72 protein-coding genes, 2 tRNA genes and 1 pseudogene are annotated in these 80,855 nt (G+C 51.1%); 31 read left to right on the top strand and 44 right to left on the bottom strand.

What is annotated here, in order from left to right:
- Window positions 1-206: 206 nt before the first annotated feature.
- The 13 genes from F4Y64_01385 to F4Y64_01325 all read right to left on the bottom strand — a co-directional run bounded on the left by F4Y64_01385 (window position 207) and on the right by F4Y64_01325 (window position 8,088).
- Window positions 207-291 (bottom strand) — tRNA-Ser (locus F4Y64_01385).
- A gap of 45 nt (window positions 292-336) precedes the next feature.
- Window positions 337-424, bottom strand: a tRNA-Ser gene (locus tag F4Y64_01380).
- Window positions 425-666: 242 nt separating this feature from the next.
- Window positions 667-1,590, bottom strand: coding sequence for an ATP synthase F1 subunit gamma (gene atpG, locus F4Y64_01375; protein MXX96252.1), 924 nt, complete (start codon window positions 1,588-1,590; stop codon window positions 667-669).
- The gene (locus F4Y64_01370) at window positions 1,590-3,185 is read right to left on the bottom strand and encodes a F0F1 ATP synthase subunit alpha (GenBank protein MXX96251.1); all 1,596 of its coding nucleotides are present in this window, start codon (window positions 3,183-3,185) and stop codon (window positions 1,590-1,592) included. The genes atpG and F4Y64_01370 overlap by 1 nt, the downstream gene beginning before the upstream one ends.
- 14 nt (window positions 3,186-3,199) lie before the next feature.
- Complete coding sequence (gene atpH / locus F4Y64_01365; protein MXX96250.1) at window positions 3,200-3,733, bottom strand: ATP synthase F1 subunit delta; 534 nt, start codon at window positions 3,731-3,733, stop codon at window positions 3,200-3,202.
- Entirely contained in the window at window positions 3,730-4,263 is a 534-nt protein-coding gene (atpF, locus tag F4Y64_01360) for a F0F1 ATP synthase subunit B (protein MXX96249.1), read from the bottom strand. The genes atpH and atpF overlap by 4 nt, the downstream gene beginning before the upstream one ends.
- A gap of 9 nt (window positions 4,264-4,272) precedes the next feature.
- Window positions 4,273-4,506 (bottom strand): ATP synthase F0 subunit C, encoded by a 234-nt coding sequence (gene atpE, locus F4Y64_01355; GenBank protein MXX96248.1) that lies wholly within the window; start codon window positions 4,504-4,506, stop codon window positions 4,273-4,275.
- Window positions 4,507-4,539: 33 nt separating this feature from the next.
- The gene (atpB, locus tag F4Y64_01350; GenBank protein MXX96247.1) at window positions 4,540-5,637 is read right to left on the bottom strand and encodes a F0F1 ATP synthase subunit A; all 1,098 of its coding nucleotides are present in this window, start codon (window positions 5,635-5,637) and stop codon (window positions 4,540-4,542) included.
- Window positions 5,637-5,915, bottom strand: coding sequence for a hypothetical protein (locus F4Y64_01345; protein ID MXX96246.1), 279 nt, complete (start codon window positions 5,913-5,915; stop codon window positions 5,637-5,639). Before F4Y64_01345 ends, atpB begins: the two co-directional genes overlap by 1 nt.
- An 81-nt stretch (window positions 5,916-5,996) precedes the next feature.
- Entirely contained in the window at window positions 5,997-6,206 is a 210-nt protein-coding gene (locus F4Y64_01340) for an AtpZ/AtpI family protein (protein MXX96245.1), read from the bottom strand.
- Window positions 6,178-6,621 carry a polymer-forming cytoskeletal protein gene (locus F4Y64_01335; protein ID MXX96244.1) on the bottom strand — a complete coding sequence of 148 codons (444 nt, stop codon included), beginning with the start codon at window positions 6,619-6,621 and terminating at the stop codon, window positions 6,178-6,180. Before F4Y64_01335 ends, F4Y64_01340 begins: the two co-directional genes overlap by 29 nt.
- Before the next feature lie 224 nt (window positions 6,622-6,845).
- Window positions 6,846-7,835: a M23 family metallopeptidase gene (locus F4Y64_01330; protein MXX96243.1), complete on the bottom strand. Its 990-nt coding sequence runs from the start codon at window positions 7,833-7,835 to the stop codon at window positions 6,846-6,848.
- A complete protein-coding gene (locus F4Y64_01325; GenBank protein MXX96242.1) occupies window positions 7,789-8,088 on the bottom strand; it encodes a DUF721 domain-containing protein in 300 nt (99 codons plus the stop codon). The genes F4Y64_01330 and F4Y64_01325 overlap by 47 nt, the downstream gene beginning before the upstream one ends.
- A 30-nt stretch (window positions 8,089-8,118) precedes the next feature.
- Here F4Y64_01325 and gluQ point away from each other — a divergent pair, with 30 nt between their 5' ends.
- The 4 genes from gluQ to F4Y64_01305 all read left to right on the top strand — a co-directional run bounded on the left by gluQ (window position 8,119) and on the right by F4Y64_01305 (window position 12,456).
- The gene (gene gluQ, locus F4Y64_01320) at window positions 8,119-9,132 is read left to right on the top strand and encodes a tRNA glutamyl-Q(34) synthetase GluQRS (GenBank protein ID MXX96241.1); all 1,014 of its coding nucleotides are present in this window, start codon (window positions 8,119-8,121) and stop codon (window positions 9,130-9,132) included.
- Between the two features lie 20 nt (window positions 9,133-9,152).
- A complete protein-coding gene (locus tag F4Y64_01315; protein ID MXX96240.1) occupies window positions 9,153-10,547 on the top strand; it encodes a TolC family protein in 1,395 nt (464 codons plus the stop codon).
- Window positions 10,504-11,139 (top strand): ABC transporter substrate-binding protein, encoded by a 636-nt coding sequence (locus F4Y64_01310; GenBank protein MXX96239.1) that lies wholly within the window; start codon window positions 10,504-10,506, stop codon window positions 11,137-11,139. The genes F4Y64_01315 and F4Y64_01310 overlap by 44 nt, the downstream gene beginning before the upstream one ends.
- Before the next feature lie 363 nt (window positions 11,140-11,502).
- The gene (locus F4Y64_01305) at window positions 11,503-12,456 is read left to right on the top strand and encodes a hypothetical protein (GenBank protein ID MXX96238.1); all 954 of its coding nucleotides are present in this window, start codon (window positions 11,503-11,505) and stop codon (window positions 12,454-12,456) included.
- Here F4Y64_01305 and F4Y64_01300 read toward each other — a convergent pair.
- Genes F4Y64_01300 through recJ form a run of 3 tightly spaced genes read right to left on the bottom strand, consistent with a single transcriptional unit; the run spans window position 12,446 to window position 18,298 of the window.
- The gene (locus F4Y64_01300; GenBank protein MXX96237.1) at window positions 12,446-14,038 is read right to left on the bottom strand and encodes a hypothetical protein; all 1,593 of its coding nucleotides are present in this window, start codon (window positions 14,036-14,038) and stop codon (window positions 12,446-12,448) included. The genes F4Y64_01305 and F4Y64_01300 overlap by 11 nt on opposite strands.
- A 6-nt stretch (window positions 14,039-14,044) precedes the next feature.
- Window positions 14,045-16,558, bottom strand: a complete 2,514-nt coding sequence (locus tag F4Y64_01295; protein MXX96236.1) for a zinc carboxypeptidase — start codon at window positions 16,556-16,558, stop codon at window positions 14,045-14,047.
- A 6-nt stretch (window positions 16,559-16,564) separates the two neighbouring features.
- Window positions 16,565-18,298 carry a single-stranded-DNA-specific exonuclease RecJ gene (gene recJ, locus F4Y64_01290; protein MXX96235.1) on the bottom strand — a complete coding sequence of 578 codons (1,734 nt, stop codon included), beginning with the start codon at window positions 18,296-18,298 and terminating at the stop codon, window positions 16,565-16,567.
- 595 nt (window positions 18,299-18,893) lie between these two features.
- Between recJ and F4Y64_01285 the strand changes: the two genes are divergently transcribed.
- The 5 genes from F4Y64_01285 (at window position 18,894) to F4Y64_01265 (ending at window position 27,088) form a co-directional block, all read left to right on the top strand.
- Window positions 18,894-21,611, top strand: a complete 2,718-nt coding sequence (locus tag F4Y64_01285; GenBank protein MXX96234.1) for a hypothetical protein — start codon at window positions 18,894-18,896, stop codon at window positions 21,609-21,611.
- An 11-nt stretch (window positions 21,612-21,622) separates the two neighbouring features.
- Window positions 21,623-22,294: a site-specific DNA-methyltransferase gene (locus tag F4Y64_01280; GenBank protein MXX96233.1), complete on the top strand. Its 672-nt coding sequence runs from the start codon at window positions 21,623-21,625 to the stop codon at window positions 22,292-22,294.
- Window positions 22,295-22,348: 54 nt separating this feature from the next.
- Window positions 22,349-23,674, top strand: a complete 1,326-nt coding sequence (locus F4Y64_01275) for a site-specific DNA-methyltransferase (GenBank protein ID MXX96232.1) — start codon at window positions 22,349-22,351, stop codon at window positions 23,672-23,674.
- Window positions 23,675-23,889: 215 nt separating this feature from the next.
- A complete protein-coding gene (locus tag F4Y64_01270) occupies window positions 23,890-25,401 on the top strand; it encodes an FRG domain-containing protein (protein MXX96231.1) in 1,512 nt (503 codons plus the stop codon).
- Between the two features lie 454 nt (window positions 25,402-25,855).
- On the top strand, window positions 25,856-27,088 hold the full coding sequence (locus tag F4Y64_01265) for an MFS transporter (protein MXX96230.1): 1,233 nt from the start codon (window positions 25,856-25,858) through the stop codon (window positions 27,086-27,088).
- On the opposite strand, the gene F4Y64_01260 is transcribed toward F4Y64_01265, so the two are convergent.
- Genes F4Y64_01260 through atpD form a run of 3 tightly spaced genes read right to left on the bottom strand, consistent with a single transcriptional unit; the run spans window position 27,075 to window position 29,841 of the window.
- Entirely contained in the window at window positions 27,075-27,923 is an 849-nt protein-coding gene (locus tag F4Y64_01260; GenBank protein ID MXX96229.1) for a DUF3078 domain-containing protein, read from the bottom strand. The two genes, F4Y64_01265 and F4Y64_01260, sit on opposite strands and share 14 nt — an antisense overlap.
- Window positions 27,924-27,940: 17 nt before the next feature.
- Window positions 27,941-28,357: an ATP synthase F1 subunit epsilon gene (atpC, locus tag F4Y64_01255; protein MXX96228.1), complete on the bottom strand. Its 417-nt coding sequence runs from the start codon at window positions 28,355-28,357 to the stop codon at window positions 27,941-27,943.
- On the bottom strand, window positions 28,354-29,841 hold the full coding sequence (gene atpD, locus F4Y64_01250) for a F0F1 ATP synthase subunit beta (GenBank protein ID MXX96227.1): 1,488 nt from the start codon (window positions 29,839-29,841) through the stop codon (window positions 28,354-28,356). Before atpD ends, atpC begins: the two co-directional genes overlap by 4 nt.
- Before the next feature lie 394 nt (window positions 29,842-30,235).
- On the opposite strand from atpD, the gene F4Y64_01245 reads away from it, so the two are divergent.
- From F4Y64_01245 to F4Y64_01230, 4 genes are all read left to right on the top strand, one after another.
- Window positions 30,236-32,632 (top strand): zinc-dependent metalloprotease, encoded by a 2,397-nt coding sequence (locus F4Y64_01245; protein MXX96226.1) that lies wholly within the window; start codon window positions 30,236-30,238, stop codon window positions 32,630-32,632.
- Between the two features lie 6 nt (window positions 32,633-32,638).
- A complete protein-coding gene (locus tag F4Y64_01240) occupies window positions 32,639-34,738 on the top strand; it encodes a RecQ family ATP-dependent DNA helicase (GenBank protein MXX96225.1) in 2,100 nt (699 codons plus the stop codon).
- Entirely contained in the window at window positions 34,680-35,873 is a 1,194-nt protein-coding gene (locus tag F4Y64_01235) for a hypothetical protein (GenBank protein MXX96224.1), read from the top strand. The genes F4Y64_01240 and F4Y64_01235 overlap by 59 nt, the downstream gene beginning before the upstream one ends.
- A gap of 101 nt (window positions 35,874-35,974) precedes the next feature.
- On the top strand, window positions 35,975-36,856 hold the full coding sequence (locus tag F4Y64_01230) for a hypothetical protein (protein MXX96223.1): 882 nt from the start codon (window positions 35,975-35,977) through the stop codon (window positions 36,854-36,856).
- A gap of 88 nt (window positions 36,857-36,944) precedes the next feature.
- Here the strand turns inward: F4Y64_01230 and thiL are convergent, their stop codons facing one another.
- The 4 genes from thiL to F4Y64_01210 all read right to left on the bottom strand — a co-directional run bounded on the left by thiL (window position 36,945) and on the right by F4Y64_01210 (window position 40,407).
- Window positions 36,945-37,943: a thiamine-phosphate kinase gene (gene thiL, locus F4Y64_01225; protein ID MXX96222.1), complete on the bottom strand. Its 999-nt coding sequence runs from the start codon at window positions 37,941-37,943 to the stop codon at window positions 36,945-36,947.
- Between the two features lie 496 nt (window positions 37,944-38,439).
- Complete coding sequence (locus tag F4Y64_01220) at window positions 38,440-38,955, bottom strand: hypothetical protein (protein MXX96221.1); 516 nt, start codon at window positions 38,953-38,955, stop codon at window positions 38,440-38,442.
- A gap of 5 nt (window positions 38,956-38,960) precedes the next feature.
- Window positions 38,961-39,608 carry a hypothetical protein gene (locus F4Y64_01215; protein ID MXX96220.1) on the bottom strand — a complete coding sequence of 216 codons (648 nt, stop codon included), beginning with the start codon at window positions 39,606-39,608 and terminating at the stop codon, window positions 38,961-38,963.
- Window positions 39,598-40,407, bottom strand: coding sequence for a TIGR04255 family protein (locus tag F4Y64_01210; protein MXX96219.1), 810 nt, complete (start codon window positions 40,405-40,407; stop codon window positions 39,598-39,600). Before F4Y64_01210 ends, F4Y64_01215 begins: the two co-directional genes overlap by 11 nt.
- A gap of 485 nt (window positions 40,408-40,892) precedes the next feature.
- Between F4Y64_01210 and F4Y64_01205 the strand changes: the two are divergent.
- Both F4Y64_01205 and ltrA read left to right on the top strand, forming a co-directional pair.
- Window positions 40,893-41,021 (top strand): annotated as a pseudogene (locus F4Y64_01205) (transposase).
- Between the two features lie 591 nt (window positions 41,022-41,612).
- Window positions 41,613-42,629, top strand: a complete 1,017-nt coding sequence (gene ltrA / locus F4Y64_01200) for a group II intron reverse transcriptase/maturase (protein ID MXX96218.1) — start codon at window positions 41,613-41,615, stop codon at window positions 42,627-42,629.
- Window positions 42,630-43,007: 378 nt separating this feature from the next.
- On the opposite strand, the gene F4Y64_01195 is transcribed toward ltrA, so the two are convergent.
- The 3 genes from F4Y64_01195 to F4Y64_01185 form a co-directional block, all read right to left on the bottom strand.
- Complete coding sequence (locus F4Y64_01195; protein ID MXX96217.1) at window positions 43,008-43,745, bottom strand: DUF4145 domain-containing protein; 738 nt, start codon at window positions 43,743-43,745, stop codon at window positions 43,008-43,010.
- Window positions 43,746-43,972: 227 nt separating this feature from the next.
- The gene (locus tag F4Y64_01190) at window positions 43,973-44,239 is read right to left on the bottom strand and encodes a hypothetical protein (protein ID MXX96216.1); all 267 of its coding nucleotides are present in this window, start codon (window positions 44,237-44,239) and stop codon (window positions 43,973-43,975) included.
- A 1-nt stretch (window position 44,240) separates the two neighbouring features.
- Window positions 44,241-45,275 carry a hypothetical protein gene (locus F4Y64_01185; GenBank protein MXX96215.1) on the bottom strand — a complete coding sequence of 345 codons (1,035 nt, stop codon included), beginning with the start codon at window positions 45,273-45,275 and terminating at the stop codon, window positions 44,241-44,243.
- A gap of 390 nt (window positions 45,276-45,665) precedes the next feature.
- On the opposite strand from F4Y64_01185, the gene F4Y64_01180 reads away from it, so the two are divergent.
- From F4Y64_01180 to F4Y64_01165, 4 genes are all read left to right on the top strand, one after another.
- Window positions 45,666-46,640, top strand: coding sequence for a sugar phosphate isomerase/epimerase (locus F4Y64_01180; GenBank protein MXX96214.1), 975 nt, complete (start codon window positions 45,666-45,668; stop codon window positions 46,638-46,640).
- Between the two features lie 174 nt (window positions 46,641-46,814).
- A complete protein-coding gene (locus F4Y64_01175; protein MXX96213.1) occupies window positions 46,815-47,135 on the top strand; it encodes a hypothetical protein in 321 nt (106 codons plus the stop codon).
- Window positions 47,136-47,191: 56 nt separating this feature from the next.
- Window positions 47,192-47,566, top strand: a complete 375-nt coding sequence (locus F4Y64_01170) for a hypothetical protein (GenBank protein MXX96212.1) — start codon at window positions 47,192-47,194, stop codon at window positions 47,564-47,566.
- Window positions 47,567-47,709: 143 nt separating this feature from the next.
- Window positions 47,710-48,357 carry a hypothetical protein gene (locus F4Y64_01165; GenBank protein MXX96211.1) on the top strand — a complete coding sequence of 216 codons (648 nt, stop codon included), beginning with the start codon at window positions 47,710-47,712 and terminating at the stop codon, window positions 48,355-48,357.
- Between the two features lie 64 nt (window positions 48,358-48,421).
- Here the strand turns inward: F4Y64_01165 and F4Y64_01160 are convergent, their stop codons facing one another.
- The 6 genes from F4Y64_01160 to miaB are packed head-to-tail and all read right to left on the bottom strand — an operon-like array spanning window position 48,422 to window position 54,799.
- A complete protein-coding gene (locus F4Y64_01160) occupies window positions 48,422-49,561 on the bottom strand; it encodes an anhydro-N-acetylmuramic acid kinase (protein MXX96210.1) in 1,140 nt (379 codons plus the stop codon).
- Window positions 49,562-49,596: 35 nt separating this feature from the next.
- The gene (locus F4Y64_01155) at window positions 49,597-50,172 is read right to left on the bottom strand and encodes a hypothetical protein (GenBank protein MXX96209.1); all 576 of its coding nucleotides are present in this window, start codon (window positions 50,170-50,172) and stop codon (window positions 49,597-49,599) included.
- Between the two features lie 2 nt (window positions 50,173-50,174).
- Window positions 50,175-51,605 (bottom strand): glycosyltransferase, encoded by a 1,431-nt coding sequence (locus F4Y64_01150; protein MXX96208.1) that lies wholly within the window; start codon window positions 51,603-51,605, stop codon window positions 50,175-50,177.
- A 5-nt stretch (window positions 51,606-51,610) separates the two neighbouring features.
- The gene (locus F4Y64_01145; GenBank protein ID MXX96207.1) at window positions 51,611-52,117 is read right to left on the bottom strand and encodes a hypothetical protein; all 507 of its coding nucleotides are present in this window, start codon (window positions 52,115-52,117) and stop codon (window positions 51,611-51,613) included.
- Window positions 52,101-53,336, bottom strand: coding sequence for a sigma-54-dependent Fis family transcriptional regulator (locus F4Y64_01140; protein MXX96206.1), 1,236 nt, complete (start codon window positions 53,334-53,336; stop codon window positions 52,101-52,103). The genes F4Y64_01145 and F4Y64_01140 overlap by 17 nt, the downstream gene beginning before the upstream one ends.
- 23 nt (window positions 53,337-53,359) lie before the next feature.
- Complete coding sequence (gene miaB / locus F4Y64_01135) at window positions 53,360-54,799, bottom strand: tRNA (N6-isopentenyl adenosine(37)-C2)-methylthiotransferase MiaB (GenBank protein MXX96205.1); 1,440 nt, start codon at window positions 54,797-54,799, stop codon at window positions 53,360-53,362.
- A 78-nt stretch (window positions 54,800-54,877) separates the two neighbouring features.
- Here miaB and F4Y64_01130 point away from each other — a divergent pair, with 78 nt between their 5' ends.
- On the top strand, window positions 54,878-55,552 hold the full coding sequence (locus tag F4Y64_01130; protein ID MXX96204.1) for a hypothetical protein: 675 nt from the start codon (window positions 54,878-54,880) through the stop codon (window positions 55,550-55,552).
- A gap of 122 nt (window positions 55,553-55,674) precedes the next feature.
- Here the strand turns inward: F4Y64_01130 and F4Y64_01125 are convergent, their stop codons facing one another.
- On the bottom strand, window positions 55,675-56,271 hold the full coding sequence (locus tag F4Y64_01125) for a riboflavin synthase (protein MXX96203.1): 597 nt from the start codon (window positions 56,269-56,271) through the stop codon (window positions 55,675-55,677).
- A gap of 53 nt (window positions 56,272-56,324) precedes the next feature.
- Window positions 56,325-57,446: a bifunctional diaminohydroxyphosphoribosylaminopyrimidine deaminase/5-amino-6-(5-phosphoribosylamino)uracil reductase RibD gene (gene ribD / locus F4Y64_01120; GenBank protein ID MXX96202.1), complete on the bottom strand. Its 1,122-nt coding sequence runs from the start codon at window positions 57,444-57,446 to the stop codon at window positions 56,325-56,327.
- Between the two features lie 294 nt (window positions 57,447-57,740).
- Between ribD and F4Y64_01115 the strand changes: the two genes are divergently transcribed.
- Entirely contained in the window at window positions 57,741-58,388 is a 648-nt protein-coding gene (locus tag F4Y64_01115; GenBank protein MXX96201.1) for an NUDIX domain-containing protein, read from the top strand.
- On the opposite strand, the gene F4Y64_01110 is transcribed toward F4Y64_01115, so the two are convergent.
- On the bottom strand, window positions 58,363-59,508 hold the full coding sequence (locus tag F4Y64_01110; protein MXX96200.1) for a hypothetical protein: 1,146 nt from the start codon (window positions 59,506-59,508) through the stop codon (window positions 58,363-58,365). The two genes, F4Y64_01115 and F4Y64_01110, sit on opposite strands and share 26 nt — an antisense overlap.
- A gap of 109 nt (window positions 59,509-59,617) precedes the next feature.
- On the opposite strand from F4Y64_01110, the gene F4Y64_01105 reads away from it, so the two are divergent.
- Window positions 59,618-59,962 (top strand): ferredoxin family protein, encoded by a 345-nt coding sequence (locus F4Y64_01105; protein MXX96199.1) that lies wholly within the window; start codon window positions 59,618-59,620, stop codon window positions 59,960-59,962.
- On the opposite strand, the gene F4Y64_01100 is transcribed toward F4Y64_01105, so the two are convergent.
- The 3 genes from F4Y64_01100 to F4Y64_01090 all read right to left on the bottom strand — a co-directional run bounded on the left by F4Y64_01100 (window position 59,959) and on the right by F4Y64_01090 (window position 66,538).
- Window positions 59,959-61,236: an adenosylhomocysteinase gene (locus tag F4Y64_01100; protein ID MXX96198.1), complete on the bottom strand. Its 1,278-nt coding sequence runs from the start codon at window positions 61,234-61,236 to the stop codon at window positions 59,959-59,961. The two genes, F4Y64_01105 and F4Y64_01100, sit on opposite strands and share 4 nt — an antisense overlap.
- Window positions 61,237-61,297: 61 nt before the next feature.
- Window positions 61,298-65,323, bottom strand: a complete 4,026-nt coding sequence (locus F4Y64_01095) for a T9SS type A sorting domain-containing protein (protein ID MXX96197.1) — start codon at window positions 65,321-65,323, stop codon at window positions 61,298-61,300.
- A gap of 15 nt (window positions 65,324-65,338) precedes the next feature.
- Complete coding sequence (locus F4Y64_01090; GenBank protein ID MXX96196.1) at window positions 65,339-66,538, bottom strand: methionine adenosyltransferase; 1,200 nt, start codon at window positions 66,536-66,538, stop codon at window positions 65,339-65,341.
- Window positions 66,539-66,732: 194 nt separating this feature from the next.
- On the opposite strand from F4Y64_01090, the gene F4Y64_01085 reads away from it, so the two are divergent.
- The 3 genes from F4Y64_01085 to F4Y64_01075 are packed head-to-tail and all read left to right on the top strand — an operon-like array spanning window position 66,733 to window position 68,554.
- The gene (locus F4Y64_01085) at window positions 66,733-66,969 is read left to right on the top strand and encodes an acyl carrier protein (protein ID MXX96195.1); all 237 of its coding nucleotides are present in this window, start codon (window positions 66,733-66,735) and stop codon (window positions 66,967-66,969) included.
- Between the two features lie 24 nt (window positions 66,970-66,993).
- Window positions 66,994-68,259, top strand: a complete 1,266-nt coding sequence (gene fabF / locus F4Y64_01080) for a beta-ketoacyl-ACP synthase II (GenBank protein MXX96194.1) — start codon at window positions 66,994-66,996, stop codon at window positions 68,257-68,259.
- 25 nt (window positions 68,260-68,284) lie between these two features.
- Window positions 68,285-68,554, top strand: a complete 270-nt coding sequence (locus F4Y64_01075; protein ID MXX96193.1) for an amidohydrolase family protein — start codon at window positions 68,285-68,287, stop codon at window positions 68,552-68,554.
- A gap of 75 nt (window positions 68,555-68,629) precedes the next feature.
- Here the strand turns inward: F4Y64_01075 and F4Y64_01070 are convergent, their stop codons facing one another.
- The 3 genes from F4Y64_01070 to F4Y64_01060 form a co-directional block, all read right to left on the bottom strand.
- Complete coding sequence (locus tag F4Y64_01070; protein MXX96192.1) at window positions 68,630-68,884, bottom strand: hypothetical protein; 255 nt, start codon at window positions 68,882-68,884, stop codon at window positions 68,630-68,632.
- Window positions 68,865-69,251: a hypothetical protein gene (locus F4Y64_01065; protein ID MXX96191.1), complete on the bottom strand. Its 387-nt coding sequence runs from the start codon at window positions 69,249-69,251 to the stop codon at window positions 68,865-68,867. The genes F4Y64_01070 and F4Y64_01065 overlap by 20 nt, the downstream gene beginning before the upstream one ends.
- 69 nt (window positions 69,252-69,320) lie before the next feature.
- Window positions 69,321-69,809, bottom strand: coding sequence for a transcriptional repressor (locus F4Y64_01060; protein MXX96190.1), 489 nt, complete (start codon window positions 69,807-69,809; stop codon window positions 69,321-69,323).
- A 173-nt stretch (window positions 69,810-69,982) separates the two neighbouring features.
- Between F4Y64_01060 and F4Y64_01055 the strand changes: the two genes are divergently transcribed.
- Both F4Y64_01055 and F4Y64_01050 read left to right on the top strand, forming a co-directional pair.
- The gene (locus tag F4Y64_01055) at window positions 69,983-71,395 is read left to right on the top strand and encodes a tetratricopeptide repeat protein (GenBank protein MXX96189.1); all 1,413 of its coding nucleotides are present in this window, start codon (window positions 69,983-69,985) and stop codon (window positions 71,393-71,395) included.
- Between the two features lie 2 nt (window positions 71,396-71,397).
- Complete coding sequence (locus tag F4Y64_01050; GenBank protein ID MXX96188.1) at window positions 71,398-72,009, top strand: DedA family protein; 612 nt, start codon at window positions 71,398-71,400, stop codon at window positions 72,007-72,009.
- Here the strand turns inward: F4Y64_01050 and F4Y64_01045 are convergent.
- Complete coding sequence (locus F4Y64_01045) at window positions 72,002-73,588, bottom strand: choice-of-anchor B family protein (GenBank protein MXX96187.1); 1,587 nt, start codon at window positions 73,586-73,588, stop codon at window positions 72,002-72,004. The two genes, F4Y64_01050 and F4Y64_01045, sit on opposite strands and share 8 nt — an antisense overlap.
- Window positions 73,589-73,809: 221 nt before the next feature.
- Between F4Y64_01045 and F4Y64_01040 the strand changes: the two genes are divergently transcribed.
- The 3 genes from F4Y64_01040 to F4Y64_01030 are packed head-to-tail and all read left to right on the top strand — an operon-like array spanning window position 73,810 to window position 77,073.
- The gene (locus F4Y64_01040; GenBank protein ID MXX96186.1) at window positions 73,810-75,387 is read left to right on the top strand and encodes a DUF814 domain-containing protein; all 1,578 of its coding nucleotides are present in this window, start codon (window positions 73,810-73,812) and stop codon (window positions 75,385-75,387) included.
- 37 nt (window positions 75,388-75,424) lie between these two features.
- The gene (locus F4Y64_01035) at window positions 75,425-76,225 is read left to right on the top strand and encodes an undecaprenyl-diphosphate phosphatase (GenBank protein ID MXX96185.1); all 801 of its coding nucleotides are present in this window, start codon (window positions 75,425-75,427) and stop codon (window positions 76,223-76,225) included.
- Between the two features lie 29 nt (window positions 76,226-76,254).
- A complete protein-coding gene (locus F4Y64_01030) occupies window positions 76,255-77,073 on the top strand; it encodes an EcsC family protein (GenBank protein MXX96184.1) in 819 nt (272 codons plus the stop codon).
- 128 nt (window positions 77,074-77,201) lie between these two features.
- Here F4Y64_01030 and F4Y64_01025 read toward each other — a convergent pair whose 3' ends face one another.
- Together F4Y64_01025 and F4Y64_01020 are read right to left on the bottom strand one after the other, a co-directional pair.
- Window positions 77,202-78,377, bottom strand: coding sequence for a Fic family protein (locus tag F4Y64_01025; protein MXX96183.1), 1,176 nt, complete (start codon window positions 78,375-78,377; stop codon window positions 77,202-77,204).
- 630 nt (window positions 78,378-79,007) lie between these two features.
- Window positions 79,008-79,766: an energy transducer TonB gene (locus F4Y64_01020; protein MXX96182.1), complete on the bottom strand. Its 759-nt coding sequence runs from the start codon at window positions 79,764-79,766 to the stop codon at window positions 79,008-79,010.
- A gap of 284 nt (window positions 79,767-80,050) precedes the next feature.
- On the opposite strand from F4Y64_01020, the gene der reads away from it, so the two are divergent.
- The coding region (gene der / locus F4Y64_01015; protein ID MXX96181.1) for a ribosome biogenesis GTPase Der at window positions 80,051-80,855 on the top strand (805 nt) is incomplete at its 3' end.

Genomic DNA, 80,855 nt, shown 5'->3' with positions numbered 1-80,855 from the left:
ATACATAGCGCCCCGTAGCCTTATCTGACGGCCGTCCTACTATACCAGGGAATTAGGTAACTCTATTTCAGTTCAGTCCATTTTCATTCATGCCGGGGAGAAGACATAGTCCGGGCGTGCCGGACTGTTGAGTTGGTGGCCAAATGGGGTGGCTCACTCATCGTGAACCATATGCCGGGGAGCATTCTTCGGACTACGGCACAGTGCGGAGGGGGAGGGATTCGAACCCCCGGTACCTTGCGGCACGCTGGTTTTCAAGACCAGTGCATTCAACCACTCTGCCACCCCTCCGGGGTTCAATTTTTCCGCCTGTAGGCAAACCGTATCCGGCAAAAGCGGAGAGGGTGGGATTCGAACCCACGATGAGCTGTTAACCCATACTCCCTTAGCAGGGGAGCGCCTTCAGCCACTCGGCCACCTCTCCCAAGGACCATCAAGAGGACACGTTTAACGCATATGCATTCAAAGCGTTTTACTGGTCGGGTTCCGTGCGAAATCCATTGAAAAAACCTCGCCACTCATTACACGCAGCGCCTCTAGGGCACTTAAATCAGTAAATCAGACTATTCCCGTGAGCGCAATGCAGTTTACACTCTAAGATGATCTGATTGAATGGTTGGAATCAGGTAGATTGCGGTCAACCGTCGAAATACTAACTGCCAGCAATCAGCCCTCCTCTAGCGCGTTCGCGCCGCTGATGATCTCTAGGATCTCCGTCGTGATTGCACTCTGACGGGCGCGGTTATATTGGAGGCGTAATGAGCGCAGGAGTTCCGTAGCGTTTGCTGTAGCATTATCCATCGCAACCATACGCGCCCCATGCTCAGCAGCGGCGGATTCCAGTAAAGCACGCCAGATCTCAAAATTCACGAATCGTGGAACGAGGGAATTTAAAATATTTGCAGAGTCTGGATCGAAGATGTAATCCGCTCGGTAGCGATCCTGAATCTCCGGGGTCGCTAAATCTTCCTGCAGCATCACCGGTGTCCGAAACTGCTCCGGAGGTACTGGAATTAGCGGAGCAGCAATCCGATTTTGGGCAATGGTGTTTTTGAATTCGTTGTAGACGATCCTGACTTCATCCCAGTCTCCTTCCAGAAAGCCCTCCATCGCTAAGCTTCCAATGTTGAGGGCAGTATCGAACGTTAACTCTCTGAATACATCGCTGAGGTCTGCCGCCATCTTATATCCGCGCTTACGGAAATGCTCGGCTCCTTTACGTCCTGCCCCAACAATCTGTAATGTCCCGTTTGTATAGAGTTCGGAATAATCTGAGTGAATTAGTGATTCAGCAGTTTTGATCACATTGCTGTTGAAGGCACCCGCCAGTCCGCGATCTCCTGTAACGACTATAATCAGTGCCCCCTTCACTTCTTCACGTTCCCGAAGCAGTGGATGTGACTCTACTGCGCCCTGACGTTTGAGGTGCTCAATGATTTCGCCAATCTTATAAGCGTAGGGTCTCGTCTTGAAAATACTTTCCTGAGCGCGGCGCAGTTTTGCTGCCGCAACCATCTTCATGGCCCGTGTTACCTGTTGCGTATTCTGGACAGAGCCGATACGCGTCCGGATATCACGCAGGGTTGCCATCAAGCTTTTGCAGCGTAAAGTTCAACAAGTCGTTTTGCCTCTTGGCGGAACGCCTCTTTGGCTTCATCGGTCAACGCGCCGGTGTCCCGAATGCTGGCAAGGGCATCCGCGGCACGAACTCTAAGGTTTTCAAGGAGCTCTACCTCGAACTGATCAATGTCAGACACAGCCACTGTATCGAGGAGGCCTTCACTGCCAATAAAGATTACGGCAACCTGCTCTTCGACAGGTACAGGTGCGAATTGTCCCTGTTTGAGTAATTCCACAAGGCACTCACCGCGTCGCAGTTGTCGCTGTGTCGCAGGATCAAGATCGGATCCGAATTTTGAGAATGCTTCCAATTCCCGGTATTGGGCCAGATCCAACCGCAGCATCCCTGCAGCAGATTTCATTGCTTTGATCTGTGCACTGCCACCGACACGGCTCACAGAAATCCCCACGTTAATCGCCGGGCGGATGCCCGCATTGAACAGGTCGGGTTCCAGGTAAATCTGCCCGTCCGTAATGGAAATTACATTGGTCGGGATGTATGCATCGACGGCTCCAGCCTGCGTTTCGATGACAGGCAGCGCCGTCAGAGACCCCCCTCCTTGGACCTTGTCCTTTAGCGAATCAGGCAGATCGTTCATTTGTGATGCGATCTCCTGACTTGCTGTGATCTTGGCTGCACGCTCTAGAAGGCGGCTGTGGAGGTAGAATACATCTCCCGGGTAGGCCTCACGCCCAGGCGGACGCCGCAGCAAAAGAGAAACCTGCCGGTACGCCACGGCCTGCTTGGACAAATCATCATAAATGACCAGCGCGTGGCGCCCCGTGTCCCGAAAATATTCACCGATGCAGGCACCAGCAAACGGTGCAATAAACTGGAGTGGAGCGGCAACCGAAGCCGGTGCATTCACGATCACCGTGTATTCCATTGCGTCATTTTCCTCCAGCGCGCGGGCAACCTGTGCAACTGTAGAAGCTTTTTGCCCAATCGCAACATAGATGCAGTAGACCGGTGCGTCGGTCTCATGGGTGGAACGCTGACTGATGATCGTATCAATCAACACAGCAGTTTTGCCCGTTTGCCGGTCACCGATCACCAATTCCCGCTGTCCACGGCCGATCGGGATCATGGAGTCAATCGCCTTGATTCCGGTTATGAGGGGTTCGGATACGGGTTGGCGATAAATGACGCCGGGTGCTTTGCGTTCAAGGGGCATTTCCCAGGTATCGCCGGTGAGCGCACCCTTTCCATCGAGCACGTTTCCAAGTGGATCGATGACCCGTCCCAACATGCTTTCTCTCATCTGGATGGACGCGATCCGGCGGGTTCGACGCGCCTGATCGCCCTCTTTGACTTCCTGCACCTCTCCAAAGAGAACCGCCCCTACACTGTCCTCTTCCAGGTTCAGGATCATGCCGGTCACATCGCGTTCAGGGAACACAATCAATTCTCCAGCCTGTACCTGTGACAGACCGTAGATCCGGGCGATGCCGTCTCCTACCTGTAGGACAGTGCCCACTTCATATATATCCGTAGTAGACTCAAAGCCACCGAGCTCCTGCCGGAGGAGTGCTGTGACTTCATCTGGTCGTATAGCTGTTGTCATTTCTTAATTAAAAATTAGGCCTGTACATGCAGGCGCCCCTGGAGCAGCGAGAGTTGATGCTGCACACTCCCGTCATACACCGTATCTCCAATTTCCAACACAATCCCACCCATCAGAGCTGGATCTTCCGTCACCTGAAGCCGCACGGTACGGTTTAGTCGCGTACTCAGAACGCTTTGCAGGCGGGCCTGCTCATCCTCGGACAATTCCGAATAGACACGGGCGTGCACCGGAGTGATTCCCTGCGACTCGTCACTCAGGACCAGAAACCGGTCCAGGATTGTACTGAGCAGCGGTTCTCTGCCTCGCTGAACCAGCATCTGCAGAAAACGCAGTGTCACCGCGTGGACATACTCAGCAAACAGGGTTTGCAGGATAGCAGATTTCTTGTGCCGGGGGATTACAGGGCTTTTCAGGCACCGTTCCAACTCAGAAGAATTGCTCAAAGTCTGGATGAGCAGAGCCACATCATCAGTGACCGAGGAGACTGTTGTAGTCTCGTTGAAGAGCGCCTGTGCGTAGCGCTGGGCAACCACGGAAGAGGTCATGCCTGAAAGGGAGGCTGCTGGTTTTTTTCGGTCGTAGTCAGACCGTCAATAAAATTGTCAACGAGCGCACGCTGGCGTGAGGTATCCAGGTTCTCCTGGAGCACCTTTCCAGCGGCAAGGATGGCCAAGTCAGCAACTTCACTTCGAAGCTCCTGCAGAGCGCGTTCCTTGTCCCGTTCAATCTCTTCTTGGGCCTGTTCACGCGAGGCGGCAATCTCTTCGCGGGTACGCTGCACCTCCTGATCCCGAATTCGCTGAGCCTCTTCGCGTGCTTCACGAAGCAGTCGCTGTGCGTCCCGTTCTGCCTCGCGTCGAGCCTGTTGGTTGGTTTCCTGTAAGCGCTTGCTTTCTGCAAGAGCTTCCTCGGCCCGGTTTATAGAAGCTGCAATAGTTTCCTCACGCTCAGACAAAGCCGTGGTGATCGGCCCCCATGCATACCGCTTAAGTAGGAGCAAAAGGGCCAGAAATACCACTGTCAGCCAGACGACCAGACCGACATTCGCACTCAGTAGATTTGCGGCGAGCGCCATGATAAACGTCTACTTAAAGGCAAGGATAAAGGAGATGACTAATCCGAACAGCGCAACCCCTTCAATAAGGGCGGCCGCGATAATCATGCTGGTTCGGATGTCGTTGGTTGCCTCGGGCTGACGGGCAGTGCCCTCCATAGCTGGTCCGGCTAGTCGACCAATGCCGAGTCCGGTTCCAATAGCAACGAGGCCGGCGCCGAGACCGGCACCGAGGTATGCAAGAGCAAGATCAAGTGATTCCATGAATAGAAAATAGTTAAAGAGTCGTGTATACGCTTAATGAGCCTCACTGTGCGAATGTTCGGCAATTGCCATCCCAATGAACAGTGCGGACAGGATAGTGAAGATATAGGCTTGAATAAATGCAATGAGTATTTCAAGACACATCACAAATAAGGTGAAGCCTAGGCTGACTGGTACGACACCGTAGCCAACGGCCTCCCCAAATAGATTAGTGAACGTAAAAATCATACCAATGAGGCTGAGAATTACCAGGTGGCCGGCGGTGAGATTCGCAAAAAGCCGAATCGCAAGTGCAACCGGTTTGGTGAAAAGCCCCATGATTTCGGTTGGGATCAAAAGAAGTTTGACTGGAACTGGCATTCCCGGAGGCCAAAATACATGCCGCCAATGATCTCTGGATCCGTTGACCTGCGTCAATATGAATGTAAACGCGGCCAGAACTGCTGTAATGTTCAGGTTGGAGGTCGCGGTTGCACCAAACGGCACGAGCCCCAACAGGTTACAGGTCAGGATAAAGAAAAACGCTGTCAATAGATACGGTAAAAAGCGCTGGTGATGCTCCTTGCCGAGGTTGGGGATCGCGATGTCGTCCCGAACAAAAATGACCAGGGTTTCAAACAGGTTGTGTACGAGCCCTTGGGGAGCACTGGTGCGCCCTATGCCTCGTTTATACCGGTTTGCCAACTGCACAAAGATGGCCAGTAAAATCCCTGATGCGAGTAGGGCAAATACCAGATGCTTGGTCACCGATAAATCGAGGACTATCGTATTCCCCTCGACAGGGCTAAGTTTGGCGTCCAGATGTTTCCCCTCAGCGATCAATACCTGGAGGCTGTCCTGCCCTGACATGGTCTTGGTACCCTCCTCCGTCTCAATCTTGGCCTCCAATTCGCCGGAGCGAAGAGCACTTTTTGTTGTTCGGTATACACGTACGTAGTAGCCGGTCGACTCACTGCGGAGGATCAAAATCCGAGGTAATTCCACCTTACCAATGGGCAGGAAGTCAAGGTAATATGCGTCTGCAGTATGGTGAACCGGATCAAATTCCCCGTCCTCGGCAGCCGAGGCAGTCAAGGGTATCCAAAGTACGCTCAAGCACAATAAGTAAGTCAAAAGGCGTACTGGACGCATCAGGCTTTTTTTCGAATCAACCAGGTAACCTCAGCGAAAAGCCCGATCAGAGCGATCAGCAAAAAGGTGCCCGTAAACACGGGAAGTACAACAGGAAACAATTGAATAACGATGATTAAAACAGTAAGGGCTGCGAACATACGCAGCACCATTCCACCAATCACAATGGGTACAAACCTTGATGTATTCTGAGCAATTCGAATCACCAGCACGTTGGCACCTGCGTAACATAGCCCCAGCAATACCCCAGCCACCATGCTGCTCCATTCCGAACTCATCTCTCTTAAACTAGGGTTTACGAAATTAGTGCGAACAAGATCAGAAAATGGAGATGAATTTTTCGTGAAGATCGTAATCCTCTATTCACGATGATTCGCGATACGGATCAACCGCACAAACACACAAACCATCCCGATGACAGAACACACCAGGATAAGCCATGGGGTGGTTCCGAGAAGTCGGTCCAAGAGATAGCCGCCGACTGCAAATACAGCCATGGTCATGCCCAACTGCATGCCGAGGCTGAGGTAGGGTGAGGCGTCACGCAAGCCGCTCTGCCAACTGCTCATCTGCCCCATTGGATGTTGCCACGAACTTGGATGAAATCGCCTCGGACTTGTGTCCCATCTGACATTCACCGTTAAAGATGGCTCCCTCTTCAACAACCAGTCGTTCCGCATAGATGGTTCCCTTGACTCTCGCAGTGTCGGTCAACAGCACCTTCTTCGTAGCAACAAGGTCTCCCACTGTTGAACCGGATACATTGATGTTCTCCGCGTGGATAGATCCGTCCACAATCCCGTTTTCAGTGATAACGACTGTTCCCTCAATCTGCATACTTCCCTCAAGCCTGCCTGCAAGCCGCGTATCAGAGGTGGATTCCAAGGAGCCTTTGATGTCGGTCCCACCTGAAATGATATTTAAATTTGCAGCACTTATGGACTCTTTTAATCCTGAGGGAAGGGGGTTTTTCTTTTGCAACATGAATCACTGGCTTGGATTCACGCAAATATACGGAAAAATAGGGAACTATGTACATGATTGTACCATTATGGCGAAAATTTTATGCTGTAAAAGGTGGAGTCACGTGGGACAACAACTCGCAAAACGGACATGGAGTTCGTCCAGAACCATGAACATATCGCATCCTTTAAGCCTCGCTGGAGTGAGCATCCTCCTCTACCGAGATAGAACTGCCCAAAAGCGCCTTAATAGCCGATCAGATAGTTGGCAGGGTTTTGTGCCAGACCATTGTTCCACAGTTCAAAGTGAAGGTGGGGCCCCGAAGAATACTCCCCTGAATTTCCGCTGACTGCAATGCTCTCCCGAGCCCGGACCCGGTCTCCGACCTGTTTCAGAAGACGTTGGTTATGCTTATAGACGGAAACGTACCCGCCGGTATGTTGGACGGCAATCGTATGACCTCCCTCATAGGTCCAGTCCGAGAAGATAACGTATCCATCACCGATACAGCGTACCATCGTCCCTTCGCTCGTTGCGATGTCAACCGCATAGTGTCCTTCTTTGGCGTTAAAGCCACGCGTGACTAACCCTTGCACCGGTGGCAGTGCGGGCAATTGTAGGCTTGCCAGATAATTGCTTGAAGATGTAAGAGGAATCTCTCCAGCAGGGTCACCGGCGATGACCGGCATGGCTGGCCACTGATCGCTCCCTGCCAAGATGGAGACTGGGGCTGGAAGCGAGCCGGCTGCGTCCTGAAGCGAAGTGCCGGGCAGGTCTGTCGGTAAAGCGGAATCCGTGAGCAGAGAGTTCGTATCCCCGGACAACAGACGTTGAAGATTGGAAAGATATTGGGTCTGCGCGTTGAGGGAGTCTTCGACTTCCTGCAATCGCAGAGAGATCGAAACAGTGCGTTCATGGAGTTCCTGGATGTTGAGGCCGGGGATCAGTCCACGCCAGAACAAAAAGAGTGCAAATCCCGTCACTGCGGAGGTATAGATAAACAGTGCGACAAGGGATATGGAGCGAAGACGGAACCGTTTTGGACGGAACTCACGATAGGACCTGGCCTGGCCTCTGCGACCTTTCCAGACGATGATGCGTGGTTGTGTGCCGGTTTTCCAGAAGATATCCCGCCAGAAAACCACAAATTCATGCAGGGCGCGTATGATCGAGATGTTCCTGAAGGACTTATTGGAAAATAATTTCATGGATGATACGCTTACCCAATGCCTCATTCAGCCGGTCACGCCACTGTACACGATGCATATGCAGTTCCTGCCGCCATGTGCCTGAGTTTAATTCAACATACATTCTCCCTCGACGCGTCCAGACACGTTCGGTGACCTTGGCAATAACCGGGCCTGCAAGATCATGCCAGACCTTGACGGCCTGTGCTTCGTCGATGTCGTCCCTTATGCCAAGATCGTCAATTGCGACATTGACCAGGTCAGAAAGCGCGAGCGGAGTTTCTTTTTTCTTCGACTCCATGGAGTCCAGGGGTTATGATTCCCTTAGAACATGTCTAACACCGCAGCAAAGTATAGGATGCAGTCTGTAGGCTATCATGGTCGATTTGCTCCCTCCCCGACGGGACATCTGCATGTAGGCAGCGCCTGTACAGCGCTGGTTGCGTGGTGTGCAGCTAGGCATGCAGGGGGTTTGTTCACACTGAGGGTTGAGGATCTGGATGTGCCGAGAACCGTGCCAGGCATGAAGGAGATCCAAATCAATGATCTAAAATGGCTGGGGCTTGACTGGGACGCTGGCCCGGATATTAGAGGGCCACACGAGCCCTACCAGCAGTCGCTGCGCCAGAAATACTATCAGTCTGCATTGGATCGGCTATATCATCAACAGATGCTGTTCCCCTGCAAATTATCCCGAAAGGATGTTCAGAATCTGGCCTCTGCACCCCATGGGCACACCGCAATGTATCCGCGCAGTCTTCGTCCGACTGATGTACGCCCCGGATGGTATGAAGAAGGCGGGAAAGAAGCAACCATCCGATTAAAAGTGCCTGATCAGCGGATTAAGTTTTTCGATCAGGTATGTGGTTTGCAGGAAGAAAACGTAGCCACTACGGTTGGTGATTATGTTCTACGGCGCAGAGACGGAGTCTTTTCTTACCAATTAGCGGTTGTTGTAGATGACCTCCATATGGAGATTACCGAGGTCGTTCGAGGGCAGGATCTTCTGGGATCAACGGCACGACAATTGCTGTTAGTAGATGCACTCGGTGGCGTGCGGCCGTCTTATGCGCACAGTCCACTAGTTCTCAACGCAAAAGGCGAAAAGCTCTCTAAACGGGATGAATCGCTTTCGTTGGCTGCACTTCGAGAATCTGGTGTACCAAGCCGACATCTGGTGGGGTATCTTGCTTGGGCACTTGGGCTCTTGCCCGAGGTGCGCGCACTGTCTCCTATAGAGTTGTTACAGTATTTTGACTGGAGTTGTATGAAGGGGAGGTCACCCTGTGTCCTTCCAGAAAATTTAGCGGAAGTTCTTACTTCAAACGTTACCCTAGGGCGTTGAAGTGCGACCTGATAGTCACGATGGGAAATAAAATTATACTTATATGGGTCTGCTCCCTGATTACGTTGTACGCTACAGCGGCGCAGCCAAGCCCAGACACATTGCGTATCGATCTCAAGATGGTCCTTCAGGAGACGGCAGAGGTCAGCCCGGATATTCGGGCAGCTCTGTCCAATGTCGGCCGGGCCGCTGCACGCTATGAACTGGCACAAAGCAGTCGCATCCTCCCGGATGCCACAGCAGTCAGCGCAGTGGCGGTCGTGCCGGGGATTGAAAACCCAAATGAAGTGCCACTCGAGGAGCTTTATTTGGATCCAGCAGTGCGCAACGACTACGGCAACCTTCGACCCTATGCGCAGGCCGAGGTGTCTCTGGTCCAACCCATTTACACATGGGGGGCGCTGAGAGGGGCGGTAGAGGCTGCGTCTGCGAGTGCAGATCTCGAAGAAGCACGAGCTCAGGAGACGATTTTTGGGGCCTCATTGCGCGCGGCAGAACTCTATTACAATGTTCTGTTGACAAATGAGTTGAAACGACTGGTTGATCGGGCGGGAGATGTGGTCGCCATGGCCATGGAGGAAATCAACCGCTTGCTTGAGGAAGGAAACCCGGAAGTTGATGATGCGGATCGTTATGAAGTGCTGATTACGCAACAGGAATATGAGCGGCGTATCGTAGAGGTGAATCAGGTACGTCAGACCGCCCACGCTGCATTGCGTCGTCAATTGATGGTTGCAGATTCGACGCGCATTGTGCCTGTGCGTGATGCCCTTGAACCACTGACGTTTGTCCTGGAGAGCCTGGATTTTTATCAGCAAAGCGCCCTTCGGTATCGCCCGGAAATTCTCCAGGCAGAAGCGGGACTGGCCGCAACCGATGCATTAGTTCGTGTAGCGAGAGCGGACTATTATCCGCAAGGTGCATTTGGACTGACGCTGAGCGTCAGCGGCGCCTCAAATCGATTCCGGCAACCCAATCCGTATATCAGTGATGGGTTTCGGCGTACAAGCGCACGAACAGGCTTTGGATTGCTCCAGAAATTGAACTTCAAACAGACCCGAGCACGGGTTGCACAAGCGGAGGCACATCACAATTCAGTGCGATATCTGGCCATTGCAGCTGAGCAGGGGGTTCTTGCTGAGCTTGAACAATCATGGCGACATGTGATTATTCAGGAAGCAGCGCTGGCTGCAAAGGATAGCTCTCTTGCAGTCAGTAAAGAATGGCTTCGTGTCGAACAAATCAATTTCGATCTGGATTTGGGAGATACAGAAAATCTGGTGAAAGCAGTACGGACAAATCTGACGTTGGAAGCCGAATACTACGAAGCGGTCAGCCGCTACAATATGGCGATTATGAAGCTTCTGGCAGATGCCGGTCTACTTACACATGAAACAGATTCATTTTTTGAATAACAGTACAATGAAATCAAATTTGCTGTTGGTACTGGGTACCCTATTGCTTTGGGCACCTCTGGTTGTGGCACAGGATGCAGAGACGGAGGTTCGTGCACTCATCACACAGCGTGACCAGGAAATCAAGGCCGCGGTTCGCGGGATGAAGGAAGATCCAGCTCTGCAGGAGGTCGCACGCTCGCTGATCAATGATCAGATTGACTTCGAGGAGATGGGGCGGCTTTCGCTTGGCCGCTACTATGAAGATATTTCCGTGCAGCAGCGCCAGGATTTTGTCGAAGTCTTTGGCGAGATTGTGCGTTCGCAGTCATTGGGCGACCTGTCTGTATATGAAGCCCCGGTCACCATTGGGACCGTGGTGGTCAGGGACAACAAGGCATCCGTGAGCACCGTCGCAGAGATTCGGGGGACTGATGTCGAAGTATCGTATCAGTTGCACCGAAAAGGAGATAAGTGGTGGCTCTATGACATCATCATTGATGGGGTCGGAACGGTCGAGGGTTACTCGGTGTCGTTTCAGACTTATGTGCGCAAGCGCGGCTTTGATGCATTCATGCAGAGTCTGCGAAAAAGACTTGCAACGACAGAGTAGTTAACGCGTGCGACTTGACGTAAGCGTCCTGTTGTCCAACTCTTTTGCCCGCCTTGAAAAGGTCCACTTTGCGAATCTCAGATGCTGAGAGGGTCGCGAGTGCGGTTTGTCGGCAGCGCCCCTTCGCCGTAAGCAGTTCAGTGCCCCAATGACCGCGGGCTTGATCCTCTGTATTCAGGGGCCCCTCTTCCAAAAAAATCGGCGGTTCTAATAGTGCAATTTGGGTGCGTATTTCAAGCGAGTCAGGGATCCGTAGATGGGACATCCATCTCCTTCTTTCGTCCAGCAGAGCCGGGATTCATCAAAAAACCGATCGATATAGCAAGTAGGCGTATCTTATTGCAGATTTAAGCATTCGTTTTTGTGACAACAGAAGGATACGTTCTGCATACCTATGGAAAGGAGGCGTATCTGCGGCATGCAATTGCTTCGGTTACTACACTTCGCCGCTATGATAACGTGCGCCCCATAGCTCTCTATTGTACGGACTCACATATTGACCTTCTTCGGCGTAAGGGCCTGACGGGCCTCTTCGCGCGTGTGAGCAAGCTTCCAGACAAAAGGTGCTCAATCAACGGATTCAAGCATCATCTTCACGAATTCAAGCCTTGGGAGCGCAGTCTGTATGTTGACAGTGATATGATCTGGTGTCGGAATCCTGACCCCCTCTGGACGCAGCTTTCCGTCTATCCCTTCACGGCTACCGGGCTTGAGAGGGCCGATTTTTATTTTGGCGGTCCCAAGAACGCCGGAGTTATCCTGGAATTTTTTCGCGACCGCCGCCGCCGTACCCTGACCCATTTCGGATTGACGCATCTGCCTCGCGTACAGGCGGGCATGATGTATGCGGCTGATCCTGAAGTCACCCGGTCCGTATGCGAACTGGCATCTGACTTTCATTCGCATGCTTCGGAGACGCATTTTCGGACGAGGCTCCTGGAAGGGCGCACGGAAGAGTCCTGTGAATGGAGTCTTGCAATGGCCATGAGTCGTATGGGGCTCCCCGTATATCACTGGTATCAGGGTGCAAACAGCCCCCAGTTGGATTACATTGTAGGCATGACGGAGCATACCGAGAAATTCGACCGGGTTACCTGTGACTATTACACGGATCGCTTTATTTATGAAATTCGGGGGATCAAAAATCCCCGGATCCGCCAGTTCTGTATTCGATTGGCTGCTACGGTGCTTCGAAAACGTGACCGGATGAAGGTCACTCCGTTTGTTTTACATTTTGGCTGGTTTCACGCAAAGCAGCCGTTTTATGATTTTGCAGATTGCGTATGGGCGGAATTGACGGATTCTGCTACGCTCTGAAGATCAGGTTCCACCAGAAGATGATGTACTCCCGGGTATAGGGGAGGCAGAGCACCAGGATCAATCCTGCAAGCACAAGTAAGGGTAATGCGATCACGCCAAACGTTCCGCTATTGACCAACCCACGGCGGGTCAAAGTCGCAAAACTTCGAGCACCGCGAATGATGCAGAAGATACTCAGAAAGGCCCAACTAAAAGCAAGAATTATCGCCAGTATATCATACTGGCTGCGATTAAGCCCCGGGGCGATCATGACCATCGGGAGCATTGCTCCCAGTGGCGTATGGTTCATAGCATTAATGGTGAAAAAATCTTCTACGGCTATCCCATGCAGTCGTCGTGCAATTAACGCAGCAAGTGAGTAGGAAATAAGGTTGGCGATCAGATAGAGGGCAATCACAACGAGAACCAGCAGGTAAAAGTTAGAGGTCAGGTTGGAGACCTGGTCAAGAATATAGGGGCTCATCAATGCAGCGATCGCCTCAACCAAGAGCAGATCACCGAACGCCTCGACCAGGATCAATACCACGGCAGAGAGCAGGATTCCCTGTGTGACGACATAAATCAGCGAGATATCTGGGGGAAGCACACTTTTACGGTAGAGTGCGTCCCGGTTGGCCCATGGATCTGCGGCATACTTATAAACCAAAATGAGAAATCTGTCATACCACAGACCTAACAGCGCGATCAGCAGGCAGGTGGTCCAGCTCAGGATTAGTGGCCAAGGAACTGCTTGGCGAGGTCGATCCCCAAAATCAAATGCAAAGATGTGCTGCGCGTCTGTATAGATGCCCCGCAGCACATCGAATGCGGGTCGTTCTTGTCCTGATGCATCAATCAGGCCCCACTGTGATGCGGTATTGCCGGCATCCTGCCACCGGTAAACGAAAATGACCTCCGCAGTGGTTTCGAGCAGTCGTGGCAGGTGATTTTCCAGGAAGCGTGCTTGCGACTGGGGCGAGTGCACCTGATAAAGCCCAAACTTGTCGGGATCAACTTTCTGTCCTACACTCGAAAAACCAACAGGTGTGGGACGAGACCAATTCTTTATAACAGTAACAGGATCAGGTTCTTTGCGCACATCCAACAGAACCAAGTCGACATCAGAGGAACACTGGTCATCGGCTATAAATGCAGACGTATAGTACAGCGTGAGCTCCGGTGCCCATGCAGCGAGCTCTTCGAAGTACTCACAGGCCTGCGGGCTGCTGGTGTCGCTTTTGGTTGAGACTCCAAAGTGATGTGCGGACCGATACAAGTGGTACGTCTGGCGGGCAAGACTCAACTGGTTCTTCGCATACTCAAGCGTATCAAGGAGTGCGGGTGCGGGAAGGAAACGGATGGGCAGGTCCTGGAACAGTTGTAGTCCGAGGGTATCCGCAACATGGAGCAGATTGCGATCTGTGATCACGGGCAATCGAATGGCCTCCACGCCCGCCTCGTGAATTTTTAGAAAATCCTGGGCGGTAGGAGGTTCAGGTGCGTCCCAGACCACTCCCTTGAGTGGCATCGTCTGGCTGTACGTACGCTGGACACACATACAACCCAAAAACAAGCAAAGGAGAATGTACCCGCGGGGCATCTCACTTTAAAATGTTGCTACACTCCGTTGTCCTGCGAGGAAAACGGCATTTGCCAGCAGGAGTCTTCCATGGTAGTAGAAGCCGCGAAAGATGGGATTATCGGCAAAATAGATCACCTCGCCCCTCCCAATGGATTCCATTCCCAGGATCAGCGACTGTTCTAGCGGTTCGAGCGCCTGTGTACCTGCAAACCCTGCAACCAGGCTATTTTCTTTAAGAACGCCGACATTCCATCCATCTTCCAGCCATGAGAATGCACGCGGGTTGACTTTTAATGTGAAGTAGTCTCGCGGATACCCAAATGCCAGGGGATGGGTTGTGTCTAATTCCGTACGGAAGATGGCCCCGGGGATGTCCTGAGTGATTTCATGCCGATCACGGTCAGCATAGGGCTGGATCTCCGTATCCAGTGAATCTGCGCCGTCCGCATCGTCGGGTTTGCGTTTCAAACCGAACCCGTCCTTGTCTGCAAGGAAAGCTGCTGCCCTTTCGAGAGCAATCAGTCGCCCCCCTTCCCGGATCCAATCCCGGACTTCTTCCAGGCGGCGCTCGTCCAGTATGTCGCTATAGCTTCCAGAGGGCAGGATGATCACATCGTAGCGAAAAAGTGGTAGATCTCCAAAGTCGTCACTATCTACGAGGGTGGCACTGTATTCGAGTTGCTCGTCAAAGAAGTGCCACAGCTGTCCGAGGCTGTAGGGGCTGATGGGTGTACCCGCAACGATGGCAACCCGCGGGGCTCGTATGAAGACGACATCCCCGGAACCAAAATCAACACCCTCTGTGACGCGTGTCGTGGTAACGGCATCCACCTGCTGCTTTGTGCGTCGTGCACTCTGAATGACGAGGGAATCAAAGGCTGCTCCTGCTCCCCCGCGCGTCATGATCAGTGTCCCCTCGTCATAGGATTGCTGATTGACCTCAAAGGGAACCTCTGCGTAGCGCACCTTCACGCCCCTTTGCAATAAATCTGCAAGTAGCCGCGCATCTTCAAAGCTTTTCCACTCTGCTATATAGGCAACGGGTTCAGATGGGTGAGCACTGGCAGCAGGCACCGGAGCAATCGTCTCCCAGGTTACTTCCCGATCCAGTGCATAGGCTTCCACACCATAGACATAAGGAAGGGCCCAGGCGGTGATATCGTACGTGAGCGAATCTTCCAACTCCGGCTCCGGCTCGAATAGAACACGGGCCAGTACCCCTTTTGGCTGTGCAGCAGGAACGACGAGATCTCCCGGTTCAACCTGCAGTTCTTCCCGGGCCCCTGTGTGGTAGGCAAACCCGTTTTCTCTGCCGGTCGTCGCAGCGAATCCGTACGTGATTCCAAGCAAGTCTAGGTGGTTTGAGATTGTGTGGACCTGATCTTCCTGTCCTGCCCGGCGGATCAAGTACGCCGCATGTGCTCCGGTTGCGTCGGCAACAGAATTGCGGAAGTACTGAGTAAACTGATCGACAATGCGGTCCCGTTCGTTTGCCGCAACCTCAATCGTAGATAGGCTCGTGGTGTAGTGGTGCTCAATCCGGTCAGCGAGGGTCAGAGTATCTCCCTCTGCTGTAATAATCCCGAGTCCGGCGCGTCCAGAGCCCGCCTGCTCGTATGTCATTCCAATTGCACCGTTGAACGTGGGCCATGTGTCACCGTAGCCCGGATAGAACAAGTCAAAAACCTGCCTCGTGAAGAACAGCCATCCCTCCTGATCAAAGTACCGGGCATGATTGGCTCCCATCAGGTCCTGGAGTTCCCGCTGCCATGGCGTGATATCTTTATGGTATGGCACTGCTGCAGGAGCGAAATAGTAGGGGCTGTTTACGCTTTGCTCATGAAAGTCCACATGAACATGGGGCATCCAGCGATTATAATGTTGCAGTCGCTGGCGCGTCTCCATCTGTGTTCCCCAGGCCCAATCCCGGTTCAGGTCAAAGTAGTAGTGGTTGGTTCGTCCGCCAGGCCACGGTTCCGCATGTTCGCGGGCTTCCTCAATAACGTTCGGGTGCCGTCCCCGTGTTCGGTGATAAAAATGGACATAACGGTCACGTCCATCCGGGTTGAGGCATGGGTCAATGATGACCACAGTATTTTCGAGCCATGCTGAAACATCGGGATCTGTGCCACTGGCCAGTGTATGAATGACTTCCAGAGCGGCTTCGGTACTGACAGATTCATTACCGTGAACGTTGTAGCTAAGCCAAACCAGTGCAGGGATATCTTCCATCGGTGTTCCTTCCAAGAGTCCGGTAAGCTGGAGGTTTGCCGTGCGAATATTTTCCAGATTCGCAAGATTGTCAGCAGAAGAGAGGATCAAATACTGCAGCACACGACCTTCGTATGTGTGACCATACTCAACGAGAACCACGTTTTCGGCAGTTTCTGCAACATGGCGAACATAGTCCGTGACTCGGTGATGAGGCGTAAAGTCTTCCCCTGCTTCATAGCCCAGGAACTCGGATGGACTGTAGAGCTGCGCCCCGGCAGAGTAGATGAACGAAGTCAGTAGCAAAAAAGAGACAAGGAATTTCATAATGATTTAGTTAGTGTTTGCACGGAATGCTTCGATGCGGAGTTGTGTGGTGACTCTCCCGTTCCATCTATTCTCTTCCACATAGCACAGAAGGTCTAGGCCCGTCTGTTGTACATGGGCTTCTTCTGCGACCGTGTAGTGCTGACCCTGATGGAAGCCGATTGCGTCCATGACGGTGGAAGAATCGGGGGACCGCAGCTTCATTTTGAGGTGATGCCCTCCACGTAGCAGACGAACAGACGTCGGATGCAGGTTTTCCATAAGAAACAGGGGAGCCTCATTTTCTTTGCCAAAGGGCTGGCATAGCTTGAGTATACGCTCAAATTTCCCCGGGATCATCTCCATGGGCAATCGGGCGTCATATTCCAAGGAGGTCTCAATCTTCTGATCTCCAATCTGGGAGAGCACCTCAGTATTAAGTTGTGCTCTAAGAAGAGGCAAATCTTCTTTCTTCAGCGTGAGTCCTGCCGCTTTTGCGTGACCTCCAAATCGAGTTAACAGGTCCTGGCAGCCGGTGAGAGCCTTCAGCATATGGATATCTCCCCAAGTACGCACACTGCCAAATATTTCCTCACCGTCCGAATTCGGAACATCGGTCAGCATCACGGCTGGCCGGGCAAATTCTCGAACCATTTGGGAGGCTGCAGAGCCCAGGATTCCAGGGTGCCAATCCGGGTGGTAGAGCACCAGGGCGCTGGTGTGTTCACCCGCCAGTTGTGTTCGGGCGAGCTTGCTGGCCACCGGGCGTAGCTCTGCCGCAAGAGTCTTTCGGGACACATTGAGCTCATCAAGCTGCTTGGCGAGTTTTTGCGCTTCGTCTTCCGCATCAACCATCAGCAGTGCTAAGGCCTGATCTGCATGTGCCAGTCGGCCGGCTGCATTGAGTCGGGGCCCCAATTGCATCCCGATATCGGTAGCGGTCAGATGCTCTTGATTGCATTTTGAAACAGAGACAAGAGTGGTGAGTCCGGGATGCTCTGATGTGCGGAGGAGATTTAACCCTTCCCGTACCAGAACGCGGTTTTCTCCAACTAAGGGCATGATATCACATACCGTGGAGATGGCAACAAGATCAAGGTACTGGTCCGCGAGGTGGGCGGGTTTGCCGAGGGCCTCAAAGGTAACTTGAATCATCTTGTAGGCCAGCGCACAGGCAGAAATCTCCTTGACAGGGTAGGTGCAGCCTCTACGATTCGGGTTTACATGAGCGTGACAGATGGGATGTTTGTCCTCATTCTCGTGATGGTCACAGATTACGAGGTCAATCCCGGCCTTGTTTGCCTGTCGTGCGGTCTCCTCATCGTTGGTGCCGCAGTCTACGACAATGATGAGTGAGCATTCCTTTGCGCGTGCCAGTTCCACTCCGCTGGTGTGAAATCCGTGATTTTCTTTTTGGCGATGAGGGATGTAGGACGCGGTTGTAATCCCGTGGGATTTCAGGAATTGCAGAACGAGTGCGGTCGAAGTCACGCCATCGGCATCAAAGTCCCCATATACTAGGACATTCTCTTTTTCTGTGATGGCACGCGCGATCCGCCCAGCAGCCAAGTCCACATCTGCCAAGAGGTGTGGATCGTGAAGATCTTCTTTGGTTGCACGAAAGTAACCTCGCGCGGCATCTAGCGAATCAACTCCGCGCAGAATCAAAAAGCGTGTGAGCGGTTCTGGTAATGAATTCAGTGCATCACTGAGTACCTGCACATTGGTTGGATTTTCGATGGGACGCTCAATCCATCGCATGATGTATATGACCTTCCGATAACGCCCCCAATATACGACCGATCCGCGGGTTCTTGCCTGATTCTCCGTACAGATTACAGGAATTATACCAGAGCATCACGGACCGAGGATAGACCAAGTCTATTTCGATCAAGGTCTTGCCTATAAAAGATTAGGAAAGCACACATTCGCGATTTATCTTCAATTCCGCTCACAGCCGAAGATATCACGAAAAAGTTGAGTGTACATGTAGCTGCGAATAGAGCAATGGACCGATGTATCTAATCATACTTCGTATTTTGGGCGTTTAGTTGAGCATTTAGGGTTTCGTAAGCATGTCCAGTTTAGATCCAAAACTAATCATGTAGTTTTTGCACGTACCGGTGAGGTTCATAGATCGGAGCGATGCACAAAATTTTTGATACGTTGCATTCAAGTCGGAATTGGAAGCAATTCGTCCAAGTTCGAAAAACCGCAAACACACGCCAATTATTCATGTAATCTAGAGCAACTAGACAATGAATGCCCTAGGTAGCTGGGCCATTGATTGCAATAAGAAGAGTTTTACAAAATACTCCTCAGAATATGAGTTTCAATATGGTTTTTGTTGGCTACGATGTCAGCATACACAATATGGCAAAGAAGTTCATCAATGCACATTCATTTTGAACCCAATCTCAAGCACCAGTCAGCCGCTGTTGACGCTGTGATCCGTGTATTTGAAGGAGCTCCCTATACCCACCAGGAGGAAAAACTTTGGGCAGGCGATGTGTCCGGTAACGTGTTGTACATAGATGCAGAGAAGATTCGAACGAATGTAGCCAAGCTGGCGGAGGAGAGAAATATAGAGGAATATGCCCCTACCGACGAGCCAGATTTTTCAATTGAGATGGAGACCGGCACGGGCAAGACCTATGTCTATATACGGACCATCTTCCAGCTTCATAAGCAATACGGCTTACACAAATTCATGATCGTGGTGCCAAGTGTGGCGATCCGCGAAGGTGTTCTGGCCGCCTTGCGTGATACCCGTCAGCATTTCTGGGAAATTTACGGAGAGATCGCATCCGTTATTAAGTACGATAGTAGGCGTTTGTCTGACGTGCTGAATTTCTGCGCGACCAATCACTTGTCCGTCATAGTGGTGAACAAGCAGGCTTTTGACAGTGACAACAAGATTATCAATGCCGAGGATCGGGACAGTGGAAACCTGTTAGAGCAACTTCAAAAAGTGCAGCCGATAATCATTATGGATGAGCCACAGGAAGGCATGGATACCCCGAACATGCAGAAGCGGCTTGCCGCATTTAATCCTTTGTTCAAACTGCGCTATTCGGCGACCCACAGACACCCGAAAAACGTTATCAATCGCCTAACACCTTATGATGCCTATAACAGTGGACTGGTTAAGAAAATCGCCGTTCTCTCTATCCATGAGACCGACACGCAAAGCAATGTGGCCATCAAATTCCGTCGTCTTAATCTTGTCAAGGGAGGTCCCACAGCCAGTCTACTATTAAATGTTCGTTTGAAAGATGGAGAAGTCAAGGAAAAGGCCGTCACTGTTAGGCGTCTGGACGACTTGGTGAAGAAAACCAACAACCCCGTATATACGGGCTGGATTGTTGAAGATATTAGGACGGCCGATGTTTTTGGTGGAGAGGGCTGTATAAAGTTTGACAACGGTGAACGGATTTATGAGGGAGGCACGACTGGCAGCGATAAGGAAGAAATTTTTCGTCAGCAGATTCGCCACTCAATCCAAAATCATTTCCGTAGAAAGAAACAGCTTGTGCCTATGGGGATCAAGCCTCTTGTCTTATTCTTCATTGATCGGGTAGCCAACTATATTCAGCCAGATGGACTGATTCGTCGTCTGTTTGTGGAGGAGTACAAAAACCTTTACCAGCAGCAGTATCGCCAGAATCCTACCAATATTGACGCAGTCCATGGAGGATACTTTGCGAAGACTCGTGAGGGCAAATACACCGATCATGTAAAATCCATGGAAAGTGAGGCCAGTAAGGCTATCTATGACCGGATTCTAAAGGAAAAAATGCAGTTACTTTCCTTTGATGATCCGCTTGAATTCATTTTCTCACATTCTGCCCTAGGTGTTGGATGGGATAATCCCAATGTGTTCACCATCTGCACTCTCAATCAGAGTATCAGTCAGATCAAGAAGCGCCAGGAGATTGGGCGCGGTCTTAGATTGTGCATTCGGCAAGATGGCAGGCGCTATCGTGATCCAGAGGGCACCGTGGAAGGTCAAGAAATTAATCGTTTGACCGTGGTGCCGAACGAGAGCTATCAGGCATTCGTGATCACCTATCAGACCGAGTTACGTGAGGAGTTAGGCGAACATGCAGAGGCACCAGAGATGCGAGATGAGAACCGCACACCAGCCAAAATCAGGCGTAATGACAACCGTGTTAAATCAAAAACTTTCAAGCGTCTTTGGGGTCAAATTGCCGCCGAAACGCGGTGTATGGTTCATTTTCGTGAGAAAAGTCTGATTGAGCAAGGAATTAAGGCCTTATCTGAGATAGGAATTGCAAAAAATGAGCTAAACATTTCGCTACACAGATGGTCAGCAATAAAAAATGATGTGATTCAAGATGAACTGGAAGGAGCAACCCGTGTCAGCATTAAAGGCCAAAATGCTGCGCTCAATGTGGTTGACGAACTGTCTCGCGATACTGCACTTGCAACAACGACCATTGCTGCAATTCTAACCGGACTACCGGATGCACAACTGGCTATGCTGGCTCGCAATCCAATAAAATTCATGGCGGAGGCCACGAAAAGCTTGAGACGGATTGTAGGCCACGAGTTGGTAAGACTTATTCGCTATGAGAAGACGGGCACAATCCTACCACTACAAGAATTCTTCGGCGACGAGGAAGAAACTAGGCGTGAACTGACACCGACTCCGAAGCGCGGTCTCTATGACCATATCATTCCCGAGTCCGATGTAGAAAGAGATTTGGCGATCATTTTCGACAATCATTCAACCGTGCGCTTGTTTCTGAAACTGCCCAAAAAATACAAAATCCCAACGCCGATTGGCAATTACACTCCCGATTTTGCTTTGGTAATGGAAAAGCGAAATCTTGGCAATTCAGATGCGGAGGATGGGTTTTATTTTGTTGTCGAAACCAAGGGTACAAGCGAGCTGTGCGAACTGAGACCGGATGAACGGATGAAAATCCAATTCGCTATCAAGTACTTTGAGGCATTAGGAATGGGAAGCTATCTGGCCCCCGTTAACAATACCAAAGCTTTTGATGATAAAGCCTTTAAGGCAGTCAGAGAAAAATTTTTTGACCAGTAAGCTAGTCCAGTATGACCGAGAATCAAGTACCAAGAATCAACATCACAAGTCCAGATATGAATGCTGAGAGGCTTGCTGAACTACGTCGAATTATGCCTGACCTATTTGATGGAGACGGGCAACTCGATGAAGCTGCAGTACGTCAACTTTTTCCCTCGGAGAAAATTAGAGGGATAGAGAAATACCGCTTTGAATGGGTGGGGAAGCAAGAATCCAAACACCGAGCTTTTACACCGAGCCGAGCCACCCTAGTTGCTGACAAAGGGCGTAGTGTAAATTATGATCAGACCAAGAACCTTTTCATTGAAGGTGATAATCTTGAAGTCCTGAAGCTTTTGAAATCTACTTATTTTGAACAGGTAAAATGCATCTATATTGATCCCCCCTACAACACCGGCAGCGATTTTATCTACCCAGACAATTATGCCGAGAAGAGGGAGGCATATTGGCAGAAAAGTGGAATAATCAAGGATGGTGTGAAGCTAGTTGCTTTGGCCGAAACCAGCGGTAGGAGGCATTCTGAATGGTTGAGCATGATGCAATCACGCTTGTACGCGGCAAGAAGTCTGTTACGAGAGGACGGGGTGGTCATCATTCATATTGATGAGAACGAGGGGCATAGATTGCGCATCTTGCTTGAAGATGTATTCGGAAACACAAACTTTCTTGGTGAAATCATTTAGGACAAAAGAAACCCAAAAGGGGACAGCGGGAAGGTTTCATATCAGCACGAATCTATTCTTCTATTTGCAAAAAATCTGGCCTCGTTCAGAGAACACAACGAATTGACAGTCCCCAAGAGAAATGCCGAAATCATGTTGAAAAAGGCGGCTCATTATTTTTCCTTTGTCGGTCAGAAAATAGTGCCACCCCGTGTATCCGAGGCTCTAAGTATACTTGGCTTAAGTGAGACAAAGGATTACGAAGAAGAATATACTCTGGAGGATGCGAATCAGGACTATCAGAAGTGGCTGGCCTCGCAGGGTACAGCTCTGTCTGGTGGGGAAGCAGCATACAAACACATTGACGACGAAGGCAAAGTTTTTCAGACGGTATCCATGGCCTGGCCCAACAATAAGCAGGCACCGAGGGAATACTTTATGCCATTGCAGCATCCCGTAGTGGGCAAACCTTGCCCCGTCCCCGCCAAAGGATGGCGCAATCCACCAGGAACCATGAAGAAACTTCTGAATCAAGGCCGTATTGTGTTTGGAGTAAATGAGACTACGCAGCCCCGACGCAAATACATTCTTGAGGAAAATATGTCGGAGAACCTTGCTTCCCTGCTGTACTACGGATCTAGTGATGATGCTTCACTAAAGAAGATGGGGATTCACTTTGAAAATCCCAAGCCTGTTGAGGTTGCAAAGCGCCTGATGACCGGAGTTGTAGGCAACGGAGATCTAGTTTTAGATTTCTTTGCTGGGTCCGGTACGGCAGGTCAGGCGATCATGGAAATGAATTCTGAGAGTCACAAAGATGTACGATTCATCTTGGTTCAAATTCCCGAACGCATTAACGAAAAGCATAGCGCGTACAAAGCTGGGCATAAGACAATTGCGGAACTCTGCATTGACCGTTTGGAGAAAGCGGGGAGGAGGAGAATTGAAGATAGTGGAAGTATACTTGACGTGGGCTTTCGTGTCTATCGTCTCACTGAAAGCTATTTTCCGGAAAATCACTTTGAATTCGACCCATCCAAGTCAGAGAAGGAAAATGTAGCCGCACTGAGGAAGCATCTTGAGACCGCCAGCCAGCCCAGAATTTTTGACAAAAATGAGATTGCTGACATCATCACCGAAATCTCGTTGAAAAACGGCTATGGTCTGTTTTACACACTTGAGCACATGAAGAGACGATTCCCGGGGAATACGGTTTACCGCTTGTCCGGCAACGGAAAAGGCGCGCTTCTCTGCCTTGATGTTGAGCTGCAAGAGAAGAACGTTAGGATCTTGGCTGAACGGTATCCAGAGGATCAACTCATCTTGTCCAGACGGGCCCTCTGCACCGCGAAAAACTGGACACTTCGAAACGCATTTGGTGACAATCTCCGTACGGTTTAGAAGGATTAGGGGGTCTCATTCTTGTGCTGTCTACTACGTTGCTCTTGCAAGATCAAATGAGCTCGGGTTAAGTCAGTTCGGGATGGGAAAGGTCGAGAGAATGGCTGGTGCGAGCAATAGCACCTTGTCTCGACCCCTGGTGTGTCCGAGAAGTTTTTATCAGCATACAAGCAGAGTATAGAGTGGGAACATAGCGAAATAAATCAGAAAGTTACATGGCGAATCGACAGCATCTCCAATGGATCCTGGAGGGAGTCTCTAGTTGGAACAAAAGGCGGGCAATCCAACCTTTCATTCCAGATCTCTCAGGTGTGCATATATACAGGGAGTGCCATAACGCGGGACTTGTGAATAACAATGGCCATGTTTCTCTTCCCGGAATTAATCTCAATAGGGCTAACTTGAGTAAGGCCATTTTAGCGGGTCTTCCTTTTGATGATGGAGGAGATTACAGGGGAGCGACGTTCCACTTTGCCGACCTAAGGGGGGCTGATCTTTCTAATTCAAGATTTAAAGATGCTGACTTTACGGGTGCTGACCTTCAAGGGACAGATCTTTCAGGAGGATATGTCACAAATGCGAAATTCAGCTATGATACTAACTTCAAGGGAGCTCGCTTATCAAATATATCTCTTAAAGGAGTAGATCTTACAACGGCTAACCTTGTGGGTACAGATTTAAGAGGGTCAAGGCCTTGGGAAGCTTTAATGTTTCCCGAGCATATGTCATTCCCATCCTATGAGGAAACATGGATTTCTACTGCTACCGTTGAATGCATAGAAGATTTTCTTGAGGCATGCAGAGTTATTAAATCGCATCTCCCCGATGCGATTTTGTTTTTCCGAGGTGAGGCCGTAAGTGGTTGGGATTTGCGACCCTCAGTGATGCGACAATCACAAGAGGGAAAATTCAGGCTCCGTGCCAACGAGGGGAAAATGCTTCTCGACCTCATGGCAAGGCGGCCAAAAGATTTTGAAGGCACCCGATCAGCTATGGCCCAATGGGTGATCGCCCAGCACCATGGACTCAAAACCAGACTCCTTGATATTACACGTAATCCACTGGTAGCATTGTTCTGGTCTTGTCTAGATGCAGATTACAATAAACCAAACCCCGGGATATTACATGTATTCTCCTTGCCCAGGGAATTGGTTAAACCCTTCAACAGTGATACGGTATCAATTATTGCCAATTTTGCTAAACTTCCACGGGAAGTTCAAAATATACTATTAGGTTGGACGCCGCAAGGCACAAAGGGTAGGGAGTCATACCTCAGTTATCGAGATACTTACCTGGATGCTCTGCGCCGTCTTTACCAGCTGATTCGAGAGGAAAAGCCATATTTCGATGATCGCATTGACCCTAAGGATTTTTATAGGGTATTTGTTGTAGAGCCCGAGCAATCTTTTGAGCGCATCCAGGCGCAATCCGGTGCCTTCCTTATCTCGGCATTTCACGAAAGATTTGAACGCAATGAGGTTCTAAATTTCACCTCAGGGGTTCCGATTTATGGCCATCACACTTGGGAGATACCGACAACAAAGGATAAGGAGAGAATTTTGCATCAACTCGATTTAGTCAACATCACCCGAGAAACACTGCTTCCTAGTCTTGATGAGTCAGCCAAAGCAATAATTGATGAATATTCGTCATTACCAGAATCTGGTTTCCAGGAATCAGGAAAAACACGGAATTATGGTAACTTTCGCGGGACACAGACGAGGTAATTTGCTCTTTTTCTTGATTCAAGAATGATATTAGAGGGTTGAGGATGATTTTTCAAACAAGAAGCATGAATGTTTTTCACTAAAATGGTCACACTGCTGTAGAGTAAGGGAATCAGACTATGGTGAGTCGAATAGTTGGTATGCTAGACAAACATTGAGCTTTCGGATTCGCCAGAGGAGACATATATGCATGGTGCATCAACATTTCTTTGGCCGAGTCCAACTCATTACCAACACGAATCTACGTGTGATTCAACAAGGCGGGGACTATGCCGTGGATGACAAAGAGGAGGATTTCTTGATTGTATATCAAGTTCGGGAAGAATAGTAAATGGGTTTCGTAGATTTGGGCATGTATATGCTCGCGGGCGTGGGGATTCAAGTCGATGGATGTAATCCTGCGTGTTTGTAATCGTACCATCTGTCAACCGAACTCTATATAATTCCAACAACGGTGACAAAAGAAATTTCATTGGATACTCCCGTTCTTGAAGACAGGCTCCATCCATTTTTCATAATCGCTCCGCTGTGGCTGACTGCGTTCATCGTAAGCTGCCAGCTCTTTATTGTGTCACCCCTTTTACCAATCATTCAGGATGAACTCCTCAATCGGACTCCTCCGACAGACTTTGCACTTGGCTTTTTGGGCACCGCCTATTCAGTTGTATTAGCTTTCTCCACACTGATCGTAGGCCCGATCTCTGATCGTGTAGGACGACGTCGTGTACTAGTTGTCGGAACCGCCCTCATTGCTGCGGTACTGTTATTACATGGAGTAGCAGTTCACTACGAGTCACTCTTGGTCATGCGTGCGCTCACTGGAATGGCGACAGGGGTATACAGTGGTAGTATGGTCGCATTTGTGGGTGACTACTTTCCCTACAAACGTCGCGGGTGGGCCACCGGGTGGATCCTGACCGGCGTGGCATGTGGTCAGATCCTTGGGATGCCAGCAGGGATTCTATTAGCAAACGCCTATGGATTTCAGACTCCATTCATTGTTTTCGGTGGGTTGATGGTCTTGGCGAGTGCAATGGCCTGGTGGTATTTGCCGCAGTCCAACGTGAAGTATGATGAGGTGCCATTTTCCATTCCCGCTGTGCTGAGAACCTATGCCACACTTTTGCAGAGCCGAGGGCCGTGTGCAGGGGTTGTAATTTATTTCCTTCTCTTTGCAAGTCTCGGCGTATTCCTGTTCTTTTTCCCAAAATGGCTGGAAGAGGATGTGGGAATTTCGATACAGCAACTGGCCCTGCTGTTTGTGATCGCGGGAATCGGAATTGTTGTAGGGACGACCTCGGGTGGAGTTCTTTCGGACCGCTTCGGACGGAAGCCAATCTTGATCTTTGCATGCGGGGCTCTGACCCTTGTGCTTCCATTTGTGACCTTTTGGGTGCGAGGATTTACTAGTGCGGCCGTGTTCACTGCAGTGATATTGATTTTGGGGGCCATGCGTACCGGGCCGATCATGGCACTGCTGACGGCACTCACAGCACACACGCAACGGGGTTCCATGATGGGACTGGCCATTGCATCCGGGCAGCTTGGATTGGGGGTGGCAACGGCTGCGGCCGGGTGGTTTTATGAACACCCGGGCTTCCCATACAATGTGCTTGCAGCGACCATTGCAGTCGTTCTCATGGCCTGGGTGGTCTGGCGTCTGCTTCCAGAGCCTACAGAAGCTTGAATGAGATCCCGGCGGCCAAGGACTGCTTCCGCTGGATGTAAGGGGACAGGTCTCTGTCGAAGAGTGCAGTGTATTCCGCGTTGACCTGAAGCCATGAATTCACCTTCATGGTCAGTAAGGTCTCCCAGATCGTGTCAGGTGATTGCTGGTTGAAAGCAATAAAGAGGGTCAGAGTTGACTTCAGATCCACATTGGGGAAGATCGTTCGATCAAAAATGAACAGCCCCGCAATCCCCATCTGCCAGCGAAAAGGTGTGTCCGGGGATACCTTGTAGCGACCGCGCAGGCTGCGAATGGTGACGATGGTTTCCTTGGCAGCGATCCCCAGTTGCAGATCAAGCCAGGTCTTGACTGGGTAATCCAGGCCAATGGACTGCGTGAAGGTTGCAGGAGATAAAAATCCAGAAATTCTCAGAGCATCTGTCCCCGAGTCTGTCTCGTTGTACTGATAGCCATCCGCAAACTGGGATCGAAAATCGAACGTGATAGCAGGACTTAGCCGCCCGAAGACAGGGACTTCAGAAAAGCTGACTGCACTTCGCACATGAATCAGATCCTCCGACTTGCGCAGTTCAATCCCATTCTGTTTTACGATTCCAAACGCGAGGCGGACCTCATGCTCCTGTGGGGCTCTTCCAGAAATCCTGGTTGCCTGAGCATGGATGCCTGTCCCCAATGCAAGAGAACTTACGCCGCCATCGTGCCATCGCCGGAATCCAACCTGGGTAAAGGAAACCGATCCTTGCACCTCGGTAGTCCAGGTGGAGTCGGACTGCGCAGTACTACTCGGCGCAGCGGATCCCAAAAGGACCAATAACAAGGTGAGTCTATACACGAAGACTGTGAATAAGGTTAGTGGGCCATGCTGACGCGGAGGCGGTTACGAGCACGCTCCAAAGCTCGTTCTGCCCGGATCCGGTCAACGTCTCCAGATCCACTTCTAAGGCGCTCCAGTGCCCGCTGTTCTGCTTTCTGTGCGCGGTCCGTGTCAATGTCAGATGCCGGCTCTGCGGTTTCTGCGAGAACCGTGACGATGTTTCCAATCACCTCAATGAAGCCTCCGCTGGTGGCGAAGGATGCCTTTTCTGCGTCGGCCAGTGTTAAGATCAGAGGCCCCACATTCAAGGAAGAAATCATGGGAGCATGATTGTACAGGATCTGAAAATTTCCGTCTGCGCCGGGAGCACGAAGGCCTTTTGCGTATCCCTGAAACACGCGCTTGTCAGGCGCAACGATGTCAACCCGAAGCAGCCGCTGATCTTCGCTCATGATGCTTCAGCAAGCTTGCGTTCGCCATCCTCGATAACCTCATCAATCGTGCCCTTGTAGGTGAAGGCAGACTCTGGCAAATGATCCAACTCCCCAGAGAGGATCATACGGAACCCTTTGATCGTGTCCGCAATCTTGACGTATTTCCCTTTCGCTCCAGTAAACTGCTCCGCAACAAAGAAGGGCTGGCTCATATACCGTTCTGCACGACGGGCACGCTGGACGACAAGCTTGTCTTCGTCGGAAAGCTCATCCATTCCGAGGATGGCAATGATATCCTGCAACTCTTTGTAGCGCTGCAATAACTGCTTTACATCCTGCGCGGTGGTGTAGTGCTCGTCGCCGACCACACGCGGAGTCAGGATCGTAGAGTTGGAGTCAAGAGGATCGATTGCCGGATAGAGCCCCAGAGAGGCAATGCGGCGGGACAGTACGGTGGTTGCATCCAGGTGTGCGAATGCTGTGGCCGGTGCAGGATCTGTGAGGTCGTCTGCCGGTACGTAAATTGCCTGCACAGAGGTAATAGATCCGCTTTTGGTGGAGGTAATCCGTTCCTGTAGCTCACCCATCTCGGTGGCTAGGGTGGGCTGATAGCCTACCGCACTGGGCATCCGTCCCAGAAGGGCACTGACTTCAGAGCCTGCCTGGGTAAACCGGAAGATATTGTCAATAAACAGCAGCACATCGCGGCCCCCCAGGTCACGGAAATACTCCGCAACCGTTAAGCCACTCAGAGCGACACGTGCACGTGCACCAGGAGGCTCATTCATCTGACCAAAGATCAGGCTGATACTGCTTTCCTTAATCTTGTCCATGTCAACCTTGGAGAGGTCCCAGTTTCCTTCCTCCAATGCATGCTGGAACTCTTCCCCGTACTGCATCACACCGCTCTCAATCATTTCGCGGAGCAGGTCATTACCTTCACGAGTACGTTCCCCAACCCCGGCAAAGACGGACAGACCTTCGTGTGCCTTTGCAATGTTGTTGATCAATTCCATGATGAGGACCGTCTTGCCGACACCTGCACCACCAAAGAGGCCAATCTTGCCGCCACGCGAATACGGTTGAATGAGATCTACGACCTTGATCCCGGTCTCCAACATCTCAACACTAGTAGACAGGTCACTGAACGCGGGTGGCTCGCGGTGAATTGGCAGAGATCCTTCAGCCTCGGGTTGGGGTAACCCGTCAATGGCGCGGCCGACTACGTTAAACAGACGCCCCCGGATATCTCCTCCGATAGGCATCGCAATGGGTTGTCCGGTATTGTTGACCGGAACCCCGCGGATCAACCCATCGGTTGAGTCCATGGCTACGGCTCGCACACGGTTTTCTCCCAGATGCTGCTGTACTTCAAGTACAAGCGCGTCCTGATTTTCACGAGTAATTTCCAATGCATCCAGAATATCCGGAACTTCTCCGGCGGAAAAGGCAACGTCAACCACAGGCCCCACGACCTGTACGACTTGACCAGTTGAGGCCATGTTATTAAGCGAGATTTTGTTGAACGGAAAAAATACGCAACTCTGTGATAAACCCGACCTTTGAAGAATCCAGTAATGGCTCAAATAAACCGTGAATTTGACGGATAGGGTCGTTCATCGCGATGGGTTGCTGACCAGGAACACGGTTTAACGAGGTTAGCGAAAAATGGCTTCATTTTTAGAGTTCAAAGCTCCAGTTCGTGAACCAAGCGGCGAAATATCTATATTGCCGAGGCGGATGGAACCGAGATCCCTTCCCTTTATTCCATTTCGTCCACAACAGACTCAATTGACCATGAATGTCCCTATGCGCTTTCTTTACATGCTATTATGCCTTGCCTCTGTGCCAGTGTACGGACAGGGGGGCACATCCATTACCGAGAAAACATCGGGCATGGATAAACGCGACGGATTTTTTCCGATATACTGGAATTCAGCCAGTGGAGAGATCTACCTGGAAATACCTGCCCTGGAGCAGGAATTTATTTATGTGACCTCGATGCCTGCGGGATTGGGGTCGAACGATATTGGACTGGATCGGAGCCAACTGGGCAGTACACGTCTGGTCCGCTTTGAGCGCAGCGGTCCCAAAATCCTATTGGTCATGCCGAATCTGCGCTATCGCGCCGATTCTGAATCAGAGGCAGAGCGTGCATCGGTACGTGAAGCCTTTGCCGAAGCGATTATCTGGGGGTTCAAGGTGGAAGCGGAGGAAGCCGGGAGAGTACTTGTGAATGCGACGGATTTCGTTGTTCGGGATGCGAACGACGTTGTTCGCAGACTTCGGGGTGCACAGCAGGGGAGCTTCAGCCTGGATAAGAGTCGCAGTGCTCCGGTTCCATCTATGCTCAAAGCATTTCCAAATAACACAGAGATGGAAGCGCGAATCACTTTTACATCCACAGCTCCCGGCCGTTATGTACGTGATGTGGCAGCGGACCCCTATTCGGTAACTTTGAGCGTGAGGCATTCATTTGTGATGCTGCCCGATGATGGGTACACACCGAGAGTTTTCCATCCCGGGGCCGGGTATGGTTCGATCAGTTACATGGATTATGCAGCACCGATCGGGGAGGACATGAGGAAGCGCTATATCCGGCGGCATCGCCTGATTAAACAGCACTCGGATTCAGTAATGAGTGATCCGGTATCTCCGATCATATATTACCTGGACCCGGGCACGCCAGAACCAGTCAGGGGAGCACTTCTAGATGGTGCTCGGTGGTGGGCAGATGCATTTGAGGCAGCAGGGTTTTCCAATGCTTTTCGCATTGAGATGCTCCCTGAGGACGCGGATCCCATGGATGTGCGATACAACACGATCCAGTGGGTTCACCGTGCGACCAGAGGCTGGAGTTACGGTTCGAGTGTGACAGATCCGCGTACCGGTGAAATCATCAAGGGGCATGTTTCACTTGGTTCACTCAGGGTGCGGCAGGATTATCTCATTGCCGAAGGGCTCTTGGCTCCTTATGGAGATTCCCTTTCAGCGGAGGATCCGATGCTATCTATGTCACTGGCACGGATCCGACAGTTATCTGCACATGAAGTCGGGCACACGTTGGGACTCAGTCATAATTTTGCCTCTTCGGTCAATAGCCGTGCATCTGTAATGGATTATCCTGCCCCGTATGCTGTACTGGATGAGAACGGAGAAATTGAATTGGAGGCAGCGTACGCGACTGGTATCGGTGAGTGGGACAAGGTTGCAATTGCTTATGGGTACGCGCAGCCACTGCCAGACGACAGTGAGGGGGCTTTACTGGACGCGATCCTACGGCGGGCATGGGAGGATGGACTATATTACATCACCGACGCGGATGCCCGCCCGACTGGTGCAGCACACCCGCTCTCTAATCTGTGGGATAACGGCGATGATATGGTTCGTGCCCTTCGCCATGAAATGGCGGTCCGCGAAGCTGCTATGGCACGTTTTGGGGAGGAGGTGATCCGTACAGGTCAGCCATTGGCGACCATGGAGGAAGTTCTGGTTCCGCTTTACCTGCGACATCGCTACCAGATAGAGGCGACCGCCAAATTACTCGGTGGCGTGACCTACACCTATGCGATGCGTGGGGATCAACAGGCATTGGTTGAGCCGGTTGAAGGTGCGGTTCAGGAAGAGGCACTGGAGGTGCTACTGGAGGTCGTTTCGGCTGAGGCTCTCCGGGTTCCAGAGAGTATGCGGCTGAATTTGCCGCCGCGCCCACCTGGATTCCCGATGCACCGGGAACTGTTTCAGCGGCATACGGGCTTGACGTTTGACCCTTATACTCCTGCTGCTGCAGTTGCTACCATGGTATTTACGCAAATTCTGAACCCCGAGCGTGCCGCTCGCATGGCCTATCAGACGGATCGGGATGCCACATTACCTGATTTCCACGGGGTAATGGAACTCGTCAGTGATGTGGTCTGGGGGGTGTCTGTAGCGGATGACCCGTACGAGGCTGAATTGCAGCGTGTAGTACAGCAGGTATGGATTGATGAGTTGATTGGACTGGCCAGTGACCGGGAGGCCGCTCCTGCGGTCAGAGCCTTGGTCGCAGAGCGATTGCGTGAGTTTGCAGAGTGGATTCCCGACAGCAGAGTCTCTCAGAATGATCGGGAAACCCGTTACCACCGTCAGATGGTGCTCGCCGATATTGAACGCTATCTCTTTAGAGAATATGAGCCGGAAGAGCGTCTAGTCGGCACCAGGATCCCCCCAGGGTCTCCAATCGGTTCTGAGGCACGTCGTCAGATGCAACATGCATTTCTTGATGCCACTGCCACTGACTGGTGTAGTCATTAAGCGTCTATGCCATCTCTAAAGAATCCGGATACCGTCAGGGATATTGCCACCGGTTATCTTCGTGATGCGGTCGGCAATCAGGAGGCCGAGTTTCACGACGGTCAGTGGGAAAGTATCGAACAGGCCGTAAGCGGGAATCGGGTCCTGATTGTGCAGCGTACGGGTTGGGGAAAAACGATGGTATACACGATTGCAACCAAGCTCAGACGGGAACGAGGGGCGGGCCCTTCACTTATGATTTCTCCCCTCTTGGCATTGATGCGTAACCAGGAACTGGCAGCAGACGCACTCGGATTGAATGCGCGAAGGATGACCTCGGATAATTTTGATTCCTGGGGTGAAATCCATAAAGAACTCAAGTCAGATGAGGTAGATCTGCTCATGGTTACACCTGAGCGGTTGGCAAATGAAGGATTTTTCTCAAGAACGCTCCCGATGGTGAAAGGTGGATTTGGGATGCTGATTATTGACGAAGCACATTGTATCTCTGATTGGGGGCATGATTTTCGGCCTGATTATCAGCGCATTCGCAGAGTTCAGGAAATGATTCCCGAGGGAGCTGCGATTGTTGCTACGACTGCGACGGCAAATGACCGGGTGGTTGAGGATGTCCGCAGGCAACTGGGGGAGGACATTCAGGTGACACGGGGGAGCCTGATCCGACGCAGTCTGCAACTTCATAATCTCAAATTAACAGATCCCCAGACAAGGCTGGCGTGGATTGCTCAGGCGATTCCGCATTTATCGGGAAGTGGGATCATTTATGTGCTCACACGCAAGGATGCGGATCTGGTTGCTGACTGGCTTAAATCCCGGGGGATTGATGCGAAAGCCTACTACGGAGATACGGGAGAGCGGGAAGAGTTGGAAGAGGCGCTCCTGAAGAACGAGCTGAAAGTTCTGGTCGCAACCATTGCTCTTGGAATGGGCTTTGACAAGCCGGACCTAAAGTTCATCATCCATTATCAGCGTCCGGGGTCAGTGGTGCATTATTACCAACAGGTGGGGCGGGCTGGTCGAGGTATTCAAGATGCGTACGGATTTTTGATGTGGGGGAAAGAAGACGAGCGAATTGCGGATTACTTTTTGGACAACGCCTATCCTCCTCAAGAAGAGATTGATCAGGTTCTTGGAATACTGGAAGAGGCCGATGGTGGACTGACTCTCCCCGAAATCATGTTACAGGTCAATCTCAAAAAAAGCAGGATTGAAAAAGTGCTCAAGCTTGCTTCACTCGAATCTCCTTCTCCTGTCATAAAGGAGCGGGGGGCATGGTATGCAACGGGAGAGGCAGATGGATTTCAGATCCCTCTGGATTCCATTGCCCGGTTGCGGCAAATTCGTGAGCGTGAGCAAGTACAGATGCGTGAGTACATGGACCACAGAGGATGCCTAATGGCATTTTTACAGCGTGCCCTAGATGACCAGACCGCAACGCGCTGTGGGCGATGCCGAAACTGTACGAACAGGGCAGACAAGTCATATCGACCTAAAGAAGAATTGGTTCGCGAAGCGGAACAGTTTATGGGTAAGCGCGAAATACGTATCCGTCCAAATCAGAACTGGCCATTTTCCCTTCTCTCAAATCATCCGATTCATGAGACGAGCACAATCGGGTCGGAGTACCGTGCGAAGTGGGGGATCGCTCTTTGTAGAGCTTTTGAAGGAAGTCTGAGTGATCAGATTCTAAACGAAAGGAGGTTTGCGGAGCAGTATTCTGATGAAGTTGTGGAGGCATTTGTTAGGGTGTTGAAGAAAAAGGCCTCGAAGTTTCGGTGTGTCACGTACGTGCCACCGCACAGGGATAGACAGCATGTGCCAATTCTGGCAGGAGTTGTTGCGGACCGACTTGGTTTGCGTTTGGTTCGCACGGCTTCAAGGACTGGTATAGGGGGACAGCAAAGCCGACAAAAAAATCCGATCCAGCGTGCTCGAAATATTGCAGATGCATTTACAGTGGAGAAGGCGTGTAAGCAGCCGACAATCCTGATTGATGATATAATTGTAAGTGGTTGGACAGTCACAACATTAGCAGCGCTTCTGCGCCATGACGGTTGCCCTGCGGTTTTGCCAGCTGCATTGGTCAAACAAAATTTGGCTGAATAATATGACTTGGCCACTGTCTGGTGACACCAATGTAACGATGCTCCTCTGCACTTGGCTTGGAGGAGAAGGAGAGCACCTTCCCCTTGAGATTCGGGAGTATAATGTACTTGTGCGGTGGCTCCATCAGAATGACTACCGGCCAGGGAATCTGATTGATCGAACATGTGTGGAAACGGCAGCCCGGCAAACAGGACTCAGTGATGACCGCTTGATCGCACTCTTGGGCCGCAGTATTACCTTGGGATTCTATTTAGAAGAGTGGCAGCGGAGAGATTACTGGATCGTTGGCCGGGGGGATGCTGCCTATCCAAAGCGAGTTCGTCAACATCTTAGATCATTTGCCCCTCCAGTGCTTTTTGGCGTGGGAGAGCCCAAATTACTGAATGGAGCTGCAACGGCCGTGATTGGTCCGGACCAGGTCATGGAGCAGTCCAATGAACACGCTCGAGCCATGGCCGCCTTTTGTGCTCAGCGTCATCGTATCACTATCGCGGCAGGCAAACAGACGATCTCGGCTGGGGTCGCCGAATCCGGAATCGGTCACGGAGGATCTGTTATTTGGGTGCTTCAGGGTCCAGTATTTGGGGAGCCGCTCCGAAAATCATTTCGCCGAGCAAAAGCTGCGGGTAAATTCATGATGCTCTCAGGGCGAAGTCCTGCCGATAAACGTTCGCTCTCACAGGAGCCGGAAGTTGGACGCATTGCCATGGCCCTTTGTGATTCAGCGATGTATATAGATGGTACAGAGCTTAGCGGGGATCGTTACTGCCTAGAAGATGCTATGTACCGTGTACTGGACCAGAGAAAGTGCTTTGTATGGTGCATGGGTCAAACTACCGCAGCAGCGGAACGCCTGCTTAAGGCAGGTGCAACCTCATGGATTGACATGGAGATGGCGGTTCATGAAGGTTTGTTTGAAGATCGTGCGGAAATCAGTTCTCACGAGCCTTCACAATTGGCAGAGCCTGAAGGCGAATTGGCGCAGGTGGACCCCCCTAAATCACTGGTTACTGAGGACACTGCAGAGGATGAGTCGAAAGCGGATGCTGGAACTGAAAAAAGTGATGCAAAGAAGACGGATACTCCGAGTATTAAGGTTTCCGTAAGATTTGAGGAACAGCTTGAGCTATTTTAATCAATGCAGATACAGATATGGGCGCATGGGAACGCGCAGTACAAATGAATTCCGGTGACTTGGGAAATACAACTATGCCATATGTATCGTCCTGGTAAAAAATGAAGTACTCTCTCACGAATGATGCCCGTGCGATCCTGCTTCTGTGTGCATTTCAAGGAGGGGAGGAGGAGTTCAGGCCGCTCGGAGGCGCAGAGTATAATCGGGTAGCTACGGTTCTTTACCGATCTGGGAAGTGGCCCCGGGACCTGCTTGAAGCTCAATCCTTGCCAGAGATTGCGGGAGTTAGTTCGGATCGTCTTCGTTGGCTGCTAGGTCGTCGGATTAACCTTGGATTCTGCCTGGAGGAGTGGCAGCGAAAAGGTTATTGGGTGTTTGCTCGCAGTGATTCAGATTATCCCAAAGCAATCCGAGCGAGTATGCGCAATGATGCGCCGCCGTTACTTTTTGGAACCGGAGATCAGAGCCTGCTAACCAGCAAAGGGTTGGCGATTTTCGGGCCGGATGCTATTCCAGAGGGAAGGATTGGGAAAGCTTGCGATGTGGCTGCAGACGCAACGAAGCAGGGGCAGACCGTGGTTGTAGCTGGACATCTCAAGATGGCCCGTAAGATTGTGGAGGCAGTGCAAGAGTGCCTGGGGCGTGTAATCTGGGTGCTGCACGATGGAGAACTGAAGCAGCGCCTAAAAAAAGCCCACCGCCAGGCAATCAGCAGCGACCAACTGGTGATGGTCACGGCGCAAAGCCCGAAAGCGTCGAAAGAATCCGGTGAAACAGCAATGGTCAGTTCACTGGCAGCGGGATTTGCTGAGGAGATATTGTATGTTGACGGTTCAAATTCAAAACTGAGAAAGGACCGATTCAAGACCACAGGGGCAGCTTTGAAGCGTTTATCGGACTGCTGGTTGCTACATGGTCGCCCGACTACTCCAGAGGGTCAGGAGCTAAAGGAGAAGGGCATCAGAGTTTGGAAGACAAAATAGATGGTCGGAAAAAAGAGGAAGCCGTCGAAAAAATGGGGGATTGTGTGATTAGGTGCAGGGAGTTTGGGGAACGTCAGTGTCTGGTTACTTAGACAGCCGTGAAATGATCATGTCCCTCAGGCTTCAGAGGCTCAAGCGTCCCATCTTCCCGGTGGATCAGGACATCCTTTGAGGTAATGACTCCAATGGTGGTAAAGGAGTCTGAAGACATCCGCTCAAGTGTTCCAGAAGGGGCGGTAAACAGCAGTTCATAGTCATCTCCCCCGTTTAATGCGTAGTCAATGACAGTGCGGGATTTCAGGGCTCCTGAGCGCAACTCCGGGGACAGGGGGAGCTTGGACTCCCACAGGATAGCTCCACAGCTGGATGCTGCACAGATATGATGCACTTCATTAGCGAGTCCGTCTGATATGTCAATGAGGGCAGAGGGGCGCACTTCTTTCTGTGCCCATTCGTGTATGAGATCAAGCCGGGGGGTAGGCATCAGGTGACGGGTAGTGAGGACATCCCACACTTCAGGTTCGAGTGTGTTGGGTTCAGTATGGCTGCGTAGCAGATCAAGTCCGGCTGCGGCATCCCCTAAATTTCCACTGACACAGATGCTGTCACCGGGGCTGGCCCCGTTTCGATGCACTAGGTTGGTTCCAGGCGCTTCACCGATGATCGTGATTGACAGCAAAAGCACCGGCGAACGCGTCGTATCCCCGCCAATAATCTGGACACCGTATTTGGAAGCCGCATTAGTGAGGCCACGGTAGAGAGACTCGAGGTCTTCCGTTGAAAATGATCCAGGTATCCCCAGTGCTACGGTCGCCAGTATGGGCTGAGCATTCATTGCAGCGATATCACTGAGATTTACGACCATGGCTTTGTAACCGACATGGTCCATCCTGTAGAAGTCAAAATCAAAGTGATAGCCCTCAATCAAAGCGTCTGTCGTGACGACTTGTACCATCCCGGGTTTTGGGTGGTACACCGCCGCGTCATCCCCGACTCCAGTAATGACCGGTGGCTTGGTACCCGGCAAACTGATTGAGGCGAGGCGGCGGATCAGGTTAAATTCTCCTACCTCTTCAATGGGAGACATAGTGGTGTCGTATTATGAATTGGAGGATTTTGGACCATTGCTTTGTTCTCGAATAACCGGGGAATGTTGCCCGATCAAATGAAACACTGTGCAGTCGAATTGGGTCAGAGAATGGAATAGGAATGCCCTTTCAACGTTCTCATCTTTTGCTGGCAGGGACACTCATTAGTCGGAATCAGAACAGGTTTGTAGTCTTTCGGTGATGCAGCGGAAGAGGCGGTCAAGTAGCTCGCTACAGAATCATATCAAGGAGTGCGCGGGCAGTCTATACAAAGTACGAAGTGGTGGGGCATGGATATGGACTGAGAGAAACCCCGGACTCTGAAAACTGTGGTAATTCGTGTACCTACGGATACAACACAATCATAAACGAGGCTAGCAATATGGAATTGGCTCCGTGCGACGGCTGAGCAAACGCTCAAATGGTCGTGATACCCTTGCTGGCAGTATCACATGCAGCCGAAGGTTTAGGTGCGATTTGTTACTGGAGTGTATCTCAGTATCGATTGAGCAATTTCTGCACTTGCGGACGGAGGTTTTCGTTTAGCCTATCGATCTGTAGTGTCTCATCCCTGGTAATCGCTGTCACAAGGAGCGTCTGAACACGCTGCTTTGATACCCTATGGCATTGGTTGGCGGCAACTGCAGACGCTACGCGACGCGCGACTTTGCCGAGACGGGTATAATCGAGCTGCATCAGATCCACATGACGCTTGACCAAGCTTTCGACGGGCGTACGCCCATTGGAGGTCTCTATGTTTTGACCATCAGTTTTTAGGTCTTCGTTGTCGATTAGTACAATCTCAACCTTATCAATTTTATCGCGACCGGCCGCTATGGCTAGTGCGACGTTCTCGATTTCTTTGTGCGTTTTCTTGGCGCATTTCCAAAAGGATAGACTGTTATTCTGAGTTCTAAGATCAGCGGTCACTGCATCTGCCGAGATCTCCCCTTCATCCATCCATTCCTTTCGTTCCCATTTAGCCTGTGAGATCATCCGCGCTAAATACATTTTCCCTATCTCAGGTCCTCAATGACATCTTGCATGTACTTTCGAAGCCACGGTAACGGCTCGTTTTGTACCCCAGCCTCAAGTATATATCGCATACTCAACCCGCCCCAAGACTCCGCTGCTTGCAGTGCTGCGTCTCGTATCTCGGCATCATTCATTGTCAATGCTTTCCGCACAAGCTCGGCACGCCACGACTCTGTTCCGGGACGCATTTGGCGCCCGAGACAACGTAATATCGAAGAAGAGAAAGCAGGGTGCTCGACATCAAGACAAAATCTAGAAAGCCAATCAAACACGCGAGGATCATCTGTGGATCGTACTACATCACCAATGATATCCTCGGCTGGATGATCCATGCCGTCTTCAAGTGGTTCGGCCTCGAACGAGGCATACAACGAGTTCCTTAAGTGGAACAGTCCTTGCATCGCATCCCGTTGATCCGCCATGGCCCAAGTGGATTGCAGTGTCTGTTTGATAACCACATACATTTTCTGTAACTCAACAACATCCGGCGAAGCCGCAAGTGACACGGACGAGATCAATGGACCGCGCGGAACATCTGATGTCCATGGCCGGCTGTGCGGCTGCCCTGGGAGGGGCAGCATAATAACCCAGTCTGTTTTTTGCGCGGCTGTGGGCCACTCAAGCTGCATTGAAAAGTCCTCTTGCTTTATCTGTAATAACAGCTTCAAACGCTTCTCTCTCTCGACCGCGAAGGTCGTCTACTAGTGCACCCGTGTCCTCCAGAGTAAGTACGTCGTCGCTCTCTCCAATCACGGCGATGTCGAGTATAAATCCACCCTCAACCTTTCCCTGGGACAAGGCCAGCTTTACACCGTCGCGATAGGCATATTCAACTTGGCTCATAAGGTTGACCAAACGACTTGGCAGGCCATCCACCTCGGGCAAGGCACAATTCAGATATTCCTTGGCTGTCGTCACTTCTCCGGGGACAACAAGCTTGTTTATGTACCTGATGCCGACTCTTTTCACTCCTTGCGGTCGTACCACTTCCCAGTAAGCGCTGAGTGCCCTACTGATCCGAGGTCGAAACTCGTCCCATCCTGTCTTGTCCGAATCGTGTGGATCCTGATAAGGACGGAGCATGTGCACGCTGAGTACATCACGCCCAATCCCGACTATCCGTTTCTCGTTCTCTGTAATCAGCTGGACTTTCTTAGGCCCCTCCCCAAACTGGAAATTTTGGGGGGATCCTCCTCGAAATTGCACCCCAAATTCGATACTTTCCTGATGCCGTGGTTTCCCCGGATACTCATCTCCCAAATTAGTGTGCAGTTTGCCGGGTAGGGTAGGATCCCATTCCAGTCCAGGTGCGAAGTAAAACTCGCATATCGCCTCAATTATAGGTGGATTGCTATAGCGAGACCTAGTCTCAGAGTCAGTCGACATATGATGGCATTCGTGATGACACTCGTGACCACTTGTGGGCATATTCTACTTGTTGTCGCCGCGCATGTTCTAATGGATGACTTGCAGGGCACGGAGTTGATCCATGTGTTTGAATGGCTTCGGTCATGGCTCCACCTCTTTCAGTGCCAAGGTGATTCAACAATGGCACCGATTTGAATTGTCTCGGCCTAAGGTTTATATCACTAAATGTGGCAAAACTAGGTTGAGTGTTTCTTGCTTAAATGAATAGACTCCGGTAAATTGTCACCAAAATAGTTCGAGCATGAGCACATTACACCGGGGGATGAGTGTCGAAGAGTTCGACAACGGGTACTTCTACGCTGCCGAGTTGAAAGCTTTTGCCCGCGACCTCGGCATCGCCGCCGGCAATTTTCGAAAACTTGAACTGGAGGCATTGATTCGAGAGATCCTGTAGACTGGGAAGGTGCCGGACCGTGAATCTGTTCTTCTCGTAAAGTCGGTCGGACTCGCAACGTTCTTCGTCGCCCGTAGTGCAACACCAAGGAGAGCGAATCAACGGAAAAATTCAAGAGATTAAAACGGTCGGTAGAGGGTACAGAACGTTTGAAAATTTCAGAATCGCAATTCTATTCTTCCGTGGAGGCCTAGACCTTTTTCCGCAACATTTGTGGTAGAACTCCAAGTATAGATGCTTGGAGTGTGGGTTTGAACGGAACCCGGACATTAACGCAGCAATGATCATCTGGGCGTCCGGGATGGCGTCCATAAATGGATGTGGAGCCTATGTAAGACCGGTCTTGGTGCACCAAGACCGGCAACAGGTGAAGAAACGTCAAAACGGACGTAGTAATCTGGGTTACTGATATATATAGTGTGCCACTTAAATACATGTGAGGTGAAGATAATGACATAGCCAACATGTATTGTAACTGTGCAAGGGATGGGGGCAGGCCCCCCCGCAACCGCTGTACAGGCGGAGGTTGCAAACCACCCACAGCTGCGGCATTAAAGAGGTATCGTGGTGAGCGTGCTGGGAAAAGGTAGGTATAGAAACCTATAAGGTGTGGGTCGTAGAGTCGAACGAAAGTGAACCATGGATTACGTGTCGAAAATAGAAGATGATGGTCAAAACCGGGGTCGTATATTAATTCCGGGACGAGGTTGCGGGAACCTGTTTATTGGCCAACTGGCCTGCGGCATATACGTGGCGAGACTACGGCTTTGGCCCTCTGGGAATACCAACGGTAGCGGATCGGGTGGCACAGATGGTGGTCAAGCAGGAATTAGAGCCGGTCTTGGAACGCGAGTTCCATTCCGATTCTTATGGATACCGACCGAATAAATCGGCACATGATGCGCTGCGACAGACGCGAACGCGATGCTGGCGGCGAGCATGGGTATTGGACATGGATATCAAGGCATATTTTGACACGATAGACCATGAACTGTTGATGAAAGCGGTACGGCGTCACACGGATCAGAAGTGGGTACTCTTATACATAGAGCGCTGGCTGACGGCCCCGGTGATCCATCCAGACGGAACGGAAGAGGCTCGGGATGTCGGGACCCCGCAAGGCGGAGTCATCAGTCCACTGTTGGCGAATCTGTTTCTGTATTACGCGTTTGACAAATGGATGGCACTGAATTATCCGCAGATTCCATTTGAGCGTTACGCAGACGACATCGTGTGTCACTGCACAAGCGAGGAACAAGCCCGAGACCTTTGGCAGGTGCTGAAGGATCGTTTTACGGTTTGTCAGCTAACCTTACATCCGGACAAAACCCGGATTGTATACTGCAAACAGACGCGCCGAAACGGCACGTATCCAAACGTTTCATTTGATTTTTTGGGCTACACGCTTCGACCAAGAATGACCATGAGTCGTGAGGGCAGGATTTTTCTAGGGTTCAATCCAGCGGTGAGCCGGAAGGCGGCGAAGGCCATACGGGAAACCATTCGTAGTTGGGGGTTGGCTCGCATGAGTCCTCGCCCCATGGAGTATATCGCTGGCAAGATCAATGCCACGGTACGCGGATGGATAGACTACTATGGCGCATTCTTCAAATCCGAGCTGAGAAGGCTCTTTCAGAGCATTAACCAACATCTGATCCGATGGATGATGCGGAAGTACAAGCGGTTTAGAGGGCATTGGAGACGATCATGGCGATGGCTGGATAAGTTTGCGCGTCAAAATTCTGGGCTGTTTGTGCACTGGGAGTTTCTTTATGGTCCACCTTTACTCAATTCCAAACGGCTGTATGGTAAGAGCCGTGTGAGTTGAGAGGCTCACGCACGGTTCCGTGAGAGCCGAGGGGTGAGATTCCCCTCGGCTACTTGACATTCACCTAAGTTTCACAAATTGTTTAAATGGCTTGGTACGCCAACGCCCTGAACGAGCTTAAAAAAAAGCCCAAGGCTCAGGAATCTGAGGTATGTAACCGCTTAATTACTCCCGCGCTCATGAAAGTATTGGGCTTTTCCATCAGCGAGATTGATATGGACCGCCACGAGGGGCGTATGCCTGATTATGTGTGCACATGGTCAGGCTCGCATTCTGCGAGTGTGATAGTAGAAGCCAAAAGACTGCATCCTGTGCTAGAGACACGTTTGATTCCGGAGGTGCCCGTTGGGCGCCCCGCGGCCGTGCAGACGATCCCAGTCAGTCAGCTCTACGGGATCTGGAGGCTGCAGCTTTCACCTCCTTATCGCGCTTATCAATGTCCTCGCGTTTGTTTTCAGGAAGCGTGTTGAAAAGATCGTCCCTCTCCCTTGGAAGGGTTATCATCTCTTTGGCAATCATATTGACGAGGGCAAACATCTTCTTGACAGTTTGATGATCGTCTTTTAGGTCAAGTGTACCTGGATGAACGGCTTCGTTGCCTAGGACTCTGACCGTATCCAATGCTTGCTGGACGCGCCCATCCAAGCCCTTCGCAACCAGCTCACCTATATCTTTATTCAAACGTTTCCCCGGTTCGCCGAGATGTATGCAAAGATTCTGAATACACAGGCGCAGCAATGCCGCAGCACCACGTGGAGAGAGCTCCACGATAGTCGCAGCCTCCTCGTAATCTCTGGTAATGTTGTCAGGCAGATCTGGGTTAGGAGGTGGCACCCCACCTCTCGAGATGGAGGCGAGCGCGTCTTCAATGATGGGAACGAAGGCATCAAGTTTCGACTTGGCCCAAAACGCACATGTAGGATCATCGATATCCACGTCAATTGCGTTCAAACTATCGGCGATGTGGTTGGGAAGGATGTGGTCAGCCAATGTTTGTAGTTTGATGACCCAGTCGATAACGGTTGGTTCGAAAGACGATTCGCCAGGTTGCCAATCCCTAATCTTGTGTATTATTTCGTCCAACAGCTTCCTCTGCGCCGAATGGTGGCTGGGCATCATCTTCGCTTCCATGAATGTCTTGGTTTATATCCGCTAAGGGTAATTATAGTACGTAGAAATGCGGGGCTGATGGCAGGCGAAAGTCGGCCACTACGGCTTCCTACCGCCTGCCCACGCGCCAATTCCGGTGCGTTTAATAAAAGATTGGGTTAGTTCCCGAGTCGTTGAGCGTTCTCTTTTTTGATTCCATTCTCTCGTTATCTACGTCAGTTCATGAATCAATACTATTCTCTCCGTAACGCCCTGGTGGAATGCACAAAGTCGTCCACAAACGCACTGATCAGTTTTTCATGGATGCCATCAAGCTTTTCGTCGATCGTCAAATCGTAGAAACGTTTCTCTTCGAGCGTCTCTCCACGATTGACGCGATGCCCCTCACTACAGGCGGACCATTGTCCAGGAAGGGCATAGCGCTCCCATTTTGATTGCAATAACCTGAGGTTTCGTTTGGAAAAAGCTTGATTGAGAGGGATTTCAATTCTGAGTACCATTTTAATCAGTTTTTGGAGGTGGAAGATCATTGTGAGAAGGCCCATCGCCGAAATTGGCTGAGATTCGGTGAGCTAGCCGCGCTTTAAGTTCTTCAGGTGTATTCCAGAAGATACATGAATACTGTCGTATGTCAAAATGGACCTTTTTAAGTGAATCCTCGTGGCAAGTGTAAATGATTGGTATGTCAAGACCTTTGGCAAAACCGGCTTCGTAATAAACGCTTCCGCGTGTGCCACCCTTTATTGTACCATCTTTTTCTTCGACGACCTTTCCTTCGGTCAAGTCCACAACCAAGAATTTCGATCTACGAATTTTGGCGAGGATTTCGTCGTCTATTTTGTTCAAATGTTCTGTCCCGTCAATACGCACAGGAATATATCCAGACTCTTCGATTCCGGGTACTATCCCATTGTAGTACGCCTTATCAAGCGATGAATCAAACCACATCGCTACGAATGCTTGCGTTGAATCTATGATTCGAGTTTCCAAGTTGGCAAGGTGAGTGTGACCTTTTACTGTCAGCCTGCAGCGCACCCATACACGATTCCTTTCAGATGGAGGAGCTATCAATCCCTGATCGTTCAGAAACCTAAGTAGATAATCTACCTCGTGCAGTTCTGTCGAAGCTGACCAGGCAAGCATTTCCGCAAAGCACACCCACGATGGATTATTTGCGTCGGGGACTTGGTCTTGCTCGTTCCGAGTGGGCCTAAAGATGCCACTAATGCTGGAAAGCTGTGAATCAATGTACTTCAAGAGATTCTCAGCTCGCTGGTGAGCGGACGGATGACGAATGGAGTCAATCGCCAGGGTATCCGGAATCCTCGGCTCAGAATTTCCCATCGACCGCTGGCTGATCAGCCAAGATGTGACCAGTACTTTTTGTTCCTCATCCCAATCCTCTGCTTTCTGATGCCACGAATCAGAAATGATGTATTTCCCCCCTGCACGTGGAGAATTATAGTGACACGAAGAATCATCACGCATCTCATACTCTGCGGGGGTTCCCCAAATGGGGCATGTCGTCTTTTCCATGTGTTGTATAGTGTCTGGTTGAAGGTAAAATATGTGAATCCTGCTGCCGGTAAAACCGGCCAAACCGGTTCAAATATCGGGCCAAAAGTAGGTTTCTATAATTGACAATATCGGAACGAACCGCCGACCGGTGACATTGGACTACTCAACCTCTTCAGGATCCCTAAACTTGTGACTCAGCTCACAATTAAAGACGAAGAGCCAATTATTCCCAAAAACAATAATCTTAAGAGACGCCGAAAAAAGGGCCTCATAGCAAAGATGGGCTGGTGGAACAAGCAGAAGAGGTCCAAGGGTTGATTCTATAGGACTGAGTCATTACATTTATTGCTAAATCCACCAAACTCACAATCAGTTATTTGGGCGTGACCCTTACTTGCATTATTGACCATGATCACCCGAAGAAACTTTATCAGATTAGCAGCCGCGATGCCGATTGGTATTGCGCACAGGACCCCACCCATTGGCCCGGTGCAAACTCAATCGCAGATTGAACGTGTAGGCCTCGGGTTGTTTACGATTCCGAAGTTGTTGGAAGAGGATTTTTCGGGCACTATGGCAAGACTGGCGACCATTGGCTATAAGGAAGTCGAATTGTTTGGCCCCTACCCCTACTCCGTGCCGGAGGTAGTAGCTTCATGGGAGCCAATAGCCAAATCCATTGGTCTCTCCCAGAGCGGCTACTATGGGCATACCCCACGGCAGGTACGTGACATTTTGGATGCCAACGGCCTTACCTCACCGTCGATGCATACTGATCTCGGGACTCTCCGAGTCCGTCTGGACGAAGTGGCCGAGGCTTCACAGGTACTGGGACACAAATACGCCGGTATCGCTGCCATCCCACCGGAACAACGCACCAACCTAGACGATTACCGGGGAATTGCCGATACCTTTAATGAAATCGGCTTGGCCATGAAGGGGGTGGGACTCCAGTTTCTCTACCACAACCATGGCTATGGACTTGTTGAATTGGAAGGCAGTATTCCGTTCAATCTGATCCTGGACCGCACGGATCCAGACCTAGTCGTCATGGAAATGGATGTCTTTTGGATGACGGCGGGAAGGGCGGATCCGGTGGAATATCTGAACGCCTATCCCGGTCGCTTTAAGCTTATGCACATCAAGGACATGACCGAGCTGGTTCGATTTGAAGGAGACGGAGGCGATCCGTCCCAGTGGATACCGCTTTTTCCCAAAATGGCGGATGCCGGTGAAGGAGTCCTGGATCTTGACGGGATCCTTAAAGTGGCGTCCACAACCGGTGTGGAGCATTTCTATCTGGAGCGTGACCTGGCTCCCGACCCCGACCACACGCTCAAAGCCAGTTATCAGTACTTGTCGTCAATTGCTCCTTCAGAATAACCTCCAACCTTGGCCAGCCAAGGAGAAGGGTGCCCGTTGGTAAATGGCGAAGGCGTTTTTTGGAAAAACGCTGTGATAGGTTGTTTGATATTCCCCGTCCCGGTAAGCCTCGCACGGTATCCGATGAAGATGTGGAGAAAGTCATCACAAAGACGCTGGCGTCTATGCCCCGAGATGCAATGCAAATGGAGTACACGCAAGATGGCCGAGGCCACCGGCATGAGTGCAAGTACGGTCAGTCGAATCTGGCGTGCCTTTGGGGTCAAACCACACCGTATGGAGACCTATAAGCTTTCCACGGATTCGCTTTTCATTGAAAAGGTACGTGACATTGTCGGACTCTACCTGTTCCCATCGGAACGCGCGGTGGTGTTGTGCGTGGATGAAAAACCTCAAATTCAGGCGAACCCATTCTGCCCATGGGCCCAGGTCTACCAGAATCCCGTACACATGACTACAGGCGACATAGAACCGCCTCTCTGTTTGCAGCCCTGAATGTCGCGATTGGAGAGGTGATTGGTCACTGTTATCGATGATATCGATCCGTTGAATTGCTGAAATTCCGGCATGTGGTTGACCGATCTGTTCCCAAGGATTTAGAGATTCATCTCGTGTTGGACAATTACAGCACCCACAAAACGGAAATGATCCATAATTGGTTGCTTCGCCGCCCAAGGGTTCATCTTTATTCCACACCCACCAGTGCATCCAGGCTAAATCTCGTGGAACGCTGGTTCGCCAAAATCACCAGTGATCAAATACGGCGCGGAACGCATTGGAGTACGAAGGAATTAGAGACTGCGATCAAAGACTATCTCGAAATTTACAACGAGGCCTCCAAGCCTTTTAATTGGACCAAATCTGCCGAACAGATTCTGGAATCTCTCAAAACCTACTGTAAGAGGAATAATAGTACACCACACTAGTGTGAGAAGAATTGCGTGGCGAAATGAGTATCATGGATTCCTCTATACGTTTGTTGTATCACTCAATGCACGGCATGTTGGTTCAAGGAATAAAAATTCCTTAGGGCTAGCGAAAAAATAACTTATTATCAAACGGTCAGAGCATGAGCACCTTACATCGGGGGATGAGTGTTGAAGAGTTCGACAACGGGTACTTCTACGCTGCCGAGTTGAAAGCTTTTGCCCGTGACCTCGGCATCACTGTCGGTAATTTCCGCAAATTTGAACTGGAGGAATTGATTCGGGAATTCTTGCAGACGGGGAAGGTGCCTGATCGTAAACCTGTTCTGCCTCGCAAGGCTGGCAAGGCGCGCGATGTATTGAAGGCCGACACGACAGTAACCAATTACGTCGGAGACAAGAGAACAAAGGCTTTCCTGCTAGAGCTAGTCTATGCTGAGGCACCGGGCGTCAGTCGAAAGTCCGGGCAGTGGTACTGGCTCAATGATTGGAGGCGCAAAAGACGGGAAGCAAAGGAGTGCTTCACCTATGGTGATTTGGCGGATCATCTGCGAATGCTGATGCAGACTAAGGGTCGTCTCCCCCGGTGCCCTTCAGCGCGCATGAACAACTTCATCACGGATTTCATGGCGGATCCAGCCAATGTTGGAACCTCTAGGAAAGAAGTACTCAAAGCCTGGGATTGGCTAAAGGAACAACCGGGACCAAAAACCTATGGTGAATTTCGTAATCTGGTCCACACCGAAGCACCGGAGGATTCAGGCAGAACCCATCCATGTCGGGACAAGTGACAAAGACGGTCAGAGAAGTCCCCATCAAACTGTCCCAGTGATTCTTCCGTTGTCCCAGTTTGATCTATGGAACACAGAGCTTACCAAGTACGGCGGGGCGATCTGCCCCGGTGACAGACGGGATGTTGGTTGGGATACCACTCGCACTCTCATGAGCGAGGACCGCAAAACAAAGGGCCTCTTTGCTGTCAACATCAATCCCGTACGCGTCTGATGTCTCAATCTGCACGGCAGTCCTATTCCGCGCGAAATACCCCCCAAGTAGATCCAAGAGCGCCTGGTTATGTGCTCCGCCTCCAGATAGGATGAGTCGGTCAAGCGAGTGGGTTGGCTGTATAAATGTCTTGTAGGCCTGCCAGACAGATGCAGCAGTTAACGCGGTAGCCGTGGCAATCAGGTCCTCAGATGACATTCGATGGGAGGAATCCAGTAACCGTTGCAGGAATGTGTGGCTGAGATATTCACGACCGGTCGATTTGGGCGGGGTAGCGGATAAATAGGGATCCTGCAGTAATTCTGAAAGCAATCGTTCGTTCACAGTACCGGACTTAGCAATGTGGCCTCCCTCGTCAAAGGGCAGATCCATGCACTGGCGACACAGAGTATCCATAATCATATTACCGGGGCCCGTGTCAAAACCGTAGACCTGATCTGTCCGTGCATTCGGGGGCAGAACGGTCAGGTTTGCTACGCCGCCAACGTTCAGGCAGCCGCGGGTCTCTGTATCGTGCGTGAATATCACATAGTCAAAATACGGCACCAGCGGTGCTCCCTGCCCTCCACGTGCCATATCTGCCAGACGAAAATCTCCGATCACCGGCACCCCCAATAGCTGGGCCATAGTTGAAGGATCGCCAATCTGGAGGGTGGAGCAGATTTCTTTACCAGCGACCATGACCTTGTCGGGTAGATGACGGATGGTTTGGCCATGGCACCCCACCAAATCAAGATGTTCGATCGGTTCTCCGTGTGCTTCCAGTGTACGCGTCACGGCTTTTGCATATTCGTGGGCCAGACGCACATTCAGTTGACTGAGTTCGGCCACGCCAATAGACTCTTGGCTGGCGGCCAGTTTCAGAGAGCTGTGCAATTCTTCGGGGAAAGAATACGTAGCTCCGTACCATTTCTCGATTTGAAGCTCACGTCCATGCCCCTGGATACGGGCGATTACCACATCAATCCCATCCAGGGAGGTGCCGCTCATGACACCAGCGACACAGCGGCGATTTTTAGATATAATCACGTGCTCGTTTCCGAGTTGGCTAGAAGGTCCAGCTTCTGAGCTTCATCAAGTAAGCGATCCTTTTCGTCTGGATTCTGCTCACTGAGAGATCTGTATACGGCGGCAGCTTGCGAGTACTTCTTTTGAGTCGCCAGGATACGTGCATAGGTCTCTGTAATCGGGTCATCGTCAGTGAGTCCGCCGAAGGACTCATTATCATCGTCAAGTACGACCTCAAAATTGATCCGGTCAGAAGTATCAAGTTGCTGAATCAGGTTCTGAATTTCATCACTTTCGTCTTCCCCAAGAATCTCACTCAGTCCACTCTGGAGACGGTCTGTATGAGTGAATACATTCACTCCATCCGGCAGCTTCATTTTCTTCCGAGTCCTGTCTTTGGAACTGAGAGCACTTGCAGCTTCCCAGATAGAGTTTGCACGGCTATGCTGGTTGCACACGTCTAATGCATGACCCAAAACATAATTTGTCGATATATCTGAGGGGGAATGAAGGTGCATATCACGGAGCTGGTCCACAGTTTCCGATGCACGGTCTTCGTTGATCATGGTCAATGCATCAAAGAGTGTGAGCATGTTCAAAAAGTTTGGGAGCGAAGTTCAAGAATGTTGTACCGTGTTATAAATATATAGGACATTGAGAATATCATCTGGAATCCGGAGGCAGCCCAGAGGCCCTCCCACAGCAGAAAAACAAGTCCTGCCGCAGAATATACAGCCATCGCTGCTTCGAGCGCCACGATCGATTTTGACCTTCGGACACGATATCTTCCATTGGCTTTTGGAGTTCGTTCGAAGGGGGTACGAAACTGTCTCCAGGCATCCCAAACAGCTTTTGTATTGCTAATTGCAAGCCCCATTGATCCTGCCATAAAAATTGGAAAAAATCGCATCCGACGCCACCAGTCCGGATAGAGTTGACGTTGCGCGAACATCTGAGCAAGAAAAAATCCTAACAAACCGACCAAACCGAGTCCCATGATCCCAAAGTATGTTTCACCGGGTCCAAATCCACTGGCCTGCTGGAATAGAAGAAGTGGATGAAGAAGGGCTGCAAGGAGTAGGCAGGGGTAGACCATATGTGCCGTCAGATGAACGGTCCCCTGGACCTTCGTTTTCAGGGGAAAGGATGCACGCCACAGGGGTCGAAGTAGCTTACGGGCAGTTTCTGCGGTCCCTTTTGTCCATCGGCTTTGCTGAACTCTCAGGGCTCCCAGTGTCTCAGGCAGTTCGGCAGGAGCCTCCAGTTCATGGAGATACTTGAATTTCCATCCTCGAAGTTGTGCTCTATAACTCAAATCCAGATCCTCCGCCAGTGTGTCGCCGTGCCATCCCCCCGATTCCGTGATGCAACTTCGTTTCCAGAGCCCAGCCGTTCCATTAAAATTAATAAAGCAGCCGGAGGCGCTTCGCGCGACATGCTCAACGGCAAAATGTGTGTCGAGAGACCATGCCTGCACTTGGGTCAGTAGCGAGGAATGGGCATTTATATGCCCCCAGCGTGCCTGGATCATGCCCAGCTTTTCTTCTTCCATGAAGGGGACCAGGGAAAGAAGAAAATTTTCCGGAGGAACAAAATCAGCATCAAATATCGCGATAAGGTCTCCATCTGCCGACTTCAACCCGTTCCCCAGTGCACCTGCTTTATATCCTTCACGATGGGAACGTTGTATATGGGAGATGTTGAGTCCTTTCTCTTTCCAGTCATCAACTGCCTGACGGGAAATCGCCACAGTTTCATCAGATGAGTCGTCCAGGATCTGTAACTGGAACCGGTCACGGGGATACTGAATGGCTGCACAAGCGTCAATCACACGCCTAGCCACCCCAGCTTCGTTATACAGTGGAATTTGGACGGTGACCCGTGGCAAGGAACCGTTGCAGTTCGGATCCGGTGATGGACCCGTGTCAGATTTTCCACCTCGGGCAACAACAACAGCCATCCACAGGAGGTTAACACCATAGAAGGCAAGCACGATCATAGCGCCCGCATACAGTAGGGCAAACATAATCGCTACCAGTTGGATGTTGCCGCCGTGAAAAGATCATCGGCAATATTTTCAAGCGCAGCCAATGCAGCAGATTCTTCCGCCTCCAATCCTCCTTCCAGCGCATCGTAATCGTCAAAGCCACTGAACGTACGTCGCAGTACATCATCGTCCACCTGATTCATATACTGTGCCGCAACAGAGATGGTCACTCTGTTGTACTGAGCACGCTCTTGTCCAGTCACAGATGTTGGAGCGTTCGTGTATCGGGTAATCTGGGCGGTGAGTAAGAGGTCGGCCTCAGTTCCATCTTCGACCAGCGTGAGTCGTGTCTGCTGGACAAACCGTTCAATCATAAGTTCTGTTAGAGATTCGTCCAGAAGTGTGAGGGGGCCTACACTTTGATCTTCCGCAAGCGGGATCGCAATTGTATTCAGATGAGCGGGGATACTTACGCCACTAAAGCTGTAATAGGAACAACCCTGCAGAAAAAAGATAAATCCGATCAATACGAGGTTAACCCGGGTCTTCATCCAGCTCTTTGAGCTTACGGTACAGAGTGCGGGGGCTAATCCCAAGCGCCTTCGCAGACTCTTTACGGTTTCCGTCAAATTTCTCCATAGCTTTCAGGATCAGTTCTCGTTCCGCCTCTTCAATGGTTGGCAGTGAGTCTTCCTCCTGATCGTCTTCAACTTCATAGGTAACCCCATCAAGGTTCTGCTCCCTTTCAGGTCTGGGAAGCATGGGCAAGGCGGGGCGGTCAATCTGCAGTTCCTCTGGATACGAGGGATCCGGTTTGCTGCCTGCAAGGCTTTCGCGAAATACCTGGCCCACGTCCTTGCGTAGATCCTGAATATCCTGACGAATTTCCAGCAATGCCCGATAGACGACTTTCAGCTCAGGTGACGATTCACTGTCCATTGGTGCTTTTGCCTTTACCGGCATCAGGGATGTCGAGGAGCTGTTGGTAGTGATTCCACGCAGAAAAGGACGAATATCATCAGCATCCACATTGGCGCCACGGTGCAGGACCACGACTTGGTCGGCCACATTCCGCAGCTCCCGCACATTCCCTGGCCATTGATAAGATTCAAGAAGATCGTAGGCTGCCGCCGTCAATGTGCGGGGAGGAGATTGATATTTCTGACTGGATGAATACAGGAAAGCATCAAAGATGGGCCGGATGTCGTCCCTTCGCTCGCGGAGCGGAGGGACGTGGATAATCACCGTGCTAAGGCGATAATAGAGATCTTCCCTGAACCGGCCATCTGCTACTTCGCTTCCCAGATTCTTATTTGTTGCCGCCACGACACGTGCATCTGTTCGCTGCATGACAGTGGATCCAACGCGGTTAAAGGTACCGGACTCAAGCACACGAAGCAGCCTGACTTGTGTAGACTGCGGCATTTCGCCAATCTCATCCAGAAAAATCGTTCCGCCATCCGCTTCCTCAAAGAGTCCGCGCCGACGTTCGGTCGCACCGGTATAGGCGCCTTTCTCCGCGCCGAAGAGTTCAGACTCAATCAATCCCTCGGGAATTGCTCCTGTATTGATGACCTTAAGTGCTTTATGTCGGCGTAGCGATAATTCATGGATGGCTTGCGCAATCAACTCCTTGCCAACACCACTCTCTCCCTCAATCAGAACGGAGATATCCGTACGTGCAACTTGGCGGACACGGTCGATGACATGGTGGATCCCAGGAGATTCACCAATGATTCCAAATCGCTTTTGTACGGTTTGTCGATCCATGGGGAGAGGAATTGCTGGCCAGCTCAACCAGCTAGAACGTCACCAAAGAGGGTCGCAGAGGTACATCCCTTGATCCGCACTGTCGCATACGTTCCGGCCTGAAGCATGCCACGATCAAAGATGACCATTTTGTTTGTATCTGTACGGCCACATAGTTGTTCGGGGTTGCGCTTGCTGGGGCCTTCCACCAATACGGTATGTATGAGACCGATTTCCTCTTCGTTCTTCTGGCGGGAAATCGAATTTTGGAGTAAGATGATTTCACTCAGCCGACGTTTTTTGGTCTCTTCAGGAACATCGTCAGTGTACTTACGCGCTGCATAGGTATCAGGGCGCTCGGAGTACATAAACATGAAGGCATGATCATACTGAATCTCTGCCATCAGTGAGAGCGTGTCCTGATGTTCCGCTTCTGTTTCGCCGCAGAATCCCGCGATAATATCGGTCGAAAGCGATACACCTGGGCAAATTTGGCGTGCACGTTCAATGAGCGCACGATACTCATCTGCAGAGTAGCCCCGGCGCATGCGTTGTAGCACCTCTGAATTGCCATGCTGCACGGGCAGGTGGATGAAGCTGCACACATTCGGACGCTCTTGATGGACTTCCAGCAATGCTTTGGAGCAGTCTTTTGGATGACTGGTCGAATAGCGGATGCGTAGTTCGGGGGAAAGCAGGCTGACCCGATAGACCAGGGTAGCAAAATCTACCGGTCCATCCTGGTACGAATTCACATTCTGCCCAAGCAGCGTCACTTCCCGGTACCCGGCATCAAAGAGTTCTTGGCATTCCTGAACGATGGTTGCGGCATTGCGGCTACGCTCACGCCCGCGAGTAAAGGGGACCACGCAGAACGCGCACATATTGTCGCAGCCCCGCATGATCGAAACAAATGCACTGACCCCATTGGAATCGTATCTCACAGGTGCAATATCGGCGTAGGTTTCTTCACGTGACAACTGAACATTGACCGCACTCTGGCCAGTCTCCTCCACCTGGCGCAGCAAGCGGGGAAGATCACGGTATGCATCCGGTCCAATAACGATATCTACCAGACGCTCCTGTTCGAGAAGTTTGCTACGCAGGCGCTCAGCCATACAGCCAAGTACACCAATCATCAGATCGGGATTGTGCTTACGTTTGCGGGCACGAAAAAATTCAAGACGCCGCCGGACCCGTTGCTCCGCATTCTCCCGGATTGCGCATGTATTCAGAAGGACAACGTCTGCCTGGAGAGGGTCATGGGTCAGTCCGTATCCGGCGCTACGCAATACAGAAGCGACGATTTCGGAGTCGGACACATTCATCTGGCATCCGTAGGTCTCTAGATATACGGACGAACTGCCTTCAGATTCCGAACGAGGAAGCTTTACTGTATCCAGATCTTCAATTATGGGGAGACGATTCTGCACGACTTTATAAAAACGACTAAACCAACAGCAGAAAACGCGTAAATCCCCGATTTTGTTCTCCAAAGCTCTTGTTCAACATGGCTCGGAGTCGTAAATTGATCCTTCGCCACTCTCATCAACGATAGTCAAATGAAACGAGCTCTTTTTACCATAACACTACTTTTTCTTCCATTTGCCGTAATGGCTCAGCCCGATCCCGCGACGCCGGATGGAGAGAATCTAATGGTGCCTGAATCCTGGCAAGTACGCCTTGATCGGCCAAACCCGGATGTGGTGATTGGCGCGGATGGAGAGTCGGCAGATATTTTCTTCGTGAATATGACCCCCGGATGGCACATCACCACCGGTCCTGCTGCGATCTTCTATCACCCGGAATTGGTGGCGGAGGGAAGTTATTCTGTGGAAGCCACCATTCACCTGTTTGACCCAGGAGAGCGTCGCGAAGCCTATGGTGTGTTTATGGGTGGTCAAAATCTTGACGGAGATGAAATTATGTACGATTACTTTCTTCTTCGGAATACCGGAGAATTTTTGCTCAAACGTCGGAGTGGGTCAGAGACATCCATTATTCAGGACTGGACAGCTAGTGAAGCCGTCAACACCTTTGGTCCCGATACCGAGAGTTCGGTTGAGAATCATCTGCGGGTTGACGTGCACGAAGAGACCGTCACATTTTCCGTTAATGGCACCGAAGTCGCCAGCACTTCCCGTGATCAGGTAATGACGGATGGGATTGCTGGTCTTCGAATCAACCACGCGCTGAATGTACATGTCAGCGACCTGAAGGTGACTCCCCACGAATAGTTGCACGGATTGCCCCCGGGCGGTTTCATGTGGGAGGTTCAAGGGAATCATGTCAATGTCTTGGCATGGTTACCCAACGTGAATTTCCTGACAGGCACTGCGGGAATCCAGTCCGATAGAGGTTAGGTTTTGCTCTGCACAGCCATCTGGCGTGCCACGTACTGGGCCAGTATGTCAAATTCCACATTACAACGCATCCCCGGCTGCCAGGTGCTTACATTGGTATGTCGATAAGTCTGTGGGATGATGGCGACAGAGATATACGATTCGTGAAGGTCTGCGATGGTCAGGCTGATACCATCCAGAGCAATAGATCCGCGCGGAACGACGAGACCGAAATATTCATCAGGGATCAGGAACTCATAGATCCGTTTATCTTCTTGAATGGATGCACTTGTAATGGTGCACGCTGTATCGATGTGTCCCTGTACCAGGTGTCCATCCAGACGGGAGTTTGCGAGCAGGGCTCTCTCCAGGTTGACAGGAGTGTCAGGTAATAGCTCGGCGAGTGTGGTTTTGGAGAGCGTTTCAGGCACGGCAAGGACCGTGAAGGTATCGGGAGAATGATCCGTCAGACTCAAACAGACACCATTTACTGCAATGCTCTGTCCCACCGATAGCTCGGGGGACAAAGCAGCACGGATCACCAGTTCCCGTCCATAGGGAGTTGTGCGGCTGCTCGTTAGTTGGCCAACCTGCTCTACAAGACCTGTGAACATGTTTGATGGGATCTGTCAATTACTAAAATAGTGGTCCTGCGCTGGTCTTTGACCTAAGCAGGAACTGGATGTTTATATCCGGTAAAGAGTTGATCGTGCTCAACGGTTTCCCAAGAGTACTCTCCAAACACCTTACTCTGGTCTAAATTATGAACTCCTAAATCTTCAACGCCTCGCAAGCCATTGCCAATGAGTTTGGGGGCAATAAAGAGTCTAAGCCGATCAACGAGATCCTGCTTCAGTAGTGCGGAAGCAAGCCCGGGTCCGGCTTCCACAAGGAGCGATTGAATGTTCAGATCCCTACCGAGCAGGCGGATCAGTGATGGGAGTGCCACATGGTTTCCCTCAGATTGAGCAGTGATCAGCCGGCCACCCCTATTCTGGAGCCTGTCGGCGTAGGCGGGGTCAGACTCGTGCGCAACCACGACAATGGTTTTAGAGCCCCACTCATCTGTGAATATTTTCAGCGTACCAGGCAATCTGCCTTGCCCGTCAAGTATAACTCGCCACGGCTGCGTTCCAGATACATGCCGGACAGTCAGGCACGGATCATCGGTGCGTGCCGTACCTGAGCCTATTAGGATAGCATCATGTTCCCTGCGCCAGACATGAACGAGTTTTCGCGCTACCTTGCCAGTAATCCATTGGCTTTCTCCCGTCGCGGTTGCGATGCAGCCATCAAGGGTTTGGGCAAGTTTTAGCGTGACAAACGGGACCTGTCGGGTCTGCCAGTGGACGAAAGCTTCGTTAAACCGGTAGCACCGCGTTTTCAGTACATCAGTCATGACGGAGACGTTTGCAGACCTCAATTGATCAATGCCTCCCGCTGCGGTTGGATTCGGATCCCGCATTCCAACGATTACACGGACAATTCCAGCATTTAGAATATCACGGGTGCAAGGAGGTGTACGCCCCTGGTGGTTGCAAGGCTCAAGATTGACGACCAGGGTTGCCCCGTGGAGCGCGTCAGATCCATGTCGTGATCGGACCTGATCCATGGCTTCTGCCTCCGCATGGAGGGCACCAGCACGTTTGTGCCAACCCTCTCCAAGCACCGTGCCGTCAGGACTTAGAATGACACAACCCACACGCGGATTGGGGCTGGTTGCACTGTCTGCATTTGCAGCTAGTGAAAGGCATCGTTCCATCCAGTGTGCAGCTGACTCTGGTGACATGAGAGCATCAAGGCTTAATCAAGGGGGTCGAACGCAGCAGGGGAAGCGGTCGTTTCCCCGATACGGGTTCAGCTTGATAATCGCGTTATTCTAGGTTCAAATGCCCAGCGTGCGAATACGAGGAGAATGCTGACCTAAATGCAGCATTGGGTATGCGGGCGTTCGAGGTCGCGTTCTGGCAATCTGAATTGCCAAATGGGTGCGCACGGAACTTAGTTTTTCAACGGGAAGTGTATCTTAAAATTGATGCGAGTATTCGGATTTCTGTAGAAATTCCCTACATCACCTGATACGATCCCCGAACCAGTGTTTTTGTATTGTGCATGTAACCTGAATGAGATCCCATCCGTGGTAAAAGGTGGGTTGTTACTGGGAGATTTAATAGAGGCTCAGCGGTTGGTCTCGGAGGCGGTTCTTGTGATAGATCGCAGTGCACTCCGCCATCTCAAAAGAATTGGTTCTGCCTACGACTCCGGGCTTATTCCCCAGGATGCAATCTTAAATGTAAACCCTTATGCTCCACCTCGCGCGGTGACTGCAGCCGGAGGGCTCATCCGGCACCGAGTCACGGGTGAACTTCTTTGCATCCGGCGCCATGGAGTCCTAGATCTCCCCAAAGGGAAGCTTGATCCCAATGAATCAATTGCTGCCTGTGCAGCGCGGGAGCTACAGGAGGAGACGGGAGCCGATGATTTGGTTCAGGGACAACTGCTGGGAACGACCGTACATGGATATCGCCGATCGGGCTTCTTTGAAGTAAAAACCACGTACTGGTACGCATTCACATCCAAGCTCATGCAGTTTACGCCTGCATTGGAAGAGGGGATTGATGCCGTTTACTGGGTTCCCTATGCGCAGGCAGTGCGGGAATTGGGCTATCCAGTTCTGCGAGATCTTCTGACTGACTTGGGGCCCCTCATGTGGAATGAGAATGAACTTTGAGCACGCCATCACTAAGCGTAACCGATAATCTCCCCTGCAGGATCTCCATGAGATCCCGGCCTGCCACTTCCTGTCTCCAGCCCTGCCTTAGTGGATTCGAGGGCTTCCCGGAGTTCAGGATGAAGTCTGTGAGGACCGCGTTTGTCCCAATCAACTCCGGTTCGATCCCATACTCAGAGCCCCGGATGGCAACGACTGCCAGCAAAAGGTGAAGCTGAGCGACTTCGGTGCCCGTAAGCGGGCGTGAAGCAAGCGAGGTGGGGCATGCGCTGGTCGGGGTATCCAGAGCCTCTGTGATCAGGTTTGTAACCTCAAGTTCATAGCGGTGAGGCAATGAAGGGCAGGTACCTCGGACATGGCTAGGTTTTGTACACCGCTGTTTGGCCAGTCGCAAAATTTCTTTGTCACGTAACAGATTCTTGGGTAAGGTCCCGGTCGTCAGAGCAGCATCTGTGCGCCAGTCTGCAATTGCGGCGACAACAGCACATTGCTGAGGAGCAAATTTACGGGTGGCAGGCGAGCGAAGTAGTCGCTCTGCGGGTGAAGGGGGCAGGTATAACTCCGGGTCGTTAAAGTTGTACATCTCCTGCTCCAGCCATGTGGTGCGCTGCACCCGGTTTGCCTCCGAAAGAAGCACTTCCTGGATCTGGTGCAGGTAGAGAACATCCCTTTCAGCATACTTGATCTGGGCCGGTTTCAGTGGGCGGCGCAGCCAGTTTGATCGCTGCTGGCCTTTTGAGAGGTGTACGCCACAGAGGTTCTGAACCAGTTCAGATAACGAATAGTTTGTCCCCATTCCAAGCAGGCGGGCTGCAAGCTTTACATCGAAGATATTTTTCGGCGTTGCCTTGGTTACCTTGGCAATCAATCCAAGATCCTGACTTGCATCATGCAGGATTTTAACAATCGTCTGGTTTTCTAGGATCGGTCTCAGTGGAGTCAGATCATCAAAGGCGAGTACATCAATGAGATAGGCCTCTTTTGCACTGAGCCCCACCTGCACAATGGACAAAATCGTCTCAGGGCGTTTGCCGGAAATAAACTCAGTATCCAGTGCGACCGAAGAAGATTCCTTCATCCGGGAACACAGATCCGACAGTGCCTCAGGGGTGTTAATCATGAATGAATTGGAGCAGTAAAGGGTTCGGTGGGTAGAAGGGGAGCCTTAATCAATTTTAGGGCGAATCAGGCCAGTATCTTATATTACTCAACGAAATTATTTCTGAGATATGCCATACATCGTTACTGAACCATGTATTAATTGCAAGCATACCGACTGCGTGGAGGTGTGTCCTGTAGATTGTTTTTATGAAGGCCCCAATTTCCTAGTTATCCATCCTGATGAATGTATAGATTGCAATGCATGTGTACCGGTATGCCCGGTGGAGGCGATCTATCCTGACGACGAAATTCCAGAAAAGTGGGCGCATTACGCCGACTGGAACACCTATCTCGCAGAAAAATGGCAGGAGCAGGACTACAATATCATTGAGCGTAAAGATCCTCTGCCAGATGCAGAAGAGTGGAAAACCAAAGAAAAATCCGAAGAAGACATCCTGGAGTGGGATGTCTAAGTACCAGCGGAGTAATCTCTCGCGTACCTCTCTTGCTCTGGGGTTAATGTATCAATATTGAGTCCCATCGTATTCAGCTTCAACCGGGCAATCTCTTCGTCTACGGAGGCTGGCAGTTCAATCACCTTGCATGGCAGCTTTGTGCCGCGCTCCTTGGATTGGATCAGGCTCAGGTGCGCCATAAACTGGTTGGCAAAACTCATATCCATCACTTCAGAGGGGTGTCCTTCTGCTGCGGCAAGGTTGACCAGCCGCCCGTCTGCAAGCACATAAATCTTGGCTCCATCGGTACGGGTGTATTCACGGTTATTGGGCCGGATATCCCGTTCCGCGGTTGCAAGTTCAGCCAACTCAACCAGATTCAACTCCACATCATAGTGTCCAGTGTTACAGACGATTGCTCCATCCTTCATGGATTCAAAGTGCTGCCCGCGAATCACATCCTTCATGCCGGTGGCCGTCACAAATACGTCACCAATGCGGGCAGCCTCCTCCATAGGCATGACTCGCATACCGTCCAGGGTGGCCTTGAGTGCCGCTGCAGGACGCACCTCGGTCACGATCACATTGGCCCCCATTCCACGACCTCGGGTGGCAACTCCCCGGCCGCAGTGCCCATAGCCGGCAACAACCAGGTTTTTTCCGGCCAGAAGCACACTGCTGGCACGCAAGATACCGTCAAGAGTTGATTGGCCGGTTCCATAGACATTATCAAAGTCCCACTTGGTTTCCGTGTCATTTACGGCGTACACAGGATAAAGGAGCTTGCCATCATCGGCCATCGCACGGAGTCGCTGTACACCGGTCGTGGTTTCCTCGCTGCCACCAATGATGTGATCGGACAGGTGTGGAAACCGCTTATGAATCGTAAAAATCAGATCTGCTCCATCATCCAGTGTGGTGTCTGGCGGAATGTCAATCGTGCGGTCAATGCTCCAGTAAAATTCTTCAACATTTTGTCCGTACCAGGCATAGATCTGGATTCCACCAAGTGCCAGTGCCGCTGCAACCTCGTCGTTGGTAGAGAGGGGATTGCAGCCGCTCCATGAAACTTCAGCCCCACATGCAGCCAGTGTCTCAATGAGCACAGCCGTCTCTTTGGTCACATGCAGGCAACCGGTAATTTTATACCCTTTGAATGGTTGAGAGTCTGCATATTGCTTACGCAGACGCATCAGCACGGGCATCCGGCTTTCTGCCCATTCAATCCGCTTTCGACCACTTTCGGCAAGACTCAGGTCCCGCACTTTGTATTTCCCCTCCGAATGATTCATGGATTATTTTGATTAAAATAGGTTGGCAGCGCTCAAACCCGTGGCACCCCATCCGGTTCGTTTAGCGCACTAGTGTGATCGGTTGCTGCAGAAGTGTATTGTCGGCTTCCATCCTGACCCAATATATACCGGGTGCAAGGCCACGCAGGTTCAAGGTGATTGCATGTCCTCCCGCCTCATATGTGCGGTCCGTGACGTTTTGTACATTCTGACCAAGGATATTGAAGATTGTGATCTGCACGTGCGAGGCTTCCGGGAGAATATAACTAATGGTCGTCTCGTCTCTGAATGGATTCGGGAAGTTTGGATAAAGGACGAGGTCGGAAGGTGAAGGGACGGTTGGACTATCCCCCGCCAGGCGATAGTACTTTGCGCTGAAGACCTCCCAGAACCCGTCTCCTGATTGCTGTCGCCCATGAATTAAATCCATGCGCAGTTGATAGGGTTGACGCAATGGCGTGAGGTCAAACCAGGAGGTAGAGACTCGAGGGGATCGCCCGGAAAACTCTACTCTGTCTCTCTGATCCATATCAAAAGAGTGAGTTCTGGGTGCCAGCACCTCCCATGTGTCGCCGCCATCCTCAGTCACGCTTATCCGCCCTAGATTTTCCCCATCCAGTTGGTAGGCATGACGCAATCGCAACATCGTTAGTTCTGGCTGATCTGCAAAGTAAACAGGTGCCAGTACGATGGAAGATTGCCGGTAATCTGCATTTGTCCGCGCACGATAACCCTCGCCGGAGTGGGTCCATGCACCACTCGTGTGCCCATTCGTCAGTGCAGTGCGCGGGTCGTCAGAAGGTGTATACAATTTGAGGAGTTCCTCTGCGGATTGTTCGCCGAGAGTGCGAATATTGTTATCGAAGTCCCGGACTGTGATGTAATAGCCCAGTACTCCACCCGCTTGGAGATTCGGTATTGGGATGGCTACGTGGAACCAGTCTGGGATGGTCCGAAGAGGATTCAGTCTATATGCCCCCAGAAACTCCAGTTGTGTATTCTCAACCTCGTAGAGGCGAAGACGGACGGACTCAATACCTGCATTGTCCAAAGCCGCAACCTGGATGGGCGTTGTAGCTTCGTCAGGAGAAATGAATTGATATGAAAACGGAGCATGTTGAACCACCGGCACGACCGTGTCAACAGGTGGATCAGTTAGAATACGTACATCCCGGACCGCCCATCCCGCAAAATTGTCGGTGGTGGAATTTGAGTTCCCGGCTCCGGTCCCGAATGCGAGCCGGGTATGGACCTCGGATCGGTAAGCCCTGGCAGGCGCATCCGGCAGAGGTACACGAACCCGGCGCCAGCCAAAACTTGAGCCGCCAAAGGCGGGGGTTCCAGACAGTGGGTTGGACAGCGTTGATTCAACGTCCCCGTTGTAGCCCCACTGTGGTTCGGCAACAGTCCAGGATTGCCCTCCATCAGTTGAAAGCTGAATCTGTCCACCGTCATAAATAATGCCACCGGCGTCCCCTGGACCAGGTACATCCGTATTCTCAAAGTCATACCAATGCCAGAATTCCAGATGGGCATTAGGGTATCCTGCAACATTGACTTCGGGGAAAGAGAGCAGGCTCTGTGCAGGTTTGTCGCTATAGGGCCCGTCCGGTGTAGTAACCCAAAGTGATCCCTGATGTCCGAAGGCTTCCTCATGAGAGGCCCATTCACCAGCAGCCAATCCGGGCCAGTCATCTGGATTCCATGCCCCGAGTAGACTGGAGTCGGGAATCACATCCAGTCGCAACTGAGGTTCTTCCATGGGAGGGAATACCGCGATGTTTGGTGGATCGGCATTGTCATGAGCGGTAATTCGATACTCCAACCATGTTCCTGGCAATACACTTTCGGGAGTATCTGGCAGCGGTAGGTTAAACGTATACGTGTCGCCGTTTGAATCCTGCAAGTCGAACATACCGGACTCCGGCCCTTCCCGACTGGGGTCATTGATCGTGTAGGTGAGCGTGACCTTGGATACTGCATTGTCGTCTGCCACCTGGATTGAAAGGGGAACCCTGGCCTCTTCTGGGACGATGTGTGTCACGGGAGTGTAGGTGACGGTTGGTGCCTGGGTATCTGTGCCCACATACACGCTCCAGAGATTCGCGGGGGCTGACCGAGGACTAGCCGCCAAACCAACTTGCGTGGTAGCTAAGAGATAGTATTCCAGGAGAGTGGCAGATTGGGGGAGCAGGATCTCGGTGCTCCATGTGATTCCACCCTCCTGTGCCAGTGCCTGCATCTCGAAAGCTCCCGAGTCTATGCGGTAGTAGACGGACACATTGGTAAGAGGGTATCCTGACCCCGTTACGTTGATATTCGCTTCAATTTTGACCGGAAGAGTGGGGTCAGAATGGCGGGCAACAGGTGTATGAATGATCAGGGGAATCCCGCTAGGTGAGGTAACAAACCCTAATGGCTCAAAAACGTCATAGATATCAGCAGTATACTGCCCGTTATTTAGAGCAGCATCGGCCATCACAAGTGCTTCCACCATATCTTCAAGTGCGAAATTGCGGCCGAGATACGGAAACGCGGCCAGATGCAGGCGGTCCGTATTTTCGCGTCCAACGCGCTCCCAGAGTTCCATCATCAGGGCCGCCCAAGTTCGTCCGTAGTCGTAAATATCACACACGCCGAGGCAATCCCATCGAATCACATTGTAGTGATCGTTTCCATCGGCGCGGCGCCCTCCCCAGGCAATCCCATCCCAGGGAAATACCTCTCTCCAGTCTCCTGCTGGAACCTCTCCACGCTCCATGAGGTCTCTTCGATAAGAGACGGCCCAATAGTCAGAAAACCCCTCACCAAGGACTCCCCACTCTCTCCTAGGCAAGGGAGCGAATCCCAGATAGTGGTGCATTATGGCATGGCCGTACTCGTGAAGGATTATGCCAGCATCTTCGGCATCATCTACGCCGCCGTCTCCGAAGTGCAGAGATCTCGTACTAGCCTGATAGTAGGAGACGTCTTCTGGGAATGCATGAGGGTCCGCAGTAACGGGGTTTGACGGTGGGGCAACACCGACCTCAAGAGATTGGATATAGCGCTCGCTCGTGTCAATGAAATAGTATGCCATGACCGCTTCAAAATGCTTGTCACTTCGCGTGTACTTGAAATCAGAAGCGTTACTCTCTACAGGAGCTGCAGAGCCGACGATCTCCACCCATGGTCCGTTGAGTCGGTAGGAACCATTGCTGGTCCGTTCAATATCCTGAAGCGTGACGCTCTGGAGTAGACTGTTCAGCGTCGTATTGTCCCTGTCATCGTCATCTACGTAGTCCCCACCGTAGGGCTGACCGGATGCGGTCAGGGGGTCATACATCCAAATATGTCCCTCTCCATCTACATCTTTTTTGGAGGGGGGATCCGTGTGAGAGAATACAAGCAGGTCCATTAGTTGGATCAATGCTCCGGTATTGGCATCCAGCAGTACTTCCCATTCCCCTATGCCGGTGTCTGGCGACGCAATGGTTTGCCAGATCAATCGGGGCGGGTCATCGGGCAGGACCAAAAGTTCAGCCGGTTGCGCAGTGGCCCCCTCGTCGGAAATCGCACGCTGTGCCAGAGATTCGGCCTGCGCTGCGTTGAGGGCGGGTACGGAATTAAATGCATCCACGTTTTCTAGGTGAGGTGCATAGTCGCTGATTACCATGACAGGCAATCCGGTCTGGTTCAGGTTTACGTGCACAAAACGACCATAAACCGGGATGCCGGCCAGCGTTTGCTGGAATGTCAGGTGATGTGCTCCTGTGCTCTCTCGTTCACTCACCAACTCCAAGATCTCCGGTGTACGGATCCCGAAGGGCTCGCCATCCTGAAGCAGCCATGTACGTGCCGTAGCTTCCGGTGTGGCTTCTGGAGTCATGTCCGGGTTCAGCCGGTAGGCTGCCCGCAGAATTCCCAGCTGTTCATCAATACGGCCGTTCGCTACACGGGACGTCGGGAGGTTCGTCCAGACATTCTCCTGGACGACCGCACTGCGGGAAGCGGCGGGAAGCGACTCGATGGCTTCCAGGCGCTCCTGTGCAGCGGCGGTCACTACACAAAAAAATGTCAGCAGAATCGTGATGGATTGACGTACCATGTGGGACGTTTATCATCAGCCAGAATGAATCCGTGCATATTCACGCAGCTTCTCCACGGCATCTAATTGTTCCCACGGGAAGCATCCCCGCCCAAAATGGCCATAGGCAGCCGTCTCCTGATAGATCGGGTTTTCGAGTCCGAGGTAATCAATGATGCCTCTTGGCTTCAGCTTGAAGGTTTTTTGCAAAATTCTTGTCAGCGCAGAGTCACACAAACCGTGTTTGGCCGTGCCGGACGAGTCAACAAAGATGGATACGGGTTTTGGTTCGCCAATGGCATAGGCAAGCTGGATCTCAACCATATCCGCCAAGTCAGCGGCCACTAGGTTTTTGGCCACATAGCGTGCGGCATAGGCAGCAGAGCGGTCAACTTTTGAAGGATCTTTCCCACTGAAGGCTCCACCTCCATGTGCTCCCCGCCCTCCATACGTGTCAACAATGATTTTGCGACCAGTCAGCCCCGCGTCGGCATGCGGACCACCCTCAACGAATTGACCGGTACTATTCACAATCAGTTCGGTCTTGTCATCCCTCAGACGCCCATCAATCACAAGCGGCAAAAGGTGATCTTCTATGTCTTTCCTGATCTCGTCCTGTTCTACTCCGGCATCATGCTGGGTTGCAATTACAATCGTATGAATCCTTTTTGGGGTTCGTCCGGTCGAATCATACTCAACGGTGACTTGGCTTTTGGAATCTGGTCGAAGGTAGGGCATGATGGATTTCTGTTTACGGATTCTGGCCAGCTCCCGAACCAAACCATGTGCATACATGAGCGGCATTGGCATTAGGGTCGGAATTCCGTCATGCAGAGCCTCAAGCTCCCGACAGGCAAACCCGAACATCATCCCCTGATCTCCAGCCCCCAATTCCTTTCCACCGTCAACCCCTTTGTGGATGTCGGGGCTTTGTCCGTGAATGTGATTGGTCACCTCAAGGGTATCGGCATTAAAATCAAGATCGCTGTAGGTGTAGCCGATATCGCGTACAACCTTACGGACGATCGTTTCAATCTTTGCACGACTGACCTCAACGCGAGAGTTTACCTCACCGGCAAGGATCACGTTGTTGGAGGTTACCATAGTCTCAACAGCAACGCGGCTCTTGGGATCTTGCCGCAGGTATTCATCAAGAATAGCATCCGAGATCTGATCGGCAACTTTATCGGGATGCCCCTCCGACACAGACTCGGAGGTAAACAAGTAGGTGGACATAGTTAATATAATCGAGTGGCGGATTTGAACCGGTGGCTATTCTTACTGGTTCAACCCCGCCGTTTATGGTGTGATTTGTGGCAGAATTTAGTGACTTTAGCGAAAGTTGTATGAATTTGCCGTAATTTAGTTGTACTGCACCCGCATGGAAAATCGCTCTGCGGGTTTCTTCAAATAACTACTATTAGATCATTATGTCAGAACTTGCAGAAAAGGTCAAGGCTATCGTGGTGGACCAGTTGGGGGTTGCTGAAGATGGAATTACTCCCGAGGCTTCTTTCTCTGATGATTTAGGGGCGGATTCGCTGGATACGGTTGAGTTGATCATGGAATTCGAGAAAGAATTTGATATCAGTATCCCGGACGAAGATGCTGAAAAGATTGCTACCGTTGGAGATGCAATAGAGTATCTCGCGGAGAAGAGCGCATAATCCTCCTATAGAAAGCCTTCAGGCATGGCGATTCAAGACAAGCCGCGCCGCGTTGTGGTCACAGGAATGGGGATGTTGACCCCCTTGGGGCACTCCCCGGATGAATTCTGGGATGGGCTCATGGAGGGTCGGAGCGGGGCTGCACCAATTACTCATTTTGATACGGAGGGCTTCGCAACCAAGTTTGCCTGCGAGTTGAAGGGATTTGATCCGATGGACCACTTCAACCGGCGTGAGGTACGGAAAATAGACCCGTTCGCCCAGTATGCAGTGGTTGCGGCGATCCAGGCCGTTGAAGACTCGGGGCTTGCACCCGAGAAAATGTCCCAAGACGAGCGGGATCGCGTCGCGGTCATCATTGGTAGCGGGATTGGCGGGATTCAGGTGTTCTTGGAACAAACGTCGGCCTATCTTGGCAATGGACCACGCCGCATTTCGCCGTTCTTCATCCCCAAGTTGATCCCGGATATTGTGAGCGGTCACATCTCGATCCGGTATAAATTTCGAGGGCCGAACTACTGCGTTGTCAGTGCCTGTGCGACTGGGAATAACAACATCAGTGATGTTTTTATGATGATGCAGCGGGGCATGATTGATGCTGCACTGTGCGGGGGTAGTGAGGCAGCGATCAGTGAATTGGGGATCGGAGGCTTTAATGCACTGCGGGCGCTATCGACCCGGAACGACGATCCTGCAACAGCGAGCCGCCCGTTTGACAAAACACGGGATGGGTTCGTGCTCGGAGAGGGGGCAGGTGTCCTGGTCATTGAGTCACTTGAGCATGCGCAGGCCCGTGGGGCAGAAATTTACGCCGAGATTATCGGCATCGGAATGAGTGCGGATGCGAACCATATTACGGCTCCCGATCCTGAGGGTAGTGGTGCAACACTGGCAATGCGCAACATGCTCTCGGACGCACATTTGGCTCCGGAGGAAGTGGATTATCTGAACATGCACGGTACCTCTACTCCCTTGGGGGATATTGCAGAAACAAGATCCGTCAAGAATGTCTTCGGTGAGCATGCCTATAAGATGAACCTGTCCTCCACCAAGAGCATGACCGGTCATTTGCTGGGAGCGGCAGGTGCAGTAGAGGCCATTGCAACCATTCAGGCCATCCGCAATGATCGCGTGCCTCCGACCATCAATTTTGCTCACCCAGATCCAGATTGCGATCTGAATTACACGTTCAACAAGCCGCAGGAGCGTACGGTTAATGTGGCGGTTTCTAATGCATTCGGTTTTGGTGGCCACAACACCTCGGTAGCGTTCCGTAAATACGAGGACTAAGTCCGGTTCTCGCAGGTTCACGAAGATCTTGGTATGCCTCAGTGGTGCTGGCTTGGTCGTATACACATCACAGGACCTGGGCTCAATTGAGGTGGGAAAGCTTGCCGATCTAGTTGTGATTGACGGGAACCCGCTGGAGGACCTGCGCCAGTCAACCAATATCTCCTATGTCATGGTGAATGGCCGACTCTACGATGCGATGACCATGAATGAAATTGGTCACTCTCCTAGAGAGCGGAGCCAAATTTTTTGGGAGCGTCCAGAGGTGGACGACGGGTTTATTTGGCGGGATTAAGTCACCGTCCCAGATTCATGAAAAACGCGACAACCCCAATTGTTGCTACAATCAAGGAACTACGATTCCCATGACTCACCTGTACGCGGAATCGCGTCGTTTGATGGCACGTATCGTTACAGCAGATGAGTCTATATCGTAGGGTATACGGTGGGCCCCATAGCGTAATCGCCAGCCTCTAAGCTTACCCTTAAGTTGGCGTGACCCTGGTGGTCTTGCGCAATCCTTCAGCTTATCAACCTTACTCGATATCGACCTTCTGTCGTGATCTGGAATTTTTCTCAACTGTTTGAGTGCGGTGCGCTCAATACTAAGTTGGTACTTCCCCATGCTTCACTTTGTCCCAATCATAGACCTCCTCCTCACTGGACCTTTCTGCAAGCTCTTTGATATCTTCTAAATCCTCAAAAGCTTCTTTAAGAATACTGGTTAGTCGCTCAAGATCCAATGCATCTTGACTTTGAAGTTCTCTGATTTTGTCGATTGCCCAGTCAGGAAAGTGCGCACTCTTTATTTCACATGTGAGTTCTCCACGGCTGTTACTGGTGATCACGAGTATTTCTTCGTCATCTTCTGTGTTAGAGGGTCTGGTCAACACGCTTTGAGCAGAAATACAGAACTCCCAGTCATGGGGCAATGGTTCAACATACTTGGTGAACTTCCTAGCTTCACTCACGAGGTCCGCCGTAGTGCTCATACCACTTAACTTTTCGGTTACTGGAAAGAGTATAATGCTCAGACCCAACAAAGTACCAATTCTAGCCTATTAAGTCGCTGTCCTAGATTGGGATGCACCGCGGTTAACACAGTCAGGCCGCTGACAATGACCATAGAGATTGAGCGCATGACGTGTAATCTCAAAGGCATACACGTCGGCAACCATCTCCTGGATATTTTGGATGCGTGGGTCGCAGAACTCCAAGATCTTCTCGCAATCCAGGCAAATCAGATGGTCGTGCTGTCCGAAGAGGAAAGAGGACTCATATTTGGCCTGTGAATTCCCGAACTGGTGGCGCACGACAAGATCACACTCTAGGAGCAGATTAAGGGTGTTGTAGACCGTTGCACGGCTGATTGAGTGGTTCTGCTGTTGCAAACGCAGATGCAATGCGTCCGCATCTATGTGACCACTGACATCGTATATGGCATCGAGGACAGCGAGGCGTTCTCGTGTCTCTCGAAGGCCATGATGCTTTAGGAACGATCGGAAATGGTCCCGAACTTCCTTTTTCTGAGCTTGAGAGAGTTTAGCCAACTTACTACTGTTTGGGTATATCTACACAGGGAGTTTGGGAGGGTTCCGCTTGGAAATCACAAGCGTTGTCAGAACAAATGGTTTTTAATGCTTCCAATCCTCGGAAAGATTTGAAGTTCAGAAGATATTGACGTAACTTTGCAGAAGCTTGAGGACCCACAAGAACTAGCTCAATGAGTACATTTGATTTTAGTTACGGGGATGATGATCGGTTTGAGGAAGATGACCTGAAAGCTTTGGTCCATGCCTTTGAGCGCAGCGGTTCTGGGGCGTACTTTGACGTGGATTCATTGGAGGATATTGCACTGCATTATTTCGAGTCCGGGCGGCTTGAGGATTCCCTCATAGTTATAGACAGGATTCTGTCAATTCAGCCTTTTTGTGCGTACACGTGGCTTAGACGCGGCATTGTACTGGGCAATATAGGGGAGACGGAAGAGGCCCGGGAGGCATTCGAAAAATCACTGAGTTTGAACCCGGGAGACAGTGAGGTTCTTCTGAATCTAGGCATCACGCTTGATATGACGGGGCACTATCGGGAGGCATTGGAGCATTTTCGCAATGCGGCTCGCGTGGATCCTCTCAATGATGATGCCCATTTCTATATCGGATACGCAATGATCCGGTCGAAAAAGTTTTCCGATGCGGTAGCTGCGTTGGAGACCTGTACGGAGGTCAACCCGGAGCACCCCGAAGCCTGGTTTGAGTTGGGTTATTGCTACGATATTCTCGGAGATCTTCCGGCATGCCTGGACGCGTATGATCGCCAGATCGATCTGGACCCCTATTCGTGTGAGACATGGTTCAACAAAGCAGTTGTACTGACCAGAATGGAGCGTATGGAAGACGCTTTGCGCTGCTATGATTTTACACTGGATATCGATCCTGATTTCGTCCCAGCATACTACAACCGGGGGAATATTCTCTCTGTCCTTGAGCGCTTTGATGAAGCAATCACCTGTTATGGAGAGGTGATTGCGCGCAAAGGGGAGGATGCGCCGGCATACTGTAACATGGCACTTGTCATGGCGGAGCGGGGGGATCACGAAGCCAGTATCCAGCTCTATGAAAAAGCTTCCAAGCTTGATCCGAACCTGTCGGAGGCCTGGAATGGTCTGGGACGGGAGTACATGGTTCAACAGAGATATCGATTGGCCGCAAAAGCTCACACACGGGCGACCGAGCTCAATCCGAGGAACTCCGAATACTGGCACAGCAAGGGAGATGCCGAAATGTGTGCGGGCTATACGAAAAAAGCTCTGGGTTCATTCAAAAAAGTGACAGAGTTGGAGCCGGATGATCATCATGTATGGATGCAGTATGCGTCGGCACTCTCTGCGAACAAGAATCTTGGGGCGGCCCGCACAGCGTATGAGCGCGCGATCCAACTCCAACCGACCTGCTCATCGGCCTGGTATTTCTATTCCGGGGTTCTATTTCTACTCGGTCAGACGGAGCTGTGTCTGGACGCACTCACGACATCCTTTGACCTGGATCCAGAGAATAAGGAATTGTTTATGAAGCAGTGTCCGCCCGAGATCTATAACCATCCGCTCTTTCGGGAGTGCATTGACTCACGCGATTAGTCGTGCACTGGATCCGGAGGCTATATGACTGGGTGCTCAGTTGGGCGGAGACACCCTATGGGGCGGCGGCACTGTTCGTGCTGGCGGTTACTGAGTCGATTTTCTTTCCGGTTCCTCCGGATGTGCTCCTGATTGCACTTGCTCTGGGGCAGCGAAAAAGGGCGTTGTATTTCGGACTAATTTGCAGCGTCGGTTCGTTATGTGGAGGAGCGATCGGATACATGCTAGGCCATTATGTATGGTTAACTCCAGACGGATTCACCCCACTAGCACAGTTCTTCTTTCACAACGTGCCCGGGTTCAGCGAGTCCGTGTATGCGGATCTGGGACGTAGATTTGATGAGTGGGGGTTCGTCATCATTTTTACCGCCGGGTTTACTCCGGTGCCATACAAGCTATTCACGATCAGTGCGGGCGCTTTCGGGACATCTTTCCCACTATTTTTGCTGGCGTCTGTGGTGAGCCGAACAGCCCGGTTTATGCTCGTAAGTGGGTTGATCTGGCGGTTCGGTGAGCCGGTTCGAATCTTTATTGACCGCTATTTCAACTGGCTCGCAATCGCCTTTACTGTATTGTTGGTGGGCGGATTTGCCCTTCTCAAATTCCTTACTTGATCAGCACGACCTGGGTGCCGGTTGCATATTGGTCTGTTTGGACACGGATATAGTAGCTTCCACTTGGGAGCTGGCTGGCATCAAAGGTGAGGATATGTTGCCCGGCGGACAGGACTCCGTCCTTTAGCAGATCAACAGAGCGGCCGAGCATATCCAGAACTTCTGCGCGAACCTCTGTCTGCTCAGGCAAAGAGAGCACGGTCGACGTTACTGGATTAAATGGATTGGGATAGGCGGGCGAGAGCGAAAAAGCCTCAGGAATCGCAGCAGACGCTTCGGTATGTGTGATTGTGACCGGGAGCGGATCCAAAATCATCAATCCATCTGGATGACTGCCGACGACGGTCGTACCACTTTCGGGAAAATGATAATTGCTCCACGCCCCGGCAAAAGTATCATCATGTCCCGGATGCGTATCAAAGAAGGCGATTTCCTGGGGTTGATTTATGTCCGAAATGTCTACGATGCGAAGTCCCTCCGAGTAGTTGGACGCAAACATGTAGTCCCCATGCACATAAAGATTGTGGTCAGGGCCAGTGGATGAAAAATAGAATGCAGAGTGGTAGACCGGGTCTTCGAGATCGGCAAGGTCCCAAATAATCGTCCGTGTGTTACTGACTTCAAAACTGAATTCGTCCGTCTCGTCATTCATGAGGAAGTATTCATGATCGGTCGTCAGCCAGCCCTGGTGTGCGTATCCCACGTGTGGATAGCTTGCAGCCGCTACGTTCACTGGATCTTTTTTGTCAGTTACATCGGCAATACTAATATGGGACTCGTTTGAACCAATACAGATTTCCCGTCCCTGATATTTTTCATCGGGGCCGCGGTAGATCACACACTGAGCATCGTGTGTGTATCCGTCGTTTCGATTACCGGTGCCGCGATTTGCAAAGCAGCCCGCGTAGGTTGGATTGCTGGGGATTCGAATGTCTACAATGTGCAATCCCCTACCACCACAGGTATCTTTTGCACCCTGAGCTGATCTTGAAAGTTCATAACCGGTGATATATGCAAAGCCAGACTCCTCGTTGATGGCCAGGTTATGTGCGGAGGTTATTCCATCATAGTGTGCAGTTGCACGGAAATCTCTGGGGGTTCCATCAAAGCCACGCAGCTGGCGAAGATCAAAAACCTGCATTCCGTTATTGCGTCCATCAACCGTCACATACATGTGATTTTTGTAGACCTTCATATCCCGCCAAATGATGGGAAAATCCGATTCATGCCCAGGGAGTTTTCCATTGTAGATGGGGTTGATGGGATCGGTCACATCAACGAAAGCCACAAATTGACCCGTACCCACGAGGGCATATTCCCGCTTGGTAACAGGGTCAGTCCATCCCCAGATATCGTTAAGGACGCTTCGACCTCTCACCTCCAGATCGGTCCTAGACATGCGGGCGAGGAGGTCGATATTGCTGCACGCATGATCGGCGGCCAGATTATTTACGCACTTTACACGTGATCCACGAATGGATGATTGGGAAAACTGTGCCCAGGAAGTCTGGGATGCGAAGAGGGCCACCAATCCTAAGTACCAGATCTTTTTCATGAACCCCTCAGAACCGATTAACATGCGGTACTTGATCTTCTGATAATTGTTCTATAATGGCCTGTAAGTCCCCCCTGGGTGGCTTGCCAGGTTGGTAATAATGGGGTTGTTAGGGCCATTAAGTGTAATTATGTATAGAGCAAATTTCATTCCGAAGACGACGATCAAATTCCTGCAGGAATCAATGGTCAGGGGCTAACCAATAGACGGTCCAAGGGGATCGGCTACGCATTATCTTTTTCAGGATGCTAAACAATTACTACCTCCTGCACAGGCTTGCTCACGTCTGGGATCAGTCTATCCCGGGTGCTACGGTCACGGATGCGTGGTGCCATGCTCCTGGAGAGTTAATTATCGCACTGGAACACAATTCTGCGGTTACGGCTATTTCGTTTCTGACGCATGCACCGGTTGTTGGTGCGTTTCGGCGCGAGGATGTTGGTCGCCCCCGGCGCAACACGAAGTCTCTTTTCCGTGCACTGCGGCGGCAGTCAATTGCGAGGGTGAGTGTTTCTGAAGGCGATCGGATTCTGATACTGGAATTCACGGGTGGGCTTCAGCTTCAGGCGCATCTGTATGGAAGCCGGGCTAATGTATTTTTGGGAGATGAAGCTGGACGTGTCCAGGAAGCATTTCGTAAAGGTGGCCCGACGGAGTTTCCCCAAGCACGCAATGCGCCGGAACCCAAGAATCTTGCAGAATTTACGGCCCGATGGAGTCGTGCAAAGGGCAATCTGACCAAGGCACTGCAGCGTATCTATGTGCGCTTCAATAGAGACCAGGCCAGCGGGGTCATGAAGCTGTATGGGTGGGCCAATCTACCGGATCCTGCTTTGGTGTATAAAGCGGCGCAGGCGATGCACCTGCGGTTGCTGAATGATCAGGGTCCGTTGCATGTCTATCGGGACCTGCCGTCGATCTCTCTGTTTCCTCTCACAGAGCACAGTGAGGAAGAGGTACAGAAATACAGTGATCTTGATGAGGGGCTCCGTGCATATGCGCAGCACCTACTGTCGGTGAGAGCTTATCGCGCACAGTATGATCCTCTACGGAAAAACCTTGTTCGGATGCTGGACAAGGCGGAGCGCTCGGCTGAGCGAATGAGAGCGGAACAGTCACAACCCTCACGTGCCGATGAATACGAACGGATCGGACATATTCTGATGGCTTCACCACCACTGCCAGCGGGCGCATCCTGCGTGGAACTTGAGGATGCATTTCATCCCGGAGCCATGGTCACGGTGTCTTTGGATCCGGCACTGAACTCTTTACAGAATGCCGAGCGCTATTATTCAAAGGCGCGCAAGGCACGAACATCCCGTGCACACCTGGACACGCTCATCAAGCAGGCTGAAGAAAAAGTTGTGTCGTTGCAAGCGGAACTGGCGGAACTGGAGAAAGCGAAGACTTATAAGGATCTGAAAACGTTCCAGAAAGGGCGCGCAAAGCCCGCATCCTCCGGACAGCCATTCCGGCGTTACGTTCTTGCGCCCTCCTATGAATTATGGGTAGGGCGCAATGCAAAGGAAAGTGAGATTTTGACACTTCGACATGCCCGTCCATTTGATTTGTGGTTCCATGCACGCGGGGTGAGCGGAGCCCACGCAGTACTGCGGCTTCCGAAGCGCGATGCGCAACCGAGCAGTTATCTGATTGAACAGGCAGCAGCGATTGCGGCCTGGCACAGCAAGGCACGCACCAGCAGTATCGCTCCGGTGATTGTAACACCTAAAAAGTATGTTCGTAAGGCACGTGGGGCCCCATTGGGTGAAGTCACCGTAAGCCGGGAAGAGGTTGTGATGGTTGAACCTGCGCTCCCATGAAGTATTTTCCCCTCACTGGACCGACTCAACTATCTTCATGACCTGGTGGCAGGCGGTGATTCTTGGACTTCTGCAGGGCTTGACGGAGTTCCTGCCAGTTTCTTCTTCGGGGCACCTAGTATTGGCACAGCATGTATTGGGGTTGCAGCTTACACCGGATGTAACGTTTGAGGTTTTTCTTCACGCAGGGACTGCCCTCAGCATCATTATTGTCTACAGGAACCGACTAGGTGCAATCGTGAGGGGCATGATCCGTACGCTGATGCATCCCCGAAAGGCTTATCAGGTGAACGTAAATGCGCGGATGGCCTGGCAAGTGATCTTCGCGAGTATTCCTGCCGGGTTGGCCTATGTATTTCTTGACACACAACTGGAATGGACCTACGCGCGTCCCTGGTTCGCGTGTGTGATGTTGATCCTTACGGGCGTAATTTTGGCTTCTACTTTGCTGGCCCGTACCCAGGGCAGCGATATCACGCTCTGGAAATCTGTCCTGATGGGTGTGGCTCAGGCCGTGTCACTTCTTCCTGGAATGTCCAGATCAGGGGCTACGATCAGTACGGGATTACTGTCTGGAGTCAAACCTGAAGCTGCGGCAGATTTCTCATTCATTATGGTTTTGCCTGCCATTGCTGGAGCAACCCTCGTCAAAGGGTTAGGATTGATCCAATCGCCAGAACCAGTCAATTGGCTCCCGGTGCTGCTTGGCACGACCATTGCATTTGCAACCGGTATATTTGCAATTCACGTGGTGCTTGGGTTTGTCCGACGTGGCCGACTGCACATATTTGCGATTTACTGCGTAGGAGTAGGAGTGCTGGGACTGTTCTTTCTGTAGGTCACAGCGATCAACCACATTAAAAACTCATGCGGCTTACCGCTTACGAAAAATCTGTTCAGAAGGAGGTAGATGCGTGGTTGCGTGGAGATGGTTCTTTGGCGGCTCGAGCCATGGACTGGGTCATGCGCCCTGTAGATTGGGCGGTGGAGCAGGGAGTTCCAGCCCACTTGGTGGATCAGATGAGTGATGCAATAGGTGCATTTCTGTCTAGGCTTAATGATGCCACGAAATGGGCAGTGGATTTGAGTGGCATCCAGTCAGAGGCGCGCAGGAAAGGATTAGAGGTTGAAAAGATGGAAGATTTGCGTGGGGCTCCTTTAGAGACGTTGGATGAGTTGGCGAAGGGACTTTTTACTCAGAATACGGTCCTGGCCGCGCTCAGTGGTGGGGGAACGGGTTTGGGTGGCGCGGTTCTGATTGCAGCAGATATCCCCTTGCTTTTTGCCATTAACCTTCATCTCATTCAGAGGATTGGCGCAGCGTATGGATTTCCAATGACCGGACCGGAGCATGGACCGATTATTTTATCGATCTATAACGCAGCGGCCGCAAATTCACGAGAAGCTCGCAGTGGTGCGATGCATGAGGTTGGTATTGCTGCGGCCTCCTATGCAGGGGGTGGGACGTATCAGGGGCGTGTGCGGGGGGTATTCTCGGATCAGTCCCGTCACGTGCCGAGAGAGTTGGCAAAAAATCTTGTTGGTCGAAAACTATTACAGACCATTCCGCTGGCTGGTGCAGCAGTGGGTGCGGGGGTGAATTACTGGTTCACAAGAGAGACGGCAGAGACATCGTACATGTTATTCCGCGCACTTTATCTTGAGCACAAAGACCGCCTTCGCTGATTCGGTGGTGAATCGGTTCTTTGGAGCGACGTTCGGGGTGATTATCCCGGGTCTGCTCCGATGATTATGGTTAGAGGATTTAAGTCTCTGCTGAATACATATATCCAAAGGGGTGTGGAGTATGGTCATCACACATCCGTAGCCGTTCCTTCCGTCAGGATTTTCATGTATTCCTCGTAAACGAATACTTGATTGCGGGATTTTCCAGTTACCTCTCGGACGATCCCGATATCCTCAAGACGTCGAATGGACTTTCTTGCAGTGGGTGGCGAGATTCCAACAGATTTTGCCGTGAATGGGACTGTAAGAAATGGTCGTTCCTGAAATGCTCGATGCACACGGGGCATTGACGGGGGAGATTTTCCCACGGTCTTTATCTGATTCTGATCTTTATCAAAAAGAGCTAAAAGCTTCTCTGCAGTCCTAGTTGCACGTTCGGCAGTCTTAAATACTCCATCCAAAAAGAATTCAAGCCATGATTGCCAATCTCCATGTGTGTGCACTCGTTGCAACAGAGCATAGTATTTCGCTCTATGAGCATTAAAGAAAAAACTGAGATACAGGAGCGGTTCTTTTAATAATCTACGCTCACAAAGCAGAAGTGTAATCAGCAATCTACCGAGGCGGCCATTTCCGTCCAGAAAGGGGTGAATGATTTCGAATTGGACATGGAGTATCCCTGCCTGAATGAGAACCGGGATATCCGAATGATCATCGTGAATAAATCGTTCTAGGTTGCTCATTAGGTCCAGTATATATGTGGCAGGCGGTGGAACGTATTTTGCGTTTTCTGGATCTAGTCCTCCAATCCAGTTTTGGGAGCGACGGTATTCTCCGGGATCTTTTCTCCTCCCGTGTCCTGTAGATAGCAGGATTCCATGCATTTCCCGCATCAAGCGTTGACTTAGTGGAAATCCGCTTTTCAGCCTTAACAAACCATATGTTAGGGCATTAACATAGTTCGACACCTCTTGGACGTCATCCAAAGCTACCTTTGGTGTGCTTTCAGCTTCGAAGAGCAGTAAATCAGACAAAGATGACTCTGTGCCTTCTATTTGAGATGATAGGACCGACTCTTGCCTGATGTATGTATGAAGAAACATCTGTGTGCTCGGCAAAATTCTAGTCATTCCATCCAGTTGACCGACTGCGTGAGTAGCCCGCTCAAGCTTAGATGCCATTTCTCCGAGATCAATCGGTGGCTTCAGAGGAAGTAGCGGTGGTAGGTATGCCTTAACCTTTTTGCCAACGGTAGATACCTCAACCATTTTCCCAATATGGTGCGGAGATTTTTTAACCTGCATCGGTTAGGTAAAAAACTTTTTTAATAAATTTTTAAAGAAAGAAAACCCGCATATCCTTTCTTTGTTGCAAATCCATGATGTCCAATCGTCAGAGACTCGGTAAGGGTGGGGTGCGATGAATTATTCCCTATGTAGAAAGGGATTTTAGAAAAAACCTTGTTGGATCCAGTCAACCAAATATTCGCGCCTTGCGCAAGAGTATCCCGTCGAGCGTGGAAACCAGTTTTTAGATTGACAGCCTCTGCAAGTATTAGCGGAGACAGGGATGTCTTGACCTTTTGCCAACAATAGATACCCTAGCCATTCCCCAATGTGGCGTGGGAATGGCTCAAACTGCATCTGTAAGGAAAGAAATTTTCTTAGCGAATTTTTAAGGAAAGAAAACCCGCATATCCTTTCCTTATTTGGGAGTATCCAGAAACTTGAGTCATCCAACGAGATTCCGGTCTTTCACCCGTAAATATCAAGGCTCATCGGATAAGGCAATAACCTCCCTTCAGGCCAAAATTTTCATCGTCTGATACGCCCTGCAGGTTGCAGCCTAGCCGCGGAGGATAGATTTCATCTTGTAGTCAGGCACAGAAACCCAACTAAAGATCAGAGGGCAATCAAGCGTTTTTCGGTTGCGCCTTAGGCAGAGTCTGACCCCAGTTTGAATACAACAGGTATTTGCATCTCAACCGGAACGGTCTCACCTTGATGAATTCCGGGCCTGAATTTTGCGTGTTCGGTAAGAACTCGGATAGCTTCCTCGTCACATCCACCACCAATGCCCTTTGTGATTGAGGCGTCACGAACATTACCCTCCTTATCTACAATGAATCTTACGATCACCCGCCCTTCAATCTGGTCTTTGCGAGCGATTTCCGGGTATTTCATGTTAGAGGCCAGTGTGCTGATACCTCCTATGAGTTCCGGCATCTGATCTACGAATTTAAGAACCTCTTCCGCCAGATCATCCCCTTGTGAAGGCAGCTTAAATGTGAATGGAATGGCCATTTTGACTGGGACCACACGTCCCTGGTGGGCTCCTGGTTTGAATTTTGCATGTTCAGTAACAACGCGAACAGCTTCCTCATCACACCCACCGCCAATTCCTAGCACGACCACGGGATCACGCACATCACCATTTTTGTCTACCGTGAACTGTACGATCACCCGTCCTTCAATCTGGTCTTTGCGAGCGTTTTCCGGGTATTTCACTTCAGAGGCCAGCGCATTGATGCCTCCGATGAGTGTCGGCATCTGGTCAACGATTTCGAGGGGTTCGGATTCTTGCTGATTATTCCAAAACATGATCAGCAAAAAGATTGCAGTGACCACGGTAACCAGCGCGAAGAGGCTAGGAGCTTTTTTGGTAGAGGTTGAAAGAGATTTGCGTAATTCCATGATTTAGAGAGGGTTTAGTCAACAGGCAAATAAGTCAGAAATGTTTTCTGACATTAGGCAGGTGAAATACTGCACGCAGATCTGACGATTCAGTGTACAGGAATTCATCACGATGAATTCCTGCAATTATTATGCCGGGATTGTTGGCTGTATATTGTGAGTATAACAATAATCGCCTTGTCATAAGGCTACATGAGCCTCGCGAGAAGCAGGTAGTATTGCAAGGTAGTGCTCGTGCAATGCACCGGTGCAATCAGGTATAGAAAATCCCAGAAGAATTCAAGATGCTCGTTGCTATTGTTGGTCGTCCGAACGTAGGGAAGTCCACGCTCTTTAATCGGCTCACAGAGACTCGTCAGGCGATTGTACATGATGCCCCGGGTGTGACGCGAGATCGTGTATATGGTCAGGTGCTCTGGAATGGGCGGGAATTTGCACTGGTAGATACAGGCGGGTATGTGCCCCGAAGTGCCGATCGTTTCGAGCGTGCAATACGTGAGCAGGTGGAGATCGCACTCGTCGAAGCCGATATCATCTTACTAGTTACAGACATCACGGCTGGCGTGACCGATCTGGATGAAGAAATGGCTCGGATGCTTCGGCGAAGCAGAAAGCCCGTTCTCGTGGTTGCCAATAAGGCAGACAATCAACAGCGTCGATGGGACGCAGCATCCATGTATAGCCTAGGACTGGGAGAGGTCTACCCGGTCAGCGCCACGAATGGGATGGGGACAGGAGATTTTCTTGATGCCGTGACGGCTGAACTGCCGACTGAAGAGACCATGGAGGAGGATACTGGAGTCAGAGTTGCACTCATCGGGCGACCGAATGTCGGTAAATCGCAACTGACCAATACTCTGCTGCGTCAGGAGCGCTCAATCGTCACGGAAATCAGCGGGACAACCCGGGATGCAGTGGATGCAAGGCTGATACACAATGATCAGGAAGTAATACTGGTTGACACCGCAGGGCTGCGGCGACGAACCAAAGTTCATGAGAATGTCGAATTCTATGCCACACTCCGTACCGAAAGGGCGATCCGAAATTGTGATGTGGCAGTACTGATCATAGATGCAACCATCGGATTGG

It is taken from the genome of Rhodothermaceae bacterium, assembly GCA_009838195.1.
Lineage (GTDB): Bacteria > Bacteroidota > Rhodothermia > Rhodothermales > Bin80 > Bin80.
Note: the sequence above shows the minus strand (reverse complement) of the source record. Positions and strands in the feature narration are given on the sequence as shown.

What these genes read in the sequence shown, in the direction of transcription:
- F4Y64_01140 (MXX96206.1), bottom strand. Translation starts at nt 53,336, where the DNA reads ATGGATCGACAAACCGTACAAAAGCGATTTGGAATCATTGGTGAATCT.
- F4Y64_01035 (MXX96185.1), top strand. Translation starts at nt 75,425, where the DNA reads ATGACCTGGTGGCAGGCGGTGATTCTTGGACTTCTGCAGGGCTTGACG.
- F4Y64_01190 (MXX96216.1), bottom strand. Translation starts at nt 44,239, where the DNA reads ATGGTACTCAGAATTGAAATCCCTCTCAATCAAGCTTTTTCCAAACGA.
- F4Y64_01315 (MXX96240.1), top strand. Translation starts at nt 9,153, where the DNA reads ATGGGAAATAAAATTATACTTATATGGGTCTGCTCCCTGATTACGTTG.
- F4Y64_01240 (MXX96225.1), top strand. Translation starts at nt 32,639, where the DNA reads ATGCCATCTCTAAAGAATCCGGATACCGTCAGGGATATTGCCACCGGT.
- F4Y64_01335 (MXX96244.1), bottom strand. Translation starts at nt 6,621, where the DNA reads ATGTTGCAAAAGAAAAACCCCCTTCCCTCAGGATTAAAAGAGTCCATA.
- F4Y64_01070 (MXX96192.1), bottom strand. Translation starts at nt 68,884, where the DNA reads ATGGGGAAGTACCAACTTAGTATTGAGCGCACCGCACTCAAACAGTTG.
- F4Y64_01270 (MXX96231.1), top strand. Translation starts at nt 23,890, where the DNA reads ATGGCGAATCGACAGCATCTCCAATGGATCCTGGAGGGAGTCTCTAGT.
- F4Y64_01085 (MXX96195.1), top strand. Translation starts at nt 66,733, where the DNA reads ATGTCAGAACTTGCAGAAAAGGTCAAGGCTATCGTGGTGGACCAGTTG.
- F4Y64_01110 (MXX96200.1), bottom strand. Translation starts at nt 59,508, where the DNA reads ATGATTAACACCCCTGAGGCACTGTCGGATCTGTGTTCCCGGATGAAG.
- gluQ (MXX96241.1), top strand. Translation starts at nt 8,119, where the DNA reads ATGTCTAACACCGCAGCAAAGTATAGGATGCAGTCTGTAGGCTATCAT.
- F4Y64_01295 (MXX96236.1), bottom strand. Translation starts at nt 16,558, where the DNA reads ATGAAATTCCTTGTCTCTTTTTTGCTACTGACTTCGTTCATCTACTCT.
- thiL (MXX96222.1), bottom strand. Translation starts at nt 37,943, where the DNA reads ATGTCTCCCATTGAAGAGGTAGGAGAATTTAACCTGATCCGCCGCCTC.
- F4Y64_01055 (MXX96189.1), top strand. Translation starts at nt 69,983, where the DNA reads ATGAGTACATTTGATTTTAGTTACGGGGATGATGATCGGTTTGAGGAA.
- F4Y64_01180 (MXX96214.1), top strand. Translation starts at nt 45,666, where the DNA reads ATGATCACCCGAAGAAACTTTATCAGATTAGCAGCCGCGATGCCGATT.
- F4Y64_01090 (MXX96196.1), bottom strand. Translation starts at nt 66,538, where the DNA reads ATGTCCACCTACTTGTTTACCTCCGAGTCTGTGTCGGAGGGGCATCCC.
- F4Y64_01165 (MXX96211.1), top strand. Translation starts at nt 47,710, where the DNA reads ATGAGCACCTTACATCGGGGGATGAGTGTTGAAGAGTTCGACAACGGG.
- atpC (MXX96228.1), bottom strand. Translation starts at nt 28,357, where the DNA reads ATGAGCGAAGATCAGCGGCTGCTTCGGGTTGACATCGTTGCGCCTGAC.
- F4Y64_01285 (MXX96234.1), top strand. Translation starts at nt 18,894, where the DNA reads ATGTCAGCATACACAATATGGCAAAGAAGTTCATCAATGCACATTCAT.
- F4Y64_01065 (MXX96191.1), bottom strand. Translation starts at nt 69,251, where the DNA reads ATGAGCACTACGGCGGACCTCGTGAGTGAAGCTAGGAAGTTCACCAAG.
- F4Y64_01310 (MXX96239.1), top strand. Translation starts at nt 10,504, where the DNA reads ATGCCGGTCTACTTACACATGAAACAGATTCATTTTTTGAATAACAGT.
- F4Y64_01280 (MXX96233.1), top strand. Translation starts at nt 21,623, where the DNA reads ATGACCGAGAATCAAGTACCAAGAATCAACATCACAAGTCCAGATATG.
- atpH (MXX96250.1), bottom strand. Translation starts at nt 3,733, where the DNA reads ATGACCTCTTCCGTGGTTGCCCAGCGCTACGCACAGGCGCTCTTCAAC.
- F4Y64_01100 (MXX96198.1), bottom strand. Translation starts at nt 61,236, where the DNA reads ATGAATCATTCGGAGGGGAAATACAAAGTGCGGGACCTGAGTCTTGCC.
- F4Y64_01330 (MXX96243.1), bottom strand. Translation starts at nt 7,835, where the DNA reads ATGAGGCATTGGGTAAGCGTATCATCCATGAAATTATTTTCCAATAAG.
- F4Y64_01175 (MXX96213.1), top strand. Translation starts at nt 46,815, where the DNA reads ATGCAATGCAAATGGAGTACACGCAAGATGGCCGAGGCCACCGGCATG.
- F4Y64_01370 (MXX96251.1), bottom strand. Translation starts at nt 3,185, where the DNA reads ATGACAACAGCTATACGACCAGATGAAGTCACAGCACTCCTCCGGCAG.
- atpG (MXX96252.1), bottom strand. Translation starts at nt 1,590, where the DNA reads ATGGCAACCCTGCGTGATATCCGGACGCGTATCGGCTCTGTCCAGAAT.
- F4Y64_01145 (MXX96207.1), bottom strand. Translation starts at nt 52,117, where the DNA reads ATGAAGACCCGGGTTAACCTCGTATTGATCGGATTTATCTTTTTTCTG.
- F4Y64_01095 (MXX96197.1), bottom strand. Translation starts at nt 65,323, where the DNA reads ATGGTACGTCAATCCATCACGATTCTGCTGACATTTTTTTGTGTAGTG.
- F4Y64_01125 (MXX96203.1), bottom strand. Translation starts at nt 56,271, where the DNA reads ATGTTCACAGGTCTTGTAGAGCAGGTTGGCCAACTAACGAGCAGCCGC.
- F4Y64_01220 (MXX96221.1), bottom strand. Translation starts at nt 38,955, where the DNA reads ATGTATTTAGCGCGGATGATCTCACAGGCTAAATGGGAACGAAAGGAA.
- F4Y64_01040 (MXX96186.1), top strand. Translation starts at nt 73,810, where the DNA reads ATGCTAAACAATTACTACCTCCTGCACAGGCTTGCTCACGTCTGGGAT.
- F4Y64_01105 (MXX96199.1), top strand. Translation starts at nt 59,618, where the DNA reads ATGCCATACATCGTTACTGAACCATGTATTAATTGCAAGCATACCGAC.
- F4Y64_01020 (MXX96182.1), bottom strand. Translation starts at nt 79,766, where the DNA reads ATGGAATTACGCAAATCTCTTTCAACCTCTACCAAAAAAGCTCCTAGC.
- atpE (MXX96248.1), bottom strand. Translation starts at nt 4,506, where the DNA reads ATGGAATCACTTGATCTTGCTCTTGCATACCTCGGTGCCGGTCTCGGC.
- F4Y64_01185 (MXX96215.1), bottom strand. Translation starts at nt 45,275, where the DNA reads ATGGAAAAGACGACATGCCCCATTTGGGGAACCCCCGCAGAGTATGAG.
- F4Y64_01230 (MXX96223.1), top strand. Translation starts at nt 35,975, where the DNA reads ATGAAGTACTCTCTCACGAATGATGCCCGTGCGATCCTGCTTCTGTGT.
- F4Y64_01025 (MXX96183.1), bottom strand. Translation starts at nt 78,377, where the DNA reads ATGCAGGTTAAAAAATCTCCGCACCATATTGGGAAAATGGTTGAGGTA.
- F4Y64_01300 (MXX96237.1), bottom strand. Translation starts at nt 14,038, where the DNA reads ATGCCCCGCGGGTACATTCTCCTTTGCTTGTTTTTGGGTTGTATGTGT.
- F4Y64_01345 (MXX96246.1), bottom strand. Translation starts at nt 5,915, where the DNA reads ATGAGTTCGGAATGGAGCAGCATGGTGGCTGGGGTATTGCTGGGGCTA.
- F4Y64_01160 (MXX96210.1), bottom strand. Translation starts at nt 49,561, where the DNA reads ATGAGCGGCACCTCCCTGGATGGGATTGATGTGGTAATCGCCCGTATC.
- F4Y64_01045 (MXX96187.1), bottom strand. Translation starts at nt 73,588, where the DNA reads ATGTTAATCGGTTCTGAGGGGTTCATGAAAAAGATCTGGTACTTAGGA.
- atpF (MXX96249.1), bottom strand. Translation starts at nt 4,263, where the DNA reads ATGGCGCTCGCCGCAAATCTACTGAGTGCGAATGTCGGTCTGGTCGTC.
- F4Y64_01215 (MXX96220.1), bottom strand. Translation starts at nt 39,608, where the DNA reads ATGCAGCTTGAGTGGCCCACAGCCGCGCAAAAAACAGACTGGGTTATT.
- ltrA (MXX96218.1), top strand. Translation starts at nt 41,613, where the DNA reads ATGGTGGTCAAGCAGGAATTAGAGCCGGTCTTGGAACGCGAGTTCCAT.
- atpB (MXX96247.1), bottom strand. Translation starts at nt 5,637, where the DNA reads ATGCGTCCAGTACGCCTTTTGACTTACTTATTGTGCTTGAGCGTACTT.
- recJ (MXX96235.1), bottom strand. Translation starts at nt 18,298, where the DNA reads ATGCGATGGATTGAGCGTCCCATCGAAAATCCAACCAATGTGCAGGTA.
- F4Y64_01030 (MXX96184.1), top strand. Translation starts at nt 76,255, where the DNA reads ATGCGGCTTACCGCTTACGAAAAATCTGTTCAGAAGGAGGTAGATGCG.
- F4Y64_01235 (MXX96224.1), top strand. Translation starts at nt 34,680, where the DNA reads ATGACGGTTGCCCTGCGGTTTTGCCAGCTGCATTGGTCAAACAAAATT.
- F4Y64_01340 (MXX96245.1), bottom strand. Translation starts at nt 6,206, where the DNA reads ATGAGCAGTTGGCAGAGCGGCTTGCGTGACGCCTCACCCTACCTCAGC.
- F4Y64_01195 (MXX96217.1), bottom strand. Translation starts at nt 43,745, where the DNA reads ATGCCCAGCCACCATTCGGCGCAGAGGAAGCTGTTGGACGAAATAATA.
- F4Y64_01245 (MXX96226.1), top strand. Translation starts at nt 30,236, where the DNA reads ATGGATAAACGCGACGGATTTTTTCCGATATACTGGAATTCAGCCAGT.
- ribD (MXX96202.1), bottom strand. Translation starts at nt 57,446, where the DNA reads ATGTCACCAGAGTCAGCTGCACACTGGATGGAACGATGCCTTTCACTA.
- atpD (MXX96227.1), bottom strand. Translation starts at nt 29,841, where the DNA reads ATGGCCTCAACTGGTCAAGTCGTACAGGTCGTGGGGCCTGTGGTTGAC.
- fabF (MXX96194.1), top strand. Translation starts at nt 66,994, where the DNA reads ATGGCGATTCAAGACAAGCCGCGCCGCGTTGTGGTCACAGGAATGGGG.
- F4Y64_01130 (MXX96204.1), top strand. Translation starts at nt 54,878, where the DNA reads ATGAAACGAGCTCTTTTTACCATAACACTACTTTTTCTTCCATTTGCC.
- F4Y64_01155 (MXX96209.1), bottom strand. Translation starts at nt 50,172, where the DNA reads ATGCTCACACTCTTTGATGCATTGACCATGATCAACGAAGACCGTGCA.
- F4Y64_01150 (MXX96208.1), bottom strand. Translation starts at nt 51,605, where the DNA reads ATGTTTGCCCTACTGTATGCGGGCGCTATGATCGTGCTTGCCTTCTAT.
- F4Y64_01210 (MXX96219.1), bottom strand. Translation starts at nt 40,407, where the DNA reads ATGCCCACAAGTGGTCACGAGTGTCATCACGAATGCCATCATATGTCG.
- F4Y64_01325 (MXX96242.1), bottom strand. Translation starts at nt 8,088, where the DNA reads ATGGAGTCGAAGAAAAAAGAAACTCCGCTCGCGCTTTCTGACCTGGTC.